This is a genomic window from Goodfellowiella coeruleoviolacea (assembly GCF_024171785.1).
Lineage (GTDB): Bacteria > Actinomycetota > Actinomycetes > Mycobacteriales > Pseudonocardiaceae > Goodfellowiella > Goodfellowiella coeruleoviolacea.
The window spans coordinates 196,979-309,523 of record NZ_JAMTCK010000010.1; the positions used below are offsets into that span (position 1 = coordinate 196,979).

Here is a 112,545-nt window from a genome sequence, read left to right on the forward strand (position 1 = left end):
CGAGCAGCTGCTGGACAGTGTCGACCGGCTGCGCCAGGAGTATCCGCGGCTGGCCAGCGTGCTGGTCACCCACCACCTGGAGGAACTGCCCGCCAGCACCACCCACGCGATGCTGCTGCGCGAGGGGCGGACCGTGGCCGCCGGCCCGGTCGAGCAGGTGTTGACCAGCGGCCACGTCAGTGACGCCTTCCGCTACCCGGTCACCCTGCACCGCACCGACGGCCGCTGGCACGCCACGGCCGGGCGCCGCCGCTCCCGGTAGGGGCCTCAGGCGGTGGGCGCGTCGTGGACGCGTCCCTGGTCCAGGACCAGGGTGCGGTCGGCGGCCTGGTGCACCTCCTCGTGGTGGGAGGCGACCAGCACGGCGCCGCCCTGGTCGGCGCGGCGGCGCAGCAGGGCCAGCACCAGGGGCGCGCTGCGCTGGTCGAGGTGGGCGGTGGGTTCGTCGGCCAGCAGCACCCGGGGGCGGGCGATGACCGCGCGGGCCAGGGCGGCGCGCTGCTGCTGACCGTAGGAGACCTCGTGCGGGTAGCGGTCGGCCAGGCCGTCGAGGTCCAGTTCGGCCAGCAGCGCCGCCACCGCCGCGTCGGGGGTGTCCTGGTCGGGGAGAGAGCGGTCGCGGGGCGCCAGCCGCAGCGGCAGGGCGATGTTCTCGGCCAGGGTCAGCTCCTGGGCCAGGCCCAGTGACTGGGGCAGCACCGCGCAGTCCCGCCAGGCCGGTGGCCGGGTCACGGGCCGGCCGGCGATCTCGACGGTGCCGGCGTCGGGCTGGTCGAACCCGCACAGCACGGCCAGCAGCGCGCTCTTGCCCGCCCCGGAGGGGGCGGTCAGGGTGACGAACTCGCCGGCGGCGATGCGCACCTCGGCGCCGCGCAGCACGCTGACCGGGCCGGCGGGGTGCTGGAAGCTGCGGTACAGGCCCTGGCCGCGCAGGGCGGTCTCACCGGTGGCGCTCATCGGGTGGGGTCCTCGTCGGTGCGGGTCGGCTCCGGGGTGTCGGCCGAGGGGGTGTCGGGGCCGGGGGGCTCGGCCCCAGGGGTGTCGGGTTCGGGGGTCGCGGGCTGAGGGGTGGCCCGGCGGCCCTGGTGCAGCCGGATCACGGTCTGGCCGAGCGCGATCAACCGGTCGTCGTGGGAGGCGACCACGACGGGGGTGTCGCTGCCGGCCAGCTCCCGCAGGGTGGCCAGGACCAGGTCGGCGGAGTCGGTGTCGAGCTGGGAGGTGGGTTCGTCGGCCAGGATCACGGCGGGCCCTCGGGCCAGGGCACAGCCGAAGGCCAGGCGCTGCTGCTGGCCGCCGGACAGGGCGGTGACCGCCCACGCCGCCGTGCCGGCCAGCCCCAGCCGCTCCAGCAGGTCCTGCTCGACGCAGGCGCGGCCGGCGGACTGGGCGGCGGCGCGCAGGTTGTCGCCGACGCTGAGGTGGTCGATGAGGTTGTCGGTGGGCCGCTGGAACACCATCGCCACCCGGGTCCGGCGCAGCCGCCGCAGCCGCCGGTGCGGCAGGTCGCTGACCGGCTGGCCCTGCAGGTGCACGCTGCCTCGGGTGGGGCGCTCGATCAGGCCGAGCAGGCGCAGCAGCGTGGACTTGCCGGAGCCGGAGGGGCCGGCGAGCACGGTGATGCCGGTGGCGGGCACGTCGAGGCTGACGTCGGTGAGCGCGGCGACCACGCCGCCGGGGGTGCGGTAGGTGACGTGCGCCTGGTGGGTGGCCAGGACGGGCGCGGTGGTGCGGGTGTCAGTCACGGATGAGTTCCCCGATCTGGGCGGTGCGCACCGAGCGGACCGCGATCCCCCCGGCCAGGACGACGACCAGGCCCGCCACCAGGGCGGTGCCGGCCACCAGGGTGAACAGGTTGGGTGGGGTGGGGCGGGGACTGAGCCAGGGCGCGGGGTCGAGGTAGCCGGCGGCCAGGGTGACGCCGCCGACGCCGACCAGGCAGCCGGCCAGCACGGCCGCGGCGCCGACGGCCCCGAGTTCGAGCAGGTGGCTGCGGACCAGGGCGGCGGGGCGCAGGCCCATCCGACTGGCCAGCGCCCCGGACAGCGCGGCCTGTCGGCGCCGGACCTCCACGGTGAGCACCAGCGCCACGGCCGAGGCCAGGGCCAGGACCGCGCCGAGCGCGGTGACGAACCCGAAGCTCCACTGGATGGTGAAGAACGGCAGCCCGTCCAGGGCGCTGGCCGCGCTCTGGGCGGTGATGTGCTGGATGCCGGCCGCGTCCAGGGCCCCGGTGAGGGTGGTCAGGTCGGTGGTGGACCACACGTGCCAGGTGTCGACCTGGGTGAGGTCGGGCAGACCGGCGCGGGCGAGCAGGTAGCCGCGGGCGGTGCCCAGGCGGGGGAAGGCGGGCAGGGTGGCGATGGTGCGCACGGTGGGCAGGGCGGCCAGCCGCAGTTCGCCGGTGGCGGCGGCGCCGATGGCCACCGCCGGGATCGGGGCACCGCCGGTGGGGGTGAGCTGGTCGAGCAGTCCGGTCACGGTGGCGGCGTCGACGGGCCCGTCCAGGTAGGCGCCGCGGGTCAGGGTGGCCGGGTCGACCACCAGGACGGTGCCGGAGCTGGTCTTGCTCACGCCGACCAGGGTGCTGCTGGCGCGCAGCGACTCCGGCAGCTGCTGGCCCGGTTGCCCGGCCCAGGTGGCGTCGACCTGCACGCTGCTGCGGGCACCGACCAGCATGCCCGACTTGCTGTCCAGGGCGGTGCGCTGCGCGCTGGCCAGGCCGGTGCCGGCGGCCAGGGTGCCGATGGCCAGGGTGGCCACCAGCACCACCCCGGCGACGGGGCCGGCGGCCGCGGCCAGGCGGCGCAGCGCCAGGTGCGCGGCGGGCCGCGACCACAGCGCGGCCCGGTGGCTGGCGCGCAGGGCCAGGCGCAGCAGCCGCGCGGTCAGCAGCGCCACGGTGAGCACCAGCAGCAGCGGGAAGGCCAGGGCGGCGGGCTCGACGCGCAGGGACGGGCGGTCGGCGCTCACGGAGAAGGGCAGGTCGGTGAGGCTGATCCAGGCGGGAACGGCCAGCGCGGCGGTGAGCAGTTCCCAGGGGATCAACCGCGGCAGCCGCCGCAGGAAACTGGTGCGGGCACCGCGGGGGCCGTCCTGCAGCACCCGGTGGCTGCGCAGGGCCACGACCACGCCGGTGACCAGCAGCGCGAGCAGCGCCACGGCCAGCGCCCCGGCCGCGGCCAGCGCCAGCGCGCCCGCGTTGGGCAGCGGCGCGGGCGCGTAGACGCCGAGCAGGGCCCGCGCGGCCAGCAGCCCCAGCGCGGCGCCCACGACCTGGGGCACGGCCAGTTCCAGCAGGGCCCGGCCGGCCAGGGCCAGGGGTCCGGCGCCGCGGCTCCACAGCAGGCGCAGTTCGGTGTGCCGGCGCTGGCACCACTGCAGCGCCACGGTGGCCAGCCCGGCCAGGCCGACCAGGGCGCTGAGCGCGGCCAGCGGGGTGATGGCGGTGGCCACGCTGTCGCGGACCTGCGCGGCGACCTCGGTGGGGCGGGTGAAGTAGAGGGCGGGGCTGACCACGCCGCGCAGGCCGGCCGCGTCCAGGCGGGCGCTGACCTCGTCGAGCAGGGCGCCGCCCCGGGACAGCAGGTCCTGGGCCTGCTGGAGGGTGGCGGGGGCGGTGGCCGGCGGGTAGTGCAGGGTGACGGTGGTGTCCACGCCGATGGCGCTGGTGGGCAGGGCGGCGAAGGTCGCGGCGTCGGGTGCCCAGATGACCGCGGCGGTGGCGCCTTCCCCGGCCAGCACGTTCGGCAGGATCCGGGGGGCCTCCGAACACCACCAGTCCGGGGTGGGGTTGCTGATGTCCTGGTAGATCGCGGTCACCGGGGGCAGCTGGCCGCCCAGGCCGCGGTCACCGAGGTGGATGCCGGCGTCCTCGGCGATGCTGCGGGGCACCCACAGCCCGTCCCGGCCGCCGCCGGCGAGCACGGTGAGGTGGTCCAGGGCGCCGTCGCGGTAGCCCAGCCGCGCCCAGGGGGTGACGCCGTTGAAGTCCAGGCGCTGCACGCGGGAGTAGACGGCGGCCACGGGGGCGGTGAAGCCGTGGGTGTCGGTGGTGTTGGCCAGCCGCACCACCTGGTCGGCCTGGGCCGCGGTGAGGTGGGTGCCCTCCAGGGTGGGGCCGAGGCTGTGCGGGCAGAGCTGGCTGGCCTGGTAGGTGGTGGCGGCGCTGCCGGCGGCCGAGGCGTGCAGGATGGCCGCGGTGACGACGAAGCTCAGCAACAGGGCCGTGGTGGTGGCCACCACCAGGGTGAGCGGGCTGGAACGTGCGGCGCGGTAGGCCCTCCGCCACGGGATCTGCATGATCGGAACCGTACCGGCCCTGTCACCCGATCGAACCAACAATCGGGTGACACAACGAGGTTGGCCCGGAACAGCTGTCACTCGTGGTGATCGCCGACGGGGGAGTCGCCCACGAACGGCCGGCGCCCCCATGCTTATTGCCAGTCAGTTGCAACAATGCGTAGGGTTCGGCGGTGCCCACCGACCACCCCCTGCCACGGCGCTCGCTGTTCTCGCACGCGCCGCTGCGCCGCATGCCCCACCAGGTCCTGCGGCGCCTGCTCGACCGGCTGCCCGCCGACACCCCGCCGGACGGGCCGCGCGGGCCGGTGGCCCAGCTGGAGGAGCGCGTCCGCGGCCTGCTGGGCAAACCCGCGGCGCTGCTGTTCCCCACCGGCACCATGGCCCAGCAGGTCGCCCTGCGGGTGCACGCCGACCACCGCGGCCGCCGCGCCTTCGCCGCCCACCCCCAGACCCACCTGGCCAACTGGGAGGCCGAGGGCTACAGCGTGGTGCACCGCCTGCGCTTGCACCCGGTGGGCGACCGCCACCGGCTGCTGGGCCTGGCCGACCTCACCGGCGTCGCCGAGCCGCTGGCCGCCGTGCTGTGGGAACTGCCCCAGCGCGACCTCGGCGGCCAACTGCCCAGCTGGCGGGAACTGGGCGAGCAGGTCGCCTGGGCGCGCGACCGGGGCGCGGCGTGCCACCTGGACGGCGCCCGCCTGTGGGAGGCCCAGCCCCACTACGAGCGGGGGCACGCCGAGATCGCCGGCCTGTTCGACACGGTGTACGTGTCGCTGTACAAGGGCCTGCAGGGGGTGCGCGGCGCGGTGCTGGCCGGCGACGAGCAGACCATCGCGCAGGCCCGGCTGTGGCGCACCCGGCTGGGCGGCAACCTCCCCGACGCCTGGCCGCTGGCCGCGGTCGCGCTGGTGGGGCTGGAGGACCTGCTGCCGAGGATGGCCGAGTTCCGCGACCACGCCCGCACGCTGGCCGCCGCCCTCAACGCCGACGGCGTGGCCCGCACCGTGCCCGAGCACCCGCAGACCCCGCTGCTGCACGTGCACCTGCCGGTCGGCAAGGACGCGGTGGAGCGGGCCGGCGCCGACCTGCTGGCCGAGCGCGGCGTGCAGCTCTACGGCCGGGTCCGCTCCAGCCCCGACCCGCGCGCCTGCAGCTTCGAGATCACCGTGGGGGAGAACGCCCTGGACTTCACCGTCGCCGAGGTCGTCGACCTGATCCGCGAGCTGGTCGAGCGCGCCCGGCGGATCGAGCGCTGACCGCGTCCCGTTCGCCGGCGCGGGGGCCGGTCAGTCCCGCTGGCTGGCCCACCAGCGCTGGCCCGACTCGGGCAGCGTGCTGATCGGGTCGTAGTAGGGGTAGCGGCGCAGCAGCGCGTCGGGGTCGTCAGCCTCGATGCCGGTGCGGTAGTTCTTCGTCCAGTAGGAGATGCCCCGCTCCCGGTCGTACTCGCTGACCTGGTGCACCCAGCGCTTGCCCACGTAGGGCACGTCGCAGACGATGCGGGGCGTGGCGTAGCCGGGCAGGTAGCCCATGATCGCGTGCTGCAGCTGCTGGGCCTCCCACACCGCGACCCGCCAGTGCTCGGCGTTGGGGATCATGTCGCACATGTAGAAGTAGTAGGGCAGGATGCCCGCCTCGTCCTGCAGGGCGAAGCACAGGTCCAGCAGGTCGGCCGAGGTGGCGTTGACCCCGCGCATCAGCACGCCCTGGTTGCGCACGTCGCGCACGCCCACCTGCAGCGCGGTGCGCGCGGCCTCGGCCACCAGCGGGGTGACCGACTGGGCGTGGTTGACGTGGGTGTGGATGGCCAGGTTCACCCCGCGCCGCGACGCGGTGCGCGCGACGCGTTCCAGGCCCTCGACCACGGCGGGCTGCAGCCAGTGCTGGGGCAGCCCGGCCAGGGCCTTGCTGGCCAGGCGGATGTCGCGGATGTTGTCCAGCGCCAGCAGGCGCATCACGAACGCCTCCAGCTGGTGCCAGGGCACGTTGGCCACGTCCCCGCCGGAGACCACCACGTCCCGCACGCTGGGCGTGCGCCGCAGGTAGTCGATCATCCGGTCCTGGCGGTCCACCGGTTTGAGGCCCAGCTTCATCTTCGGCACGCTGGGCGTGGAGTTGCCGACCAGGTCCATGCGGGTGCAGTGCCCGCAGTACTGCGGGCAGGTGGACAGCAGTTCGGCCAGCACCTTGGTGGGGTAGCGGTGGGTCAGCCCCTCCACCACCCACATCTCCGCCTCGTGCAGCGAGTCGCGGCTGGAGTGCGGGTGGCTGGGGTGGTGCGGGTCGCGGTCGGAGCGCACCGGGAGCATGTAGCGGCGCACCGGGTCGGCGTAGAAGGCGTCGGTGTACTCGGCCGCCGCCGCGGCGGGCGCCATGGTGTTGAGCATCTGGGGCGGCAGCAGCATCGACATGGTGGCGCTGTGCTCCTGGTCGGCGGCCAAATCGGCGTAGAAGGCGTCGCTGAGCAGCCCACCCATGACCGCGCGCAGCTGCGCGATCGTCTTCACGCAGTGGGCGCGCTGCCACTGCGCGTCGCGCCACTGGGCCTCGGTGACCTCCCGCCACCCGGGCAGGCGCCGCCAGTCCGGCTCGACCAGGCGCCGGCGCAGGTAGTCGTAGGGCTGGGCCGCGGTGTGCTCCTGCGCCGATGGCGCGACCGACCCGGAGCGGCCGGGTGCGCGTTCCGCGGTGTGGGCGTGTACTGCGGTCATCCCTACTCCTCACCCCGGTTGTGACGTGAAGATATTCTGTCACCAACGAGTTCCGGCGCAAATCTTTCGTTATTGCCCGGCGTGCGGAATACTGTCCGGCTCCCGGTGGCGCCCGGCGCGGGGACGTTTGGCGGCGCTCGCGCGTTGGACCGGGTGACCGTCCGACCGCCCGTGCCCGACCCGGACCCCGCCCGACGCGGGAACCGGTCGAGCCCCCCACCGCGAAGGTGTCCGCCCGTGCCCCTGCTCGTCGCCCTGCTGGTGGCCGTCGCCGCCGAGATCGCCGTCCTGGTCGCCGTGGGCAGCGCCGTCGGCCTGCTGCCCACCCTGGCGCTGCTGATCCTCGCCTCCGTGGCGGGCAGCTGGCTGCTGCGCCGCCAGGGCGCCCGCACCCTGCGCGACCTCGACCAGGCCGTCCGCGCCGGCCAGCCCCCCGGCCCCCACCTGGTCGACGGCACCATCCTCGCCGCGGCCGGCCTGCTGGTCCTGCTGCCCGGCTTCCTCAGCGACGCGCTGGCCCTGCTGCTGCTCATCCCCCCGGTGCGCACCAGGGCCGGCCGCTGGCTGGTGGCCCGCCTGACCGCCCGCGCCCGCCGGCAGGCCGCCGCCTGGCCGGGCTTCGCCGCCCCGCGCCAGCACGCCAGCGGCCCCGAGGTCGTGGACGTCACCGACTTCACCGTCCGCCCCGACGCCCCGCCGAGCACACCCCGCACCGGCCCCGCCGAACTGACCTGACGCACCCGGGCGCCACCCGGCAACTCACCCACCAGATGTCAATACTTGCGGAACTCACCGCGATGACATGAACATATTCACGTCATCGCGAGTGAAGCCCGGAGGATTTTTGGTGGACGCGTCGTTGTTCGGAGTACACCGCGTGCGGGACGCCGGCCCCGGCGCGCGCGGCCCCGTCCTGCCCCAACAAGCCTGGGCACTGGACGCCACCCCCGACTGCGGCCCCACCGAAGTCCTCGTCGACGTCACCCGCCTCAACCTCGACGCCGCCTCCTACCGGCAGCTGCGCGAGGAACACGGCACCGGCCCCGCCCTGCGCCAGGCCGTCTGCGCCATCGTCGAGCAGCGCGGCAAGATGCACAATCCCGTCACCGGCTCCGGCGGCATGCTGCTGGGCACCGTCCGCGAGACCGGCCCCGACTCCCCCCTGGGCCTGCGGCCCGGCCAGCGCATCGCCACCCTGGTCTCGCTCACCCTGACCCCGCTGCGCATCACCGACGGGCTGCGCGACTGGGACGGCCAGCACCCCCAGGTGCCCTGCGCCGGCACGGCCGTGCTGTTCGCCCGCTCCATCGCCACCCCCCTGCCCACCGACCTGCCCGACGACCTCGCCCTGGCCGTCTTCGACGTGTGCGGCGCACCCGCCCTCACCGACCGCGTCATCACCCAGGCCACCCGCCGCCTGGGCCACCCCCCGTCGGTGTGCGTGCTCGGCGCCAGCGGCAAATCCGGCACCCTCGCCCTGGCCGCCGCCCGCCGCGCCGGCACCAGCCGCCTGGTCGGCCTGGTCCCCACCCCCGAGGAGGCCACCCTCGCCCAGGCCAGCGGCCTGGCCGACCAGATCGTCGTCGCCGACGCCCGCGACCCCCTGGCCGTCGCCCAGGCCGTGACCCCCGCCTGCGAGATCACCGTGGTCTGCGTCGACGCCGCCGGCTGCGAACACGGCGCCATCCTGGCCACCGCCCCCGGCGGCACCGTCATCTTCTTCTCCATGGCCACCTCCTTCTCCGCCGCCGCCCTGGGCGCCGAAGGACTCGCCGCCGACGTGGAGATGCTCATCGGCAACGGCTACGTCCCCGGCCACGCCCAGTTCGCGCTGGACCTGCTGCGCACCCAGCCCGGGGTGGCCGCCGCGCTCGCCGCCCGCGAACGGCAGACTGCACCAGCGTGACCAGGAACAGCACCACCATGCCCACCACCACACTGCTGCTGGGCGGCCGGATCCACACCCCCAGCGCACCCGACGCCACCGCCATGGCCGTCACCGGCGACACCATCGTCTGGGTCGGCCAGGACGGGCCGGGCCGCGCCCTGCACGGCGACGCCGACCACGTCATCGACCTGCACGGCGCGTTCGTGGCCCCCGCCTTCGTCGACGCCCACGTGCACGCCACCGCCACCGGCCTGCAGATGGACGGCCTGGACCTGACCGACTGCGCCTCCCTGGCCCAGTGCCTGCACGCCGTGGCCACCCACGTGCGCACCCACCCCGGGCAACTGGTCTGGGGCCACGGCTGGGACCAGACCCGCTGGCCCGAACAGCGCCCCCCCACCCGCGCCGAACTGGACGCCGTCGCCGGGAACACCCCCGTCTACCTGTCCCGCATCGACGTCCACTCCGCCGTGGTCTCCACCGCCCTGCTGACGCGCGTGCCCGCCGCGACCACCGCCACCGGCTTCAGCGACCAGGGCCCGCTCACCCGCGACGCCCACCACCACGCGCGCCGCGCCGCCCGCGACGCCCTGCACCCCGACCAGCGCCGCCACGCCCAACTGACGTTCCTGCGCCACGCCGCCACCCACGGCATCGCCGCCGTCCACGAGTGCGCCGGCCCCGACATCTCCGGCGCCGAGGACCTGGCCGCCCTGCTGGACCTGGCCACCGACCCCGACCTGCCCGAGGTCGTCGGCTACTGGGGCGAGACCGGCGCCGTGGACACCGCCCGCCGCCTCGGCGCCCGCGGCCTGGCCGGCGACCTGTTCGTCGACGGCTCCTTCGGCTCCCACACCGCCGCCCTCACCCAGCCCTACACCGACCACCCCACCACCTGCGGCGCCCAGTACCTGGACGTCGAGGACATCACCGAACACCTCATCGCCTGCACCCGGGCCGGCCTGCAGGCCGGGTTCCACGTCATCGGCGACGCCGCCACCGCCGCCGTCCTGGAGGGCCTGCGCCGCGCCGAGACCCAACTGGGCCTGCCCGCCCTGGCCAGCGCCGGCCACCGCCTGGAACACCTGGAGATGGTCACCGCCGAGCAGGCCGCCGACCTGGCCCGCTTCGGCGTGCTCGCCTCGGTCCAGCCCGGCTTCGACGCCGCCTGGGGCGGACCCGACGGCATGTACGCCCACCGCCTGGGCCCCGCCAGGGCCGCCACCCTCAACCCGTTCGCCGCGCTGGCCGCCGCCGGCGTGAGCCTCGCCCTGGGCTCGGACACCCCGGTCACCCCGATCGGCCCCTGGCAGGCCATCCGCGCCGCCGTGCACCACCACACCGCCGGCTCCGGCCTGTCCCCCCGCGCCGCGTTCACCGCCCACACCCGAGGCGGCTGGCGCGCCGCCGGCCACCACGACGGCCTGACCGGAACCCTGGTGCCCGGCGCACCCGCCACCTACGCCATCTGGGACGCCCCCGAGCTGGTGGTCGCCGCCCCGGACAGCCGCGTCCAACGCTGGTCCACCGACCCCCGCTCCCGCGTGCCCGGCCTGCCCGACCTCACCCCGGGCGGGGTCACCCCGACCTGTCTGCGCACCGTGCTGCGCGGCCAGCCCATCTTCCAGCGGGAGGGAGCACTCACGTCATGACCGAGGTGGGCACATGAACGCCGCCCCCGCCGCCACCCGCGGCACCACGCCACCCCCGGTCCGCGCCACCGCCCCGGCGCGGACCGCACCCCGGCCCAGCCTGCTCGGCCTGGACCCGGCCACGGTCGCCACCGCCCGCGCGCTGGCCGCCCGCGCCGCCCAGCCCGTCATCGACCTGGCCACGGCCCACACCACCGTCTCAGTGGAACGCGCCACCCTGCGCCTGGCCGGCCTGACCGGCGCCGACACCACCCACCGCGCCGGCGACGTGCCCTGGGTCAACCGCGTCGTCGACACCGTCGCCGAGCACTGCGGCCTGCAGCACGGGGTGAGCCTGCCCGTCTTCCACGCCCTGCGCGAACACGACCTGGCCACCCTCACCGACCTGGCCGAGGCCACCGCCGCCGGCCAGATCCGCTACACCCTGCCCACCGGCGCGGCACGCCGCCGCGCCGAACGCGCCGCCCGCACCGCCGTCGCCCGCGGCATCCGCACCATCGACCGCAACCGCGCCCAACGCGACCGGCTGGTGGCCCGGCTGGGCGATCCACCCCAGCGGCCGTGGATCTATCTGATCGTGGCCACCGGCGACATCGACGAGGACGTCGTCCAGGCCCAGAACGCCGCCCGCGCCGGCGCGGACGTCATCGCCGTGATCCGCTCCACCGGCCAGTCCCTGCTCGACTACGTGCCCGAGGGCGCCACCCACCACGGCTTCGCCGGCACCTACGCCACCCAGGAGAACTTCCGCATCATGCGGGCCGCCCTCGACGAGGTCTCCCGCGAGGTGGGCCGCTACGTGCGCCTGACCAACTACGCCTCCGGGCTGTGCATGCCCGAGATCGCCGTGCTGGCCGGGCTGCAACGCCTGGACATGATGCTCAACGACTCCATGTACGGCATCCTGTTCCGCGACATCAACCCCGTGCGCACCTTCGTCGACCAGCGCTTCTCCCGCCAGGTCCACGCCCGCGCCGGCATCATCATCAACACCGGCGAGGACAACTACCTCACCACCGACGACGCGGTCAGCGCCGCGCACACCGTGACCGTGTCCCAACTGCTCAACGAGTGCTTCGCCCATGAGGCCGGCCTGGCCGACTGGCAGCTGGGCCTGGGCCACGCCTTCGAGATCAACCCCGACCTGCCCGACTCCTTCCGCCTGGAGCTGGCCCACGCCCTGCTGGCCAGGGAACTGTTCCCGCACGCCCCCCTGAAGTGGATGCCGCCCACCAAGCACATGACCGGCGACGTGTTCCGCGGCTACCTGCTCAACGGGTTCTTCAACCTGGCCGGCGCGCTGACCGGCCAGGGCATCCTGCTGGTCGGCATGATGACCGAAGCCGTGGTCACCCCGTTCCTGTCCGACCGCGACCTCGCCCTGGCCAACGTCCGCTACGTGCTGGGCGCGGCCGGCAACCTCGCCGAGGACTTCCGGCCCGCCCCCGACGGGTTCATCGCCACCCGCGCCCGCCACGTCCTCGACCAGGCCGTGCGGCTGCTGGAGCGCATCGTCGACGACGGACTGCTCACCGCCATCGCCACCGGCACCTTCGGCCTGATGAAACGCCCACCCGACGGCGGCAAGGGCGCCGACGGCGTGATCGCCAAGGCCGAGGACTACCTCAACCCCGCCGCCAGCCTGCTGGAGGAGCACGCCGCCCGCGAGGAGCCCCGCCCGTGACCGCCGCACCCCCCACCCGCAGCCCCCACCCCAGCGCCGCCACCGAGCCGACGGCCAGCACCGAGCCGGCCCGCTACGTGCGGCCCTACGGCGACACCACCGGCGACGGCATGGTCCAGGTCTCCTTCACCCTGCCCGTGCCCGCCGGCCCGAAAGCCGACGGCGCCGCCAGCCAACTGGCCAAGAAGATGGGCCTGGACCCGGCGCTGGTCGTGCACTCCCACCCCATCGGCGCCGACTTCACCTTCTTCGTCGTCTACGGCAAGGTCGGCCACCTGGTCGACCTCGACCAGGTGCGCGTGGTGGAACGCGAGTACCCGCTGCTCACCCCCGCCGAGGTCAACGCCACCGTCAAACGGCTGCTGCGGCGCAAACTCGTGGTCGTCGGCGGCTGCATCGGCACCGACGCCCACACCGTCGGCATCGACGCCATCCTCAACATCAAGGGCTTCGCCGGCGAGAAGGGCCTGGAGTACTACCGGGAACTGCGCGTGGTCAACCTCGGCGCCCAGGTCTCCGTGCCCGACCTGGTCCGCCGCGCCCGCGCCGAACACGCCGACGCCGTGCTGGTCTCCCAGGTGGTCACCCAGCGCGACGCCCACATCCTCAACACCCAGCAGATGTCCGCCGCCTTCCGGGAAGCCCTGGGGGAGCGGCGGCCCCTGCTGGTGGCCGGCGGCCCCCGCTTCGACCCGATGATGGCCGACGAACTCGGCGTGGACCGGGTCTTCGGGCGCGGCACCACCCCCGGCGAGGTCGCCAGCTTCCTGGTGCACGCGCTGGCCACCCGACGCGGCCCCACCCCGGCCGCCCGCACCTGAGACCGCACCCGCCCCACCCCCCGCGACCAGGAGGCACACCACCCATGACGCAGGCCAGCACCACCACCGGGCAGGGCGCCCTGGTGGAGGGTTTCTCCGTCACCCACCGCCGCTACGTGCCGCACGGCCACGCCCACTACGGCGGCAACCTCGTCGACGGGGCCTACGGGCTGGGCCTGTTCGGGGACGTGGCCACCGAACTGCTCATCCACACCGACGGCGACGAGGGCCTGTTCGCCGGCTACCGCAGCGTGGACTTCCGCGCCCCCATCCAGGCCGGCGACGTGCTGGCGGCCACCGCCACCCTGGTGCGCATCGGCACCCGCTCCCGCGAGCTGCGCTTCGAGGCCCACGTGGTGTGCCGCTCCGCCCCGCACCGCGGCCCGTCCGCCGCGGACGTGCTCGACCCGCCCCTGCTGGCCATCCAGGCCACCGGCACCGTGGTCGTCCCGCACCCCACCCCGTGACCGGCTGAGCGGACCGTGACCCGACGGTCACCGCCCGGTGGCCGCCCGGCGGCGCACGCCGGCCGCACCGGCGTTTCGTAGGCTTGACCGTCGTGGCAGCAGCACCCGCGACAACGCCGGACACCCCGGCCCCCCAGCAGCGGCCCGGGCCGGCGCGGCCGCGGCGCGGCTGGCCCGTCCTCGCCCGCACGCTCCTGGCCTGCGCCGCCGGCGGGCTGCTCTACCTGAGCTACCCGCCCCGCGGCTGGTGGTGGCTGGCGCCGCTGGCCTTCGCGCTGTGGGCGCCGCTGCTGCGCCACCGCCGGGCCCGCGCCGGCTTCGGCTACGGCCTGCTGTTCGGCCTGGCCTACCTGCTGCCGCTGCTGCACTGGCTGCAGGCGTTCCTGGGGGAGGGGTTCGGGCCCTGGCCGTGGCTGGGCCTGACCCTGCTGGAAGCGCTGTTCTTCGCCCTCACCGGCGCGGCCGCCAGCGCGGTCAGCCGCCTGCCGGGTGCCGTGGTGTGGATGGCGGCGCTGGTCGTGGCCGGCGAGGCGGCCCGCTCCCGGCTGCCCCTCAACGGCTTCCCCTGGGGCAAGATCGCCTTCAGCCAGGTCGACGGCCCCTACCTGGCGCTGGCCAGCCTCGGCGGACAGGCCCTGGTGTGCTTCGCGGTCGTGCTCACCGGCGGCGGCCTGGCCGCCCTGCCGCGCGCCCTGCGCCGGGGCCCGCGCGGCACCCGCCGGCTGGCCGGCGCCACCACCGCGCTGCTGGCGCCCCTGCTGGCCGCCACCGCCACCTGGCCCGGCATCGGCACCGACGCCCAGCAGGGGGCGCTGACCGTGGCCGTGATCCAGGGCAACGCCCCCGACTCCGGGCTGAACCTGCTCGACGCCGACAGCCGGGCCCTGCGCCGCAACCACATCACCCGCACCCGCCAGCTGCTCGCCGACGTCCACGCCGGCCGCGTCCCCCACCCCGACCTGGTGATCTGGCCGGAAACCGCCACCGATGTGGGCCCCGACCCCGCCCGCGACACCGAACTCGGCCAGCTGGTCGCCGACCTGGGCGTGCCCACCCTGATCGGCGCCCGCCAGCGCACCACCACCGGGGACACGCGCAACGTGGTGATCGTCTGGGACCCGGTCACCGGCCCCGGCCAGGTCTACACCAAACAGGAACTCGTGCCCTTCGCCGAGTACATCCCCTGGCGCGCCATCGCCCAGTGGGTCACCCCGTTCTTCGAGGGCAGCCGCGACATGCTCACCGGCACCGACCCCGGCGTGCTGCACACCGGCGTCGCCGACCTCGGCGCGGCCATCTGCTACGAGGTGGCCTACGACCACGTGGTCACCGACGCCGTGCGCGGCGGCGCGCGCCTGCTGGTCGTGCCCACCAACAACGCCTGGTTCGGCCGCACCGAGATGAGCTACCAGCAGCTGGCCATGTCCCGGCTGCGCGCCGTGGAACACGGCCGCGCCGTGGTCGTCTCGGCCACCACCGGGGTCAGCGCGATCGTCGCACCCGACGGCACGATCACCCAGGCCACGCAGTTGTTCACCCCCGACGCGGTGGTCCAGACGGTGCCGCTACGGTCAGTGTCTACTCTGGCCACCCGGCTCGGGACGGCACCGGAGTGGGGCATGACCGGGATCGGTCTGCTGGCCGTGGTGTTCGCGGTCGCGGTCCGAGCCCGGCGTCGGCGGGGCAGTGGCCAGACCACGCCCCAGCCGGCCGCCCCGGACCAGGCGGTGCCCACCGCCACCACCGACTGACAACGAGGAAGCGTCCAGTGCCCACGCGCACTGGCGAGGAGGAAACCGTCATGACGGACCAGCAGGACAGCCGCGGGGAGCTTGCGCCGGTGCTGGTGGTGATCCCGACCTACAACGAGCGGGACAACCTGGGGCCGATCATCAAGCGGCTGCACGCTGCCCTGCCCGAGGTGCACGCGCTGGTCGTGGACGACGACAGCCCCGACGGCACCGGACAGCTGGCCGACGAGCTGGCCGCGGCCGACCCCCGGGTGCACGTGCTGCACCGCACCGAGAAGGCCGGACTGGGGGTCGCCTACATCGCCGGGTTCCAGTGGGCGCTGGAGCGGGACTACCAGGTCGTGGTGGAGATGGACGCCGACGGCCAGCACTCGCCCGAGGACCTGGGCCGGATGCTGGACGCGCTCACCCGGGCCGACCTGGTGATCGGGTCGCGCTACGTGCCCGGTGGGCAGGTGGTGAACTGGCCCAAGAGCCGCCTGTTCCTGTCCTGGGGCGCCAACCTGTTCGCCAAGATCGCGCTCGGTGCCCGCGTCAACGACATGACCGGCGGGTTCCGCGCCTTCCGGCGCGCCACCCTGGAGGGCCTCAAGCTGCACAACGTGGCCTCGCAGGGCTACTGCTTCCAGATCGACCTGGGCTGGCGCACCATCGAGGCCGGGTTCCGCGTGGTGGAGGTGCCCATCACGTTCACCGAGCGTGAGCGGGGCAGCTCGAAGATGAGCGGTGATGTCATCCGCGAGGCGCTGATCCGGGTCACCAAGTGGGGTGTGCGCCGCCGCCTGACCCAGCTGGGCCTGCTGCGCCGCCGCTGACGGCGCCGAGGCGTCGGCGGGGTGGGGCGGGGGCGGCGTCATCCCGCCGACGGCGACGCGCCCCACCGCCACCCCGTTGTGGGAGCGCTCTCAGGGCGCGCATCATGATCGCCGTGACCGCACCACCCACCATCCGGCCCTACCGGCCCACCGACCGCGCCGCCCTGTACGACATCTGCGTGCGCACCGGCCACGAGGGCGGCGACGCCCGGCACCTCTACCCCGACCACGACCTGCTGCCCACCCTCTTCGCCGGGCCCTACGCGCACCTGGAGCCCGACCTGGCCTTCGTCGTCGACGACGGGGACCGCGCCGTCGGCTACATCGTCGGCACCGCCGACACGGCCACCTTCGTCCACCGCTTCCGCACCGAGTGGCTGCCCACCGTCATCGACCGCTACCCGCCGCTGACCGCGCCACCGACCAGCCCCAGCGAGGAGATGATCGACCTGCTGCACCGGCCCGAGCGCATGCTCGTGCCGGAACTGGTCGACTACCCCGCCCACCTGCACATCGACCTGCTGCCCTCCCACCAGCGAGCCGGCCACGGACGCGCGCTGATGACCCGGCTGCTGGCCGCGCTGGCCGAGCGGGGCGTGCCCGCCGTGCACCTGGGCATGGTCACCGCCAACACCGCGGCCAGGGCCTTCTACGACCGCCTGGGCTTCCACCCCATCCCGGTGGCCGACGCCGGCCCGCTCACCTACCTCGGCCGCGCCACCCACGACGGCTGACACCCCGGTGCCTGCCCCTGACAGGGGCAGGCACCAGCCAGGCCGGGTGGGCCAGACTGGGCGGCATGCAGCAGCGTCCGGAGCTGGGGGAGTTCCTGCGGTCACGGCGGGCCCGGGTGCGCCCCGATGACATCGGGCTGGCGACCTACGGTGGCCGGCGCCGCGTGCCCGGTCTGCGCCGCGAGGAACTCGCCCAGCTCGCCGGCATCAGCGTCGGCTACTACACCCGCCTGGAACAGGGGCAGAGCCCGAACGCCTCGGACGCCGTGCTGGCGGCGATCGCCCGCGTGCTGCGGCTGGACGAGGCCGAGCGGGCGCACCTGCACGCGCTGGCGCGGCCCGCGCCCCGGGCCCGGCGGCGCGTCGCACCCGAGCGGCTGCGCCCCGCCGTCCAGCTGATGATCGACTCGCTGACCGACGTGCCCGCCCTGGTCCTGGGGCGGCGCACCGACGTGCTCGCCTGGAACCCGCTGGCGCACGCCCTGCTGGCCGGCCACCTGGACCGCGACTCCGTGCGCCACCCGCACACCCGACCCAACTGGGCCCGGCTGTTCTTCCTGGACCCGCACCTGCGGGAGCTGGTCACCGACTGGCCGGGCAAGGCCCGCGACACCGTCGCCGACCTGCGGCTGATCGCCGGACGCCACCCCGACGACCCCCGGCTGGCCGAGCTGGTCGGCGAGCTGACCATGCGCAGCGCCGAGTTCGCCGCGCTGTGGTCGGCGCACCCGGTGCGCCGCTGCGCCCGGCACACCCGCGAGTACCGGCATCCCGTGGTCGGCCCGCTCACCCTCAACGACGAACTGCTGACGCTGCCCGACGACGAGGGCCAGCGGCTGGTGGTGTTCACCGTGGCGCCCGGTTCGGCCTCGCAGGCCGCCCTGCGGCTGCTCGCCGACCTGGTCGCCGACGCCCAGCCCGCACCCACGCCCCGCGCCGCGCCCGCCCCGCGCTGACCCCGGTGCTGAGCCCGGTGCCGGTCGCCGATCGTGCTGGCCAACCTGATCGCGGTGCCCGCCGGACTGCCCGTCACCGGCGCCGACACCACCCAGGTCCTCGCGTTCCTCGCCACCGGCCGCACCGCCCTGGCCGTCTCCTCCGCTCGGACTAGCCGGCCACCCGGATCAGCCGCAGCCGGCACACGTCGCGGACATAGCGACTGGACCGCCCGTCACCGGGAACCACGAGGGTGGGCAGGGTGAGCAGGCGCCCGTTGTAGCGGGTGGCCAACAACGCCGCGCACGCGCCGAACTCGGGATCGACCTCGGCCCACGACAGCACGACGCGGAAGCCGTCAGCCGCCCGCGCGGCGACGACGAAGCTCAACCGCTCCATCTTCGCGTCGGACTCCTGGCGCAGGACCACCCGGGACAGCACGTCGTGCAGCGGCACCCCCTGCACGTGGTGGACCTCGCGGCGCCGGGTCGTGGTGTACCGGACGTCGACCGGCTCCCGGGCGTGGGCGTGCAGGTCCCGGGTGGTGAACACCCAGTCCCGGGTGATGTCGCCGGTCACCAGCACCTGGTCGGCGCGCAGGGCGGACCGCGGCGCGGGCACGCGCTCGTGCGCTCCGGAGGTCTCCACACCTCGATGGTAGGGCGGCGGACCACCACGCAGAAGCGGTCGTCGAGTGACGGTGACCGAACCGTGAACGCGGGGCAGAACCGCCGCGCACTCCGCACCCACGGACAGATCACCCTGTTCGATGCCGGATCTGAGCACACCGGTGGAAATCCGCGTACGCGGAGATAGGATGCGCAACCGTGCCGAATCTGCGGATAAGCGAGGCCGCTGCTCTCCTCGGGGTCAGCGACGACACCGTGCGCCGGTGGATCGACCAGGGACGCCTGCGGGCGATCCACCTGGACAACGGCCGCAAGGGCGTCGCCGGCACCGAGCTGGCGGCGTTCGCCCAGCGTCTGGCCGAGTCCGCCGAACCCGGCGCCACCGTGGCCGCCTCCGCCCGCAACCGGATGCGCGGCATCGTCACCCAGGTGATCAAGGACAAGGTCATGGCGCAGGTCGAGATGCAGGCCGGACCCTTCCGGGTGGTATCGCTGATCAGCCGGGAATCCGCCGACGAACTCGGCCTGGAAGTCGGCTCGGTCGCGATCGCCTCCATCAAGTCCACGCACGTCGTCGTCGAGATCCCGGAGGCCTGAGCATGTCACGCGCCCCGCGCGCCCTGGCCGTGTCCCTCACGGCCGCCGCCGCCCTGGCCGGCTGCGGCTCGACCGACAGCGGCACCGCCCCGACCGGCACCGCGGCGGCCGGGGTGCGCGGACAGATCACCGTCTTCGCCGCCGCCTCCCTCACCGAGACCTTCACCGCACTCGGCGACCAGTTCGAGGCCGCCCACCCCGGCACCACCGTCACCTTCAACTTCGCCGGCAGCTCCGCCCTGGCCCAGCAGATCAACCAGGGCGCCCCCGCCGACGTGTTCGCCTCCGCCGCGCCGACCAACATGCAGCAGGTGCAGGACACCGGAGCCGTGACCGCCACACCCACCACCTTCGCGCGCAACAGGCTCCAGATCGCCGTGCCCGCCGGCAACCCGGCCACCATCACCGGACTGGCCGACTTCGGCAGGCCCGAGGCCAGGATCGCCCTGTGCGCCGACCAGGTGCCCTGCGGCGCCGCGGCCACGAAGGCGTTCCAGGCGGCCGGGGTGACACCCCAACCCGACACCCTGGAACAGGACGTCAAGGCCGTGCTCACCAAGGTCCGGCTCGGCGAGGTCGACGCGGCCCTGGTCTACAAGACCGACGTCACCGCGGCGGGCGAGCAGGTCGAGGGCATCGACTTCCCCGAGGCCGCCCAGGCGGTCAACGACTACCCGATCGCCCCACTGGCCACGGCCCCGAACGCGGCCGGCGCCACCGCGTTCGTCGACCACGTGCTCTCCGGCACCGGCCGCACCGTCCTCACCAACGCCGGTTTCGACAGCCCGTGACGCACTCCCGCCGCCGGGCGGCACGCGGAAGGCTGCCCCTCGTCCTCGTGCTGCCCGCCGTCCTCGGGCTGGCCTTCCTGCTCATCCCACTCGCCGGACTGCTCACCCGCGCGCCCTGGGACACCCTGGCCGGCGAACTGCTCAGCCCGCGCATCGGCCAGGCGCTGCGGCTGTCACTGGTGTGCGCCACCCTGGCCACCCTGCTGTGCCTGGTGCTGGGCGTGCCCCTGGCCTGGCTGCTGGCCCGGGGCAACCTCCCCGGACAGGGCCTGCTGCGCGCCCTGATCACCGTCCCACTGGTGCTGCCACCCGTGGTCGGCGGCGTGGCACTGCTGTTCGTCCTCGGCCGGCGCGGCCTGATCGGCCAGTACCTGCACGCCTGGTTCGGCGTGTCCCTGCCGTTCACCACCGCCGGCGTGGTCATCGCGGAAGCGTTCGTGGCGATGCCCTTCCTCGTGGTCTCCGTCGAAGGCGCCCTGCGCGCGGCGGACCCGCGCTACGAGGAGGCCGCCGCCACCCTCGGCGCCTCGCGCTGGCTGACCTTCCGGCGCGTGACCCTGCCGTCCGTGCTGCCCGGTGTCGTGGCCGGCACGGTCCTGTGCTGGGCCAGGGCCCTGGGCGAGTTCGGCGCCACGATCACCTTCGCCGGCAACTTCCCCGGCACCACCACGACCATGCCGCTGGCCGTCTACCTGGCCCTGGAAACCGACCCCGACGCCGCGATCGTGCTGAGCGTCGTGCTGCTCATCGTGTCGGTGGGCGTGCTCGCGGCCCTGCGCGACCGCTGGATCCGAGGTGGGGCATGACCCTCGTGGCCCACCTCGACGTCCACCGCGACCGCTTCCACCTGGACCTGCGACTGGAGATCGCACCCGGCGAGGTCGTGGCGCTGCTCGGCCCCAACGGCGCCGGCAAGACCACCGCGCTGCGGGCCCTCGCGGGACTGGTCCCGCTCACCGGCGGGCACATCAGCCTCGACGGCCACCCCTGGGACGCCCCACCCCGGACGTTCCTGCCGCCGGAACGCCGCCCGGTGGGCGTGGTGTTCCAGGACCACCTGCTGTTCGCGCACCTGTCCGCGGTCGACAACGTGGCGTTCGGGCCGCGCGCCCGGGGCACCAGCCGGGCCGCCGCCCGCGACCTCGCGCTGCGCTGGCTGGACCGCGTGGGCCTGGCCGAGCACGCCCGCGCCAAACCCCGCACCCTCTCCGGCGGCCAGGCGCAACGCGTCGCGCTCGCCCGCGCCCTGGCCACCGACCCCCGCCTGCTGCTGCTCGACGAGCCGCTGGCCGCCCTGGACGCCGCGACCCGCCTGCACGTGCGCGCCGAACTGGGCCGCCACCTCGCCGAGTTCCGCGGCCACACCCTGCTGGTCACCCACGACCCGCTCGACGCGATGGTCCTCGCCGACCGCCTGGTCGTCCTGGACCACGGGACCCTCGTCCAACAGGGCACCCCCACGGAGGTCGCCCACCACCCCCGCAACGCCTACACCGCCGACCTGGTCGGCCTCAACCTGCTGCGCGGCACGGCCGAGGGCACTGCGGTCACCCTCGACGGCGGCGGCGTCCTCACCCTCGCCGAACCGGCCACCGGCCCCGTGCACCTGTCCTTCCCCCCGAGTGCCGTCAGCGTGCACCCCGCCCCCCCGACGGGCAGCCCGCGCAACACCTGGCCGGTCACCCTCACCGGTCTGGAGCAGCACGCCCACACCACCCGCCTGCGCCTGCACGGCAGGCCACCCGTCCTCGCCGACATCACCACCGCCGCCGTCGCCGACCTGCGCCTGCACGCCGGCGACGCGCTGTGGGCCGCGGTGAAGGCCACCGAGATCCGCGCCTACCCGGCCACCCCCGACCGCTGAGGCCGGCCCCGGTCCGCGCCAGCACCGGGACCCGACAGGCCACGACCCTCGCCTGGCCAGCACGCGGCCAGCCGGCATGCGAGCCAGCTCACCCCGCCGCATCCCGAAAATGAGATAGCGTCCCAGATATGAGAAACCCTGGGGAGGACACCGACGGCGCACCCGACCCGGCCGACGACCTGGACACCCGACTGGCCGCCCGCCTCACCCAGCTGCGCCACGAGCACGGCTGGTCCCTGGACGACCTGGCCCAGCGCACCGGCGCCAGCCGCTCCACCCTCTCCCGCCTGGAACGCGCCGAGATCAGCCCCAGCGCCGCCCTGCTCAACCGGCTCTGCGCCGCCTACCACCGCACCCTGTCCCGCCTGCTGGCCGAGGTGGAGACCAACCCCGCCCACCTGGTCCGCGCCAGTGAGCAGACCGTGTGGACCGACCCCGACTCGGGCTTCGTCCGCCGCTCGGTGTCCCCACCCCACCCCGGGCTGCGCGCCGAACTCGTCGAGGGCGTGCTCCCGCCCGGCGCCGACATCAGCTACGACCGGCCCCCCGTGCCCGGCCTGGAGCAACACCTCTGGGTGCTGCAGGCCCACCTGGAGGTCACCGAGCAGGACGTGGTCCACCACCTCAACCCCGGGGACTGCCTGCGGTTCCGCGTGTGGGGCCGCACCCGGTTCCGCTGCCCCGGCCCCGAACCGGCCCGCTACGCCCTGCTCGTCGTCCTGCCCTGACCGCCACCACCCGCCCCCACCCGACAGGAGAGGACACCACCATGGCCACCACCATCGAGCGCCTGTCCCACACCGAACTGCTCCGCGTGCGCGCCGAGTTGGCGGAGGTGCTGCTGGACGCGGTGCGCGGCGGCTCCTCACTGGGCTTCCTGCTGCCCTTCACCGCCCACGAGGCCACCGCCTGGTGGACGGCCCTGGCCCCCGACGTGGCAGCGGGACGCCTGGCGGTGTGGGTGGCCCGGGACGGGGGAGCGGTGGTGGGCACGGTCGGCCTGGCCCACCCCGGCAAGCCCAACGGCCGCCACCGCGCCGAGGTGGTCAAGCTGATCGTCCACCGACGCGCGCGGGGACGGGGGCTGGGGCGCGCCCTGCTGGCCGCGGTCGAACACGCCGCGGCCGAGGCGGGGATCACGCTGCTGCACCTGGACACCCAGACGGGCAGCCCGGCCGAGCGGCTGTACCGCACGGCCGGCTGGATTCCGGTCGGTGTGGTGCCCGACTACGCGGCGGACACCGACGGGGTGCTGCGCGCGGCCACGTTCTTCTACAAGGCGCTGGTGCCCGGGGCCGCGCCGGCGGCCGGCCTGAGCCCGGGGCGGCCCCGGCGCGGACCGGTGGGGCAGGGGAGTGGCGCGCCGGACATGACGACGGGCCGCCCCGACCACCGGTGCGGCGGTGGGGGCGGCCCGTGACGGACAGGAGCAGGGGGTCAGGCTGAGCGCGAGCGCCGACCGCGCAGTTCCTCCAGGCGTTCGGCCAGCAGCTCCTCCAACTCGGGAAGAGTGCGACGCTCCAGCAGCATGTCCCAGTGGGTGCGGGGCGGCTTGGCCTTCTTCGCCTCGGGTTCGGCGCCGTCGATCAGCTTCGACTCGGTGCCGTGCAGGCGGCACTCCCAGACAGGGGGGACTTCGGCGTCGTCGGAGAAGGGGACTTCGAAGTCGTGCCCCTTGGGGCAGGCAAACCGCACCGACCGGCGCGGGGCGAGGTCGTGGTTGCGGTCGGTCTCGTAGCTGACTGCTCCGAGCCGGCTGCCACGCAGTACGCGGTCGGCCATGGTGGGTGTCCTTTCGCTCGGCTCAGGGCCGGAGCCCAGGGTTGTGCTTACCGAGTGCAACGATCGGAGTGCTCCGTTCGTTCCCGGTCCGGTGTCTTGGTCGCCCACAGTGACGTTATTCACGCGTCAACGAAGACGTCCTCCCTAGGGATGCGTTCCTAGCGACTTCGTGACGTGTTTTCCGACTCCCGTGGACCTGCATCACACTAACGGGTGAACATAGCTGCTTTCAGTGGGGTCACGTCAGGCTGAGTTGCCCCATCTGGGTGACGTTCGGGCCGAGGTCGCCGAGACGGAAGTGCCGACGACACAACACCTGATAACGCACGGTGTCCTCCGGAGATTCCGCCGCCCCCTCACCCACCGTGTCAACACCGCCCTGCTCGGTGTCCGCCACCAACACCGTGTCCCCAGCCCGCATCACCCGTCCGGCACGCACCCGGGCGTTGAACCTCCCCGGCAACCCACACCAGCACAACACCTCCACCTGCACCGCCTGCAACTCGTCAGCCAACTCGAACAACCGCCGCGACCCCGCGAACAACCGACTCCGGAAATCCGTCACCAACCCGAAGCAGTACACATCCACCTGGACCTCGTCGGCCAACTCCGCCAACTGCTCCACCTGCACCGCCGACAAGAACTGCGCCTCATCCACGATCAGGTAGTCCACCCGGTGCCCCTCAGCCCACCGCGCCCGCACCAACTCCCGCAGGTCATCGCCATCCGTGACCTCGATCGCCTGCCGCGTCACCCCGATCCGACTGGAGATCCGCGGCTCACCCGACCGGTCCTGCCGCACCAGCAACATCCCACTGCGCCCCTGCCGGGAATGGTTGTGATCGATCTGCAGGGCCAACGTCGACTTCCCACAGTCCATCGGCCCGTAGAAAAACCTCAACTGCCCCGTCACCGGCCGGGCCCGGCGGGCCTCCGCCGCGGGCACCGCCGACAGGGCATCAGTCGGATCGAGGGACACAGTCACTGGCACATCCACGGCCGGTGACCCTACGGCCTCACCCGTTCGGCGGCACACACCACCTCGATCACCCCCACCGATCACCCGCACCACCATCCGCCTCACAACACCGCCGGCTCCTCGTTGCCCACCGCCCGGATCGCCCGCCGCACCGGCACGAACGCCATCAACACCAACCCCACCACGAAGAACACCACCAGCGAGATGATCGCCAACCGAAACGACCCCGTCGCCTGACCCACCCCGGCGAACACCAACGGCCCCAACCACGACGTCGACCGCTCACCCACCTCGTACAGCGAGAAGTACTGCGCCTCCCGCCCCACCGGCACCATCTGACTGAACAGCGACCGAGCCAACGCGTTGGTACCCCCCAACACCAGACCGATCCCCACCGCCAACCCGTAGAACTGCACCTGCTGACCCGCCTGCACGAAGAACGCCGCCACCACCACCACGATCCACACCACCAAACTCACCATGATCGTCTTCTTCGCCCCCAACCGACGCGCCACCACCCCGTGCACCACCCCACCCACGAACGCCACGAACTGCACGATCAGGATCGTCGCGATCAACACCTGCTGATCCAGCCGCAACTCCACCCGCCCGTACTGCGCCGAAATGTTCGCCACCGTGGAGATCCCGTCCGTGAACACCAGATAGGTCCCCAAAAACGCCAACGTCAACGGAAACGCCCTCGCCGCACGCAGCGTCTGCCCCAACTCCCGGAACCCCGCCGTCAACACCGACGCACCCCGCTCACCACCATGCGGCGCCTGGTGCCGCCGCAACCGCGCCAACGGCACCAACGTGAACCCCGCCCACCACACACCCGAGATCACGAAACACACCCGCACCGACGCCGACTCCGACAACCCCACCGCGTCATGCATCACGTACAACGCCAACTGCAACGCCAACACCAGACCCCCACCCAAGAACCCGAACGCCCACCCCCGCGAGGACACCGCATCCCGCTCGTCCGGCGTCGCGATCTCCGGCAGGAACGCGTAGTACACCACCACCGACGACCCGTAACAGATGTTCGCCAGCACGAACAACACCACACCCAACTGCCAGTCCGTGCCCCCCACCAACGCCAACAACGCCGTCGCCACCGACCCCGCGAACGCGAACGCCCCCAACATCCGCCGCTTGTTCTGCGTCCGATCCGCGATCGCCCCCATCACCGGCAGCACCACCACCTGCACCACCGTGGCCACCGACAGCAAATACCCCCACAACGACCCCGCCGGGAAATACCACCCCAGCAACGACACATCACACTGCCGCAACGCATCCCCATCAGGACACGGCACCGCACCATTGCGCCCCGTGTCCGCCCGCGCCGCCGCCTGCGCCACCGACGTCAGGTACAACGACAGGAACACCGTGGTCACCGACGTGGGAAACACCGAATTCGCCCAGTCATACCAACACCAACCCCGCTGCTCCCGCCGCCGCCCAGCCGCGCTCTCCGCCGCACCGAGCCCGCTGTCCACCACGCTCATCGACCCTCCCGGTCGAACAACACCACCTGGCACGCGGACTGTACTGGGCACCCACCCACCCCCAGACACGAACGGGCGAAACCCGATCACCCCGCCCGCCACACCCCCCGATCCCGCAACACCGCCCGCAACACCTCCGGCCGATCCGTCACCAACCCATCCACCCCCAAATCCAACAACTCCCGCATCCGCCGCTCACCGTCCACCGTCCACACATGCACCTCCAACCCCCGACCATGCGCCACCCGCACCAACCGCCGATCCACCACCGTCAACCGACCACGCCGCACCGGAACCTGAGCCAACCGACCCCCCACCAACGCCCGCACCGGCACCACCGGACACCGCGCCGCCGCCCACAACACCCCCACCGACCTCGGCCCCAACGACGTCAACAACCCCGGCCCCACCAACCGCCGCAACCGCGCCAACCGCGCCTCCGAAAACGACGCCAAACACACCCGATCCACACACCGCATCCGCCGCAACACCCGCACCACCGGCTCCACCGCCGCATCCGACTTCACATCGATGTTGAACAACGCCTCCGGTAACTCCTCCAACACCTCCTCCAACCGACACACCTCCTCCCGCCCCGCGATCCGCGCCCGCCGCACCACCGACCACCGCTGCGCCGCCACCGCACCACCCCGATCCGTCGTCCGATCCAACACCGCGTCGTGCTGCACCACCACCACACCATCCGCCGTCGCGTGCACATCGGTCTCCACATACCGATACCCCTCAGCCACCGCCCGCCGAAACGCACTCAACGAGTTCTCCATCCCCGCCAACTCGCCCACATGCCACCCCCGGTGCGCGAACGCCCTCGGATACGGACCCCGCAGAAACGCATGCTGATCAGCCATCACACCCAGCAGTCTCCCCTGGCGGCGTGGCGCGCCGATGGCCAGGACATGGCCGGCTAGCGTCGCGGCCCATGGACCTGGTCACCGAGACCACCCCCACCCACCGACGCGACGACACCCGCCACTGCGCCTGGTGCGGCCGACGACTGCCCACCACCGGCCGCGTCGGCCGCCCCCGCCGCTACTGCGCCCAACCCTGCCGACAACGCGCCTACGAACGCCGCGCCGCCGTCCACCGCGGCGGCCTCCCCGACGACGCCGTCATCCTCTCTCACGACGAACTCGCCGACCTGCAGGACCGCCTGTTCCAACTGCGCTGCGCCGCCGAGGACATCCTCACCGCCCTCACCGACGGCGCCACCCACGGCGAACTCCACACCCTCGCCACCAACATGGTCACCACCGCCACCGACCTGGAACGCCTCCGCTGACCCACACCAACCAGCACGACCCACCACACAAGCCCGCAGCCGGGGGAGAAGCACCACCCCACAACACACCACAGAAGTAGCCCACAGTCACCACCACCCCCCACCAAACCCCTCAACGACGCACCGTTACCCCCAAAAGGAGCATTGTCCGGTCACACTGACCGCATCGAGGATGGGGACGATCATCACCCCACCAGCCACGAGGAAGCCACCCAGTGTCCCACGACAGCCCCGTCCGCGGCCTCCGCCGCATCGAGCTGCGCGCCACCAACCCCGCCGCTCTCGCCGACTACTACCAACAACTCCTGGGCTGGCTCATCCTCACCGCCAAGGACGACACCCTCACCTGCTGGGTCGGCGAACGCCAAGCCGCCCACATCCGCACCCCCCAACCCCACGAACAACCCGGCTGGCACCTCATCTTCAGCGGCCCCAACCCCCGCACCCTCACCGACACCACCCACACCACCGCCCACATCCACCACGGCCGCGCCCAACACGGCCCCTGGGCACCCCCACCCCGCCCCGGCGAACCCTGCTGGACCGAACTCACCACCCCCACCGACACCACCCACGACTACTGGGCCACCGAACTCGGCTGGACCAACACCACCCCCGGCCTCTTCCACGCCTGCGGCCCCGACGGCCACACCCACCGCCCCATCGCCAGCCACACCCACCACCCCCACACCAGCACCTGGACCTGCTACTTCGCCGTCCACGACGTCCACAAAGCCGCCACCCTCGCCACCGAACTCGGCGGCACCATCCACACCCCACCCCACACCCACCCCACCGGCCTCACCACCACCATCACCGACCCCGCCGGCAACACCTGCGCCCTCCTGCAAACACCCCCCGCCTGGGGCGGCACCACCCACACCACCACCCCCTGAACCACCCTCACCCCACATCCCCAGGCAACCGCCCCACCCCCGACGCCAACCCCGCGAACAGATCACCCACCTCACCCACCCGCTCCACCACCTCACCCGCCGTGAACAACACATCCTCCGGCACCCGACACCCCGCCACCTCCGACCACCGCAACGGCGCCGACACCCACGGCCACTCCCGCGCCCGCAACGAATACGCCGCCACCGTCGTCTTCGCCGGATTGTTCTGACTCCAGTCGATGAACACCTTCCCCACCCGACGCGCCTTCGCCATCACCGACACCACCTCACCCGGACACTCCCGCGCCAACCGCTCCGCCACCGCCCGCGCATACCGACTCGTCAACTCCGGACCCGACACCGACACCGACACGTACAACTGCAACCCCTTCGACCCACTCGACTTCACAAACGCCACCAACCCATCCGCGGCCAACAACTCCCGCAACCGCAACGCCACCCCACAGCACTCCACCACCCCCGCCGGCGCCCCCGGATCCAGATCAAAAACCAACAAATCCGGCACCCGCACCTCACCCCGCCGCCCCACCCGCCACTGCGGCACGTGCAACTCCAACGCCGCCAAATTCGCCACCCACACCAACGTCGCCAGATCATCAACCACCACAAAATCAGCGAACTCCGCCCCCCGCGAACTCCCCGGCGTCGGCACCCGCACCGTCCGCACCCACTCCGGCGCATGCCGAGACACGTTCTTCTCAAAAAACGACCCACCCACCACCCCGTCCGGAAAACGCCGCAACGTCAACGGCCGCCCCGCCAAATACGGCAACAACACCGGCGCCACCCGAACGTAATAATCAATCACCTCACCCTTGGTGAAACCCGCCTCCGGATACAACACCTTCCCCAAATTCGTCAACCGCAGCCGCCGCCCCAACACCTCCACCCACGTGCTCTCCTCAACCACACCCCACCCCCTCACGCCGTGCGCTGGCCGCCACCAGCACGCCGCCGCCCCCCACCACCCGCCGAACCAGCCTTCTTCCCCCCACCGCCCCCAGCCGCCCGCCGCTGCTTCGACTCCGCCCCACCCGCACGCCCACCCGACGCCGCCCCCGCCCGCGACGACCGCGCCTGCTCCACACTCCGCTCCAACGCCGTCATCAGATCAATCACCTCACCCCGCTGCGGCTCCGCACCCCGCTCCGGCAACTCAGCCCCCGCCGCCTTCGCCTCGATCAACTCGGCCAACGCCTCCCGATAATCATCCTGAAAATCACCAGGATCAAACGCCCCCGTCATGCTCTCCACCAACGACGACGCCATCCGCAACTCCTGCGGACGAATCTCCGGCTGCTGATCCAAAAAACCAAACTCCGGCCTGCGCACCTCATCCGGCCACAACATCGTGTGCAACACCAACACATCCTCCCGCGCCCGCAACATCGCCAACGTCTCCCGCTGCCGAATCGTGATCTTCACCACCGCCAACCGATCACTCCGCTCCAACGCCGTCCGCAACAACACATACGGCCGCACCGCCGCCCGATCCGGCTCCAAGTAATAACTCTTCTGAAAGAAAATCGGATCAACCTCCGCCGCCGGCACGAACTCCACCACCTCAATCGCCCGATCCGTCGCGATCGGCAACTTGTCAAAATCATCCTGGTCCAACAACACCACACGACCATCGTCAAGCTCATACCCCTTGACGATCTCGTCCAACCCCACCTCCGCACCACACGCACTGCACACCCGCCGATACCGAATCCGCCCCGCATCCACCCGGTGCACCTGGTGAAACCGGAAGTCATGCTCCTCCGCCGCGGTGTACAACCGCACCGCGATCGTCACCAGACCAAAGGAAATCGCTCCCCGCCACATGGACCTCATAACCACTGCGTACCCCGCACAACCCCACCCACAGCCACACCTCACCCAGCTGAGTCAGTCCGGGGGAGCCGGCACCACCACCTCACCCAACTTCCGATACGTCCGATTACTCGCCGCAGCCGCCCGCCGCTCCCGCGCCGTCGCCTCGATGTAGCTCTGCGTCGTCGCCAAACTCGCATGCCCCAACAACGCCATGATCTCCGACGCCGACGCCCCGTCCTCGGCCAACCGCGTCGCGAACGTGTGCCGCAACGCGTGCAGATTCGCCCCCGCCGGCACCCGGTCGTGCAACCCCGCCCACCGGTAACACGACCGCACCAGGTACTCCAACGCCCCACGACCAATCGGCTCACCCCGCCGATCCCGCAACAACGGCGCCGACCGACCGAACCGCCCCTGCGGAAACCGCCGCCGACACGACTCCAGATACCCCTCGATGACCCGCTCCATCGCCGGCTCGACCGGAATCGACCGCTCCCGACTGCCCTTGCCCGCCACGTGCAACCGCCGCTCACCCGACCGACCCACCAGCGACCCCACCACCAGCGACCGCATCTCCGCCGACCGCAACCCCGCCACCAGCCCCAACGCGATCACCAACACATCCCGCTCCGGCCACGGATCACGCGCCTGCCGACTGCCCTCGGCGGCCGCCGCCAGCAACTGCTCCGGCGTGTCCTCCCCGCGCAACGGCTTGGGGGACAGCGCAGGCGCCTTCGGCCGATCCACCGCCCCCATCGGATTGCCCGGCAGGATCTCCTCGGACACGCAGAACGTCAGGAACTGGTTCCACGTCGACCACGCGCGCAACACCGACGACTTGGCATGGCCGTCAGCGAACAACCCGAACGCCGCGCGCAGCGCGCCGACCGTGAGCTGGTCGACACCGAGCTGCTCGACCGGTGCCCCCACCACCTCGGCCAACAGGGCGGAGATCCCCGCCAGGTCACGGCGGTAGGCCGCGGTGGTGTGCGGGGAGTCCTTGCGGGGGCGGCGGGCAAGGAAGAAGGCCTCCTGGGCGTCCAACACACGCATAGCGATCTTGTACCGCATCAGGGTGACTTCGCGCAGCGGTGACGGACACGCCAACACCGGCCGGCGCCGGCCCGGCGGGGGAGACCCCAGGAAAAGCGGAAACCGGCGCGATGGGCGTCAATGCGGTGAATTCGCTGATTCCTGGTGCATACTTCGGGTTTGTGGGCACCCCGGAGGAGTCAGCAATACCCGCGGCGATAGCGGGACCGCGGTGCTGTGCCTGGTGTGGCTACTTCCCGGACAACCCGCACGAGTGGGAACAGATGCTGGCCGACCAGCTCGTGGTGTGGCTGGTGCACACCGGCGGAAAACTCGTGGAACGCCGTTTCTGCATCCGCTGCGCGCCCCGGGAATTGTTCGTGAATCTGGAATGCGTCTGCTGTCGGGACGGCCCGCTGGTGGTGGGGGAGCGGGGTACGCCACCGGCCTTGTTGACCAAGCTGGGGGAGCGGGTGCTGGCCGGCCAGGGGTGGAGCGTCAGCGCTTCCGGCGTGCTGATGTGCCCCCGATGCCGGTGGGGCACCCAGGAACCCGGTCGGCCGTTATCCACCGCGTCGACCGCGGTGGAGGCACCAGCCCTGACCGAGGTCGGCACCTGAACGGTGAGCGGGTTGCGGCCGCGACACCAGACTTCCACTGGCACCAATCACCACCACATCTTTTGATGGATAATGTTTATTATCCATCAAAAGTGCCCAGGGCGGTCGCGACTCCCGTGGGGGACCACGTGCCCCGCCAATGCCTCCCACGGTCTCAGTCCAGCTCGGTTTTCCATCGCGTCCACCCGCGCACTGGTCGCGGTGGCATTTCCGCGGATCGGCTCTGCGGATCGGGCCGACCAGCGGACTGGCGGCCGCCAATCCCGCCAATCCCGCCGAGCCGCACCGACAACGGTCGTCAGCAGATCGCGCGCACCACGTGATTCAGGGATGCCCGGCCACAGGGGCAGAAACGTCACTGTGACGATTTGGCGGCCTTGGGTGAGCAGGTTCACCGGGGTGGCTCAGGCGCGCCTCCCGGAACGCGCCGCGGTACCCGGCACCGCGCCCGGCGCTGCCCACGCCGCCGCGTCGGCGGCCGCGGTTGGCGTTGTCGGGCGGCTGGCGTCGTCGCCCGTCCTGGCCGCCGCGGCCGGCGCCGCCGGTGTGTGTCGTCGCGGGACGCGCGACTCAGGGCCCCGGGGCACAACTGTCCATTGGGGACGCCGGAGCGGTGTTGGTCGGCTGATCCCGGTGGGCTCGAACCGCGTTTGCCCAGGTCACGACTTAGCCGATAATCGACATTATGTTAAGTAGACGTGCTGGCGGTCCTCCCCTCCGGTGAACGCCAGCGGCCGTTGGGTGGGCGGCATCCTGGTGCGCGCGGCGGTCGACGGCGGTGTCCGGCCGAGGCGCGTGCGGCTGGTCGGCTGTTCCGGTCAGTCCGGTGCCCGGAACGAGTGGCCTGCGCGCCAGGGGCTTCGTCAAGGTCATCTCCCGCGGGACCATCGGTCGACCAGACGCGACCTGTGCGCTGAGAGGGGGACGTTCTGATACCCGAAAGCGACCAGCGGCTGGCGGTCCAGCTCCTCCTGCCCGGTGCGCATGCCCTGCGGACCGGGCAGGGACATGTTCTGGCAGGCGCGGCGAAAGGGACGAAAGGACCCGCCATGCAGCACCTCGTTCTCGTAGCCACATCGCTTCCCGCACCCACCACGTCCGCGCGCCACGGCCAGGGGTTCGGCAGGCGGCTGGCGGCGCTGGCCGGTGGTTTCGCACTGGCCGTGATGGGGGTGCACGCCCTACCGGCGCCGGCGTGGGCCGCCTTCCCCGGCGACAACGGCAGGATCTACTTCACCGACCAGGACACCGATTCGGACAAGGAGATCTACTCGATCAACCCGAACGGCTCCGGGCTGACCAAGATCACCAACAACAAGGATGACGATTCCAACGCGGCGGTGAACGCCGACAACACCAGGATCGCCTTCACCCGGCTCTCGTCCGGGTCCAACCAGCTGTGGACGATGAACGTCGACGGCAGCAACCAGACCCAGGTCACCAGGGGCGAGAGCATCGCAGACGGCCCGATCGACTGGTCGCCGGACGGCACGAGGATCGTCTACACGGACTCCTCGTCCACCCTCACCACCATCCACCCCGACGGCACCGGTATGACCTCGCTGGGTGTGAAGGGGTCCGCGGCGGCCTGGTCGCCGGACGGCACGAGGATCGTCTACGCCGACTCCTCGGACAACATCGCCACCGTCAATGTCGACGGCACCGACGCCACCCAGTTGACCAGCTACGAGTTCCCGCAGTTCGCGGGGGCGCCGGACTGGTCCCCCGATGGGACGCGGATCGTCTACTCGTGGACGAGCTTCTCCCCCTCCGCTTCGCAGATCTACGTCATGAACGCGGATGGCTCGGATCAGGCTCGCCTGACCAACGACACCGCGTTGAACGGGAGTCCGTCCTGGTCACCCGATGGCAGCAAGATCACCCTGACCGTGACCGACGATCCCGGTGTGATGAACGTCGATGGCACCGGCAAGTCAGTGCTGGCCGCTATCCCCGGTTTCGAGTTCGTCACCGACTGGGCCGCCAGCTCCGGTGAGGACGTGCGGTGACGCCGTCCCAGCCGTGACCTGTTCCCTGGACACCCGCACGTGTGCCGCTGACCGTGGTGGCACCACCGTTGACTGCTGATCCCCTGCTCATTGCCATCCGCGGGCGCGTTGGGTTGTCACCACGCGCCCGCGGGCCTGTTCGCGCGGTCGTCGGGTGACACCGGGGTGATCGTTCGCGGCAGAAGGTGACCAGCGGCTGGCAGGCTCTGGCTCATGAGTGATGACTGTGTCAAGGCGTACCTGCACGAGTGCCTGCGCTGGGTGCGGGAGGCGGTGCTGGCCAAGCTCGACGGGCTGTCCGAGTACGACGTGCGCCGTCCGTTGACGCCCACGGGAACGAACCTGCTCGGTCTGATCAAGCACCTGGCGACCTGGGAGGCCAGGTACTTCGGTGAGGTTTTCGGCCGTCCGTTCCCCGGTCCCCTCCCCCGGTGGGACGACGAGGCCGAGCGCGGCGCTGATCTGTGGGTGACCGAGCACGAGACGCGTGCCGAGGTCGTGGACCGCTATCGGCGGGTGTGGGAGCACGCCGACGCGACGATCTCCGCTCTGGGCATTGACGCGCCCGGCCGTGTGCCGTGGTGGGCGGATCCGGACGTGACGCTGTTCAACATCCTGGTTCATGTGCTGACCGAGACCACTCGGCATGCCGGGCACGCCGATGTCCTGCGTGAGCAGCTTGATGGTGTGGTCGGGCTGGACGCGGAGAGCATGGTCCCGTCGGGGCGGCGTGCGGCGTTCTGGGCGAACCGGCGTGCGCGGATCGAGCGGGCCGCGAGCGCGGCTGAGCTGCGGGCGGGTGTGTCGTCGTCGGCTTCTCCCCCGGTTCGGCCGCAGCGCTGAGGTGTTGGGGGAACGGGCGTGACGGGCCGGGGAGCTGGGTGGTGAGTGCCTCGGGCGGTTGGGTCGGGTGTCGGGGGGTCAGTGGGGGTCCTGGGGTGGGGTGGTGGCCGCGGTGAACAGGGCCAGGCCGAGTTCGTCGGGGTTGGTCATGCCGATGGTGTGCAGTGCCTGGTCGGGTAGGGCGAGCAGGGAGATGGCCAGGCCCAGGAAGTAGGCGTCGAGGAGGCCGGCTTCGCGGGGGGTGGTGGGGAGGCCGACGGTGTGGTGCAGGGCGACGGCGGAGTTGGCGTTGGCGACGGCCATGCGGCCGAGGGCTTGGCGTACGCGGGGGCGTCGTACGGCTTCGAGGTAGAGCTCGAACATGGCCAGGATCTGGGTGGGGTCGGTGAGGGCGCGGCGCAGCAGTGCGGGGTAGAGCCAGCTGACCTGGGTGGCGGAGACGGAGTCGGGGGTGCTCTGGTGGAGTTGTTCGACGGCGACGCGGTGTTGGTCGGCCATGCGTGCGGCGGTGGCTTCGAGCAGGCTTTCCCGGGTGGGGAAGTAGTTCTTGGTGGTGCCTTCGGGGACGTTGGCTTCGCGGTCGACGGCGCGGTGGGTGAGGCCGCGGCCGCCGTCGCGGGCGAGCACGGTGATGGCGGAGTCGCAGAGGAGTGCGCGTCGGGTGCCGCGTCGTGTCGGGGGGTTGTGGTGGTGTTGTGGTGTGCCTGTCACGGGTGAATCACCCTAGCTGTGGTACCACAGGTGTGGTAGTTGGGGTGGGGGGGTCACGGTGTGCTGTGGTGTGGGTGCGGTGGGTGAGGGTAGCGGGTGTGGTCGCCCTCGGCGAGGGGTGTGCTGAGTTGGCAGGTGCCGGCGGTGGTGAGGAGTTGGTTGTTGAGGCTGATCAGCCAGGTGCCGCAGAGGCAGCGCAGGTAGCTGATGGTGCCGTGGGAGCTGGGGTGGGTGGAGGTGTGGGGGGTGGTGGGTGTCCAGTGGCAGTGTGGGCAGTGGTGGGGTCCCCCGGTGGTGGCGTGCATGGTCTCAGCGTGGTGTCATGGGTCAATGCATTTCAACCCTTACGGGGGGTCGGGGGCTGAGTTGGCCGCCGCTCTGGTCAACGCGGTCCCGCTGGCGTCGGGCGAGGAGTTGGTGGCGTTGTTGCGGGAGCATGACTACAAGCCGTTGGTCACGCCGCTCCCCCAGGACGTCACGGCGTTGCAGGGCTGGGCGGAGCGGTTGCGGGAGGTGTTCGGCGAGCCGGACCAGGATCGGCAGGTTGATCTGGTCAACGCGCTGCTGGCGGATGCGACGACCCAGCCCTACATCTCCCGGCATGATGGGCGGCCGCCGCATCTGCACTACGCGCGGGAGGACGCGGGTCTGGTGGCGCGGTTGCGCGCGTTCACCGCGGCGGGGCTGGCGCACCTGATCTGCCAGGACGGTTCCCGGCTCGGCCGGTGTGGTCGGGCCGGTTGCCCGGTGGCGTATGTGGACACCTCCCGCAACGGGCGGCGTCGGTTCTGTTCGACGCGGTGCGCGAACCGGGTGCACGTGGCCGCGCACCGCACGCGGCGCGGCGACGGGTGAGGGTGTCGCCGCGCCGGGTGGTGGGGTGGGTCAGCCGGGGTGGGCGCCGACGGTGTCGCGGATCTGTTGGCCCAGTGTGGCCGCGCCTTCGCGGGCGCAGTGCGCGCAGCAGAAGAACCGGCCTTCGACTTCGACGCCGTGGCCGACGATCCGGCAGTGGCAGTGCTCGCATTCGGGTGCCAGCCGGTGGATGGCGCATTCGAAGGAGTCGAAGGTGTAGGTCTGGCCGCTGACCGTGTGCACCTGGAAGGACATCCAGTAGTCGTTGCCGCAGACATCGCAGTTCGCCATTGGCCCAGGTTGCGCTGGGTGGGCGGGGTCGGCAACCGGACTGTCCCCCACCCGGTGGGCCGGGTGGGGGTTACTGGGCGGGGCGGTTCTGCGGTGGTGGTGGCGTGGGGTGGGTGGGTCGGGGTGCGGGTTGGGCGCTGGGCTGTGGGCTGGGCGCGGTGGGTGGGGTGTGGGGTGGGTTCAGGGCGGGTGGTGTGGTGGGCGCGGGTGGGGTGGGTTCGGGCTTGGTGGTGGCCAGGGGTGGGGGCACTTCCTGGCGGGCGACTTCCTCGGCGGCGCGCACGGCTTCGGCCACGCGGGGGTCGCTGGAGGTGTCGAACCAGTCGGCGATGGAGGCGTCGTCGTCTTCGGGCTGGGTGCGGGGTGGTTCCTCGGCGGGGGGTTCGTAGCGGAACACGCCGTCCTCGCCGGGGGCGCCGAGCATGCGGGCGAAGCCTTCCAGGGCCTTGCCGAACTCGGTGGGCACCAGCCACACCTTGTTGGCGTTGCCCTGGGCCATCTGTGGCAGCGTCTGCAGGTACTGGTAGGCCAGTACTTCAGGGGTGGGGCGGCCGGCCTTGATCGCGGCGAACAGCTTCTCGATGGCCTTGGCCTGGCCCTGGGCTTGCAGGTAGCGGGCGGCGCGTTCGCCTTGGGCGCGCAGGATCCGGGACTGGCGTTCGGCTTCGGCGGCCAGGATGGCGGCTTGTTTGGCGCCTTCGGCGGCGAGGATCTGGCCCTGTTTCTGGCCTTCGGCGGTCTTGATCGCTGATTCCCGTTGGCCCTCGGCGGTGAGGATCATGGCGCGCTTCTCCCGGTCGGCGCGCATCTGCTTTTCCATGGAGTCCTGGATGGAGGGCGGGGGGTCGATCGCCTTGAGTTCGACGCGGGCCACGCGGATGCCCCAGCGGCCGGTGGCGTCGTCGAGCACGCCGCGCAGCTGGTTGTTGATCTGGTCGCGGGAGGTGAGGGTGTCTTCCAGGCTCATTCCGCCGACGACGTTGCGCAGGGTGGTGGTGGTGAGCTGTTCGACGCCGATGATGTAGTTGGAGATCTCGTAGACGGCGGCGCGGGGGTCGGTGACCTGGAAGTAGACGACGGTGTCGATGCGCACGGTCAGGTTGTCCTGGGTGATCACCGGTTGGGGTGGGAAGGACACCACTTGTTCGCGCAGGTCGATGCGGGCGCGGACGCGGTCGAGGAAGGGCACGAGGAAGTTCAGGCCCGGGGGTGCCACGGTGCGGAACCGGCCGAGTCGTTCGATGACCGCGGCTGTGGCCTGCGGGATCACCAGGACCGACTTCACCGCGATGGTGATGACCAGCAGGATGACCACGGCCAGGACGATGTAGGTCACCAGTTCGGTGTTCACGTTCAGGGTTCTCCCCATACGAGGGCCGTGGCGCCCGCGATGTCCATCACGGTGACCGACTGGCCCGGTTGTAGCACCTGGGTTTCGTCGTAGCTTCTGGCCGACCACACTTCGCCGCCGATGCGGACCTGTCCCCCGTGGTTGTTCACGGTGGACAGGACGGTCGCGCGGGAGCCGACCAGGGCTTCGGTGTTGGACCGGTAGTGCTCGCCGGCGTGCAGGCGTCGTTTCAGGGCGGGGCGGGCCAGGGTGATCAGGCCGAGGGAGGCCAGTGCGAACACCACCAGGCTGCCCACGATGTCCGCGCCCAGGGTGGTGATGCCGGCGGCGGCCAGCGCTCCCACGCCCAGCATCAGCAGCACGAAGTCTCCGGAGAGGACTTCGACGGCGATCAGCAGGACTCCGGCTATCAGCCACAGCAGTGCGGCCATGGCCTCATGGTGGCAGAAACCGGTGGGGGTGACCGGCGCTGGTGTCGGACGTGATCCACACGTGACCTGCTGTGGGGTGGGTGTCAGTCGCTGGTGCGGGTGACGAAGTCGATGAGGCGTTCCACCGCGCCGATCAGGGGGGTTTCCAGGTCGCGGAAGTCGGTGACGGCGGCCAGCACCCGCGCCCATCCCTGGGCCGGGTCGGCCCAGCCCAGGGCCGCGCACACCCCGTCCTTCCAGGATTGGCCCTTGGGCACGCTCGGCCAGTGCGGGATGCCCAGGCAGGCCGGGCGGACCGCCTGCCAGATGTCCACGTAGGGGTGGCCGGTGACCAGCACGTCGGCGTGGGTGATGGCGGCGACCAGGCGGGATTCCTTGCTGCCGGGCACCAGGTGGTCCACGAGCACGCCGAGCCGGCGGTGTGGTGCCGGCTGGAAGCGGGTCACCTGCTCGGCGAGGTGGTCCACCCCGTCGAGGGGCTCCACCACGATCCCCTCGACGCGCAGGTCGTGGCCCCAGACGCGTTCCACCAGTTCGGCGTCGTGGCGTCCCTCCACCCACAGGCGGCTGGCGCGGGCGGTGCGGGCGCGCAGTCCGGCCACGTGCCGGGACCCGGACGCCGACCGGCGGGGCGCGGTCGGGGTGGTGGGTGCGGGTCGGACGAGGGTCACGGGCTGGCCGTCCAGCAGGAACGCCGCCGGGCGCAGCGGGAACAGCCGCTGCCGGCCGTGTCGGTCCTCCAGGGTCACCTGGTGGGTGTCCAGGTGCACGACGGCGCCGCAGAACCCGGAGGTGGCGTCTTCGACGACCAGTCCGGCCTGGGCTGGCACCTCGGGCACGGTGCGGCGGCGGGCGCCGGTGGCCAGGATGTCGGGTCCGTAGTCGTGGGCACGCATGGGCTGGCACCGTAGCCGGGTGGGGTCGGGGGTGTGCGGGTGCCACGCCGGGTGGTGGCGGGGCTGGTGGGTCAGAACGCGGGCCAGGGAATGGGGGGCCAGTCCTCGGAGGGCTCGGGGTAGACGGGGGCGGCGAGCAGGGCGTCGGTGCGGTCGGCCAGCGCGCGCAGTTCGGTGATGGTGAGGTGGTCGGCGAGGTCGTCGCCGAGGGTGGTGTCCAGGGCGGTGCGTAACCGGTGCAGTGCGGCCACGGCCTGTTCGGGTAGTGGCTCGCCCAGCCAGCCCCACAGCACGGTGCGCAGCTTGTTCTCGGCGTGCAGGCAGATGCCGTGGTCCACGCCGTAGACGGAGCCGTCCAGGGCGTGCAGGACGTGGCCGCCCTTGCGGTCGGCGTTGTTGACGACCACGTCGAAGGCGGCCAGCAGGCGCATCTGGGGGTGGTCGGCGTGGACGAGCACGGCGGGGGCGCCGGAGCGGTCCCTGGCGTGCAGCACCACGCGCCACCGGTCGGGGACCTTCTTCTCGGGCAGCACGTCGACGAGGTCCTCGTCGTCGCGGGTGTCCACCCACAGTTGCACCATGCCGGGTCCGAACGGGCCGGGGCGCAGCACGGTGGGGGGTACCAGGTGCAGGCCGATGGCGTCGGAGATCAGGTAGGTGGCGACCTCGCGGCCGGCCAGGGTGCCGTCGGGGAAGTCCCACAGGGGGCGTTCGCCGCGGATCGGCTTGTACACGCACTGCGCACTGACCCCGTCCAGGGTGATGTCGCAGAACAGGGTGGTGTTGGAGGCGTCGACCAGTCGGCCGGTCACCTCGATGTGCCCGTGGGTGAGCAGGTCACGGGCGGCGGGGTCGCGGGGCAGCACCTGGGCCAGCCTAGCTGTCGCTGGTGCGGCGGTAGCCGTTTTGACGTGGGCAGATGTGGCCTTCGGGGTCGAGGGGCTCCCCGCACAGCGGGCACGGTTTGCGGCCGGCGTTGACGACCCGGTCGGCGCGGGCGGCGAACGCCCTGGCCTCGGTGGGGGTCAGGAACACCCGGACGGCGTCGGGGCCTTCCTCGGTGTCGTCGAGCACGACCGCCTCGTCGATCTCCTCCTCGGTGGCGGCCAGCAGTTCGATCACCACGGCGTGGCTTTCGGCGTCCCAGCCCAGGCCCATCGTGCCGACCCGGAACTCCTCCTCCAGGGGCAGTTGCAGGGGTTCGGTGTCGACCAGGTCGTCGGGGGCCTGGTCGGGGACTTCGGCGCCGAAGCGTCGCCGGACCTCGTCCAGCAGTGAGCCGATCCGTTCGGCCAGCACGGCGACCTGCTGTTTTTCCAGCAGGACGCTGACCGTCCTGGCTTCTTCGGTGGCTTGCAGATAAAACGAGCGCTCGCCGGGTTGCCCGACGGTCCCTGCGACGAACCGGTCGGGCTGGCGGAAGACATGAATGACACGAGCCATGGCACCGTCGACCCTAGGGCACGCCGGTCCGCTCGGCAGAGCCTCCCCCGTTCTCCCTCAGCTGAACCGGGTCCGGTTGGCGCGGTGGCCGCTGGTGGCGTGCCGGAACCGTGCCTGACCTGCTCGGCTGGGGTGGTTGGGGCGTATAAGGTCACCGCTGTGGTGAAGATCGCTCCGTACGGAACCTGGGCCTCGCCCATCAGCCCGGCCGACGCCGCCGCTGCTGGCGGTGGGTTGCAGTGGGTCGACCTGCACGACGGGCAGGTCTGGTGGGCCGAGAGTCTGCCCGAGCAGGGGGGTCGGGTCGCGTTGTCGCGGGTCGACGCCGACGGCCGGGTGCGGCAGGTGTTGGGCGCGCCGTGGAACGTGCGCAACCGGGTGCACGAGTACGGCGGCCGGCCGTGGACGGTGGTGCGCACCGGCGCCGGTGACCAGGTGGCCTTCACCCACTGGGACGATCAGCGGGTGTACCTGGTCGCGGCGGACGACCCGGCGGCGGAGCCGGTCCCGATCAGTCCGGAGCCGGCGGTGCGGCACGGGTACCGCTACGCCGATCTCATGCCGGGGCCGGACGGCCAGGTGTGGTGTGTGCGGGAGAGGGTCACCGGGCCGGCCCGCACCGACGTGCGGCGGGAGCTGGTGGCGCTGCCGTGTTCGGGCGCGGCGGCCGTGGACGAGGACGCGGTGCTGGTGCTCACCGCCAGCCACCACTTCATGACCGGTCCCAAGATCAGCCCGGATGGTCGGCACGCGGCCTGGATCGGCTGGAACCACCCGGCGATGCCGTGGGACGGCACCGAGTTGTGTGTGGCCGAGATCGGCGAGGGCGGTGTGTTCGGGCCGCACCGGGTGGTGGCGGGTGGCGCGCGTGAGGCGGTCTGCCAGGTCGAGTGGGACGGGCCGGAGTCGCTGCTGGCGCTGACCGACCCGGACGGTTGGTGGAACCTGTACCGCGTCGGCCTGGACGGGTCCGCCCGCAACCTGGCGCCCTGCCAGGAGGAGTTGGGTGGCCCGATGTGGAAGTTGGGCAACCGGTGGTTCGCCTCGCTGGGGCAGGGCCGGCACGTGGTGTTGCGGGCGGGGCGGTTGGCGGTGCTGGACGAGGCCAGTGCCACGGTCACCGACGTCGCGGTGGATCTGCCGGTGTGGCAGGCGAACCTGGCCGTGGCCGACGGGGTGGTGGTCGGCGCGGCGTCGGGGCCGACCACCGAGGCCGCGGTGGTGCGGCTGGACCTGGCAACGGGTGAGCTGACGGCGTTGACCGGTCAGCCCGCGCACCTGCCGGACCCGGCCTACCTGCCCCTCCCGCAGGAGCGGTGGTTTTCCGGGCCGGACGGCGAGGCCATCCCTGCCTACGTCTATCCCCCGCACAACCCGGACTTCGCCGCCCCCGAGGGGGAACTGCCGCCGTATGTGGTGCACGTGCACGGGGGTCCCACCGGTCGGTGGTCGGCGGTGCTGGATGTGGACGTGGCGTTCTTCACCAGCCGCGGGATCGGGGTGGTCGCGGTGAACTACGGCGGTTCCACCGGGTACGGGCGGGCCTTCCGGGAGCGGTTGCGGGAGCAGTGGGGCGTGGTCGACGTGCGTGACTGCGCGGCGGTGGCCGAGGCGCTGGCCGCGGAGGGCAGCGCCGACCCGCGGCGGCTGGCGGTGCGGGGCGGCAGCGCGGGCGGGTGGACCTCGGCGGCGTCGATGACCTCGGTGCGCACCTACCGGTGCGGCACGATCATGTACCCGATCCTGGATCTGGCCGGGTGGACCGGTGCGGGTGGGGAGACCCACGACTTCGAGTCCCGCTACGTGGAGGGCCTGGTCGGGGTGCTGCCGCAGGCCGCGGCGCGCTACCAGGAGCGCTCCCCCGCGCACCGGGTGGACCAGTTGGCCGGGCCGGTGCTGCTGCTGCAGGGCCTGGAGGACGAGATCTGCCCGCCGGAGCAGGCGGACCGGTTCGTGGCGGCGCTGGCCGGACGGGGCATTCCGCACGCGTACCTGACCTTCGAGGGTGAGCAGCACGGGTTCCGGCGGGCCGAGACGATCCAGGCGGCGCTGGCCGCGGAGCTGTCCTTCTACGGGCAGGTGCTGGGTTTTGAGCCGGCTGATGTGCCGAGGTTGGAGTTGCGGCGATGAGTCTGCGTGCCCGACGCCGCCCGCCCCGGTTACGGCAGGGGGACGTGGTGGCGGTGATCGCCCCGGCCGGGCCGGTGTCGGCGGGGCTGCTGGAGGCCGGGCTGGCCGTGGTGCGGTCCTGGGGGCTGCGGGTGCGGGTGGCCGAGCACGTGCGGGACACCCATCCGCGGCTGCCGTATCTGGCCGGCACTGCCGAGGACCGGGCCGCGGACCTGATGGCGGTGTGGCGGGATCCGACGGTGCGGGCGGTGCTGTGCGCGCGGGGCGGCTACGGCTGCCTGACCATGCTGGACGAGGTGGACTGGGCGGTGATGGCCGAGGGCGAGCCGAAGGTGTTCGCCGGGTCCAGTGACGTCACCGCCCTGCACGACGCGTTCGCCGCGCACCTGGATGTGGCCACGCTCTTCTCCCCCATGCTGGCCACGCCCGCCTTCGTCGACGACGTCCGCGCCCAGGAGCACCTGCGGCGCACCCTGTTCGAGCCGGAGCGCACCCAGGTGCTGGCCCGGGCCGCGGCCGAGCCGCTGGTGGGTGGGCGGGCGCGGGGCGTGACCACGGGCGGCAACGTCAGCCTGGTGGTGTCCGCGCTGGGGGCCCCGGACGCCCCGCCGCCGCCGCGCGGCGGGATCGTGCTGCTGGAGGACGTGACCGAGGAGCCCTACCGGCTGGATCGGATGCTGACCCAGCTGTTGCGGGCCGGCTGGTTCTCCGGTGTCGCCGGGATCGCGCTGGGGTCGTGGACCTCGTGTGGGCCGTTGCCGGAGGTGCTGGCGGTGCTGCGGGAGCGGCTGGGTGGACTGGGGGTGCCGATCGTGTCCGAGTTGGGGTTCGGGCACTGCCGCGCGCAGTTGACTGTGCCGTTGGGGGTGGTCGCGGAGCTGGACGCGGACGCGGGAACCCTGACCCTGGAGCAGCCGGCTTTGGGGTGAGTCGGGAGGGCACGCGATTGGGGTGAGGTGGCTGGTGGGTGAGATGAAGGACCGGATGCTGCGGGGGCAGCTCTACCGGGTGGACGAGGAGTTGGCCGCGGAGTTGCGGCGGTGTGCGCTGCTGGTGGAGCGCTACAACGCCACCAGCACCACGCAGGAGCCGCTGCGGGAGCAGTTGTTGCGGGAGTTGCTGGGGTCGGTGGGGCCGGGGGTGGTGATCCGGCCGCCCTGCTACTTCGACTACGGCTACCAGACCACGATCGGGGCGAACACCTTCGTCAACTTCGGGGCGGTGATCCTGGATGTGGGGCGGGTCAGCATCGGTGCGAACGTGCAGATCGGGCCGAACGTCCAGTTCCTCACGCCGACCCATCCGCTGGACGCGGAGGTGCGGCGCAGCGGCTTGGAGGCCGCCGAGCCCATCACGGTCGGCGATGACGTGTGGCTGGGTGGCGGGGTGGTGTTGTGCCCGGGGGTGTCGGTGGGGTCCCGTTCGGTGATCGGCGCGGGCAGTGTGGTGACCCGGGATGTGCCCGCTGACGTGGTGGCGGTGGGCAATCCGTGCCGGGTGGTGCGGCAGCTGGCCTGACCCCCGGGTCCCGGTACAGCGGTGTCGGCTGGTGCGGGGCCGGGGCCGCGCGTGCTGGGGTCAGGGTGTGGTGGCCAGCGCCTGTGGGGCGGGTGCGGGGTGGGCGACCTCGACGCGGTTGCGGCCGTGGGCTTTGGCCTGGTAGAGGGCGGCGTCCGCGTCGGAGAGCAGGCGGGTCAGGTCCAGGTGGGGGCCGGTGTCGGCGGCCACTCCGATGGAGACGCTGATGACGCGGGTGTCGGCCTCGGGTGGGGTGTTGGTGTCGTCGGGTCTGGGGGCGACCGGTGGGGCTTGTCGTCCGGTGAGGACGGTGGTGTGGCCGCGGCGGGTGGTGACCGGGACGCGCAGGTGGGCGATGCGGGTGCGGACGCGTTCGGCGACCTGGGTGGCGCTGTCGGTGTCGGTGTCGGGTAGCAGCAGCGCGAACTCCTCGCCGCCGAAGCGGCCCACGATGTCGGTGGGGCGGGTGTCGGTGCGCAGCGCGGTGGCGATCTCCCGCAGCACCACGTCGCCGATCAGGTGGCCCCAGCGGTCGTTGATGCCTTTGAACTGGTCGGCGTCGACGATGAGGACGGCGGTGGGGGTCTGGTTGTGGCGGGCTCGGTGGAGTTCCCGGTGGGCGGCGCCCTGCCAGCCGGCGGCGTTGAGCACGCCCGTTTTGACGTCGTGGCGCAGGTGCTCGTTGGTGTGTAGGACGGCGGCGACGATGACCAGGCCGATCGAGACCACGCCGACCACGGCGGGGGCGTTGGCCAGGGTGACCGTGACCAGCACGGCGCCGACGGTGCCGATGGCGGCTTCGGCGTTGTCCTGTCTGCCGCCCAGCATCATCCGGGCGGTGGCTCTGGCTTGTTCCAGGGCGAACGCCGCGCCGATGAGGGCGGCCTGCACGGTGTTGTAGATCAGGCCCACGCCCAGCACCAGCAGCAGTTGGGTGGTGGAGTCCAGCAGGTCCAGCGCGGTCCAGTGGTGGGGGCCGGTGGCGTTCAGGGCGGCGCGGGCGCTGACGGCGGCCAGCAGGATCGCCGAGGTGGAGAAGACGTAGCGCCAGGCGGGTTTGCGGGCGATCGGCCAGCGCTGCCAGCGGATGAGCACGATCACGCCGACCAGCAGGGCTGGGGGCAGCACCAGCAGGGCGGCCACCGACCACAGGCCGCCCAGGTCGATGTGCACGCGGAGGTTGCCGTTCTCGTGGCGGCGGGATTCCTCGTGCCAGCGGCTGCCGGTGACGTGGAGGGTGGCGCAGGCGGCGAGCACGGCGGCGTGCATCCAGTCCTGGGCGCTCACGCTGGGGCCGGTGGCGATCAGGGTGAGCACGGCGGCCAGGGCGACGGCCTCCACGCCGAGCAGGTAGCCGACCAGGGCGCGGGGTTGGTCCCAGAGCGTCCAGGCGCTCGGGCGGCACAGACAACTGCCAAATCGCCGCCACCATCGGGCCAGACGCGCCACACTGTGGGACAGGCAACGCACGGCGCCCGCTGCCCTTACCGTCACCAGGTGCGTGCCGCGCCCTGGGTGAGGCAGGGGGATGTCCGCCAGGTCGGGAGGTGTGGTCTGCGTCGACTTGAACTCGGTGACTGACATACCGGCATCCCCTCATCAGCCGTCTGCGACAGTGAGACGTCATCGCTCACCGGTGATCACGTTTCAGTGCCCGCCCTGACTTCAGGCAGGAGGTGATTGGTTCCCATGGCTACAGTCATGTCCTCCCGCAAGGACACCAGCAAGCGGCCCGATCGGGACTTCTGATCGCTGGTCATGTCCCTACCGCGCCTTCTGGTAGTGGGCTGCGCAGGCAGCGGTGCCAGGACCACGTCAGCGCGACGGCCGCCACGACTCCCACGGTGCCCGCGCTGGCGATGGTCGCTGGTATCGATCCGGTGCCTTCCGCGAGCGCGCCGGCCAGGCCAGCGCCGAGGCCTTGGGCGGCGCGCAGTCCGGTGCGGGCGACGCTGTAGGCGCTGCCCCGGTGGGTGTCCGGGATCAGGGTCATGAAGGTGGAGCCGGCGGTGACCTGGTAGACGGCCGCGCCGCCGGAGATGGCCAGCAGCAGGGCCGCGCCGAGGATGTCGGGGGTCAGGGCGAAGGCGGCGAGCGGGAGCACGGAGGCCACGGCCAGGATCCCGATGAGGCGTTGCCGGCGGGGCAGGGCCAGTCGGTGCAGGGCGAGGGTGAGGGCGGTGTAGGCGGCGGCGTCGGCGGCCAGGACCCAGGCCACTGCTTCGGGGTGGCCGGCCTGGGCGGTGAACGCGGCCATGAGGCCGCCGGCCGCGGCGGGGATTCCCGCGAGCCACATCAGCAGCATCAGGGTGCGGGCCGGGGCGTGGCCGAAGGTGGCGGCCAGGCCGGCGCGCAGGTGGGCGCGGGCGGGTCCGGTGGTGCTGGGTGTGGTGGGTGTGGGGGTGCGGGGTAGGCCGCGGTGCAGCACCAGGCCGGTGGCGGCGAAGGACGCGGCGTCGGCGGCCAGTGCCCAGGACGGGCCGATGGCGGCGACCGCCAGTCCCCCGCCGAGCAGCCCGACCAGGGTGACGGCGTTCATGCTGAGTTGGCGCAGCGTGTGGCCGGCGTGGTAGGCCGGTCCGGGCAGCAGGGTGGGGACGAGCGCGTTCTGCGCGGCGGCGAACGGGCACTGCAGCAGGCTGGTCACGGTGAGCAGGCCGAGCAGGGCCGCGACCGGCAGGGTGGGCAGGGCTGCCAGCAGCGCCAGGGTGGCGGCCTGGGCGGTGGCGCAGGTGACCATCACCGCGCGGCGGTCGAGCCGGTCGGCGATCCAGCCCAGGCTCACGCCGCCGATCAGGGTGGCCAGCAGCGGCGTGGCGTAGGCCAGGGCGGACCACAGCGGGGAGTGGGTGCGCTGGTAGACCACGACCGCCAGGGCGACCTTGGCCAGTTGGTCGCCGGCGAGGTTGACGATCTCGGCCAGCCACAGGACGCGGAAGGCCGGGACGGCCAGTGCGGCGCGCAGGCGTGTCCCCGTGTCGTTGTGGCCGGTCCGTAACGACGAGTTGGGCACACATCACCCCCGGTTGACCGAGCAACCCGGGTGGCGACGTCCCCCGACAACAGCCGATCCGGGCTGAGCACATCCCGGCAGTAACGGTAGGAGTGCGGTCCGGGTCGCGGATCGACTTGGCGGCACTCCACCGTAATGGAGTAGGTCGCCCGGTGGTGTCGTGGTGGCCGGGGGTGGGACACCGTCGGCCGGGGCAACGGGACAGGGGGGGGGTGGGTTGCCCCGGCCGACGGCCACGCGGAGGGTCGGTTCTGGGGGGATGTGTGCCTTCCGCGTGGAACACGCCCGAGACGACCACCGCCCATGCGTAGCTGTGCCGGGGTGTTCACCAGGCAGGATGGCAGACCGGTGGGGGGTGGGTGGTGGCTTTGGCCGGGCCTCACCCGTTCTGCGCACTGGGCGTCACCGAGAGTCGGTGTGCGGCGGGCTGGGTGGGGAGCTGGTGGGTGGGCGGGTGGGCCGGCGGGGACCGCGCGGGCGGGAGGTGGGGTGTGGGCGCTGACGGTGCGTGTGCGTCGACCGGCAGCTCAGGCAGCTCAGGCGGGGTGGTCGGGCCGGGGTGGTCGGGTGGGGTGGGTTCACTCCGCGGCGGGCGGGTGCGACCCGATCGAGGAATTCCCGTGGGCGCGGGTGGTGCCAAAGACTCCGGTGTGGACAGTGTCGCCGGCGTGGCGACCGGCCCCGGACCGGAGGGAGACCCCGCGATGCCCACCACGACCAGGTTGCTGGCGCTCACGGCCGTGTTGGCGCTGTGCGCGCCAGGTGGCTCCGCCGCCGCGGGCCCGCCCGGCGGCGTCCCCGCTGGGGCGGCCGGTGAGCGGGGGTATCTGGTGCGGGTGCGCCCCGAGGTCGCGCCCGAGTCGGTGGCCGGTGTTCTGGGGGTGCGTCCGCGGTTCGTCTACCGCACTGCCCTCACCGGGTTCGCCGCGTCGCTCACGCCCGCGCAGGCCGAGCAGGCGCGGGGCGCGGCGGGGGTGGTGGGGGTGGAACCGGACGCGGTGGTGGGTGTGGCGCAGGCTCCGGCGGCGCGGCGGCGGGTCGGGCCGGCGGTGGCCTCCTGGGGGTTGGATCGCATCGACCAGCGTGACCTGCCGTTGACCGGCACGTTCACCGTCGGCCACGACGGTGCCCCGGTGAGCGTGTACGTCATCGACACCGGGGTCGAGGTCGGGCACGCCGAGTTCGGTGGGCGCGCCGCGGTGGGGGTCGACGTGGTGGGTGACGGGCGTGCGGGTGCTGACTGCCACGGGCATGGCACGCACGTGGCGGGCACGGTCGGGGGTGCCACCGCGGGGGTGGCGCGGCGGGTGCGGGTGGTGGGGGTGCGGGCGTTGGGCTGTGACGGGCGCGGGAGCTGGGCGGGGCTGGTGGCGGCGCTGGACTGGGTGGCCGGGCACGCGGTGGCGCCCGCGGTCGCGGTGGTGGGGGTGGCGGGGGTGCCCGGGTCGGTCGTGGTGGACGCCGCGGCCGACGCGGTGGCCGCGCGCGGGGTGTTCGTGGTCGTGGCCGCGGGTGATGAGGGCACGCCGGCGTGCACGGCCTCGCCGGGCCGGGCCGCGGGTGTGCTCACCGTGGGGTCGACGACGCGTCAGGACGGTGACGCCGAGCAGAGCAACTACGGCGGCTGTGTGCAGCTGTTGGCGCCGGGTGTGCAGATCGTCTCGGCCCGGGTGGGGGGCGGGTTGGGGGTGATGAGTGGGACGGCGGTGGCCGCGGGGCACGTGGCCGGGGTGGCCGCGCTGTACAAGCAGGCTCACGGTGAGGTTGACCAGGCCGGCCTGCGGGCGTGGTTGTTCGACCAGGCCAGTGTCGACCGGATCCGCCATCCCGCGCCGACCGCCGACACCGTGAACCGGCTGCTGCACACCGGTGGCCTGTGAGGCCGGGTCGATTCGGGGGTGGGCGTGTGAGGATGGGTGCGTGGCGATCATCGTGGTGGTGGGTGACTACGAGGTGGACGACGATCCCGGGCGGGTGGACCGGGACGCGGTGTGGGCGTTTCTGTCCGAGCACGCCTACTGGGGCCGGTGGCGGCGGCGCGAGCACGTGGAGCGGCAGCTGGCGGCGGCCTGGCGGGTGGTGGGCGTCTACCACCGGCCCAGTGGCGCGTTGGTCGGGTTCGCGCGGGTGGTCTCCGACGGGGTGGCCCTGGCCTACCTGGCCGACGTGTACGTGGTGCCCGCGCACCGGGGTCAGGGGCTGGGCACGGCGTTGGTGCGGGCCACGGTGGAGCACGGGCCCGGCCGGGAGTTCCGGTGGCTGCTGCACACCGACGACGCGCACGGGCTGTACGCCAAGGTCGGGTTCGCCGCGCCGGACGCGACGCTGTTGGAGCGTCCCGGTCGGCGGGGGTCAGCGGTAGCGGCTGAGTTCCCGGCGGGCCAGTGACATCTGGTGCACCTCGTCGGGGCCGTCGGCGAAGCGCAGGGTGCGGGCCTGGGTCCACAGCTGCGCCAGGGGGAAGTCCTGGCTCAGGCCGGCGGCGCCGTGCGCCTGGATCGCCTTGTCGATCACCCATTCGGCCAGTTCCGGGGTGGCGATCTTGATGGCCTGGATCTCGGTGTGTGCCTGCTTGTTGCCGACCGTGTCCATCAGCCACGCGGTTTTCAGCACCAGCAGCCGGGTCTGTTCGATGCGCACCCGGGCCTGGGCGATCCACTGGCGCACCACGCCCTGGTCGGCCAGGGCGCGCCCGAAGGCGACCCGGTCCAGCACGCGCCGGCACAGCAGTTCCAGGGCGCGTTCGGCCATGCCGATCAGGCGCATGCAGTGGTGGATGCGGCCGGGGCCCAGTCGTGCCTGCGCCAGGGCGAAGCCCTCCCCCGGGCCGCCGATGAGGTGGTCGGCGGGCACGCGCACGTCCCGGAAGTCGATCTCGGCGTGTCCGCCGTGGGGGCCGTCGGTGTAGCCGAACACGCTCAGGCCGCGTCGCACGGTCACGCCCGGGGTGTCCCTGGGGACCAGCAGCATGCTCTGCTGGCGGTGGCGGGGGGCGTCCGGGTCGGTCTTGCCCATGACGACGAACACCGCGCAGCGGGGGCTCATCGCGCCGGTGGACCACCACTTGCGGCCGTTGACCACGTAGTGGTCGCCGTCGCGGTCGATGCGGGTGGCGATGTTGGTGGCGTCGGAGGAGGCCACGTCGGGTTCGGTCATGCAGAACGCGGAGCGGATCTCGCCGTCCAGCAGTGGGCGCAGCCATCGGCGCTGCTGGTCGGGGGTGCCGAAGGCGGCGAGCAGTTCCATGTTGCCGGTGTCGGGTGCGGCGCAGTTGAGTGCTTCGGGGGCCAGGGCGGGACTGCGGCCGGTGATCTCGGCCAGGGGCGCGTACTGCAGGGTGGTCAGTCCGGCGCCGTGGTCGGGGTCGGGCAGGAACAGGTTCCACAGGCCGCGCTGGCGGGCCTTGGCCTTGAGTTCGTCGATGATCGCCGGCCGGTCCCACGGGTCGGCCAGGGCGGCGACCTGCTCGGCGAAGACCGGCTCGGCCGGGTAGATCTCCTCGTCCATGAACGCCAGCAGCTGTTCGCGCAGCTGCTCGGTGCGGGCGTCGAAGGCGAAGTCCATGGCTGGGGCTCCCTTACCGGTCGAGTGTTGTCCGGGCCGCCAGTCCCTGGCGCACCAGGGGCTGGGTGAGCGCGCCGATCCGCTCGAAGCCCTCGCCGACGGTGTGGCCGGTGGTGTAGCGGTAGTGGATGCCCTCGACGATCACGGCCAGCTTGAAGTAGCCGAAGGCCACGTACCAGGGCAGGTCGTGCAGGTCGGTACCGGTGCGGCGGGCGTAGTCGGCGAGCAGGTCCTCGGCGGAGGCGAAGCCGGGCAGCGCGGTGACGCCGTGGGTGATCGGGTCGTCCTCGCCGCCCAGGCCGCTCCAGTAGACGTAGAGCAGTCCCAGGTCGGCCAGGGGGTCGCCGAGGGTGGCCATCTCCCAGTCCAGCACGGCGGTGATGTCGGGGGGTGAGGTGGTGACGAGCACGTTGTCCAGGCGGTAGTCGCCGTGCACGATCGCGCTGGTCGTGCGGGTGGGCAGGTGGCTGCCCAGCCAGTCGTGCAGCTGGTCGATGCCGGGCAGGTCCCGGCTGCGGGAGGCGGCCAGCTGCCGGCCCCAGCGGTGCACCTGGCGGCGCAGGAACCCGTCGGGTCGGCCGAAGTCGTCCAGCCCGACCTGGGCGGGGTCGATGCTGTGCAGGTGGGCCAGGACCTCCACCAGGCGCCGGGACAGGACCGCGGTGTCGTGCGGGCTGAGCGCGCGGCAGTCGGCGGGAGTGCGCAGCGCGGTGCCGGGCACGTGCTCCATGAGGTAGAACGGGGCGCCGAGCACGTCGGGGTCGGGGCACAGCAGTTCCACGCGGGGCACGGGGACGGCGGTGTCGGCCAGGGCGGCGAGGACGCGGTGTTCCCGGCTCATGTCGTGGGCGGTGGCCAGCACGTGGCCCAGTGGGGGGCGGCGCAGCACCCAGTCGTGGTGGCCGTCGCTGAGGTGGTAGGTGAGGTTGGAGCGGCCCCCGGTGATCAGTTCGCCGCGCAGTGGCCCGGCGAGCAGGCCGGGGCGCTGCCGCTGGAGGTAGTCGTGCACGCGCGCCAGGTCCAGGCCGGGCAGGTCGGTCACGGTGCCACCTCCGAGAGGTGCGGGACGAACTGGGCCAGGGCCGCGCGGGTGGTGGCCGCGCTGGTGTGGTGGATGGCGTGCATGCCCACGGCGTGGGCGGCGGCCACGTTGGGTGGGGCGTCGTCGACGAACACGCAGCGCTGGGCGGGCAGGCCGAGGCGGTCCAGCAGGTGGTGGTAGATGCGGGGGTCGGGTTTGCGCAGGCCGACGCGGCCGCTGATGACGACGGTGTCGCACAGTCGGGCCAGCAGGTCCTCGGGGTAGCTCTCCCCCCAGCTGTTGGACAGCAGGCCCACGTGCAGGCCGGCCGCGCGCACGGCGTCGACCAGGTCGATCATGGCGGGGTCGGGTACGGCGGCGGCGAACATCCGGCTGACCAGGCCGGCCGCGGGCACGGGGCGGCCGTCGCGGGTGCGCAGCCGGGCGGCCAGGGCGCGTTCGAACTCGGCGACCGGCAGGGCGCCGATCTCCAACTGGTGCAGCGGGTTGCCCTCGGCGGCGTCGCGGCCCAGCCAGGACCGCATCACGGTGCGGTAGTGGTCGTGGTCGATGTCGTCGGTGTGGATCCAGTGCGCGATGAACTCGGTGACGGTGGTGGTCAGCACCCCGCCGAAGTCGAACACCACCGCGTCGACCTGTCGTTGCCCGTGCTCGTCCACAACCCGACGATACCGACCAGTCGGTATGTCGACAACGGGGTGTGGTCGGATGCGGCCGAGTGGGGCAGTCCGAACTTTTCTCCGAGTTTTTTGTGGTTGGCCGGTATCTGGGGGCCGGCAGGGCGCTCTTGATGGGTGCACAGTCGCTGAGCGCCCGGGGGGCGGGGCTGGGGGAACGGGGGCTGGGGGGCAGGTAGGGGGATGTAGGCGGGTGTCGGTGGGGGCCGACACCCGCCTACCCGTCTTCGGGTCGCGGTCTTTCGGGGCGTGGTCAGTGCGGCCTGCCGCCGATGACCGGCGGTGCGAGCGTGGACGCGCTGCCGTGGGGGCCCGGGCCCGAGCCAGGTGGGCGGGGCCACCCCGGGCGCGCCGCAGTCCCGGGCATGCCGTTGCCCCGCGGACGGCGCGATCCGCGGGGCAACGGGCGTGTGGGAGCGGGGTCAGCCGGTGACCAGGCGCAGCCCGTAGACCGACAGGATCTCGTTGACCGGCTGGTAGTAGGTGGTGCCGCCGGAGCTGCAGTTGCCCGAACCGCCGGAGGTCACCCCCTGGGCCTGCTGGCCGCTGATGTAGGAGCCGCCGGAGTCACCCGGCTCGGCGCAGACGCTGGTCCTGGTCAGGCCGGTGACCGTGCCCTGGGCGTAGTTCACGGTCTGGTTCTTGGCCTGCAGGGTGCCGCAGTGCCAGCCGGTGGTCGACCCGGAGCGGCAGATGGAGGCGCCCACGGCGGCCTCGGTGGAGCCCGCCACGCTCACCGTCGAGCCGCTGTTGCGCACCAGGCCCCGGGGGGTCCAGTTCGAGTTGACCCGGACGTAGGAGTAGTCGTTGCCGGGGAAGGACGACCCGGCGAAGGTGCCCTGGGCGACCCGGTTGGAGCCGGTGGTGCTGGCGCCCGTGGAGCCGCAGTGGCCGGCGCTGACGAAGCCGCCCTGCACGGAGAAGCCCACCGAGCAGCGGGACGAGTTGTTGATGTAGTAGGCGTCGCCGCCGACCACGTCGTAGAGGGTGCGGGGCTGCTCGTCGGACTCGACGACCCGCACCAGGCTGGCGTCCACGCCGGCGGCGGCGACGAAGGCCTGGCCCTGCTGGGCCTGGCCGGGCCGCACGGTGAGCACCACGCTGTTGCTGGTGGTGTCCACGTAGAAGCCGGTCACCGCGGCGGGCAGGGTGGTGGCGTCCAGCGCCGCCTTGGCCGTGTCCAGCGTCTGCTGGCTGTGCGCGACCAGTTCGGGCAGCGCGCCGGCCTGGCGGACGGCCTCGGCCGCGCCGGCCCGGGTCACGCCCACGACCAGCTTGCCGCTGGCCGCGTCGAAGCGCGCACCACCGAAGCTCTCCCCCAGGCTGGCGCGCAGCTGCTGCTCGGTGGTGGCCGCCGCGCTCTCCTGGGCCATGCGAGTGCGGGCCTGGTCGGCGGTCAGGCCCAGGTCGCGCTGCATGGCCGAGAACATCTCCGGGGAGGCCGCCTCGGCGGAGGCGGTGGCCGCCGGGAGACCGAAGGCGGCGGTGGCGCCGACGAGCAGTGTCGCCGCACCCAACAATCGTCCTAAACCGATCTTCGATAATGTCATCGCGTTTTCCCTCGCGCTGTTGGGGCAGGGGTGACCCGGGGTTGGTGACGACATGCGCCAGCAGGCCGACCCGCGGGAGTCGAGAATTCTTATCGGTCGGTATTAATCAGCAGGGAACACAGGGTGTGTGACAGGTAAAGCAGTGCGGCTGCACCGAGGTTAGCAGCGGAAACGCAGCGAGTCAGCATTTCGGCAATGATAATTTTTTCCGTCGATCGGCGGATTGCCCGGGCCGCGACGGCTACGCTGAGCCAGCACCTGCGGCGAGGCAATACGCCATGCTGGTGCATTTCCTCGCCGGCGTCAGGGCGGCGCGGAAACAGATACCGGTGATAACCGGTATTGAACAGTGCGGAAAAGATCAGCCCGAGCGCCGTTCGATAATCTCGTCGACAACTCCGGGGATCGCTATTTCCTGATCGGTTCCGAACCGTTCTCGGATCCGCGGCGGGAAAACGGGCCGTGCCGGGACGCGGTGTCGCGTCCCGGCACGGCGTTCTCGCTCAGCCCGCGTCGCCGGCGGCCAGTTCCACCTCGTCCAGCGAGCCGGGCGCGTTGGGCATGGCCGCCAGCAGCGAGCGGGTGTAGGGGTGCTGGGGGGCGAGCAGCACGTCCTCGACCGGCCCCACCTCCACCAGCTCACCCTGGTACATCACGGCCACCCGGTCGGCGATGTTCCAGGCCAACCCGAGGTCGTGGGTGATCACCAGGGCTGCCACCCCCAGTTCCACCCGCAACCGCAGGAACAGGGCGAGGATCTCGCCCCGCACCGAGGCGTCCAGCGAGGCCACCGGCTCGTCGGCGATGAGCACCCTCGGGTTGAGCGCCAACGCCCCGGCGATCACCACGCGCTGGCGCTGACCGCCGGACAGCTCGTGCGGCAGCACCGAGAAGAACTGCTCCGGCGGGCGCAGCTCGGCCTTGCTCAGCGCGTCGGCGACCCGCCCGGCCTCGTCGTCGCCGATCCGGTGGATGCGCAGCCCCTCGGCCACCGCCTCGTACACCGACTGGCGGGGGTTGAGGGCGCTGGTCGGGTCCTGCAACACCAACTGGACCTGCCGCCGGTAGTCCCGCAGGCCCCGGGCGCTGGTGGGCAGCGGCTGCCCGTCGAAGTACACCCGGCCGCTGGTGGGCTGCTGCAGCCCGAGCAGGGTGCGGGCCAGCGTGGTCTTGCCCGACCCGGACTGCCCCACCAGGGCCACGATCTCGTTGGGGTGGACCTCCAGGGTCACCCCGGCCACCGCGTGGGTCTGGCCGCCCCGCCGGCCCCCGAACCGCACGTGCAGGTCCTCGGCGCGCAGCACCGGCCGCGTCGAGGCCCCCGAGGACTCCGAGGGCTCCACTGTCGGTGCGGTGGCCGGCTCGGCGGCGGGCACCAGCCGGTGCGCCGGGTCGCCCACCACGGGAAACGCCGCGGCCAGCGCCTGGGTGTGGGCGTGGCGGGGCTGGCGCATCACCTGCTCGGCCGGGCCCTGCTCGACCAGCTCGCCCCGGTACATCACGGCGATCCGCTGGCAGGTGGCGGCCAGCACCGACAGGTCGTGGCTGATCATGATCAGGCCGATGTCGTGCTCGGCGACCAGCCGCCCCATCAGCTCCAGCACCTGGGCCTGCACGATCACGTCCAGGGCGGTGGTGGGCTCGTCGGCGATCACCAGGCGGGGCTGGCAGGCCAGCGCCATGGCGATCATCACCCGCTGCTTCTGCCCGCCGGACAGCTCGTGCGGGTAGGCATCCGCCCGCCGCGCCGGCAGCTCCACCTGTTCCAGCAGTTCGGCCACGCGCGCGCGGATCGCGGCGGGCGACAGCGAGGTGGGCGCGCGCCCACCCCAGCCGTGCAGGCGCAGCGGCTCGGCGATCTGCTCGCCGATGCGGCGCACCGGGTTGAGCGCGTGCATCGCGCCCTGGAACACCACGGACGCCCCAGCCCACCGCACCGCGCGCAGCCGACCCCACGACATCGTGCGGACGTCCTCACCGTCCAGCAGCACCTGCCCGTCGACGCGGCTGGACTTGGGCAGCAGCCGCAGCACCGACATGGCCAGGGTGGACTTGCCGCACCCGGACTCCCCGGCCAAGCCCAGGGTCTGGCCCGAGGCCAGCGACAGGTCCACCCCGCGCACCGCGTGCACCTCGCCGCGCCCGCTCTGGTAGCGCACGTGCAGGTCACGCACGTCCAGCAGGGTGGGCGCGGCGGCCTTCTGCTGGTCGACCGGCTCGCTCATCGCCGTCTGCTCCGCCATCACCGCTCCCCTGCCGAGTGCGCCAGCCGCGGGTTGAGCACCGTCTCCAGTGCCCGGCCGCACAAGGTGAACGCCAAGACCACCACCACGATCCCCAGGCCCGGCGGCAGCAGGTACCACCAGGCGCCCTTGGACACCGCGCCGTGCAGCGACGCGGAGTGCAGCATCGACCCCCAGGACACCCGGGTGGGATCACCCAGGCCCAGGAACGACAGGGTGGATTCGGCGATGATCGCGCTGGCCACGGTCAGCGTGGTGTTGACGAACACCAGCGGCAGCACCGCGGGCAGCACGTGCTTGCCGATCACGTGGCCGTGCCCGCCGCCCAGCGCCCGGGACCGCTCGATGTAGGGGCGGGCCTCCACGGTCAGGGTCTGGGCCCGCACCAGCCGCGCCGTGGACGGCCAGGACGTGACCCCGATCGCGAGGATGATCGTGCCCAGCCCCTGCGGCAGCACGGTGGACAGCACCAGGGCCAGCACCAGGGACGGCAGCACCAGGAAGAAGTCGGTCACCCGCAGCAGCACCGAGGACACCCAGCCGCCGAAGTGCGCCGCGCACACCCCGACCACGGTGCCGATGCCCACCGACAGCAGCGTCGCGGCCAACCCGACCAGCAGCGAGACCTGCGCGCCCCACCAGGTCAGCAGCAGCACCGACCGTCCGGTGTGGTCGGTGCCCAGCCAGAACTCGCCGCTGGGCGCCTGCCAGGGCGCGCCGGGCGCCCGGGTGACGTCCAGGCCGGTCTGGTCGGTGAGCGCCGGTGCCAGCACCGCCAGCAGCACGATCACCCCGAGCACGACCAGGCCGGCCACGCCGCCGCGGTCGGTGGCGAACTGCCGCCACACCCGCGCCGCGGCGGCGCGCCGCCGGGCCCACACGAGGGCCGTGGCGGTGCGGGGTGGGGTGGACGGTGGATTCTGTGTCGTGGTCATGCGGCACGCACCCTCGGGTCGAGGACTCGGTAGAGCAGGTCCGCGATCACGTTCATGGCCACCACCGAGCCGGTCAGCACGATGAAGATCCCTTGCAGCAGTGGGAGGTCGGGGCCTTGCAGCGCCTCGTAGGTGAGCAGGCCCAGGCCGGGCCAGGAGAACACCGTCTCCACGGTGATCGCCCCGGACACCACCAGGCCCAGGTGCAGGAACACCAGGGTCACCGTGGGCAGCAGGGCGTTGGGCACGGCGTGGCGGCGCCGGACCAGGTCGTCGCGCAGCCCCTTGGCGCGCGCGGTGGTCAGGTAGTCGGCGTTCATCTCCTCCAGCAGCGAGGAGCGCATCACCAGCAGGTACTGCGCGTAGATCACCGCGACGAAGGTCAGGCAGGGCAGCACCATGTGGTGGGCGGTGTCCAGGGCCTGGGACAGGAAGTCCGGCGGGGTGTCCGGGTAGCGGATGCCGCCGCTGGGGAACAGGTTCCCGGTGGCGATCATCAGCAGCAGCCCGAGCCAGAACGTGGGCATCGACCACAGGGTGAGCGAGACGCCGGTGGAGACGCGGTCGAAGCGGCTGCCCCGCCGCCAGGCGCCCTTGATGCCCAGCCACAGGCCCAGGATCACCGCGATGATCGTGGAGGTGCCCACCAGCAGCAGGGTCGGGCCGAGCCGCTCGGCGATCAGCTCACCGACCGGGCGGCTGTAGACGTAGGACGTGCCCAGGTCGCCGCGCGCCAGCCTGCCGAGGTAGTCGAGGAACTGCTGGAGCAGCGGCCGGTCCACGCCCAGGCGTGCGCGCAGTTCGGCCTGTTGGTCGGCGGTGACCGGGCGGCCCCGGGTCATGGACAGCACGGGGTCGCCCGGGATCACCCGGAACAGCAGGAAGCCCAGCACCACCACCAGGAACAGGCTGGCCAGCGCGCCACCGAGCTTGCCGGCGACGTAGCGCAGGGTGCTGCCGCCCCTGCCGCGGCGCGCCGCCGACTCGGCGAGTGCTTCCTCGACAGGGGCGAGTGCGTCGGTCACTGCTCCTACTCCCGCTCGTCCGCGGTGCTGCCGCGCCGCCTGGCCACCAGCAGCCCGCCACCGGCCAGGACCACCACGACGACCACCACGACACCGATCACCAGGCCGGTGCTGCTGCCGGCGCCCGCGCTGGTGGCGGCGACCGGGGTGGCGCTGTAGTAGCCCCAGTAGCTGCTCTGGGCCATGATCACACCATCCTGGGCCGGCTGCTTCTGGAAGCCGTCGAACCGGTCCTTGCGGTATCCCTCCAACGCGTTGTCGTAGTCCAGCATCACCAGGGGGGCCTGCTCGTAGAGCCGCTGCTGCATCTTGCGGACCAGCTCGGCCCGCTTGGTGCGGTCGAACTCCGCGCTCTGCTGCGCGTAGAGGGCGTCGTACTCGGCGTCGCAGAAGAACGAGTCGGTGGTGCCGCCCTTGCCGTCCGGGTTGGGCCGCTGCGCGCAGGTGTGCAGCGAGAGGATGTAGTCCGGGTCGGGGTTGGAGCCCCAGGTGCTCACCTGCAGGTCGAAGTTGCCGGCCGTGCTGGTCTCGTTGAACTGGTTGTCGGAGACCAGCTGCACCTCGACGCCGATGCCGATGTCGCTGAGCCAGCGCTTGACGTACTCGGCGGTCTGCTCGTCGAAGGCGCGTCCGCTGTGGCCGAGCAGCCGCAGGGTCAGCGCCCGCCCGTCCGGGCCGACCCTGGTGCCGTCGGCGCCCTTGGGGTAGCCGGCCGCGTCCAGGTCGGCGTTGGCGGCGGCGGGGTCGAACTTGCGTTCCTGGCCGGCGGCCGGCTGCCAGTGGTAGTCGCCCCACATCGTGGGGATCAGGCCGGTGGCGGGTTCGGCGTAGCCGCCCATCACCTTGTTCACGATCGTGGTGACGTCGATGGCCTTGGCGATGGCCTGGCGCACCCGCACGTCCTTGAGGGCGGGGTGGCCGTCGCCGATGGGCTGGCCGTCCTTGGTGGCCGCGCCCGGGTTGATCAGCAGCTCGTTGAACCGGCGGCCCTTGGCCTGGTTGGGCACGATGTTCGGGTCGTTCTTGAGGGAGTCGAACTGGGCCGGGGCGAGCCGGTTGACCAGGTCGACCTCACCCTTCTGCAGGGCCTGCACCGCGGCGTCGGCGTTCTTGTAGTAGACGAACTGCAGCTCGTCGTACTTGGCGGGGCCGCGCCAGTAGTCCTTGTTGGCCTTGAGCTTGATGTACTCGTTGGCCTTGTACTCGGTGAGCACGAACGGTCCGCTGCCCACCACCGGGGTGGTGTCGTTGGCGTAGGTGGCGATGTCGCTGACCGAGGCCCAGACGTGCTCGGGCACGATCGGGACCTCCATGGCGGTCATGGTGGTCACCGGCACCTTGGTCTTGATCACCACGGTGTGTTCGTCGGGAGCGGTGACCGACTCGAAGTTGGCCACGAAGTTGCCGTTGGCGGTGGCCGCGTCCGCGTTGGTCATCATCAGGTTGTAGGTGAAGACGACGTCCTTGGCGGTGATCGGCTGACCGTCGGACCACTTCGCGCCCTGGCGGATCGTGTAGGTCCAGGTCAGTTTGTCCGCCGAGGTTTCCCACTTCTCCGCCAACCCGGGCGTGGGCTGGTTGTGGGTGTCGAAGGTGGTGAGGAACTCGTACATCAACCGGCCCAGTTCGGTGCTGGACTGGAAGATCGCGATGAACGGGTTGAGTGTGTCGATCTGCTGTGTGATCGCGACCCGCAGAGTTGTTCCGCCGGCCTGCTGGGCGGCGGCTTGCAAGGCCACCCCCGGGGCCATGACTGGGGCTGCGACCAGCCCGAACACCGTGACGAGAGCGCCGATGGCTCGGCCTACCCATCGTCTGTTGACGCGCACCGTGACCACACCTTTCCAGAAGAGTGCCAAGAAATAACCATCCGGCGGTATCGCAAGTCAACGAGTACCCACGGAACTTGCCAAGACGTAACGTTGGCCCGTGCGGATCATGATCTCGGCTGACATGGAAGGCGCCACCGGCGTCACCTACACCTCGGACGTCATACCCGGAACAGAGCAGTGGCAGCGGTTCCGCCGCCTGTTCACCGGCGACGTCAACGCCTGCATCGCCGGACTGTGCGCCGGCGGCGCCACCGACGTCCTGGTGAACGAGGCGCACTCGTCCCAACGCAACCTCCTGTTGGAGGACCTGGATCCCCGGGCCCGGATGCTCACCGGCCGACACAAGCCGCTGTCGATGATGCAGGGCATCCAGTCTGGTGTGGACGGTGTGGTGTTCCTGGGCTACCACGCCGGCGCCGGTGCCGACGGCGTGCTCGCCCACACCTATCTGGAGAACTCCATCACCGGGGTGTGGCTGGACGGCGTGCCCGCCAGCGAGGGACGGCTCAACGCCGCCATGGCCGCCGAACACGGCGTGCCGGTGCTCCTGGTCACCGGCGATGACCAGACCTGCCTCGACGCCGCCGACTACGCCCCCCAGGCGGTGGGCGTCGCGGTCAAGGAGTGCGTCAGCCGCTACGCCGCGATCTGCCTGCCGCCCGCCCGCACCGCCGACCTGATCACCGAGGCGGCCCGCGAGGCCATGGCGCGGGCCGGCCGCGACGAGCCGAGCACCGGGCCTCACCGCATCGAGGTGGAATTCGACGCGACCCACCTCGCGCACGCCGCCGCGGTAGTGCCTACCGTAGAGCTGATCGGCGTCCGCAGTGTTGGCTTCGACGCGCCGTCCATGACCGAGGCAATGAAAGCGTTCAAGGTGGTCACCGCGATCGCGTCTGGAGCAGTTGAGGGAATCTATGGTTGAGCCCACCCCCGTCACCACCGGTGCGACCCAGGTCCGCGAGCCCGGTGACCCCGCCGCCGACGTGGTGGACCTGTGTTCGGCTCTGATCCGGTTCGACACCACCAACCGAGGCAACGGCGACAGCGCCGGCGAGCGGGAGGCCGCCGAGTTCGTGGCCGCCGCGCTGTCCGCGGCCGGCCTGTCCCCGACCCTGCTGGAGGCCGCGCCGCGGCGCAGCAACGTGGTGGCCCGGCTGGCCGGCACCGAGCCGGACCTGCCGCCGCTGCTGGTGCAGGCGCACCTGGACGTGGTGCCGGCCCGGGCCGAGGACTGGACGGTGTCCCCGTTCTCCGGCGAGATCGCCGACGGCTACGTGTGGGGGCGTGGCGCGGTCGACATGAAGGACATGATCGCCATGGTGCTGTCGGTGCTGGCGGCCTGGTCGCGCACGGGCCGCCGCCCCCGCCGTGACCTGGTGCTGGCGTTCGTGGCCGACGAGGAGGACCGGGGCGATGTGGGGGCGCACTGGCTGGTGAAGCACCACGCCGAGCTGTTCGCCGACTGCGCCGCCGCCATCAGCGAGTCCGGTGGCTACTCCTACGCGGTGCCGACCGCCTCCGGTGGGCTGGTGCGGCTGTATCCGGTGGCCACCGCCGAGCGGGGCACCGCCCACCTGCGCCTGACCGCCCAGGGTCGGGCCGGTCACGGGTCGCGGCGCAACGACGACAACGCCGTGGTCACCCTGATCGAGGCGCTGGCGCGGCTCACCGCCCACCAGTGGCCGGTGCAGCTGACCCCGACCGTGCGGGCGTTTCTGGAGCGCACCTCGGCCGCGCTGGGCGTCACCGCCGATCTGTCCGATGTGGACGGCACGCTGCGTCGGCTGGGGCCCGCCGCGGCCCTGGCCGAGTCCACGGTCCGCAACAGCACCACCCCCACCGTGCTCGACGCCGGCTACAAGGTCAACGTGATCCCCGGGGCCGCCGCCGCCGAGGTGGACACCCGGGTGCTCCCCGGCAGCGAACAGGACCTGCTGGCCGAGGTCGACCGGTTGATCGGGCCCGGTGTGCGGCGCGAGCTGCTCACCTGGCAGCCGGCGGTGCAGGCGCCGGTGGACTCGGTGTGGTTCACCGCGATGGCCGACGCCCTGCGCGCCGAGGACCCGGAAGCCGTGGTCGTGCCGTACTGCATGGGCGGCGGCACCGACGCCAAGGCCTTCGCCACCCTGGGCATCGACTGCTACGGCTTCTCGCCGCTGCTGCTGCCGCCCGGCTACGACTACCGCGCGATGGCGCACGGCGTGGACGAGCGGGTGCCGGTCGAGGGCCTGCGCTTCGGTGCCCGCGTGCTGGACCGGTTCCTGTCCAGCTAACCGCCCGCCGCGCCGGGGCCGGCCCCGCATCACCCAACCCCGCCTCCGGGGCGGGGCACGGGGCCGGCCGCCGGAGGCGGGCAGGCTGTCCGACCGCCCTCACTCAGCGGCGGGACCCGGCGCGGCCGCCGGGCTGGCCGGCCGGGCCGCACCGGCGGCGGCCAGGGCCTGCCGCGCCTGCCGCAGCTCCTCGCTGACCTGGTCCAACTGCTGTTCCGCCCGGTGTGCGCGGGCCAGGGTCTGCGCCCGGGCCTCGTCCACGGCGGCGTAGCGCTCCTGGGCCACCCGCCGCTCCTGGTCGATGGCGGCAGCGGCGGCAGCGCGCTGGTCGGTGAGTTCCTGGCGCAGCCGCGCGAGGTCGTCGGCGGTGGCCCGGCGCTCCTCCGCCTGGGCGGCGCGCTGGGCGACCATCTCGGCGCGCAGGTGCTCGACCTCGCCGCGGGCATCGGCCGCGGCCTGTTCCGCGCGTTCGGCTCTGCGCTCGGCCTGGCTGGCCTGGGCGCGTGCGGCGTCGCGTTCGGCGCTGAGCAGGGCCACCCGCTCAGCGGTCTCCTGGCGGAGGCGATCCACCTCGGCCGCGGTGACCTGGCGAATCCGGTTGATCTCCGCGTCGGTGGCGTGTCGGATCTGCTCGATCTCCTCCTGGGTCTGCTGCCGGACGGCGTTCACCGTGCTGGCCGCCTCGGCCTGGGCCGCGGCGATGTCGCGGGCTGCCTGCTCGGCTGTCCGGGTGGCCTCGGCCACCGCGGCGTCGCGTTGCTGTCGAGCCTGCTGGGCGGCCTGGTCGGCGTGGTCGGCCGCGGCCGTGGCCTCAGCGGCCCGTGCTTCGGCGGCCCGGCGTGCCCGCTCGGCGTCGCGCCGCCGCTGCTCGGCCTCGGCCAGGGCGGCCTCGGCGTCGGCCACCGCCCGTGCTGCCTGCGCCTGGGCGGCGTGCACCTGGGCCTCGGCCGCGCTGGGGTCGGCCAGGGTGCCCAGTTCGGCCACGGCGCTGGTCAGGGTGGCGACCAGGCGGTCGGACAGGACCCGGAACTGATCCAACAGCTCTCCTGAACGCAGTCGGGCCGCAGTGATCGGTTCAGCGTGTTTTGTCACGGTGACGGAAGTAGTCGCAGGTTCTGCCTCCTGCTGGAGCCGCTGTCGTTCGCGCCACGCCCGCCATCGGGTGTGATCCGGCAGGTCGCAGTACTCGGAGGGCCGGCCCGGCCCGTGTCCTCGCCGCACCGGCCGGGTGCAGCCCGGGTAGTTGCAGACCGCCGCCTGACCCTCCGGGCGCTCCGGCGCCCCGGTCCCCTGATCATCAGCCACCCCAGTATCGTAGCGTTAATAACGTAACAAACAAAACGAAACGCTAACACGTAACGAAAATGACCCGAGATCCTGACTTCCGATAAGTGAACCTTATCGGCGGTTACGGAAACCGTTGGATTCCAGCACCGGGTTTCGTTGGCGTCCTCGGCGACGAGCCCATCCGGCGTCGCCGCCGACCGCTCGTCGCGGGGGCCGGCGTCGACCACCGGGCCACACCGGCAGAACCTGTTACCTTCTCCCGCCGGCACTCGTCATGGGGGTGACGACGCACCACGAGCGGGCGTCGCACCCACGAGTGAATCGAGAGCAGAGTGCTGACCGACATCATGTACGTGACGATCTACGTCACCGACCAGGACCGCGCGCGGGAGTTCTACACCGAGGGGCTCGGCCTGGAGAAGCGGATCGACGTCGCGGGCCCCGACGGACGTTTCCTCACCGTCGGCGTTCCCGGCAGCGCCGTGCAGATCCTCCTGTGGTCGCACGGGCCGACCGCGGGGCAACCGCGTCAGGCCGACCAGCACTCCGCGCCCGGTCCCCTGATCCTCGAATCCGATGATCTGCGGAAGGACGTCGAGAGCATGCGCCAGCGCGGCGTCACCTTCACCGAGCCCGAACCCGTGGACTATCCGTTCGGGGTCCGCATCGAGGCGGTCGACCCGGACGGCAACCGGATCTCACTGCGTCAACAGCGGCAGCCGTGAGCGGCCACCCGTCCGACCTCGTCACCGAGGCGTTCGAAGCCCAGCGCGATCGGCTGCGCGCCGTCGCCTACCGCGTGCTGGGCTCGCACGCCGACGCCGAGGACGTGGTCCAGGAAGCCTGGATGCGTCTGGTCCGCCAGGACGAGGCGACCATCACCAACCTGGCGGGTTGGCTGACCACCGTGGTCGGCCGAATCAGCCTCGACGTCCTGAGATCGCGCCAGGCCCACCCCGAAGCCGCCCGCGGGCAGGAACTCCCCGACCTCGTGGTGACGCCCGCCGACCACCCCATGCCGGACGAGCAGGCGGTGCTGGCGGAATCGGTCGGTCTGGCCCTGCTCGTCGTGCTCGACTCGCTCACCCCGGGCGAGCGCCTGGCGTTCGTCCTGCACGACATGTTCGCGGTCCCGTTCCAGGAGATCGGCACGATCCTGGGCAAATCCGCTGACGCCGCCAAGATGATCGCCAGCCGTGCCCGCCGCAAGGTCCACGCCAGGGACCGGCCGGCGGGCCCCGGTCGCGAGCACCGGGAGGTCGTCCAGGCATTCCGCGCCGCCGCCGTCGACGGAGACTTCGCAGCGCTCCTGCGTGTCCTGGACCCGGACGTGAAGCTGACGGTCGACACCTCCACCGGCGTGGTCGTCACCCTCGGCGCCACCCAGGTCGCCGCTGGCGCCCGCATGTTCTCCGGCGAGGCGGCCCGCCACCGGCCCGTGCTGGTCAACGGCGTCCCGGGCCACATGTCCTGGCGTCCCGACGGAACACCCCTCTCCGTCATCGCCTTCACTGTCAGCGCAGGCCGGATCAGCGCCATCCACATCGTCGTCGACCCGGTCAAACTCGCCGCGATCCCGCTGTCCGCCCCAGCGTGAGCCCGTGTCGTCGGGGTCGGTCCGGCAGGTGGATCATCCCGGGCCGACCCCGACCGGGCGCGGTGGCGTGGAACCCGTGCCACCGCACGACGCGCGCGCCGGGAACGAGCGCGTCCTGCGGTGGAAACGACCGTGCGGCGCAGATGCGGCGTCCTCGCCGGTGTGCCTCGGCGTCGAGCGCGGGCACGGGGTGTGCCCTGGCCGGTCCGACACCGCCGCCCGCCAGCGCACAGCGCTCCGCTACCAGTACCGGTGCTGCTTGCCGTCGGTGTCGGTGACGAAGATGACCGCGTCGGCGGCGTCCACGTCTGCTGGGGTCAGCGGGAGGTGGCCGCGCGCGATCGGTTTGCCCGTGCCGATGGCCGGGGCAAGCGCGGCGCGCAGGGCCGGTGCCGGAAACAGGGCGCGTCGGGTGGTCGCCTCGGCCAGCGCGTGCTGGAGGGTGCCCGGATCGCTGTCGGGGCTGGCGTCGGTTGCCACGAACAGGTAGCGCTCGCCGAGGGTGAGTTCGACGAGCGCGCCAGCACTCCCCCAGTTCGCCTCCTCGTCGCCGGCCGGCATGAGGGATCGCCCGCCTCGCAGGTGCGCGTTGTGCGCGAAGGCCAGGATCGGCCCGCGTCGCTGTTCCCGCGCCACGATCGCGAGCAGGTTCTCGGCCATCATCTCGGTGCGCAGGCTGAACAGGGTCGCCACGCGGTCGGGCGCGGGACTGGCCATGGCCGCGTGATAGCGCAGCAGACCCTGGGCGGTGCGCGCGTGCGCGAGGGCGTGGTCGTAGCCGGTCGGGTGGGCACGGCGCAGGCTGGGCGCCGCCCGGCGCAGCGCGCTGGCGAGATCGTCGGCGACGATGCGCAGGGCGCGAGCGCGCTCGGAGTCGCCGATGGACGCCGCCGGGTCGAACATGGCCGCCTCGTTCGTCCAGTCCGCGTCCTCGCCGAGCAGCGCGTCGAGGTCGCGGGCTGACCCGGGCCGCAGTGCCGAGGGCAGGTAGTCGTGGACCGAGCACAGTGCGCGTCGTGGGCTCGGCGCACCGGAGAACTCCATCGGCGCGTCGAAGCCGTGGAAGCGCACCCGGTCCCGGGGCGCGCGCCCGGCGTTGTGCGCGCGGAGCCATTCGACGAGTTCGCGGTTGCCCGGCACGGTGCCGAACCCGTGGCTGAACCCGGTCGCGAGCACCGTGTCGATCTCCGCCGCCGCCCCGCACACGTAGTCGTCCACGACGGACGCGGCGAAGGTGTCGGTCTCCAGCACGATCGACCGGAATCCCCGGTCGACGAGGTGGCGGAGGATGTCGTTGCGCAGCACCGGGAACGCCTCGATCCCGTGTGTCGGCTCGCCGAGGGCGAGCAGGACCGGCGGCTCGGTCCGCGCGGTGAGCAGTTCGTCGACGGCGCGGCCCAGGCTCGCCGGGTCGTCGAGTGGGCGGCCGATGTCCCGCAGTGGTGCGACAGCGGGCATGGACATGTGCACCTCTATTCGTCGGGCAAGCTGGCTTCGACACTATCGTTGAAGAGTCGAGTGAAACTCTGCGGAGAAAACGCCGGAGTTCGAGCGGTCGAAGCCTCAAAGGGAGGTGCAAGCCGTGTCCGTCGGCCAGCCCCGAGGGCACGGGGTGGCCGCGCTGGTGAGCCGCTGTCAGACCTGGACCGCGCTGGGGGTTTCGCTGCCCAGCCGGCTCAGCGCCCGCATCGCCTCGCGCTCGATGCGGGAGAGATCACCCAGGACGCTGCTCGCCCGGACGAGGTGGCGCGCGTCGCCCGATTCACCGGCCTGTCTGATCAGTGCCGCGACGTCCGTCCACAGGGTGGCTGCCTCGGTGTACAGCCGGTGGCCGGTGCGCAGGTGGTCGCTGTCGAGCAGGTGGCCGCACTCGGCGAGGAAGTCGCGGTAGAGGTTGCGGAACAGGGCGCCGCCCGTGCCGGCCTTCTCCATCAGCAGGGCGGCCTGCGGCAGGTCCCGCTGCGGGGTGTCGGTCCGCTGCAGCCAGGTGCGCACCAGCGTGCTGGCCTTGTCGATGCCGCGGTGCCCGAGGTTGGCGATGGGTGGGTTGAGGAAGGCGTCGGCGCAGGCGGTGATGGCGGCGACGATCCGGCTCCGCGGGGAGGGCGGGTTGCCCGCGAGGGTGAGGGTGAAGGACCGGTGTTTGGCGGTCATCGGGCCGCGCGCGGCCCTGGCCTGGGCGAGGCTGGTCAGGCTGGTGGACACCGCACCGCCTTGCTGCTCGGTGTCCACCAGGTAGGCGTGCTGGTCGTCGTAGCCGTACATCGCGACGACGTGGCCACCGAAGTGGACCTTCGTCTCGAAGTAGTCGAGGTAGTAGCTGTCCAGCTGCAGTCCGACGGGGTGACCGGCGTTGAGGGGGCCCGCCACGTTCTCCCAGGCCTTGCGCGGGGAGGTGGTCTCCTGGACCAGCAGGTCCAGTCCGAGCCTGGCGGCCAGGTTTCTGGTGAGTTCGAACGGCTTGACCCGTCCCCCGAGGAAGGGGAAACCCATGTTCTTGCCGTCCCAGTAGAGGAAGGACAGCCCGGAGCCGAGGCCGAAGAGCATGGGCTCGGACAGATCGAGTCCCTGGTGCCGCAGCAGCACCCCCAGTGCCGTGGTCTCGCAGTGCTGCCCACCGCGGGCGTCGATGTCTCGCACCGTCGTCATGCCGTTGTTCTCCTGAACGAGGGTGATCAGTCGGGTGATCAGGGGCCACGGCCGCGCGGCCGGGTGCGGCGCCCGAGGGTGAGCAGGCCGTCCCGCACGCCGTCATGGTGGACTCTCCCACCGGGGGAGAGTCCACGGCCGCGTCACGGTGGTCGACGTGGTCAACCGCGTCAGCGGGCGCTGGGCGCACCGGTCCTGGGGCACCCGGTGCGCCCGCTCCACGATCGACAGGAATGGGCCGCAATCGTGCATGTCATGCATTGATGCACGGCATGCACGATCGCCGGTAGTCTCGCGATCACCACCGCGAGCGACGGGGCCCGGCCCACACCGGCCCCGGGAACAGGACAACCCGATGAACGTCCCCCAGGACCGGATCGAGGAGCAGCCCACCGTCACCGGGTCGGAGACGGTCGCGCTGCGGCAGCTGATGCCGCCCGAGCTGTTGGAGCGCAGCAGGACGTGCCCGTTCGACCCGGCCCCGGGGCTGGAGCAGCGACGCGGGCAGGGCCCGGTGCAGCCGCTGGAGCTGGGCAACGGCGCGCGGGCGTGGCTGGTGACCGGCTTCGCCGAGGCTCGGGAGGTACTGGCCGACCCGCGCTTCAGCTCCGACCGGATCCGCTACCGCGACGCCACGCAGATGCAGCCGCACGAGGCCGCTGAACTGGCCAGCGCGGCCGAGCGGGGTGAACCGGTCCGCCCGGCCCCGATCGAGTCCCGCACCGACGGCATGTTCATCTTCATGGACCCGCCCGAGCACACCCGGCTGCGCCGGCTGCTCACCGGCCAGTTCACCGTGCGCCGGATGAAGGCGCTGGAGTCGCGGGTCACCGAGATCGCCGTCGAGCACATCGAGGCCATGAAGGCCGCCGGCACCGAGGCCGATCTCGTCCCCGCCTACGCGCTGCCCATCCCGTCGCTGGTCATCTGCGAGCTGCTCGGCGTCGACTACGCGCAGCGGGACGCGTTCCAGGAGAACACCGCCGTGGCGCTGAGTTCCACCGCCACCGACGAGCAACGCGCCCGCGCCGGTGGCGAACTCTACGCGTTCATCGCCCAGCTCATCGCGGCCAAGCGGGCCAACCCGGCCGACGACCTGCTGTCCGGTCTCGTCCACGACGCGGATCCGCCCCTGACCGACGCCCAGCTGATCGACCTGGCCCTGGTGCTGCTCGGCGCCGGCCACGAGACCACCGCGAACATGCTCGCCCTCGGCACGTTCGCGCTGCTGGACAACCCCGAGCAGCTCGCCGCGCTGCGCGCCGACCCCGGGCTGATCGACCAGGCCGTCGAGGAACTGCTGCGCTACCTGAGCATCATCCAGCTCGGGGTCACCCGCATCGCGACGGAGAGCGTCACCGTGGGCGGGGTGCGCATCCCCGCGGGCGCGACCGTGGTGATCGCGGTCCCCGAGATCAACCGGGACTCCCGGCGCTGGAGCGACCCCGACCGGCTCGACCTGCGGCGCGAGCGCACCGCGCACCTGGCCTTCGGCCACGGGGTCCACCAGTGCCTCGGCCAGCAGCTGGCCCGCATCGAGATGCGCATCGGCTACACCGAACTGTTCACCCGGCTGCCCAACCTCCGCCTGGCCACGCCAGCCGAGGAGGTGCCGCTGCGCAACGACATGCTGATCTTCGGTGTGCACTCGCTGCCCGTGACCTGGGCCTGAGCCCGGCGGCGGACGGGGCGGGCACGGGCGGTGGGCGCCGTCCTGGTCGCCCATAATCAACACCTGGCCGGCGCCACCCCACCCGATCACGGGCGGGGTGGCGCCGGGAAAGCCGCCCGGCACGCGTCGGTCAGGAGAGGAGGCAGGGTGAGCCACCCCGGGACGCGGGACACCGCTGCTGTTCCCGAAGCCGCCACGGCGGTCGAGGTGTCCGCGGTGGGCCGCCGCGAACGCAAGAAGCAGGCCACCCGGGCCGCGCTGCGCGCGGCGGCACTGCGCCTGGCCGTGCGCCACGGCGTGGAGAACGTGACGGTCGAGCAGATCGCCGCCGAAGCCGACCTGGCCCTGCGGACCTTCTTCAACCACTTCTCCAGCAAGGAGGAGGCCGTGGTCGCGGCGGCGGCGGCCGGCGCCGAGGCACTGGTCGCCGAGTTCCGGGCCCGGCCGCCGGGCGAGTCGGTGCTGCAGGCCATCCGCGAGGCCGTCCTGGTGGTGATGGACCGCGACGACGCCGTCGGCCGCGACCACATCCAGGTGCTGCGTCTCATGCAGCACACCCCCGCGCTCGTGCGGCAGCAGATGGCCGTGCTCACCGCTCAGGAGCGGGCACTGGCCGACGCCATCGCCGACCGCGTCGCGGCCGGGGACCGAGCGGATGTCTACCCGCAGCTGTGCGCGGCCGCCGCGCTCGCCGCGCTGCGGGTCGTGTTCTCCCGTTGGCTCAGCCGCACCGCGAACACCGAGGACACCCCGGCGCTCGCCGCACTGCGCGACGAGGTGGACGACGCCCTCGCGCAGTTGGCCGCCGGCCTCGACCGACCGGGAACACCGGGGCAGCGCCCCGCGGCGCAGTAGCCGATCGTCACGCAGCGTGTCCGATCCGCGGCGCGGGCGTGGGGACCCGCCCCGCTCGGCGAGGCCGGGGCGCCCTCCCCGGCGCTGCGGGGTCCCGCAGCCAGCGCTGCGCCGCGGCGGATGTGGCACGATTCCGCGCGTGACCAGCACACACGCCCCTGAGCAGCGGCTGCGTGACCTCGCGCGGCTGCGCCGCGTCCGGGACCGGATCGACCGGGACTACGCCCAACCGCTGGACGTCGAGGCGCTGGCCCGCAGCGTGCACATGTCGGCAGGGCACCTCAGCCGCCAGTTCCGGCTCGCCTACGGTGAGTCACCGTACAGCTACCTGATGACCCGGCGCGTCGAGCGCGCCATGGCGCTGCTGCGCCGCGGCGACCTCAGCGTCACCGAGGTCTGCTTCGCGGTCGGCTGCTCGTCGCTGGGCACCTTCAGCACCCGCTTCACCGAACTGGTCGGCATGCCGCCCAGCGCCTACCGCCGCCAGGCGAGCGGCGCCACGGACGGGATGCCCGCCTGCGTGGCCAAGCAGGTCACCAGACCGATCAGGAATCGAGAAGCGTCGGCCAGTCAGCCCAACCTAGTGTGACCAGCATGGATATCACGATTCACCAGACCTTCCTGCCGCACGACGACCCGGAGGCCGCCCTGGCCTTCTACCGCGACACCCTCGGTTTCGAGGTCCGCAACCACGTCGAGTACGGCGGAATGCACTGGATCACCGTCGGCCCCGTCGGCCAGCCCGGCACGTCCCTCGTCCTGCAGCCGCCGACCGCCGCCCCCGGGCTCACCGACAACGAGCGCCGCACCATCGCCGAGATGATGGCCAAGGGCACCTACGCCGCCATCAACCTGGCCACCAAGGACCTCGACGGCACCTTCGAACGGTTGCAGGCCAGCGACGCCGAGGTCGTCCAGGAGCCGACCGAGCAGCCCTACGGCGTTCGCGACTGCGCCTTCCGGGATCCCGCGGGCAACCTGATCCGCATCCAGGAACTGCGCTGACCGGTCCGGCGATCGCGCCCCCCTGCTGCGCGGACGGCACCGTGCCGGCGGTCACGCACGGCGCCGAGGGCGGGCGCCTGGTGTCACCGCCGACGCCGGCCCCGGTGGCACCCTCCCCGGGGCCGGCGTCCCGCCGCTGAGCACCGCTCCTCGCGGCCACGCCCAGCGGCGGGACGGGCGAGCACCGGTTCACCCACGGTCAGCGCGCCCGGGTGACCACTGCCTCGCGCGCGACCGTCCACGAACAACCCGATGTGCTGCTCGACGCTGGTCGATCGAGCACGGCGACCCGACGGGAGGCCGCGACAGCGGCCCCGTCCACCCAGATGGAGACATGATGAGCACGGCCCCGAGGACGGACACGCGGTCGCCTGCGCCGCAGGTTGCCGACAGCCACGACCTGATCCGCGTGCACGGCGCGCGCGAGAACAACCTCAAGGACATCAGCGTCGAGATCCCCAAGCGCCGGCTGACGGTGTTCACCGGTGTCTCCGGCTCGGGCAAGAGTTCACTGGTGTTCAGCACGATCGCCGCGGAGTCGCAGCGGCTGATCAACGAGACCTACAGCGCCTTCGTGCAGGGGTTCATGCCGACGCTGGCGCGGCCCGAGGTCGACGTGCTCGACGGGTTGACGACCGCGATCATCGTCGACCAGCAGCGGATGGGCGCCGACCCCCGTTCCACGGTCGGCACCGTCACCGACGCGAACGCGCTGCTGCGCATCCTCTTCAGCCGGCTCGGGCAGCCGCACATCGGCGCGCCCAGCGCGTTCGCCTTCAACGTCCCCTCGGTCCGGGCGAGCGGCGGGATCACGGTCGAGCGCGGGGCCGCCAAGACCGTGCGGCAGACCTTCACCCGCCTCGGCGGCATGTGTCCACGCTGCGAAGGCCGGGGCACGATCTCCGACATCGACCTCACCCAGCTCTACGACGACTCCAAGTCGATCGCCGAGGGCGCGTTCACCATTCCCGGCTGGAAGTCGGACAGCTTCTGGACGGTGCGGCTCTACGCCGAGTCGGGTTTCCTCGACCCGCACAAGCCGATCCGCAAGTACACCAAGAAGGAGATGCACGACTTCCTCCACCGCGAGCCGACCAAGGTCAAGGTCGAGGGCGTCAACCTCACCTACGAGGGGCTGATCCCCAAGATCCAGAAGTCGTTCCTCGCCAAGGACCGGGAGTCGCTGCAGCCGCACATCCGGGCGTTCGTGGACCGGGCGGTCACCTTCACCGTGTGTCCCGACTGCGCCGGCACCCGGCTCACCGAGGCGGCCCGCTCGTCCCGGATCAGGGGCATCAACATCGCTGAGGCGTGCGCCATGCAGATCAGCGATCTGGCCGCGTGGGTGGGCGACCTCGACGAGCCGTCGGTGGCGCCGCTGCTCGCGACGCTGCGGCACACGCTCGACTCGTTCGTGGAGATCGGGCTGGGCTACCTCGCGCTGGACCGGCCGTCGGGCACGCTGTCGGGTGGCGAGGCACAGCGCGTCAAGATGATCCGCCACCTCGGGTCGTCGCTGACCGACGTCACCTACGTCTTCGACGAGCCCACCATCGGGCTGCACCCGCACGACATCCAGCGGATGAACAACCTGCTGCTGCGGCTGCGCGACAAGGGCAACACCGTGCTCGTGGTGGAGCACAAGCCGGAGACGATCGCCATCGCCGACCACGTCATCGACCTCGGGCCGGGCGCCGGCGCGGCGGGGGGCACCGTCTGCTTCGAGGGCACCGTCGCGGGGCTGCGCGCCAGCGGCACCCTCACCGGCCGCCACCTCGACGACCGGGCCTGCCTCAAGGAGACGGTGCGCACGCCCACCGGCCGGCTGGAGATCCGCGGCGCGAACACGCACAACCTGCGCGACGTCGACGTCGACATCCCGCTCGGGGTGCTCGTCGTGGTCACCGGTGTCGCCGGCTCCGGCAAGAGTTCGCTCGTGCACGGGTCGATCCCGGCCAGCGCGGGTGTGGTGTCGATCGACCAGAGCGCGATCCGCGGCTCGCGCCGCAGCAACCCGGCGACCTACACCGGGCTGCTCGACCCGATCCGCAAGGCGTTCGCCAAGGCCAACGGGGTGAAGCCGGCGCTGTTCAGCGCCAACTCCGAGGGCGCCTGCCCCACCTGCGCCGGCATCGGTGTCATCTACACCGACCTGGCGATGATGGCCGGGGTGGCGAGCACCTGCGAGGACTGCGAGGGCAGGCGGTTCCAGGCGGCGGTGCTGGACTACCGCCTCGGTGGCCGCGACATCAGCGAGGTGCTGGCGATGTCGGTGACCGAGGCCGAGGAGTTCTTCGGCAGCGGCGAGGCGCGCACACCCGCCGTGCACGCCATCCTCGGTCGGCTCGTCGACGTCGGGCTCGGCTACCTCAGCCTGGGTCAGCCGCTCACCACGCTGTCCGGCGGTGAGCGGCAGCGGCTCAAGCTGGCCACCCACCTGGCCGACAAGGGCGGCGCCGGTTCCCGCGTGTACGTGCTCGACGAGCCGACCACCGGCCTGCACCTCGCCGACGTCGAGCAGCTGCTCGGCCTGCTCGACCGGCTGGTCGACGCCGGCAAGTCGGTCATCGTCATCGAGCACCACCAGGCGGTCATGGCGCACGCCGACTGGATCATCGACCTGGGGCCGGGCGCCGGCCACGACGGTGGCCGGGTCGTGTTCGAGGGCACGCCCGCCGACCTCGTCGCCGCCCGCTCCACCCTCACCGGGGAGCACCTCGCGGCCTACGTCGGCGCCCGCGGGTGAGCCGACGTGGGGTGCGCGGGACCCGCACGGTGAACCCGAGTCCCTGAGCCGTCGGTTTCCCGACCCCGGGGAACCGACGGCCGGCCGCGTGCCGCCTCCCCGGGGCGGGTGGGAGGTGGTGGTCCGCCGGCGTGTCGGGGCGGACCATGAAGGGGAACACCCCACAGGCCGGGACTGTCCGCGGAGGCGATGGCGATGGACTGGTACGACCACGGCGTGGGGCCGTGGGCCTACGGGCTGATGGTGGTGGGCACGGTGGTGTTCTGGGGGCTGGTGATCCTGTCCATCATCGCGCTGATCCGCTACCTGACCAGTGCGTCGGCCCGCGCGCACCGCGGCGCTGCGGGTGCGGCCGAGCAGGTGCTCGCCGAGCGGTTCGCCCGGGGTGAGATCGACGAGGACGAGTACCACCGGCGGCTGGACACGCTGCGCGGTGGGCGGCGGGGGCCGCCGCGGTCGGGGCCTGCCCCGAGTGGGGCCTGATCCGTCCGCCGCGGCCGAGACGGCCGGCCGACCCGCCAGCGCCGCCGCGGGCGTCCCGCGCGCCAGCAGCGCGACACGACAAGCGGTCTGTACCTACTAGTATGTACGATCAGTGCTCTCGGATCATCGATGACTGGGCCGCGGCCCACCGCCTGCTGAGGAGAACCACTGACATGCCACTTGTTCGCGTTGACGCGCTGCGGGCCGACGGCGAACGGCTCGACGCGCTGGGCCGCGCGGTGCACGACGCCCTGGTCCAGACGCTCGGCTTCCCGCCCGACGATCGGTTCCAGATCCTGGCCAGCCACGACGGCGCCAGTGGCACCCTGCGCTACGACAACTACCTGGGGGACCGCGACGACGATCTCGTGTTCGTCGCGATCACCCTGCGCTCCGGGCGCACCACGGCCCAGAAGCAGGCGCTGTACCGGCGGATCGCCGAACTCGCGCACGAGTACGCGGGCACCGAGCCGAGGAACGTGTTCGTCACCCTGACCGAGAACGAGTCGAGCGACTGGTCGTTGGGTGACGGGGTGGCGCAGTACGTGGGGAGCGGCCGGAATACGCCGGAAAGGGGCAACGGGACCAGTAGCTGCCGTTGAGGGGGCGCCACCCGCCTTGCTGATCATCCGGCCGGGGTATTTCCCGAAACTGGAGGACGTGCCGCTCGTAGTCGTCGACCATGTGCGCGGTGAGCTGGGACTGGGCGAGGACGTGACGACGACACACGAGTCACCGCGAACCGCGAAGTGGCACCGCCAACTCGTGCGCCGGTTCGTCGGCGTGACCTACGAACCGGCCAAGGTCCGAGCGGTGGCGGAGTCGGCCATCCGCAAGGCGGTGCAGCACCGCGACCAGCCAGCCCTCCAGGTCGGTCACGTCCTCGGGCATGACCAGCGCGGCCTTGCTGGGCGCTCACCCGGTCGGTGATCCGGTCCTCGTGGCGGGCGGCGGGCGGTGGGCCTCCCTCCCGGTCACGCGCCACGGCATCGGGTGCGGCTGCCGTTGTCTGGCTCCTCTGGCGTCTGGCCACCGGTGCGGTCGTGACCGGCAGCTTCACCAGTTCTTGCCCTCAGCCCGGACAACCCTTCTACCGAGCGGAAGAGCGGCGGCATCGTGTACCCGTACCGGTGAACGGCGCGCGGAGACGTTCGGGCCGGCTCGGGCCAGGGCACCGCATCGGTGGGCGCCCACCGGCATACGGAAGGACTGACGGGTAGCAATGAGCGCTTCCGGACCAGGCATGGCCGTGCGGTGGGCACTGGCCGGGCCACTGCTGGCCAGCGGCGTGTTCGTCGTCCCGTTGGCCGGGCGGGTCGCCTCGTCGTGGGGCGTCGACCTGACCCGGCCGAGGATCGCGCTGCTGGACGATTCCGCGCCGGCTGGTCTGGGCGAGCGGATCAGCGAGGCGCTGACCAGCACGCCAACGCTGCTGTGGGGCGTGCTGCTGGCGGTGCTGGTGGTCGCCAACTGGGCACGGCCGGGCAACTGGCCGCGGATCGCGCTGGTGGCGACCTGCCCGGTGGCGCTGGTGAGCGTCCTGTCCGCCCTGGTGGATCTGGGCTCGCGGTGGTGACGACCAGGCCTGGCCGTGGGCTGGGAGGCGGCCACCGGGCTGGCGAGCGCCGCCCTGTCCTGGGGGAGCGCCTGGCTGGCCGCGCGCGTGTTGACCCGACCGGTGACGCGCGACGTCGCCCGGTCACCGGTCGAGGTGGTGTTCCGGCTGCGCGACGGGGCCAGGCTGCGGCTGCGACACCGCGGGCTGCTGCTGGACCTGCTGCCGTTTCCGAACCCCGGCGCGGAATCCGGCACGGCCTCCGCACTGCGGCTGGCCATCCCCTACCACCGGGTGTGCCTGGCTCAGCCAGGGGTGCTCGCGGGCGTGGACGGCAGGTGGGCGCTGCCCAACGGGAGCTGGACCCGGCTGTCCGAGGGGCCGGCGCTGCGCGTGGTCGGTGGTGGCCAGCAGTGGCTGCTGCCGTTGACCGACGTGGTGCGGGTGGCCGAGGTGATCGGCGAGCGGGTGCGGAGGCTGGCCGAGCGGGGCGGGGCAACGGCGTGGGGGACGGTCCCGGAGCCGACCCCGCCAACCGAGTCAACCGAGCCGGTCGAACCGGTCGAACCGTCCAGGTTGTCTGAGTTGTCTGGGCTGTCTGGGTTGCCTGGGCAGGCCGGGCCGGGCCAGAACCCTGGCCGGGTCAGGCGGGTGCGCGCGGTGCACGTGTCCGCCGCGCCGCTGGTGGCCGCGACACTGGCCGCCGTTGGCCTGGTCGGCACGTCGGTGCGGTACGCCGTCGTCGATGCCGCCCCGGCGGGCCTGATCACCGCTGTCGCGTTCGCCGGCGTCGCCGTCGGCGGTGGGGTCATGCTGCGCCGCTTCCACGCCACCCGCCGCCGCGGTGAGGAAGACCCGCGTCCGGCGGACGCGAGGCCCTGGGGAGGGTACGACCCGAACCGGGCGCCGGTCGCCGGTTGGGCCGCTGGGGAAAACCCCTGAGCACATCGCCGCGAATGTCCGTCATGTCCGCCAGTGATCGCGCGAGTCGTCTTCAGGCAGTGCGCGGAACCCAGTCCGGCCCTCCCCCACGACACCGGGGCGTCCTCCCGGGGCCAGCCGAGCGGGGGCCGCGCGACGGAGGCAGTCGGTGGTGCGCATGGGCTCACCACAACCCTGCAGCCCAGTCGGTCGCTGGACTAACTGGCGGCACCCGCCCGGAGCCCCCGGTTACTGGTCCCGTTGCCCTTTTCCGGCGTATTCCGGCCGCACCCCTACGTCACCGGTCCCCAGCGCGGCCAGCCGGCGGCGGTGGCCCGTCGTCGTTCCCCGCGCGCGGGACGCCGCCCGGCACACGCCCCACCGGCGCGACCAACAGTCCATAACTGTTGCTTCTGCTTCTCATATAATCTAGATGTTGGACTTCTTTCTCGTGGTCAGCGACGCTTGTGGGGAAGTGAACGCAGGATCACCAGGAGGAAGTCCGTGGCGGAACACGAGAAGGCGATGCGGCCTGAAGACCTCACCCGCTTGTTCGTGGAACGGGCCAACGCCGGCGACGCGGCCGGTATCGCCGCGCTCTACGAGGAGAACGCGGTGATGGCCTACCCGCCCGGCCAGCAGACGGTCGGCCGGGCGGCGATCCGCGCGCTGTGGGAGAAGGTGCTGGCCCACGCTCCCCGCTTCGAGCCGGAACCGCCGCTGCCGACGCTGATCAGCGGCGACATCGCCCTCACCGCGACACCGCCCAAGGACGGGGCGGGCGCACGCGCGCAGGTGGTGCGGCGTCAGGCCGACGGGAGCTGGCTGCGGCTGCTCGACCAGCCCGAGTTCGTCACGCCCACCCGGTAGCCATCGCGCGGTGTCGGTGCTGCTGGCTGGACACACCACCCCGAGCCAGCAGCCCAGCCGCGTCGAGGGCGCGGGCGCGGGGCGTCCGCGCCCGGCCGGTGCGGCTGGGAGGATGGCGCCATGACGACGAGCCTTCCCGCCGACGCGGGTCAGCCCGGGCGGGACGCTCGGCGCTTCGCCCAGGTCGACGTGTTCGCCGGCGGCGCCCACAGCGGCAACGCCCTGGCGGTTGTCCTCGACGCGCAGGACCTCACCGACGAGCAGATGCAGCGGTTCGCCCGGTGGACCAACCTGTCGGAAACCACGTTCCTGCTGCCGCCGACGACCGCGCAGGCCGACTACCGGGTGCGCATCTTCACCCCGTCCGGCGAGCTGCCCTTCGCCGGCCACCCCACGCTGGGCAGCTGCCACGCCTGGGACAGCCAGCGCGGCGGACCGGCGCGCGAGCACATCGTCCAGGAATGCGCCGCCGGCCTGATCAGCATCCGCCGGACCGACAACGGCTTCGCCTTCGCCGCGCCACCCCTGCTGCGGGAGGGCCCCGCCGACACGGACCTGCGGCAGCTCATCGCCACCGAACTGGGTCTGGGCAGCGAGGTCATCCGGGACGTCCGGTGGGTCGACAACGGCCCTGGGTGGGTCGCCGCGCTGCTGGACAGCGCGGACAGCGTCCTCGCCGCGCGCACGCCCGCCACCACACCGCCGCTCGGCCTGGTCGGCCCCCATCCGCCGGGCGGGCCCTACGCCTTCGAAGTCCGGGCCTTCTTCCCCGGCCCGACCGGAGCGATGCTGGAGGACCCGGTCACCGGCAGCCTGAACGCCGGGGTGGCGCAGTGGCTCATCGGCAGCGGACAGGCCCCCGAGCACTACCTCGCCCACCAGGGCACCGCCGTGGGCCTGGACGGCTGCGTGTCCGCGCAGCGCGACACCGACGGCAGGATCTGGATCGGCGGCGCCACCACGACCCGCATCCACGGCCAGGTCCACTTCTGAGCCGACCTCACCGCGCGGGGGCCGGGTCCCGAGGACGGAGGAAGTCCGCCGCACGAGTGGTTCGCGGACCTGCTCGGCGGTCGCCCCCACCTCGGCCCGCACGCCCTGGCCCACCTGGAGGCGACCCTGACGGCCGTGCACCAGGCCCCCGGCTTCGCCGACATCGACGCGGTGCTGAGCGCCGTCGAGGCGGTCAACGCCTACACCATCGGCGCGATCCGCGGCGAGGTCACCGTGGCGCGCGCCGAACGCGCCACCGGCATGGACGAACACCAGTGGCAGCGCGTCACCGGCCCCTACCTGACCCGAACCCTGGCCACCGGCCGCTACCCCACCCTGGCCAAGGTCGTGCACGACGCCAGGCACCTCGACCCCGACGCCACCTTCACCGCGGGTCTGGAATACCTGCTCGACGGCATCGCCGCACGCCACACCCGCTGACCCGGCGCAGCACCGCCCGGCAGGCCCGGTGGGGTGCTCAGCCGAGCAGGGCCAGTTCGGCGATGACCGCGCGGTGGTCGGTGCCCGGCAGGGTGTGCTCGCTGGCGGAGACGCCGGCCAGTCCCCGGCCGTGCAGCACGTGGTCGATCTGGATCAGCGGCGGGAGCGGTGAGCCGGAGACCGGCCAGGTGGGCGCCCAGCCTCGACCGAGTTCGGCGTGCGTGTCGACCAGGCCGGCGGCCAGCAGCGACCGCATGGGCGCGTGGTCGAGGGTGGCGTTGAAGTCACCCAGCACGACCAGGTCACTCCCGGCGGCGCTCGCCTCGTCACGCAGGGCCGTCATGTCCCCGGTCCAGCGCTGGGGGTCGCCGGCCGGGAAGTAGGTGTGCACGGCCACCAGGCGGACGGCGCGGCCCGCCACGGTGACCGTGGCGGTGGTCTGCGGCCAGGTGGTGGGCCGGTCCAGCAGGCCACCGCGGGACAGCGGCAGCCGCGAGTAGATCGACGAGTCGATCTCCGGGTGCAGCTCGCGGTGGGGCATGAGGTCGCGCAGGCCCGCCGCGTCCAGGGCGCGCACGCCCTCGGCGGTCAGCTCCTCCAGGGCGAGCACGTCCACCTGGTTGGCGCGGACCAGCTCCACCAGCGCCGCCGGGTCGACCTGCCCCCGGTGGGTGTTGGCGGTGGCGACCCGCAGCCGGGGCGCGCCAGCGGGGACGTCCGTGCCGTCGGCGACGAACCGGGGCGTCAGCCAGACCAGGTGCGTGGCGACCAGCAGCACGGCGGCCAGCGCCAGCGCGCGGGCACGCAGCACCACCAGCACGAGCAGGACGACCGCGGTGGCCACCGCCGCGTGGGGCAGGCCGGTGATCGGCATCGCCAGGACCGTTCCGGTGTCCAGGCCGACCAGCCGGATCAGGACCAGCGGCGCGCTGCCGGCCAGCACCAGACCACACAGGACGAGCACGACGAGGCGACCTCGGCGCGCGCGCCTCGGCGTGGCCGAGGCCTCGACCACGGCACGGGTGTCGACGTCGGTCATCGCGCTCCCCACCTCACGGCCCCCGGCGTGCTCGCCCGAGCACGGGCCGGACCCAACCTAGCCGCACGACCGCCGAGGCCCGGCGCCGCGCCGGTCCGCTGTGGACGTTGGGCGGGGCCGGGAGAGGGGGGACCGGGGTGGGATCAGCGCTTCACACAGGTGTAGGCGCCGAACACGCGGGCGTGGTAGTCGACCGAGACGATCTCGAAACCCGCGGCCGCGAGCATCGGCTCGAACAGCCACCGGAACGTGCTGTACTCGGTGCGGATGTGGTCGATGTAGTCCTGCCGGGTGTATCCGCGCGCGGGGTCGTCCACGGCGTTGGCCAGCCACCCGGCGAACACCTCGCCGGCCTGCCCCGGCGGGAAGTCGTAGATGAGGTCGCGGACCCGCAGCACCCCGCCGGGCCGCAGCATGCCGGCGATCCGGTCGAGCGCCACGGCCTTCCAGAAGTCGGGCAGCTGGTGCAGGGCGTGGCGGGTGTACACCGCGTCGGCGGGCGGACCGCTGTGCTCGTAGCTGAGAAAGCCCGCCCGCACGCACCGCAGGCCCGGCAGGTCGGCCTCGGCGGCGCGCTCCCGCAGGAAGGCCAGCATGGCCGGGGACACGTCGACGGCGATGACCCGCTCGAAGCAGCGCGCGGCGGCCAGCGCGAACTGCCCGGTGCCCGCGCCGAGATCCACCACGGTCGACTCGCTGGTGAGCCCGTGCTCGCGCAGGACGGCCAGGTCCGGGCCGGGATCGGGGTTGCCCTGCTTGCGGTTGAAGGCGGCGACGAACGCGGGATCGAGGTGCTCGGGGCCCGCGTACGCCAACTCGTCGATCGCCCAGGTCGCGTCCACGCGTCCCATCCTGGCCGGCGCCCGGCCCGCGCCGCCACCGAGTTTCCGGCCGCGGCGGGCGGGGTGGGCGCAACTCGTTTGGTGGCGGACACCAGGGCTTTCTAGGCTCCGGTGGTGGATCACTCGACGAGCCCAGCGGCGCTGTTCGACGACCTGGCCGCGCACTACGACGACGACCTCTTCCACCACGGCGTTGCCCAGGCCCTGGTCGCGGGCCTGCCCCAGGACCCACCGGCCGGCACGGTGCTCGACGTCGCCACCGGCACCGGGGCCGCCGCGTTCGCGGCCCTGCGCCACCTGCGCCCCCAGCGCGTTGTCGGCGTGGACCTGTCCGGTCGCATGATCGACCGGGCGCTCGCGCAGGCGGCCACCCTCGACCCCGGGCAACGGATCCAGTGGCGGGTCGGGCCCGCGGTGCCGGCCCCGGTCGGGCGGGCCAGCGTCGACGTGGTGCTGTGCGCGTCCTCGCTGCACTTCCTGGGGCTCGCGGCGGTCCGGGACTGGCTGCGGGTGCTGCGCCCCGGCGGCCGGGCGGCCTTCACCCTGCCCCCGGCGGCCACCTTCCGGCCCTCCGGGGTGTTCGCCGACCTCGTCGCCGCCGACCTGACCATCCCGGCCGACGAGCAGCAGGCCGCCGCCGTGGCCACCGAGGCGGGCTTCGTCGACGCCGTGGCGCGGCGGCTGGACGTGGCGGGCGAGCGGCCGAAGAGCGTGTTCCTGGTGTACGCCACCGCTCCCCCGGCCGGCGGCGCCCACCGCGCCGAGGCGGAGTGAGCGCGGTCGGAACACCCGGTGCCCGCCCAGCGTCCTCTGTAGACTCACCACGGCGTGCCCCCGGCGGGCACCGGCGGCGCGGTGGGTCTCGGAGGTGGTGATGAGCGCGGCCGATCCGGACCCGATCACCCCGGACCCGCTCACCCCGGCGGCCCCGCCCGCGGGGGACGGCCAGCCCGACGGGGGCCGGCGGCCGGTCCGGGCGAGCGCGGCCACGGCGCTGGGGCACGGCGACGTGCTGGCGGCGGTCTCGGTGGGGGGCGGTGTCGGCGCCGCGGCGCGGTACGCGCTGACCCTGGCCTGGCCCACCCCGGCCGGGGCGTTCCCCTGGACCATCCTCACGGTCAACGCGGTGGGCTGCGGCCTGATCGGGATCCTCATGGTGGTCCTGACCGAGGCCGGCGCGGTCCACCGCCTGGTCCGCCCGTTTCTGGGCACCGGGGTGCTCGGCGGGTTCACCACCTTCTCCACCTACACCGTGGACGCCCACCGGCTGATCACCACCGGCCGCCCCGGACTCGCCCTGGGCTATCTCGCCCTGACGCTGGTCACCGCGTTGACCGCGGTGTGGGCGGCGGCCGGCGCCACCCGGTTGTTCCTGCGCGTGAGGAGGCGGCGATGAAGCAGACCGGCCCGGCGCTGCGGGCGACGATCTTCGTCAGCGAGGACGACCTCTGGCAGCACCGCCCGCTGTTCGCCGAGATCGTGCACCGGGCGCACGCCGCGGGCCTGGCCGGCGCCTCGGTGTTCCGCGGCATCGAGGGCTTTGGCGCGGCCCACCAGGTCCACACCAGCCGGCTGCTGTCGCTGACCGAGAACCTGCCGGTGGCCATCGTCATCGTGGACGAGCCGGACCGGGTGCGGGCGTTCCTGCCGCAGCTGGACGAGCTGGTCAGCGAGGGGCTGGTGGTCCTGGACGAGGTGCGGACCCTGCGCTACACCCGCTCGGCGGAGGCGTGATGGACTGGCTGCTGGTGGTGGTCGGGGCGATGGTGGGGGCGCCGTTGCGCTACCTGACCGACCGGTTGGTCCAGTCCCGCCACGACACGGTGTTCCCGTGGGGCACGCTGGTCGTGAACCTCGTCGGCTCGGCCGTCCTGGGCGCGCTCGCCGCGACCGCGGCCGCGCCCGAGGCGCAACTGCTCATCGGCACCGGCTTCTGCGGCGCGCTGACCACCTACTCGACCTTCTCCTACGAGACGCTGCGCCTGGCCCAGGACGGCGCCTGGCTGCTGGGCGCGGCCAACGTCGTGGTCAGCGTGAGCGCGGGACTGGGCGCGGCCGGGGCGGGCGCCGCACTCGCGCACGCCCTGCTCGGGTGAGCCGACGGCCCGGCCGGCGGAACGCGCGCGCCACGTCCTGATCTTGACCTGGTGCGCGCTCCAGCTGGCAGGGTCTGCGCCACAGCCGCCCCACGACCACGACCTGACGCGGCTGTGGAAGGAGATGCCAGATGCGTGCGGTCCACCTCGGTGGCGCGTCGGGACCAGCGGTGAGTGCGCTCTGCCTCGGCACACTGCCCTTCGGATCCACAGTGGACGAGCGCACCTCCTTCGCGATCCTCGACCGGTTCCGGGAGGCTGGCGGCACCTTCCTGGACACCGCCAACAACTACGTGTTCTGGGCGGGCACCGGGGACGAGAGCGAGACCGTGGTCGGCCGGTGGCTGGCCAGCCGGGGCGCCCGCGACGAGATGGTGGTGGCGACCAAGATCGGTGCCCGGCCCCGACGGGCGGGCGGGGACCTGTCCGACGCCGAGGGCTTGTCGGCCCCGGCGGTGCGCACCGCGGTCGAGGCGAGCCTGCGCCGGCTGGGGGTGGACCGGTTGGACGTGTGCTACGCGCACATCGAGGACCGCTCCGTGCCGTTGACCGAGACCCTGGGGGCCTTCGCCGACCTCGTCGACCGGCAGCGCATCGCCGTGCTGGGGTGCAGCAACCACGCGCTGTGGCGGCTGGAGCGGGCCCGCGGCCTGGCTCGCGCGCACGGCTGGCCGGCCTACACCTGCGTGCAGCAGCGCCACAGCTACCTGCGGCCCCGGCCCGGTGTGCGGCTGCCGGAGGCCGGGCACACGCTGATCAGCGACGAGCTGCTCGACTACGCGCGGCACGAGCCGGACCTGACCCTGCTCGCCTACTCGTCGCTGCTGTTCGGTGCCTACACCCGCGCGGACAAGCCGCTGCCCGAGCACTACGACCACCCGGGGACCACCCGTCGGCTGGCCGTGCTGCGCGCGGTGGCCGCCGAGTTGGGGGCGACCCCCAACCAGGTGGTCCTGGCCTGGCTGCTGGCCGGTGACCCGCCGGTGCTGCCGGTGGTGGGAGTCAGCACGGTGGCGCAGGTGGAGGAGTGCCTGGCGGCGACCGAGCTGACGCTGGACGAGGAGGTGCTGGCCCGCCTGGACGCGCCGGCCTGAGTCGCGGACAGCCGCGTCACGACCAGGTCAGCGGGTCGAGGTGCAGGTAGAACCGCAGCCGTGCGGCGTCGATGCGGTCGGCGCCGTAGGCCTCGGCGAGGATCTGCTCCGCCCGGGCCTCGTCGTCGCCGTCCCACCGCTGGCGGGCGTTGGCCCGCAGCAGGGCCAGGTCGGCGTGCCGGTCGGCGACGCCCAGGCGGCCGAGGTCGATGAGGCCGGTGCACTCCAGGGTGTCGGGGTCGACCAGGAAGTTGGGCAGGCAGGCGTCCCCGTGGCACACCACCAGGTCGGCCTCTTCCTGGGCCTGCCGCTGGGCGCGCTCCGCGCGCAGGGTCTCCAGCAGGGTGGTGGGGGGCACGCCCCGCTGCTGCGAGGTCAGGAAGTCCGGGTTCACCGCGCCCCGGCCGACCACGTCCTCGGCGAGCCGGAACATCGACGAGAGCCGGCGCTCGAACGGGCAGTGCGCCACGGGCAGCGCGTGCAGCCGGCGCAGCACGCGCACCATCGACGGCCACGCCGCCAGCAGGGCACGGGAGGGCAGTTCGCTGGCCGCCACCCCGGGCACGGCCGTGGTGACCAGGCAGGCACCCCGCGGCGAGGCCGACCAGTCCAGGACGGCCGGGCCGGGTACGCCGGTGCCGGCCAGCCACTGGACGCGGTCGCGTTCGCCGCGCAGCGCGTCCACGTCCGCCGCGGTCACGCACTTGGCGAACGCGCCACCGTCGTCGCGGCGCCACACCGCCGCCCCGGACTCGCCCGCCGGGACCGGAACCCACTGCCGGCCCGGGTGGGCCACGGGCGGGAGCAGCGGGAGCAGGTCGGCGAGCCTCGGGTCAACCACAGCGCCATTGAACCGGACGCGGGGACCGCTGCCGCGGCACCACGGGTCTGGGGGCAGGTCGGGAACAGACCAACTTTTGCTTGACCCGCGACTCAATTGAATATAAGCATGACTCCATGGAAAGTGGGGCCAGGCGTTCGTACCGCATGGGTGCCCGCGCCGCCGCCATCGAGGCCACGCGGGCCCGCGTGCTGGAGGCGGCGGCCACGCTGTGGGCGCGGCGCTGGTACGACGACGTCACGCTGCAGCACATCGCCGAGGAAGCGGGCGTGTCGGTGCAGACGGTCGTCAACCACTTCGGCGGCAAGGACGGGCTGGCCGACGCCGTCGCCGACAGGCTGGCGTCGCAAGCGGCGGTCAACCGCCAGGCGCCGACCGGTGATGTCGCGGCGATCGTGGCCACCCTGTTCGACGACTACGAGCGGCACGGCGACGCCACCGTGCTCTGGATCGCGCAGATCGACCGGGTCCCGGCGGCGGCCCGGGCCGCCGCTCACGCGCGCGGCCAGCACCGCGCGTGGCTGGACCGGGTCTTCGCCGACCGCCTGCCAGCCCCGGGCCCGGCCCGCGAGCACGCGCTGAACCTGCACTACGCCGCCACCGACGTCGCCCTCTGGAAGCTGTGGCGGCGCGACCTCGGCCTGACGCGCGCGGACGCCGAACGCGCCATGCGTGACCTGTTGACCTCGATCGACCCGCGGAAGAGGAACCATGAGTAGGGCTTTCCTGTTCGCCACCTGGTCCGGCGGCGGAGCCGTGCCGCCCACCCTGTCGGTCGCCCGCGCCCTGCGCGAGCGGGGGCACGGTGTCCGGGTGCTGGCCGACAGGTCGCTGCACGACGAGGTCGCGGCCAGCGGCGCGGAGCCGATCGCCTGGACCACGGCGCCACAGGGCGACACCACCGATCCGGCCACCGACCTGCTCCAGGACTTCCAGGCCCGCACGCCGATGGGCGCGTTCGCGCGGCTGCGGGACCGCCTGGTCTGCGGCCCCGCGGCCGACTTCGCCCGGGACACCCTGGCCGAGCTGCGCGCCCGTCCGGCCGACGTGCTGGTCGCCGACTTCTCGCTGCTCGGCACGCTCACGGCGGGCGAAGCCGCCGGGATCCCGGTGGCCGCGCTGGGAACCACCCTCTACCCGTTCCCCACCCCGGGAGCACCCCCGTTCGGCCCGGGACTCAGACCCGCCACCGGCGCGGCGGGGCGACTGCGCGACCGCGTCCTGACCGAGCTGACCACCGCGCCGTGGGCCAAGGGGCTGCCGGCGCTCAACGCCGCCCGCCGCGCGCACGGCCTGGCACCGGTGGGCTCGGTCATGGACGCGTTCGGCCGCGTCGACCGGTTCCTCGTGCTGTCCCCCCGCGCGCTGGACTACCCCAGCCGGCGCTTCCCGGCCCACGTCCGCCACGTCGGGCCGCGGCTCGACGACCCCGCCTGGGCCGGGCGCCTGGAGCTGCCCTCGGGGGACGCGCCGCTGGTGCTGGTCAGCCTGAGTTCGACGTTCATGGGCCAGCGCGCGGTGCTGGAGCGCATCGCCGCGGCGCTGGGCACGCTGCCGGTGCGCGGGCTGCTGACCACCGGCCCGGCCGTGGCCCCGGCGACCATCCGCGCGCCCGGCAACGTCCTGGTCACCGCGGTCGCCCCGCACCGCGCCGCGCTGCGCCACGCGGCGGTGACGATCACCCACGCCGGCCACGGGACGGCGGTGAAATCCCTGGCCGAGGGCGTGCCGCTGGTGTGCGTGCCGTTGGGGCGGGATCAGCGCGAGGTGGCCCGGCGCGTCGAGTTCGCCGGCGCCGGGCTCACCGTGCGCAGCAGCGCCCCACCCGGGGCGATCGCCCGCGCCGTCACCCGGGTCCTGCGCGATTCGTCCTACCAGGGCGCGGCGCGGCGGCTGGCGGCCGCGATCGCCGCCGAGACGGCCACCGACCGTGCGGTCGCGGAACTGGAGGCCCTCGCCGACGGCGTGGCCGGCAGGGGCGATGCGGCTGAGCCGTCCGGGCCGCCCCGGGCGGTGTCGAACTGACCCCGCGCGCCGGCGGTCGCGTCCCATCACCCCGGGATGCGCTGCTCGCCCGCTGGGTCCGGCTGGGATCGAGGCCGGCGAGCCGGTCCCCGGCGCGGTGCGGCTCGCCGCGCGGTCTGGCTCGAACCGGGGGACGCTGGGTGGGATGCAGCGGATCCGGATCGTGTCCGCCGGGATCGGGGCGGGGCATGACGGCGCAGCCCGGGAACTGGCCCGGCGGCTGCGTCGGCGCGGCTGTGCCGTGCGCTGCCACGACTACCTGACGCTGCTGCCCGGCCGGCTCGGACAGCTGGTGAGCCGCGGCTACCGGTACCAGCTCCAGGTGGCGCCGCGCAGTTACGGGTGGCTGCTGCGGGTGCTCGGCTGGCGCCCGGCGGCCCGGCTGGCCGCCGGGCTGTCCGCTCTGGTCGGTCGGCGGCTGGCCCGGGCACTCGGGTCCGAGGTGGACCTGGTGGTCTCCACGCATCCCGCGGCCAGCCACTGCCTGGCCGCGCTCCGCCGGCGCGGCCGGCTCACCGCGCCGTTCGTGGAGTACCTGACCGACCCCTCGGTGCACCGGATGGCCGTGACCCGCCGCGCGGACCTGACCATCGCGCCGAACAAGATCGCCGCGGAGCAGGCGGCGCGGCTGGGTGCCCGCCGGGTCGAGGTCGCGGCGCAGGCCATCGCCCCGGGGTTTCGGCCGGCCCGGGCCCAGGGCGAGCGGCGCCGCGCGCGGGCGCTGTTCCGGTTGCCCCACGACCAGCGGCTGGCCCTGGTGCTGTGCGGGTCCTGGGCGGTGGGTGCGGTGGAACAGATCGCCAGGGACGTGGCGGCCAGCAGGGCCGCCCGCCCGGTGGTGGTGTGCGGGCACAACGAGGAGCTGCGGCGGCGCCTGGCGCGGGCCGGCCACGGTGACGTGTTCGGGTGGGTCGACAACATGCCGGAGCTGATGCGCGCCTGTGACGTGGTCGTGCAGAACGCGGGTGGGCTGACCGCGGGCGAGGCGCTGGCCAGTGGGGTCCCGGTCATCACCTACCGCTGCCTGCCCGGGCACGGCCGCGCCAACGCCGCCGTGCTGGACCGGACCGGCCTGGTCCGCTGGGTCCGCACCCCCTCGACCCTTGCCCACGCCCTGACCAGCGCGTTCTCCGTCGGTGGGGTGGTGGACGGCCACGGCTCGGCCACCACGGACCCCGCCGAGCTGATCCAGCGGCTGGCCCGGTCACAGCCGGCTGACCGGGGTGGGCGTGGGGTGCGCGGCCGGGTGCGGGTCGGGCGCGCCCGGCCGCCCCGGGTGGCCCGATGAGCCCGATGAGTCGGACGCGCGGTGCCGTGGCCGTGGCCGGGCTGTCCGCCGCGCTGGCGCACCTGCTGCCCGTCGCCGTGTCGCTGCGCCCGGTGCGGATGTCGGTGCTGCCGGCCCTGGCCGGCATCGGCACCCCCGGACACGTGGCGCTGACCTTCGACGACGGCCCGCACCCGGGCTCCACGCCCGCCTACCTGCGGCTGCTGGACCAGCACCGGGTGCGGGCCACCTTCTTCGTGCTGGGCAGCAAACTGGCCGCCCACCCCGGTCTGGGCCGTGACATCACCGCGGCCGGTCACGAGATCGCGCTGCACGGGTGGACGCACCGCTGCCTGCTCCGGCAGGGACCGGCCGCGACCTACCGCGACCTGGCCCGGGGCGGCGAGACCATCACCGAGGTCACCGGCCAGCGGCCCCGCTGGTTCCGCGCCCCCTACGGGGTGTTCACCGGCGCGTCGCTGGGCGTGGCCGCGCTGCTGGGCCTGCGGCCGGTGTTGTGGACCAGTTGGGGGGTGGACTGGACCAGCCGGGCCACCGGGTCGTCGGTGCTGGCCGCGGTCACCCGCCAGCTGGTCGGCGGCGGCACCGTCCTGCTGCACGACGGCGATGCCAGCGCCGCCCCGGGCGCGTGGCGCGCCACCGTGGCCGCGCTGCCCGGCGTGCTCGACCTGTGCCGGCGGCGGGGGCTGTCCGTGGGGCCGCTGTGCGAGCACGCGGTCGGTGCCACAGCCCCGCGTCGGCGGCCGTCCCGTACGCCCTGAGCAGGCGTTGACCAGGGCGGCGGCCCGCCCGCCGAACGGCCTTCCGCCAGCCGCCGCCTCGACGGCCTTGCGGGGTGGGCCGGTCCGGCGCCACGATCACCGCACGGGTCCCGCGGGAGTGCGGGCCTGCGTGGGGAGGGCCGGCCATGACCACAGCGCGCACCGCCGTCATCACCGGAGCCGGGTCGCGGCGCGGAATCGGCCGGGCCACCGCCCACGCGCTGGCCGGGACCGGCTGGCAGATCGCGGTGCTGGACATCGACGGGACGGGGGCCGAGGACGCCGCCGCCGAGGTGGCCGACCGCCACGGCGTGCCGGCCGTCGGGGTGGGCTGCGATGTCACCGACCGGGCCGGTGTGCACGCCGCGGTGGCCGCGGTGGAAGCCGCGCTGGCGCCGATCGGTGCCCTGGTCAACAACGCGGGGATCACCTCGCCCACCCGGTTCCTGGAGGTGTCCGACGCCGAGTGGGACCGCATCTTCGAGGTCAACGTGCGCGGCAGCTACCTGATGACCAAGCGCGTGGTTCCCGGCATGGTCGACCGCGGCTTCGGGCGCGTCGTCAACCTGTCCTCGGTCTCGGCCGAACGCGGGGGCGGTGTCTTCGGCGGCGTGGCCTACTCGGCGGCCAAGGCCGCGCTGCTGGGCTTCTCCCGGGCGCTGGCCCGGGAACTCGGGCCGCACGGGGTCACCGTGAACGCCGTCGCGCCCGGCCTGGTCGACACCGACATCACCGCGGGCCGGCTCGCCCCCGAGCGCAAGGCGGCGATGGCCGCGGAGATCCCCACCGGCCGGCTCGGCGTCGTCGACGACGTCGCCCAGGTCATCGAGTTCCTCTGCCGCCCCCAGTCCGGCTACATCACCGGGGCCACCTACGACGTCAACGGCGGCTCCCACATCCACTGACGTTCACCGCGTGCCGCTGGTCGGCGCCTCGGCCTCGGCCAGCCGCAGGATCGGATCGAGCAGGTCCGGGAAGCGGTCGCGCAGATCCTCGGCGCGCAGGCGGATCCGCCGGTGGCGGCCGTCGACGGTCATGCTGATCAGCCCGGCCTCGCGCATGATCCGCCAGTGGTTGCTCAGGGTGGACATCGGCACGTCCAACCCGTCGGCAAGTGCCGAACAGGTCGACTCGGGAGTCTCCCGGGCGCGCCGCGCCAGCTCCAGACGTATTGGGTCACCGAGCGCGTGCAGCACCGACGCGAGCCGCAGTGACTCGCGCGCGGGCTCGGGGAGTTGCCGCATGCCGCCATCATGCCAAAACGTTCGACATTTCGGGTTTCTCGAACTAACTTCTCTCGGGCATGGACACCCTGATCGAGGAGGAACGGCGTTGACCACACACGATGCTGCGACGAAGGCCGGCCCACCCGCAGCCGTGGGCATGCGGTCGAGCCGGGCCGCCCTGCTCACCGTGACCTGCCTGGGGCAGTTCATGGTGCTGCTCGACAGCACCATCGTCGGCGCGGCACTGCCCGACATGCAGCAGCGGCTGCACACCCAGTTGACCGGCCTGCAGTGGATCGTCGACGCCTACGTGCTGCTGGTCGCCATGCTGTTGCTGTCCGGTGGCGTCTTCGCCGACCGCTTCGGCCGCAGACGGGTGTTCCTGGCCGGCGTCGTGGTGTTCACCCTCGCGTCCGCGCTGTGCTCCGCGGCGTCCTCGATCGGGTGGCTGATCATCGGACGGGTGCTGCAGGGCATCGGCGCCGCGGCGCTGAGCCCCGCCTCGCTGGCCCTGCTCTCCGCCGCGCACCCCGTTGCGCAGGAGCGGGTCAAGGCGATCGGGCTGTGGGCCGGGTTCAGCGGCATCGGCCTGGCCGCCGGACCGCTGGCCGGCGGCGTCCTGGTGGACGCCTTCGGCTGGCCGGCCATCTTCCTGGTCAACGTGCCCATCGGGGTGGTCCTGCTGCTGGTCGCACTGCGCGTGCTGGACGAGTCGCGCAATCCCGCCGCGCCCGCCATCGACGTCCCGGGAACGGTGCTGTCGGTCCTGGGCGTGGGGGCGCTGACCTACGGGCTGATCGAGGGCGGCTCCCGCGGCTGGACCTCGCCGGTGATCCTGGGCAGCTTCGCCGCCGCGGTGGTGATCCTCGCCGCGTTCGTCGCGGTCGAAGCACGTCGGCCGGCGCCGATGCTGCCGCCGCGGCTGTTCCGGCAGCGCCTGTTCACCGTGTCCAACACGGCCATGGTCGTGGTGGGGTTCGCGCTCATGGGCTCGTCGTTCTTCTTCTCCCAGTTCTTCGTCTACGTCCAGGGCAGCACGATCCTGGGTGCCGGCCTGAAGACGCTGCCCGCCACCCTGGCCATGGTGGTCGTCAGCCCGTACGCCGGCCGGCTCGCCGCCAGGTACGGCTTCCGGATCGTGGTCACCGCCGGCCTGGCCCTGGCCGGGCTGGGGCTGCTGGCGTTGGGCCTGGTGCACGCGGACACCGGCTACGGCAACGTGTGGTGGCGGCTGGCGGTCGTCGGCATCGGTTTCGCCCTGACCATGTCCCCGCTGACCGGGGCCGCCATCCAGGCGGTCAGCCCGCAGGAGGGCGGCCTGGCGTCGGGGATCAGCAGCACCACCCGGCAGATCGGCGCGGTGCTCGGCGTGGCCGTGCTCGGCGCCATCGTGCGCACCCGGGAAAGCGCTGGTGCGTCCTTCGAGGCCGGCCTCACCAGCGCCTTCCTCGCCGCCGGTGCCGTCACCCTGGTCGGTGCCGCGGTCACCGGCCTGTGGCTGGTGAAGCCCTCTCGGTGAGGCGCGACCGCGACCAGCGCCCGCGGATCGCGCGGTCCCGCGCCCGTGCCGACGCGGGCCCCCTCGGCTGCTCCCCCGGCTCGGCGTGCGGCCTCGCCAGCGGTTCGGCACGGCCGACCTCGGCGGTGTGGAGCGCGCGCCGAGGGGTCGTGACCGGACACCGCCAGGACGTGGCTGGCCGGGTTGAACTGGCCGGGGCTAGCCCACGAGGTTCTGGGTCCCGATGACGCCGAGCAGTGCCAGCCGCTCGGCGTCATCGGTGCCCGGCTCGGCCGTGTAGACCATGATCCGCAGGTCGCTGCCGGTCACCGTGAGCACGTCGCAGTCCAGGGTCAGTTCGCCCACCTGCGGGTGGTCGATGATCTTGTGGGCGGTCTCGTGCCGGCCGACCGCGCCGGTGTCCCACAGCTCGACGAACCGGGCGCTGTGCGCGCGCAACTGCGCGATCAGGTGCCGCAGGTGCGCGTCGGCCGGGTACCGGCTGGCGGTCGCGCGCAGGTCGGCGACGAGGGCGGCCTCGAACTCGCGTCGCTGCTGCGGCGTGTGCCGGACCCGGCTGCCCGAGCCGAGCAGGTTGCGCCACACCGCGTTGCGTTCGAGCCCGCGCCACCCCGACGGGTCGCCCATCAGCGCCGCGTACAGCGGATTGGCCAGCAGCAGCGTCCACGCCGCGTCGTAGACCCCCACGGGAGTGCCGACCAGCCGGTCCAGCAGCCGCTGCACGCTCGGGGGGATGTGGCCGGGCACGGTCTGCGACCCCGGCGGTGCCTGTCCCGCCACCTCGAACAGGTGCGCGCGCTCGGCCGCCGACAGCCGCAGCGCCCGCGCCAGCGCCTCGATGACCTGCGCCGACGGATTCGTGGCCCGACCCTGCTCCAGGCGGGTGAGGTAGTCCACGGACACCCCGGCCAGCAGGGCCACCTCCTCCCGGCGGAGCCCTGCCGCGCGCCGGTGTCCACCGGCGGGCAGCCCGACGGTCTCCGGCGAGACGCGGTCGCGCCAGCGCCGCAGCGCCTGCCCGAGTTCACTGGCCGTCATGCCCCCAGTGTCCCCGGGGCGGCGGGGCGTCGTCCTGGTACCCGCAGTCCCAGGAAGACAAGGCCACTGGCTGGTCACCGGGACGCGGCCGAGGCTGGGCGCATGACAACGACACTGATCACCGGAGCGAACAAGGGACTGGGCTTCGAGACCGCCCGCCGACTCGTCGCGGCCGGCCACACCGTCTACGTGGGCAGCAGGGACGCCGACCGCGGGCGCCGCGCCGCCGACCGGCTGGGCGCCCGACTGGTCATCCTCGACGTCACCGACGACGCGTCCGTGGCCGCCGCGGTGAAGGCCATCGAGGCCGACGGCGGACTGGACGTGCTGGTCAACAACGCGGGCATCGAGGGGACCGTGGTCCCCACCGCGGAGACGACCGTCGACACGCTGCGGCCGCTGTTCGAGACCAACGTCTTCGGCATGGTGCGGGTCACCCACGCGTTCCTGCCGCTGCTGCTCCGTTCCCCGGCCCCGGTCGTGGTGAACGTCAGCAGCGGCCTGGCCTCCAAGACCCTGGTCAGCACCCCGGACACGCCGACCTACGCCTACCCGGGACTGGCCTATCCCGCCTCCAAGGCCGCGGTCAACATGGTCACGGTGCAGTACGCGAAGGCGTTCCCGAACATGCGGATCAACGCGGTGGAACCGGGTTACACCGCGACGGACCTGAACGGGCACCGGGGCACGCAGACCGTCGAGGAGGGCGCCGAGATCATCGTCCGCATGGCGCAGATCGGCCCGGACGGCCCCACCGGCGGCTACTTCGACGTCACCGGTCCCCTGCCCTGGTGACGTCTGCGGCACGCCGGGCGCGGGCGGGCACCGTGCAGCCCGACCAGCGCTGTCGCGGCGTCGCGCCCCCGTAGCAGGCCCCGTCAGCGGGTCGTCTGGAGCAGGCCGTGCTCGCGCAGGCTCTGCACTGTCTGCGCGAGCGTGGTCTCGGTGTCGCGGGGCCGCCAGCCGAGTTCGTCGCGAGCCCGGTCGTTGTGGATGACCAGTCGCGGCGGATCCTCCCCCGGCGCCAGCCGGGTGGGCACCCGGGCGGCGAGCGGGCCCAGCAGCCGGCGCAGGGTCCCCGCCAGCTCCTGGAAGCTGGTGGTCGGACCGTCGGCGACGGCCAGGAAGCGCTTGCCCGCGGCGTGAGGCGCGGCCATGGCACGCAGGTGCAGGTCGACCACGTCGCGCACGTCCACGACACCGAAGCGCTGGCGGGGCAGGACGCTCATCGTCCCGTCCAGCATCGCCGTGATCAGCTGGATCGAGGAGCGCGGGCTGGTCGTGAGGGCGGGCCCGAGGATGAACGTCGGGTTGACCACGACCAGCTCGATGCCGCCGCCCTCGCGCTCCACCAGGTCCCACGCGGCCCGCTCGGCGATGGCCTTGGAGCGCGGGTAGGGCGCCAAGCCCGGTGTGTCCGGGTCCGTCCAGTCGGCCTCGGTGAACTCCGCCCCCGGCTTGGGCGTGTAGCCCACCGCGGCGAACGACGAGGTGAGCACCACCCGCCGAGCGCCCGCCTCGCGCGCGGCCCGCACCACCCGCAGCGCGCCCTCACGTGCCGGCACGATCAGCTCGTCGGGGTCCGCGGGCTGGGTGGCCGGGATGGGCGAGGCCACGTGGTGGACCTCCACGCACCCGGCCACCGCGGCGGGCCACCCCGCATCGGCCGTCAGATCCGCGGCGACCACCTCCAGGCCGGCGTCGTCGGCGCCGCCCCGGCGCACCGCCGCGCGCAGGTCGGCCTCGCCGGCCGTCGAGCGGACCGTGGCGCGCACCGGGCGCCCCGCGCGCAGCAGCGCCGCGATCAACCACGTCCCCAGATAGCCGGACCCACCGGTGACCAGCACCCGGCTCATCACCGCACCCCCAGTCCGGCGACCACGTCCACGAGGCGTCGCGCCACCGCGGCCTCCGCGGCGGTGTCACCGCGGTGCCGGGCGTCCCACAGCGCCGCCTTCTCACGCAGGTAGTCCAGCCGTGCGCGCTGCGCGGCGATCTCGGCCTCGACGCGCTCCGCGTGCCGCAGCAGCAGATCGCGCTGCTCGGCGGCTGCCGCCCGCCCGCGCGTGCGGTTGGCCAGGTAGGTGCGCATGTCGCCGATGCCAACGCCGACCGCGCGCAGGCAGGCCAGCACCTCCAGCACGGTGAGGTCCTCGGCCCGGTAACGGCGGTGCCCGCTGCTCTCGTCGCGGTCGACCGGGCCGACCAGCCCGATCTCCTCGTAGTAGCGCAGCGTCGGCTCGCTCAGCCCGCTGCGCTGGGACACCTCGTGGATGGTGAACGCTGTCATGCCGGCAGCACAACACAGTTCAAGCGCTTGAGGTCAAGCACCGCACGGTTGAGCCGATCACGGGAATGCGCTTTCATAACCGGGATCGCACTTTCCACCCGCGGTCCGCGGGTGCGGCACCAGTCCCGGTCAGCGGACGTCAGGCGCTTGTCCCGGCTCGATCGAAGGAGATCGGATGACCGTGCGCGGCCGCGGCCGCCCGGCACGGGCCGCCCTGCTGCTGGCGGCCGTCGCCCTGCCGGCCACCCTGCTCACCCCTGCCCCGGCCGCGTCGGCCGCGAACTCGCTGAGCATGCTCGGCGCCGACGTGTCCACCGCCCAGCGCGCCCTGGACCTCGGGGCCCGGTACTACGACGCGTCCGGCGCGGCCAGGGACCCGCTGGACATCCTCACCGGCCTCGGCGTGAACTACGTCCGCCTGCGCGTCTGGAACAACCCGGCCAGCGGCTACAACAACAAGGCCAAGGTGCTGGCCTACGCCAAGACGGTCAAGGCCAGGGGCCTGAAGCTGCTGCTGGACTTCCACTACTCCGACACCTGGGCCGACCCCGGCAGGCAGACCAAGCCGGCGGCCTGGGCCGCGCACGGCATCGGCCAGCTGCAGAAGGACGTCCACGACTACACCTACGACGTCTGCGCCAGCCTGAAGTCCCAGGGCACCACGCCGGACAGCGTGCAGCTCGGCAACGAGATCAACGTCGGCATGCTGTGGAACGACGGCAAGGTCGTCAACAACGACTTCACCAACCTCAGCCTGCTGCTCAAGGCCGGCTACACCGCGACCAAGGCCTGCGACAGCGCCACCAAGGTGGTCATCCACACCGCCAACGCCGACAGCGACGAGCACGCGCGCTGGTTCTACGACGGGATCAGGGCCAAGGGCGTCGCCTGGGACATCACCGGCCTGTCGTACTACTGCATGTGGCACGGTCCGCTGTCCACCCTGTACGCGGTGATCACCGACATGAGGTCCCGCTACGGCAAGGACGTGCTCGTGGTGGAGACGGCCTACCCGTTCACGTCGGCCGACGCGGACGGCACCGGCAACAGCGTCACCTCCGGCTGCGCGGACTACCCGCTGACCTGGCAGGGGCAGGCGACCCACTTCGCCCACGTGCAGAACACGGCCCGCAACGCGGGCGCGGTCGGCGTCTTCTACTGGGAGCCGACGTGGTACGCGGTCCCCGGCAACGGCTGGGACCCGGCTGACATCGCCCACAGCGGCGACGGCTGGGACAACATGGCCGTCTTCAACTGGACCGGCGGGGTGAACCCGACCATCAGGTGGACGCCGTAGCGGTCACCGCGATCCTCCCGCCGGTGCCGCGCCGGCCGCCGGGGAGGACACCCGGACACCGCTCGATGTAACCGCTGCTACATTTCCGCTTGTGACTGAACAGCGCGCGCCGTCCCGGTGGCTGGTGTTGGTGGTGCGGGTGCCGGCCGACCCCAGCCGGCACCGGGTGGCCGTGTGGCGGGAACTGCGGCGGGTGGGCGCGCTGTCGCTGGGGCAGGGTGCCTGGGTGGTGCCGGACGCCCCGGTGTTCGCCGACGGGGTGGCCCGGGTGGTCGAGCTGGCCCGGCGCGGCGGGGGTGAGGTGCTGGTGCTGGACGCGGCCGGGCGGGCGCAGCCCGACGCGGCCCGGCTGGAGGCGCTGTTCACCGCGGAGCGGGCCGAGGAGTGGGCCGAGTTCCTCGCCGACTGCGACAAGTTCGACGCCGAGATCGACAAGGAGATCCGCACCCGCAAGTTCACGCTGGCCGAGTTGGAGGAGGAAGAGCAGAGCCTGGAACGGCTGCGCCGCTGGCACCGCGCCATCACGGCCCGCGACGTGTTCGGCGCGCCCGCCGCGGTCGACGCCGGGCAGCGGCTCCAGCACTGCGCCGACCGGCTGGCCGACTACACCGAGCAGGTCTTCCAGGCCCTGCACCAGATGTGACCCCCCGATCCCCCGTGCTCCTCTCCCGACTCCCCCCGAGCACAGCGAGGACCAGGCCGGTGAACCCGGCTGCGGGGGCAGACCCGCACGTCGACGACCGCGCCCGCGCCACCGTGGTGGCGGGGCGGAGGAGGCCCGGATGAGCAGCGCGTCGCCCGCACAGACCACCCCGGCCGCACTGGGCCGACTGCTGCCGCTGTACGCGGCGGGGTTCGTCACCGCGTTCGGCGCGCACAGCATCGCCGCCAGCCTCGGCGACTACACCCAGGCGGGTGCGGCGGCCTCGCTGCTCGCGTTGGGGCTGCTGCTGGCGGTCTACGACGGCGCCGAGGTCGTCCTCAAGCCGGTATTCGGGTCGCTGGCCGACCGCGTCGGGCCGCGCCCGGTGCTGCTGGGCGGGCTGTTGGCCTTCGCCGCCGCGTCCGCGGCGTTCGTGCTCGCCGGCAGCCCCGCGCTGGTCGGCCTGGCCCGCCTCGGGCAGGGTGCCGCCGCTGCCGCGTTCTCCCCGGCGGCGGGCGCGCTGGTGGCCCGGTTGTCCCCGCAGGCGCGGCACGGCCGCGCGTTCGGCGGCTACGGCGGCTGGAAGGGCCTGGGCCACGCGTTCGGTCCCGTCCTGGGGGGCGTCCTGATCACGCTCGGCGGCTATCTGCTGCTGTTCGGCGTGCTCGGGGGGCTCGCGCTGGTGGTCGCGGTCTGGGCCGCGGTGGCGGTGCCCGCCGTGGCGCCGCTGCCCCGGGCCCGGCAGACCGTGCTGGACCTGGCCCGGCGCCTGGCCGCCGGGGGCTTCCTGCGGCCGACCGCGACGCTGGCGGGGGCGACCGCGGCCCTCGCGGTCGGGGTCGGGTTCCTGCCCGTGTCCGGCGCCGGGCACGGGCTCGACCCGCTGGCCACCGGGGCGGTGGTGTCCCTGCTGGCCGCTACCGCCGCGCTGGTCCAGCCCTGGGCCGGGCGGGCCCGCGACGCCGGACGGATCGGGGACGCGGCGGGCATGGCGGTCGGTCTCGCGCTGGCCGCGGCGGGCATGGCGGCCAGCACCGTGCTGCCCGGCGTCGCCGGTCTCGCGCTGGCCGCGCTCGCCGTCGGCGCCGGCACCGGCCTGGCGACCCCGATCGGGTTCGCGCACCTGGCCGCCGCCACCCCGGCCGAGCGGCTCGGGCAGACGATGGGGGCGGCCGAGGTCGGCCGCGAACTGGGCGACGCCGGCGGCCCGCTGCTGGTGGGCGCCCTGGCCGCCGCCAGCACCCTCAGCCTCGGCCTGCTCGGCCTGGCCGGGCTGCTGGCCGCCCTCGCCCTGGTGGTCGCCGTCACCGCGCGCACTGCCCGCCGGTAGGCGGCCCGCCCGGCCCGGCGGTGTCAGCGCACCTTGCGCACGCGGGTCGTGTCGAGGTCGGCGAGGGTGCCGGCGGAGCCGATCGGCTGGAGCCGAGGCAGCGGCTGGCCGTGGTCGTCGACGAGGACGGAGTGGGTCTCGCCGGGGGCGAAGGCATGGCGTTCGCCCCACTGCCGCAGGGCGACGATGACGGTGAACAGGTCGCGCCCGGCCGGGGTGAGGGTGTAGAGCTGCCGCCGCCCGGAGGGGGCGGTCCGCCGGTCGAGGACGCCGCGCTCGACCAGGCGGCGGAGCCGGTCGGTGAGGATGTTGCGGGCGATCCCGGTGCGCTGCTGGAAGTCGGTGAACGCGCGCGCGCCGTCCATGGCGTCGCGGACGATGAGCAGGCTCCAGCGGTCTCCGACCAGGTCGAGGGTTCGTGCTACCGGGCAGGTCGGGTCGGTCCAGGTCAGGTCCTCGGCACTGATCGCGGTCCCGGTTCGCGCCACCACGCCTCCCTGAAGAGTTGCTGATTGAAACCATTCTGCCCTACGGTCTAAACAGTTGCATTTTGCTACTGATCGAGGGGAGTGCGGGATGGGCCTGACCATCGGCCGGAGGACGGTGTTCGCCGCGGTCTGCGCGGTCGCCGTCGCGAGCATCTACGCCGCCCAGCCCGTACTCGCCCAGATCGGCGCCGACCTGGGCGTGGCAGCGGCTCACCTGGGCTGGGTCGTCGCGGCGGGCCAGCTCGGCTACCTGGTGGGGCTGGCCGTTCTGGTCCCGTTGGGCGACATGCTGGACCGGCGCGCGCTCCTGGCGGGGCACCTGCTGCTGACCGCGGTGGGAGCGGTGCTGGCCGCGACCGCCCCCCGGACCTGGGTGCTGCTCGTGGGGCTGGCCGTCGCCGGCCTGTTCGCGGTCGTCGTCCAGACGACCGTCGCCTACGCCGCGGCCCTGTCCACACCCGGGCAGCGCGGCCGCACCCTCGGCGCGGTGACCTCCGGTGTCGTCGTCGGCATTCTCGGCGCCCGCGTCGCGGCCGGCGCCCTGGCCTCGGCCTGGGGCTGGCGCAGCGTGTACGCCGCGCTCGCCGTGCTCCTGGTGACGCTGGCGTGCCTGGTCCTGCGGACGCTGCCACCGGACCCGCGCACCGACAGGCCCGCGTACCGACAGGTGCTGACCTCACTGGCCGGCCTGGCCGGTGAGCGGCTGTTCCTCTCGCGCGGGCTGATCGCGTTCTTCCTGTTCGCCTCCTTCGGCACGCTGTGGAGCGGCCTGGCACTGCCGCTCGCGGCCGCGCCGTGGCAGCTGAGCACCGCGCAGATCGGCCTGTTCGGTCTCGCCGGCCTCATCGGCGCGCTCGGCGCGGCCCGGGCGGGACGCTGGGCCGACGCGGGGCGGGCGAGCACCGTCACGGGCGCCTCGCTCGCGCTGCTGGCCGTCTCGTGGCTGGCCATCGGGCACACCTCGGGGCCGCTGTGGCCGGTCGTGCTCGGCGTGGTCGTGCTCGACTTCGCCGTGCAGGCCGTGCACGTGAGCAACCAGCACCTGCTCACCACGGCCCACCCGCACCGCACCAGCAGCGCCATCGGCGGCTACATGATCTTCTACTCGCTCGGCTCCGCCCTCGGCGCCACCAGCACGACCACCGTGTTCGCCGCCGCCGGCTGGATCGGCTCCAGCGTCCTCGGCGCGGCCTTCGCCGCCTGCGCGTTCGCGGTCTGGGCGGTGGACCGCCGGGTGGCGCCCACCGCCCGCCCGGCCGCGTGCGGGAACCGGGCGCGGCCCGCGAACCAGCCCTGACCTCGCCCGGGGCCACGACCGGCACGACCTGGCTCACCGGCCTCAGCGCCCGACCCCGCCCCGCCGGCCTACAGGGACGCTCCGGCGCACTGGACCAGCTGCTGCCCGGTGATCGCGCCCCCGTCCGGGCCGAGCAGGAACGCGGTCAGGCCGGCGACCTCCTCGGGGGTGACCAGCCGACCCAGGGGCGGACGCACCGGTGGGGTGTGCGCGCGGCCGGGGTCGGCCAGCATCGGGGTGTCGGTCGGGCCGGGCGCGACCACGTTCACCGTGATGCCCCGGCCGGCCAGTTCCGCGGCCCAGGAGCGGGCCAACGCGCCCAGCGCGGCCTTGGTCGCGGCGTACTGGCTCTTGCCGGCCACCCCGGCGGCGGTGCGGCTGCCCACCAGCACGATCCGCGCGCCGTCGGGCAGCCGGTCGGCGAGCGCGTCGACCAGGATCGTGGCGGCCTGCACGTGCACCAGCCACATCCGCTCACCGTCGCGCGCCGACAGCGCGCCCAGCGGCGCGGACCGCTGCAGCCCGGCGGCGTGCACGACCGCGTGCGGTGGGGGGACCTCGCGCAGCAGGCCCGCCAGCAGCTCGGGCCGGGCCAGGTCCGCGCCCCGCCAGGTCAGGCCGGGCGCCTCGGCCGGGCGGCGCCGGCTGATCCCGGTGACCTGCCAGCCCTCGCGCAGCAGCCGGGCGCAGATGGCCGCGCCGATCCCGGAGCTGACGCCGGTGACCACCGCGTGCCGGGGCTCAGCCACGCTCCACCCACTCCGGCCGCACCCGCACGTACTTGATCGCCTGCCGGAAGTAGGTGAACGCCAGGTGCAGCGCGCCGTCCGGGGTCTGCGCGATCGACGGGTAGGACAGCTCCCGGTTGAGTTTGTCCCGGGAGTTGTTGGTCAGGCAGTGCCCGTCGCCGACCTCCAGGTCACGCCGCCGCGGCCAGGTGTGGCCGCCGTCAGAGGACAGCGCCAGGCTCAGCGGCGCGCGCGGCGCACCCCAGAACGCGGTGCGCCCGCCCTCGGCCGGCCCCGGCTCGGGCTCGCCGCCCGGGACGGGCGCGGCGACGGTGGTGTGGCCGTCGTCGCTGATCTCGTCGTAGAGCGAGACCCGCCGGCCGGTCGCGTCCGCGCGGCTGCTGTGGTTGTAGACCAGGGCCAGCCGGCCGTCGCGCAACGGCACGTACTGGATCGAGGAGTTGTTGTTGGGCAGCCCGGTGGCCACCGGCGGCGTCCACGTCCACCCGTGGTCCGTGGAGACGCTGCGCATGACGTGGTCGGCCCAGCGGCTGCGGAACAGCGCCAGCAGGGTGCCGTCGGCCAGCGGGTGGATGTTCATGTGCACGCACCCGGTGCTGTCGGGCACATCCCGGCGCAGCCACGTCGCGCCCGCGTCGTCGGAGACCATCACCGCGCTGGTGTCGTGGTCACCCACCCACGCGCGGCCCGGGGTGGCCACGCAGTGGAACACCGGCAGCAGCCACCGGCCGGTGGGCAGCACGACCGGGGGCTGGCGCACGAAGATCCCGCCGTCGGCGGTGGCGGGGAACAGGGTCCGCGGCGGCGACCAGGTGGCGCCGGCGTCGGTGGAGACGCGCAGCCGCACCTCGGCGGTGTCCTGGTGCCCGGCGCGCTGGGCGGTGTAGTACAGCCACACCTGGCCCTCGGGGGTGACGGCGAGCACCGGGTTCTGCTCGGAGCGGGTCGCGTCCCCCGACAGCCGCACCGGCGCGCTCCAGGTGTGCCCGCCCGGGGCCAGCCGGGAGAACCAGATCGAGATGTCGGACACGCCCTCCTGCGTCCCCCCGAACCAGACGCAGCCCAGGTCCCCGCCGGGCAGCACCGCGAGGTTGGCGGCGTGGTTCTGCACGGCGGGCGCGGGCAGGAACGCCTCGATTCGCTCGGCGTCGTCCGGGTGGGGCCGGAGCACGCCGTCGGTGCGCGGGGCCGCGCCGCTCACCGCGCCTGCTCCTCGGTGCGCGCGGCGAGCAGGTGTGTCCGCGCCGCGGTCTCCAGGTGCACCACGTCCGAGGCGATGGAGGCGAAGGTGTAGCCCTGGGCCAGCCGCAGCGCCGCGGTGTCCCCGTCGGGGGTGTGGATGCCGGCGGCGATGCCCGCCGCGGCCGCGGCCTGCCGCACGCGCCGCACGGCGTCCTCGAACACCGCGTCCACCGACCGGTCGGCCACGTGCGCCCCACCGACGGCCAGCCGCAGGTCCGAGGGGCCCACGTACACGCCGTCCAGGCCGGGCGTGGCACAGATCCGCTCCACGTTGGCCAGACCGTCCGGGGTTTCGATCATGGCCAGCACCACGGTGGCGGCGTGCGCCTCCGCCGGCGCCGGGCCGATCCGCAGGCCCGAGCGCATCGGCCCGTAGGAGCGGCGACCCAAGGGCGGGTAGCGGGTGGCGGCGACCGCCCTGGCGGCGTCCTCGGCGGTGTCCACCAGCGGCACGATCACCCCGGCCGCGCCCGCGTCCAGTGCCCGGCCGATCGGGGTGGGGTCGTTGGCCTCCACCCGCACCAGGCCCACCGACGCGCCGCCCGCGTCGATGGCGGTCAGCCCGGCCAGCAGCCCGGCGTAGCCGAGCAGACCGTGCTGGGCGTCCAGGCAGACGTAGTCGTAGCCGAGCCGCGCGATCCGCTCGGTTGCCACCGGCGCGTCCAGCACCGACCAGTAACCGAGAACCCGCTCGCGGCGGCGCAGGCGGGCGGCGAAGGCACTGGGCGTCATACGGGTGTTCTCCTTGTTCTCAGTTCGCATCGGGCACTGCGGCGGGTTCAACGGTTGTAGGCGGGCATCGGGCCCCGCAGCCGCGCGCCCACCTCGTCGCAGGCGGCGCGGACGTCCTCGGGCAGCGCACCGGCCGCGGCGGCGGCCAGGTTGGCGCGCAGCTGCTCCACCCGGGAGCCGCCCAGCAGCACGGCGCCGACCCCGGGCTGGCCCAGCAGCCACCGCAGCGACAGCTCCGCCAGCCCCAGCCCCGCGCCCTCGGCGACCGCCCGCAGCTGCTCCACCGCGGCGAACAGGCCGGGATCCCAGTAGCGGTCGCGGTACATGCCGGCCAGCGCCGAATCCCCGAACCGGCCGCTGCGCGGGATCTCGTCGACGCGGTGCCGCCCGGTCAGCAGGCCACCGCCCAGCGGGTTGTAGACCATGGTCACCAGGCCGCTGGTGCGGGCGTACTCCAGGTACTCCTCCTCCACGCGCCGCGCCAGCAGGTTGTACAGCTGCTGGGCGAGCACGGGCCGCGGCGCGCCCACCCGGTCGGCGGCGTGGGTGAGTTCGGCGATCTGCCAGGCCGCGTGGTTGGACACGCCCAGCGCCAGCACGCTGCCCTCGGCGACGAACTCCGCCACGGTGGCCAGCGTGTCCTCGATCGGGGTGGCGCGGTCGGGCTGGTGCAGGTAGAACAGGTCGATCCGGTCGGTGCCCAGTCGGCGCAGGCTGCCGTGCAGGCAGGCCCGCAGCGCCGCCGGGGACAGCGGGGGGTGCCCGCCGGCGTCCGGGTGCGGCATGCCGGCCTTGGTGGCCAGCACGACCTGGTCGCGCCGGGTGCGCAGCAGCCCGGCCAGGATCTGCTCGGTGCGCCCGCCGGCGTAGGCGTTGGCCGTGTCGACGCCGGTGATGCCGGCCTCCAGCGCGGCGTCCACCATGACGGCGGCACCGGCGGCGTCCACGGTGTCACCGAAGGTCATCGTGCCGAGCACGAGCCGGGACAGCGCCACCGGCACGCCAGGCAGCACGATCGGATCCGGCGAGGGGGTCACGGGTGTTCTCCTTCCCCCGGCGCGCCCTCGGCACCGGAGTCCTCGGGGGTGGCGGCCAGGACGGCACGGGGTTTGCGGCCCCGCAGCGCGGCCGGATCGAGCGCGGCGCGCCGCAGCGCACGCGTGTAGGGCTGGGTCGGGGCGGCCAGGACCCGCTCGGTCGGGCCGGACTCGACCACCCGGCCGGCCCGCAGCACCACCAGCTCGCTGCTGATCTCGCGCACCACCCCCAGGTTGTGGGAGATGAACAGGTAGGCCACGCCGGTGTCGCGTTGGATCTCCCGCAGCAGCTCCAGCACCTGGGCCTGCACGGACACGTCCAGCGCGCTGGTGGCCTCGTCGCACACCAGCAGCTCCGGCCCGCTGGCCAGCGCCCGGGCGATGCCGATGCGCTGGCGCTGCCCACCGGAGAACTCGGCCGGCCGGCGCTGGTGGGTGCTGGCCGCCAACCCCACCCGGTCCAGCAGCGCGGCGGCGTGCCGGGCGCGCGAGGCCCGGTCGTGGCCGCGCAGCCGCAGCGGCTCGGCCACGATCTGCAGCGCGCTCAGGTGCGGGTCCAGCGACCCGTAGGGGTCCTGGAAGATCATCTGGACGCGGTGGCGCATCGGCCGCAGCCGCTTCTCCGGCAGCGCGGCGATGTCGGTGCCGTCCAGCAGGATGCTCCCCCGAGCCGGCCGGATCAGCCGCACGATGGCCGCGGCGATCGTGGACTTGCCGCTGCCGGACTCGCCGACCAGGGCGAGCGTGCTGGCGCGGCGCACCGTGAAGCTCACCCCGTCCACCGCGCGGAAGGCCCCGCCGCGCACCCCGTACTCGACCACCAGGTCCCGCACCTCCAGCAGCGCGCCCCTCACCGGGCTCCCTCCTCGGCCGCGACCGGCGCCCCGGCCCGGACTGTCGACTGGCCCGGGCCCAGCCGCGGCACCGCGTCCAGCAGGGCCCGGGTGTAGGCGTGGCGGGGCCGCTCGGTGATCTGCTCCACCTCACCGGACTCCACGAACCGGCCCGCGCGCATCACGTGGATCCGGTCCGAGACCAGCCGCGCCACCCCCAGGTCGTGGGTGATCATCAACACGCCGATCCCGGTGCGCTCCTGCAGCTCCAGCAGCAGGTCCAACACGCCCGCCTGCACGGTCACATCCAGCGCGGAGGTCGGCTCGTCGGCCACCAGCAGCGCCGGCTCGGCGGCCAGGGCGGCCGCGATCAGCACCCGCTGCAGCATGCCGCCGGACAGCTGGTGCGGGTAGGCCTGCCAACGCCGCCGCGGCGCGGCGATGCGCACCTGCTCCAGCAGGGCGATCCCGCGCTCGCGGATCTCGGCCCGCCCCAGGTGGGGGTGCCGCAGCCGCAGCGCCTCCCCCACCTGGCGGCCGATGGTGTGCACCGGGCTCAACGCGGTCATCGGGTCCTGCGGCACCAGGGCCGCCACCCGCCCCCGCACCCGGGCGGCCGCGGCCGGATCGGCGACCACGTCCACGCCGGCGAAGCGCACCGAGCCCGACAGCACCGCCACCCCCTCGGGCAGCAGCCGCAGCAGTCCCATCGCCGTGGTGGACTTGCCCGACCCGGACTCACCGATCAGGGTCACCGTCTCACCGCGGTCCACGGTGAAGCTGACCCCGTCCACCGCCCGCACCACACCGGTGGGGGTGACCAGCTCGATCTGCAGGTCCTCGACCTCCAGCAGGGGTGTGGCCATCACGCGTCCGCCTTCCTGCCCCGCCGGGTGGCCTCCCGCAGGGCGTCCCCGAGCAGGTTGACCCCGACCACCAGCAGCACGATCACCAGACCGGGCAGGGTGATCAGCCACCACGAGGTGGTGATGTAGTCCTGGCCGTCGGAGATGATCCGACCCCAGGTGGCGAACGGGCGCTGCGGGCCCGCCCCCAGATAGCTCAGCGCGCTCTCCAGCAGCACCGCCTGCGCCACCAGCAGCAACACCACCAGGCTCGCCGGACGCGCCACGTTGGGCAGCACGTGCCGCGCCAGGATCACCCCGCGGCGCAGACCCAGCACCCGCGCCGCGGCGATGTAGGGCTTCTCCCGCTCCACCAGCACCAGCGACCGGGTCAGCCGCGCCAGCTCCGGCCACTGCGCGACCGCGATCACCAGCGTGATCACCGGCACCGACGGCCCGAACAGCGCCACCACCAGCAACAGCATCATCAGCAGCGGCAGCGACAGCTGCGCCTCCAGCAGCCGGCAGACCACCGCGTCGACCCCACCGCCGAAGTACCCGGCCGCGGCGCCGGCCAGCACGCCGATCACCCCGGACACCACCACCGCCAGCACCCCGATGGCCAGCGACACCTGCCCGCCGTGCAGCACCCGCGAGAGCAGGTCCCGGCCGAGCTGGTCGGTGCCGAACAGGTGCCCGCCGCTCAGCGGCGGCAGCCGGCGCTGCGCCAGGTCCTGCTCGTTGGGGCCCGGCAGCGGCAGCAGGCCGGCGAGCAGGATCGGCACCACCACGACCAGCGTGCAGCCCGCGCCCAGCCACAGCTTGACGCGCGTCGCGCGCCGCTGCCGACTCGCCCGGGACCGCGCCAGCACCCGCGGGGTGACCGCGCTGGGCCGGGCCGGGGACGAGTCGCCCGGCGAAGGAGGCAGGGGGGACGAGGACACGGGAACACTCATGCGGCCGCCGCCTTTCCCAGACGCACCCGCGGGTCCAGCAGCGGGTAGCAGACATCGACGAGCAGGTGGACCGCGATCGCCAGCGCTGCGGTGACCAGCACGGTCGCCTGGATCAGCGGGTAGTCGCGGGTCTCCAGCGCCCGCACCACCAGCGAGCCCACCCCCGGCCAGGCGAACACCACCTCCACCACGACCACCCCGTTGAGCAGCGCCGCGAACCGGGTGCCCAGCGCGGTCAGCACCGGGATGAGCGAGTTGCCCATGCCGTAGCGCCACACCAGCGCCCGCTCGGACACCCCCCGCGCGCGGGCCACCGTCAGGTAGGGCGCGGCCAGCGCCGCGGCCATCTCCCGCCGCACCAGCCGGGAGATCAACGCGATCTGCAGGACCGCCACGGTCACCGCGGGCAGCACCAGACCGGCCCACGTGGTGAACCCGGACGCCGGCAGCACCGGCACCAGCACCGCGAACACGGTGAGCAGCATGACCCCGCTCCAGAAGTCCGGCATGGACTGCCCGGCCACGGTCAGCACACTGGCCCCGATCTCGCGGGCGGTGTCGGCCCGGCGGGCCATCCACACCCCCAGCGGGATCGCCACCACCGCGGTCACCAGGATCGCGGCCACGGCCAGCGTCACCGTGTAGGGCAGCCGGCCGAGCACCACCTCCAGCGCGGGCGCCCGGAACGAGTAGCTCATCCCCGCGTCGCCGTGCAGCAGCCCCCGCAGGAAGATCCCGTACTGCGCCAGCACCGACTCGTCCAGGCCCAGCTGCGCGCGCACCCGCGCCAGGTCCTCCGGGGAGGCGGTCGGCCCGGCATAGGCCGAGGCCGGATCCCCCGGAGCCAACCGGACCAGCACGAACACCGCGGTCACGGTCAGGAACACGGTCAACGCGCTCTGCCCGAGGCGACGCGCCAGGTAGCGGATCACGGCTGCTCCTCCACCCGCACGGCCGCCAGGTCGTAGGAGTTGATCGGCTGCAGCGCCAGGCCCCGCACCCGGGTGCGCCGCGCGAGCACCACGTTCGGCACGAACGCCCACAGGCACGGCCAGCTCGCCCAGATCGCCCGCTGCGCCGCGGTGAGCACCTCGGCGCGCCGCGCCGCGTCGGTCTCGGCGGCGGCCACGGCCAGCTGGTCGGCGATCTCGGGCACCACATAGCCCTGGTAGGTGTCGCGGGTGCGCTCCTTGTCGGGCGTGCCGCCGTACATGCCCAACAGCGAGGTGATCGCCTGCCCGGTGGGCCCCGGGTAGCCGTTGCCGAGCACGTCCCAGTCCCCGCCGCGGCCCTGCCGCCACCGCAGGATGTCCCCGCCCGGCTCGAACTGCTGCAGCCGCGCGCCGACCCCGACCGCGCGCAGCATCTCCACCACGGCCTCCATCACCGAGGCGTCCGCGGGGAACTCCCCCGACTCCCAGATGATCGTCAGGGTCAGATCGCGCACGCCCAGCGCGTCCAGCCGCGCGCGGGCCTCGGCCGGGTCGTGGGTGTAGGTGCCGGTGCGCACCGCCCCGACCAGGGCCAGCGGCACCACGCCCTCGGCCTGGCTGGCCGAGCCGACCAGCACGTCGTTGAGCAGGGCCGGTCCGTCGATGGCCAGGGACAGCGCCTGCCGCACCCGCGCGTCGGCCAGGGGATGCCCCTGGGGTTTGCGGAAGTTGAAGAACAGCTGGTTGATCCGGGTGCCCGGCACCCGTTCGATGGCCACGCCCGGCAGTCCGACCAGCTGCTCGGCCGAGTCGGGCGTGATCGAGTCGATGACGTCCAGCTCGCCGCCGCGGATCGCGACGACCCGGCTGGACTCCTCGGGCACGAACCGCACCCGCACCGTGCGCACCGGCGGCGGCGTGCCCCAGTAGCGGGGGTTGCGCTCCAGGGTGTACTCCCCGGTGCCGCCGTTGCCGGCACTGACCACGTACGGGCCCGAGCCCAGCCCACCGGACAGCTCCTCGGGCCGGTTGGCCGCGGCCGGCGTGATCAGGATGTTGGCCATCAGCAGGTCCAGGATCGGCACCGGGCGCGCGGTCTCCAGCAGGAAGTCGCGCTCGCCCAGCGGGGTCACCGACGGCAGCTCCGGGAACAGGTTCACCACGAAGGACCCGTTGACCTGCGCGTACATCCGCAGCGCGGTGGCGACGTCGGCGACGGTCACCGGGCTGCCGTCGGAGTAGCGGGCACCCTCGCGCAGCCGGACGCGCCACTGGGTCGGCGCGGTCTGCTCGAACCGCTCCGCGAGCACCGGGGTGGCGCTCATGTCGGGGCCGATCCGGGTCAGCGCCTGGCGGACCGCGCGCTGCACGGTCAGGGCCGCGTCGAACTGGTTGAGCTTGTTGTCCAGGCTGACCAGCGACCGGTTCAGGCCCAGGGTCAGCGAGCCGGGGGTGGCGGCGCCGACGGGTCCGGCGCAGGCGGCCAGCGGCGCGAGCGCCGCGCCCGCGCCGGCGGCGAGCCCGGCGCGCAGTAACGAGCGGCGGTCGAGCACGGCGCCGCTGCCGAATCGGGTCATCGTCGACCTCTTCCGTGTCCCATCGTTGCGGAGGACACACTGACATGTATGCGCGTTCCGCGCAATAGCTCTCGCGCGAAACGCGCACGCTGTGGCATAGTCGAACCGGACCAAACACGCGCCACCCACCCCACAGGAGACCCCGATGCCCGACGATCACGCCGTTCCCGTGTTCGCCGTGGCCGACGACCTCTCCGGCGCCGCCGAAACCGCCATCGCCCTCGGCATGCGCGGAACACGCACCCTCATCCTCGCCACCCCCCACACCGCCCCCCACCCCCACCCCCACTCCGCCGACGTCCTCGTCCTCGACCTGGACACCCGCACCCACACCCCCGACAACGCCGCCCACGCCATCACCACCGCCCTGACCCACCGCCGCCCCGGCGACCGGGTGTTCAAGAAAATCGACTCCCTGCTGCGCGGCAACCTCGCCGCCGAGATCACCGCGCTCACCCGCCACGGCTACGGCATCGCCCTCACCCCCGCCCTACCCCACGCCCACCGCACCGTCACCGCCGGCGTCCTCCACCTCGCCGGAACACCCCTGCACACCAGCGACGCCTGGCGCGCGGAACGCGCAACCCCACCCACCTCCATCGCCGCCGCCCTCGCCCCAGCCCCCACCCACACCCTCGGCCTCGACCTCATCCGCCACCCCGGCACCGCACTCGCCGACGCCTTCACCCACGCCGCCGCCACCGGCCAGATCCTCATCTGCGACGCCGAAACCGACCGCGACCTCGACGCCATCGCGCGCGCCGCCACCCGGGCACCGCTCCACCTCGCCCTGGCCGGCTCCGGCGGACTCGCCGCCGCCCTCGGCCGCACCCGCCGCGCCGGCACCCCACCCCTCGGCACCCCATCCCCCGGCACCCCATCCCCCGGCGACCAGCCCGCCCCCACCCCGCCGCCCCTCATCGTCGTGGGCACCGCCGAACCCATCGCCACCACACAGGTCGCCCGCCTCACCGGCTACACCGTGCACTCCCTGCACCCCGACGACCTGGCCGCCGGGCCGGTGCCCCTGCCCCCGCTCACCACCCCCACCGTCCTGCGCGTCGACCCCACCGCACCCCTCACCCCCAGCCACGGCCGCGCCATCGCCACCGGCCTGGCCCTCACCGTCGCCGCCCTCACCACCTACCAGCCACCCGCCCTCGTGCTCATCGGCGGCGACACCGCCCGCCGCGTCCTCGACGCCCTCGGCGTCACCACCCTGCACCCCCTCGACCAGATCCATCCCGGCGCCGTCCGCTCCCGCACCCCCAGCGGCACCACCGTGGTCACCCGACCCGGCAGCTTCGGCGGCCCCGACTCCCTCGTCCAGATCGTGCGCGCCCTGCACACCCCACCCCCGGCCGCACCGAGCGAAAGGCCCAGCCCGTGAACCCCGCCAGCGCACCCGCCCCCACCACCCCCGGGGCACTCCCGATCATCGCCACCACCATGGGCGACGGCGCCGGCATCGGCCCCGAAGTGATCGTGCCCGCCGTGCTGCACCCCGACACCCTGGCCGTCTGCCGCCCCGTCGTCATCGGCGACGCCGGCCGACTCCGCCAAGCCGCCGACATCCTCGGCATCACCGCGGACATCGCCCCCGTCACCGACCCCAGCCACGCCCGCTTCGACGGCACCCGCGTCAACGTCATCGACCTCGACCTGCTGCCCGCCGACCTGCCCTGGGGCCAACTCTCCCCGCTCGCCGGCGAAGCCGCCTACCAGTACGTGCGCGTCGCCGCCGACCTCGCCCTCACCGGCGCCGTCCACGGCATCTGCACCGCACCGCTGAACAAGGAGGCCCTGCACGCCGCGGGCCACCACTACCCCGGCCACACCGAACTGCTCGCCCACCTCACCGGCGTCGACGAAGTCTCCATGATGCTGTCCACCCCCCAGGTCAAGGTCATCCACGTGACCACCCACATCGGACTGATCGACGCGATCGCCCGCATCGAACCCGGCCTGGTCGAACGCACCGTCCAACGGGGACACCACGCCCTGGTCCGCGCCGGCAACCCCGCCCCCGTCATCGGCGTCTGCGGCATCAACCCCCACGCCGGCGAGAACGGCCTGTTCGGCTACGGCGAAGAAGAGGAGAAGATCGTGCCCGCCCTGGAAGCCCTCCGGGCACAGGGCATCGACGCCCGCGGTCCCCTGCCCGCCGACACCGCCTTCTTCCTCGCCAGCCGCGGCGACTACGACCTCATCGTGGCCATGTACCACGACCAGGGACACGGCCCGGTCAAGGTGCTCGGCATCGAAGCCGGCGTGAACCTCACCATCGGGCTGCCCGTGATCCGCACCTCCGTCGACCACGGCACCGCCTTCGACATCGCCGGCACCGGCACGGCCGACGCCCGTAGCATGATCGAAGCACTGCGACAGGCCGCCGAACTCGCGACCAAACCGGGTGCCCACCGGAGGACCACACAGGCATGACCACCGCTACCGGCTCACGCGAACGCCGCGACCAGATCGTGCGACTGGCCACCGAAACCGGCCTGGCCAGCGTGGACGAACTGTCCCGCATGTTCGGCGTCACCGCCTCCACCATCCGACGCGACCTGGCGCGCCTCACCGCCGAAGGACGCCTGGCCCGCACCTACGGCGGAGCCATCGCCGTCACCGCGCACCCCGAATCCTCGCTGCGCCAACGCATCGGCGAGGACTTCCACGCCAAACAGGCGATCGCCCGGTGGGCGGCCACCCAGATCCAGGCCGGCGAGACGATCCTGCTCGACGCCGGGTCCACCGTGGGCGCCCTCGCCCACGAACTGCGCCACGCCGACCTGCTCACCGTCGCCACCACCGGGCTGACCGCCCTGCTGGAACTCGCCGACGTCGAAACGGTGCACGTGGAATGCCTCGGCGGCACGCTCCGCCCGCTCAGCCAGGGATTCGTCGGGCCGCTCACCGAAGCCGCCCTGGAGCGGATGACCTTCGACCGGGTCTTCCTCGGCACCGACGGCATCAACGCCGACGGCGGCATCTGCGAGGCCGACCTGCGCCAGACCCGGCTCAAGGAACTGATGGCCCGCCGCGCCACCCAGGTCTACGTCCTCGCGCACGCGGCCAAGCTCAACCACAGCCCCTTCCACGCCTGGGCGCGCCTGCCCCTGCCGTGGACCCTGGTCACCGACGCCCACGCCGATCCCGACTTCCTGGACACCCTGCGCACCCACGGCATCCACGTGGTCGTGGCCACCCAC

General features: G+C 73.2%; 113 protein-coding genes and 1 pseudogene (2 of these 114 only partly in view). 65 read left to right on the top strand and 49 right to left on the bottom strand.

What is annotated here, in order from left to right:
- Window positions 1–262, top strand: partial view of an ABC transporter ATP-binding protein gene (locus LX83_RS38765; RefSeq protein WP_253774715.1) — the 3' end only. The gene continues 566 nt to the left of window position 1, outside the view; 262 of the gene's 828 nt are visible here — the last part of the coding sequence; its start codon lies off the left edge, out of view; it ends in the stop codon at window positions 260–262.
- Between the two features lie 5 nt (window positions 263–267).
- Here LX83_RS38765 and LX83_RS22240 read toward each other — a convergent pair whose 3' ends face one another.
- From LX83_RS22240 to LX83_RS22250, 3 genes are read right to left on the bottom strand one after another with little or no spacing between them, the layout of a single operon-like run.
- Entirely contained in the window at window positions 268–957 is a 690-nt protein-coding gene (locus LX83_RS22240) for an ABC transporter ATP-binding protein (RefSeq protein WP_253774496.1), read from the bottom strand.
- Entirely contained in the window at window positions 954–1,745 is a 792-nt protein-coding gene (locus LX83_RS22245) for an ABC transporter ATP-binding protein (protein WP_253774498.1), read from the bottom strand. Before LX83_RS22245 ends, LX83_RS22240 begins: the two co-directional genes overlap by 4 nt.
- The gene (locus LX83_RS22250; RefSeq protein ID WP_253774500.1) at window positions 1,738–4,302 is read right to left on the bottom strand and encodes an ABC transporter permease; all 2,565 of its coding nucleotides are present in this window, start codon (window positions 4,300–4,302) and stop codon (window positions 1,738–1,740) included. Before LX83_RS22250 ends, LX83_RS22245 begins: the two co-directional genes overlap by 8 nt.
- Before the next feature lie 173 nt (window positions 4,303–4,475).
- On the opposite strand from LX83_RS22250, the gene LX83_RS22255 reads away from it, so the two are divergent.
- Entirely contained in the window at window positions 4,476–5,561 is a 1,086-nt protein-coding gene (locus LX83_RS22255) for a threonine aldolase family protein (RefSeq protein ID WP_253774502.1), read from the top strand.
- Between the two features lie 30 nt (window positions 5,562–5,591).
- On the opposite strand, the gene LX83_RS22260 is transcribed toward LX83_RS22255, so the two are convergent.
- The gene (locus LX83_RS22260; protein ID WP_253774504.1) at window positions 5,592–7,016 is read right to left on the bottom strand and encodes a KamA family radical SAM protein; all 1,425 of its coding nucleotides are present in this window, start codon (window positions 7,014–7,016) and stop codon (window positions 5,592–5,594) included.
- Window positions 7,017–7,253: 237 nt separating this feature from the next.
- Between LX83_RS22260 and LX83_RS22265 the strand changes: the two genes are divergently transcribed.
- The 10 genes from LX83_RS22265 to LX83_RS22310 all read left to right on the top strand — a co-directional run bounded on the left by LX83_RS22265 (window position 7,254) and on the right by LX83_RS22310 (window position 17,784).
- A complete protein-coding gene (locus LX83_RS22265) occupies window positions 7,254–7,751 on the top strand; it encodes an FxsA family protein (protein WP_253774506.1) in 498 nt (165 codons plus the stop codon).
- Between the two features lie 112 nt (window positions 7,752–7,863).
- The gene (kdd, locus tag LX83_RS22270; RefSeq protein WP_253774508.1) at window positions 7,864–8,922 is read left to right on the top strand and encodes an L-erythro-3,5-diaminohexanoate dehydrogenase; all 1,059 of its coding nucleotides are present in this window, start codon (window positions 7,864–7,866) and stop codon (window positions 8,920–8,922) included.
- A gap of 17 nt (window positions 8,923–8,939) precedes the next feature.
- Window positions 8,940–10,556, top strand: coding sequence for an amidohydrolase (locus tag LX83_RS22275; RefSeq protein ID WP_253774717.1), 1,617 nt, complete (start codon window positions 8,940–8,942; stop codon window positions 10,554–10,556).
- Between the two features lie 13 nt (window positions 10,557–10,569).
- Entirely contained in the window at window positions 10,570–12,240 is a 1,671-nt protein-coding gene (gene kamD / locus LX83_RS22280; RefSeq protein WP_253774510.1) for a lysine 5,6-aminomutase subunit alpha, read from the top strand.
- Window positions 12,237–13,061 carry a lysine 5,6-aminomutase subunit beta gene (gene kamE / locus LX83_RS38480; RefSeq protein WP_253774512.1) on the top strand — a complete coding sequence of 275 codons (825 nt, stop codon included), beginning with the start codon at window positions 12,237–12,239 and terminating at the stop codon, window positions 13,059–13,061. Before kamD ends, kamE begins: the two co-directional genes overlap by 4 nt.
- Before the next feature lie 44 nt (window positions 13,062–13,105).
- Complete coding sequence (gene kal / locus LX83_RS22290) at window positions 13,106–13,528, top strand: 3-aminobutyryl-CoA ammonia lyase (RefSeq protein ID WP_253774514.1); 423 nt, start codon at window positions 13,106–13,108, stop codon at window positions 13,526–13,528.
- A gap of 92 nt (window positions 13,529–13,620) precedes the next feature.
- Entirely contained in the window at window positions 13,621–15,279 is a 1,659-nt protein-coding gene (lnt, locus tag LX83_RS22295; RefSeq protein ID WP_253774516.1) for an apolipoprotein N-acyltransferase, read from the top strand.
- A 50-nt stretch (window positions 15,280–15,329) separates the two neighbouring features.
- Window positions 15,330–16,094, top strand: coding sequence for a polyprenol monophosphomannose synthase (locus LX83_RS22300; protein ID WP_253774518.1), 765 nt, complete (start codon window positions 15,330–15,332; stop codon window positions 16,092–16,094).
- A gap of 113 nt (window positions 16,095–16,207) precedes the next feature.
- Entirely contained in the window at window positions 16,208–16,828 is a 621-nt protein-coding gene (locus LX83_RS22305; protein ID WP_253774520.1) for a GNAT family N-acetyltransferase, read from the top strand.
- A gap of 65 nt (window positions 16,829–16,893) precedes the next feature.
- Entirely contained in the window at window positions 16,894–17,784 is an 891-nt protein-coding gene (locus LX83_RS22310) for a helix-turn-helix transcriptional regulator (protein WP_253774522.1), read from the top strand.
- A gap of 151 nt (window positions 17,785–17,935) precedes the next feature.
- On the opposite strand, the gene LX83_RS22315 is transcribed toward LX83_RS22310, so the two are convergent.
- Window positions 17,936–18,412, bottom strand: coding sequence for a molybdopterin-binding protein (locus LX83_RS22315; RefSeq protein ID WP_253774524.1), 477 nt, complete (start codon window positions 18,410–18,412; stop codon window positions 17,936–17,938).
- A gap of 179 nt (window positions 18,413–18,591) precedes the next feature.
- On the opposite strand from LX83_RS22315, the gene LX83_RS22320 reads away from it, so the two are divergent.
- The 6 genes from LX83_RS22320 (at window position 18,592) to LX83_RS22345 (ending at window position 23,065) form a co-directional block, all read left to right on the top strand.
- Entirely contained in the window at window positions 18,592–18,990 is a 399-nt protein-coding gene (locus LX83_RS22320) for a TOBE domain-containing protein (RefSeq protein WP_253774526.1), read from the top strand.
- Between the two features lie 2 nt (window positions 18,991–18,992).
- Window positions 18,993–19,781, top strand: coding sequence for a molybdate ABC transporter substrate-binding protein (modA, locus tag LX83_RS22325; RefSeq protein ID WP_253774528.1), 789 nt, complete (start codon window positions 18,993–18,995; stop codon window positions 19,779–19,781).
- Between the two features lie 47 nt (window positions 19,782–19,828).
- A complete protein-coding gene (gene modB, locus LX83_RS22330; RefSeq protein ID WP_407649641.1) occupies window positions 19,829–20,587 on the top strand; it encodes a molybdate ABC transporter permease subunit in 759 nt (252 codons plus the stop codon).
- The gene (locus LX83_RS22335) at window positions 20,584–21,645 is read left to right on the top strand and encodes an ABC transporter ATP-binding protein (protein ID WP_253774530.1); all 1,062 of its coding nucleotides are present in this window, start codon (window positions 20,584–20,586) and stop codon (window positions 21,643–21,645) included. Before modB ends, LX83_RS22335 begins: the two co-directional genes overlap by 4 nt.
- Window positions 21,646–21,773: 128 nt before the next feature.
- Entirely contained in the window at window positions 21,774–22,373 is a 600-nt protein-coding gene (locus LX83_RS22340) for a helix-turn-helix domain-containing protein (protein WP_253774531.1), read from the top strand.
- 41 nt (window positions 22,374–22,414) lie between these two features.
- Window positions 22,415–23,065, top strand: a complete 651-nt coding sequence (locus LX83_RS22345; protein WP_253774533.1) for a GNAT family N-acetyltransferase — start codon at window positions 22,415–22,417, stop codon at window positions 23,063–23,065.
- 17 nt (window positions 23,066–23,082) lie between these two features.
- On the opposite strand, the gene LX83_RS22350 is transcribed toward LX83_RS22345, so the two are convergent.
- The 4 genes from LX83_RS22350 to LX83_RS22365 form a co-directional block, all read right to left on the bottom strand.
- Window positions 23,083–23,427 carry an RNA polymerase-binding protein RbpA gene (locus LX83_RS22350; RefSeq protein ID WP_253774535.1) on the bottom strand — a complete coding sequence of 115 codons (345 nt, stop codon included), beginning with the start codon at window positions 23,425–23,427 and terminating at the stop codon, window positions 23,083–23,085.
- Window positions 23,428–23,665: 238 nt separating this feature from the next.
- Window positions 23,666–24,424 carry a thymidine kinase gene (locus LX83_RS22355; RefSeq protein WP_253774537.1) on the bottom strand — a complete coding sequence of 253 codons (759 nt, stop codon included), beginning with the start codon at window positions 24,422–24,424 and terminating at the stop codon, window positions 23,666–23,668.
- An 83-nt stretch (window positions 24,425–24,507) separates the two neighbouring features.
- The gene (locus LX83_RS22360; protein WP_253774539.1) at window positions 24,508–25,920 is read right to left on the bottom strand and encodes an MFS transporter; all 1,413 of its coding nucleotides are present in this window, start codon (window positions 25,918–25,920) and stop codon (window positions 24,508–24,510) included.
- An 86-nt stretch (window positions 25,921–26,006) separates the two neighbouring features.
- Window positions 26,007–26,789, bottom strand: a complete 783-nt coding sequence (locus LX83_RS22365) for a glycerophosphodiester phosphodiesterase family protein (RefSeq protein ID WP_253774721.1) — start codon at window positions 26,787–26,789, stop codon at window positions 26,007–26,009.
- A gap of 71 nt (window positions 26,790–26,860) precedes the next feature.
- Here LX83_RS22365 and LX83_RS22370 point away from each other — a divergent pair, with 71 nt between their 5' ends.
- A complete protein-coding gene (locus LX83_RS22370; protein ID WP_253774541.1) occupies window positions 26,861–27,220 on the top strand; it encodes a hypothetical protein in 360 nt (119 codons plus the stop codon).
- 215 nt (window positions 27,221–27,435) lie between these two features.
- Window positions 27,436–28,116 carry a VOC family protein gene (locus tag LX83_RS22375; RefSeq protein ID WP_308204024.1) on the top strand — a complete coding sequence of 227 codons (681 nt, stop codon included), beginning with the start codon at window positions 27,436–27,438 and terminating at the stop codon, window positions 28,114–28,116.
- A gap of 7 nt (window positions 28,117–28,123) precedes the next feature.
- Here the strand turns inward: LX83_RS22375 and ligD are convergent, their stop codons facing one another.
- The 3 genes from ligD to LX83_RS22390 are packed head-to-tail and all read right to left on the bottom strand — an operon-like array spanning window position 28,124 to window position 31,026.
- Window positions 28,124–29,047 (bottom strand): non-homologous end-joining DNA ligase, encoded by a 924-nt coding sequence (ligD, locus tag LX83_RS22380; RefSeq protein WP_253774543.1) that lies wholly within the window; start codon window positions 29,045–29,047, stop codon window positions 28,124–28,126.
- An 11-nt stretch (window positions 29,048–29,058) separates the two neighbouring features.
- On the bottom strand, window positions 29,059–29,973 hold the full coding sequence (gene ku / locus LX83_RS22385; RefSeq protein ID WP_301328685.1) for a non-homologous end joining protein Ku: 915 nt from the start codon (window positions 29,971–29,973) through the stop codon (window positions 29,059–29,061).
- Between the two features lie 54 nt (window positions 29,974–30,027).
- Entirely contained in the window at window positions 30,028–31,026 is a 999-nt protein-coding gene (locus LX83_RS22390) for a tyrosine-type recombinase/integrase (protein WP_253774547.1), read from the bottom strand.
- 20 nt (window positions 31,027–31,046) lie between these two features.
- Here LX83_RS22390 and LX83_RS22395 point away from each other — a divergent pair, with 20 nt between their 5' ends.
- The 3 genes from LX83_RS22395 (at window position 31,047) to LX83_RS22405 (ending at window position 34,459) form a co-directional block, all read left to right on the top strand.
- The gene (locus LX83_RS22395; protein WP_253774549.1) at window positions 31,047–31,607 is read left to right on the top strand and encodes a hypothetical protein; all 561 of its coding nucleotides are present in this window, start codon (window positions 31,047–31,049) and stop codon (window positions 31,605–31,607) included.
- A gap of 1,049 nt (window positions 31,608–32,656) precedes the next feature.
- Window positions 32,657–33,616: a TolB family protein gene (locus tag LX83_RS22400; RefSeq protein ID WP_253774551.1), complete on the top strand. Its 960-nt coding sequence runs from the start codon at window positions 32,657–32,659 to the stop codon at window positions 33,614–33,616.
- A 213-nt stretch (window positions 33,617–33,829) separates the two neighbouring features.
- A complete protein-coding gene (locus LX83_RS22405; RefSeq protein WP_253774553.1) occupies window positions 33,830–34,459 on the top strand; it encodes a DinB family protein in 630 nt (209 codons plus the stop codon).
- Window positions 34,460–34,537: 78 nt separating this feature from the next.
- Here the strand turns inward: LX83_RS22405 and LX83_RS22410 are convergent, their stop codons facing one another.
- Window positions 34,538–35,170 carry a TetR/AcrR family transcriptional regulator gene (locus LX83_RS22410; RefSeq protein WP_308204025.1) on the bottom strand — a complete coding sequence of 211 codons (633 nt, stop codon included), beginning with the start codon at window positions 35,168–35,170 and terminating at the stop codon, window positions 34,538–34,540.
- Window positions 35,171–35,500: 330 nt separating this feature from the next.
- Here LX83_RS22410 and LX83_RS22415 point away from each other — a divergent pair, with 330 nt between their 5' ends.
- On the top strand, window positions 35,501–36,025 hold the full coding sequence (locus tag LX83_RS22415) for a CGNR zinc finger domain-containing protein (RefSeq protein WP_253774555.1): 525 nt from the start codon (window positions 35,501–35,503) through the stop codon (window positions 36,023–36,025).
- A gap of 30 nt (window positions 36,026–36,055) precedes the next feature.
- On the opposite strand, the gene LX83_RS22420 is transcribed toward LX83_RS22415, so the two are convergent.
- From LX83_RS22420 to LX83_RS22445, 6 genes are all read right to left on the bottom strand, one after another.
- Complete coding sequence (locus tag LX83_RS22420) at window positions 36,056–36,316, bottom strand: Prokaryotic metallothionein (protein ID WP_253774557.1); 261 nt, start codon at window positions 36,314–36,316, stop codon at window positions 36,056–36,058.
- 70 nt (window positions 36,317–36,386) lie between these two features.
- The gene (locus tag LX83_RS22425) at window positions 36,387–37,652 is read right to left on the bottom strand and encodes an SPFH domain-containing protein (RefSeq protein WP_253774725.1); all 1,266 of its coding nucleotides are present in this window, start codon (window positions 37,650–37,652) and stop codon (window positions 36,387–36,389) included.
- 17 nt (window positions 37,653–37,669) lie between these two features.
- Window positions 37,670–38,098, bottom strand: coding sequence for an NfeD family protein (locus tag LX83_RS22430; protein ID WP_253774559.1), 429 nt, complete (start codon window positions 38,096–38,098; stop codon window positions 37,670–37,672).
- Window positions 38,099–38,181: 83 nt separating this feature from the next.
- Window positions 38,182–38,994, bottom strand: a complete 813-nt coding sequence (locus tag LX83_RS22435) for a DUF3097 domain-containing protein (protein ID WP_253774561.1) — start codon at window positions 38,992–38,994, stop codon at window positions 38,182–38,184.
- Between the two features lie 71 nt (window positions 38,995–39,065).
- Window positions 39,066–39,860, bottom strand: coding sequence for an SCO1664 family protein (locus LX83_RS22440; protein WP_253774563.1), 795 nt, complete (start codon window positions 39,858–39,860; stop codon window positions 39,066–39,068).
- A 10-nt stretch (window positions 39,861–39,870) separates the two neighbouring features.
- The gene (locus tag LX83_RS22445; RefSeq protein WP_253774565.1) at window positions 39,871–40,437 is read right to left on the bottom strand and encodes a DUF3090 domain-containing protein; all 567 of its coding nucleotides are present in this window, start codon (window positions 40,435–40,437) and stop codon (window positions 39,871–39,873) included.
- Between the two features lie 159 nt (window positions 40,438–40,596).
- On the opposite strand from LX83_RS22445, the gene LX83_RS22450 reads away from it, so the two are divergent.
- The 3 genes from LX83_RS22450 to LX83_RS22460 are packed head-to-tail and all read left to right on the top strand — an operon-like array spanning window position 40,597 to window position 44,085.
- Window positions 40,597–42,567 (top strand): alpha/beta hydrolase family protein, encoded by a 1,971-nt coding sequence (locus tag LX83_RS22450; RefSeq protein ID WP_253774567.1) that lies wholly within the window; start codon window positions 40,597–40,599, stop codon window positions 42,565–42,567.
- A complete protein-coding gene (locus tag LX83_RS22455; RefSeq protein WP_253774569.1) occupies window positions 42,564–43,496 on the top strand; it encodes a S66 peptidase family protein in 933 nt (310 codons plus the stop codon). The genes LX83_RS22450 and LX83_RS22455 overlap by 4 nt, the downstream gene beginning before the upstream one ends.
- 43 nt (window positions 43,497–43,539) lie before the next feature.
- Window positions 43,540–44,085 (top strand): sugar O-acetyltransferase, encoded by a 546-nt coding sequence (locus tag LX83_RS22460; protein WP_301328725.1) that lies wholly within the window; start codon window positions 43,540–43,542, stop codon window positions 44,083–44,085.
- Between the two features lie 60 nt (window positions 44,086–44,145).
- Here LX83_RS22460 and LX83_RS38485 read toward each other — a convergent pair whose 3' ends face one another.
- The gene (locus LX83_RS38485; protein WP_253774573.1) at window positions 44,146–45,426 is read right to left on the bottom strand and encodes a GGDEF domain-containing protein; all 1,281 of its coding nucleotides are present in this window, start codon (window positions 45,424–45,426) and stop codon (window positions 44,146–44,148) included.
- A gap of 415 nt (window positions 45,427–45,841) precedes the next feature.
- Window positions 45,842–47,098 (bottom strand): MFS transporter, encoded by a 1,257-nt coding sequence (locus tag LX83_RS22470; protein WP_253774575.1) that lies wholly within the window; start codon window positions 47,096–47,098, stop codon window positions 45,842–45,844.
- Between the two features lie 704 nt (window positions 47,099–47,802).
- On the opposite strand from LX83_RS22470, the gene LX83_RS22475 reads away from it, so the two are divergent.
- Window positions 47,803–48,978 (top strand): S8 family serine peptidase, encoded by a 1,176-nt coding sequence (locus tag LX83_RS22475; RefSeq protein ID WP_253774577.1) that lies wholly within the window; start codon window positions 47,803–47,805, stop codon window positions 48,976–48,978.
- Between the two features lie 40 nt (window positions 48,979–49,018).
- A complete protein-coding gene (locus LX83_RS22480) occupies window positions 49,019–49,486 on the top strand; it encodes a GNAT family N-acetyltransferase (protein WP_253774579.1) in 468 nt (155 codons plus the stop codon).
- On the opposite strand, the gene LX83_RS22485 is transcribed toward LX83_RS22480, so the two are convergent.
- The 8 genes from LX83_RS22485 to LX83_RS22520 form a co-directional block, all read right to left on the bottom strand.
- Window positions 49,451–50,662, bottom strand: a complete 1,212-nt coding sequence (locus LX83_RS22485; RefSeq protein ID WP_253774581.1) for an acyl-CoA dehydrogenase family protein — start codon at window positions 50,660–50,662, stop codon at window positions 49,451–49,453. The genes LX83_RS22480 and LX83_RS22485 overlap by 36 nt on opposite strands.
- Window positions 50,663–50,675: 13 nt before the next feature.
- Entirely contained in the window at window positions 50,676–51,704 is a 1,029-nt protein-coding gene (locus LX83_RS22490; RefSeq protein ID WP_253774583.1) for a phosphotransferase family protein, read from the bottom strand.
- The gene (locus tag LX83_RS22495; RefSeq protein ID WP_253774586.1) at window positions 51,701–52,363 is read right to left on the bottom strand and encodes an HAD family hydrolase; all 663 of its coding nucleotides are present in this window, start codon (window positions 52,361–52,363) and stop codon (window positions 51,701–51,703) included. Before LX83_RS22495 ends, LX83_RS22490 begins: the two co-directional genes overlap by 4 nt.
- A gap of 440 nt (window positions 52,364–52,803) precedes the next feature.
- A complete protein-coding gene (locus LX83_RS22500) occupies window positions 52,804–53,931 on the bottom strand; it encodes a S1 family peptidase (RefSeq protein WP_253774587.1) in 1,128 nt (375 codons plus the stop codon).
- 503 nt (window positions 53,932–54,434) lie between these two features.
- A complete protein-coding gene (locus LX83_RS22505) occupies window positions 54,435–56,174 on the bottom strand; it encodes a dipeptide ABC transporter ATP-binding protein (RefSeq protein ID WP_253774589.1) in 1,740 nt (579 codons plus the stop codon).
- Entirely contained in the window at window positions 56,174–57,109 is a 936-nt protein-coding gene (locus LX83_RS22510; protein WP_253774591.1) for an ABC transporter permease, read from the bottom strand. Before LX83_RS22510 ends, LX83_RS22505 begins: the two co-directional genes overlap by 1 nt.
- Entirely contained in the window at window positions 57,106–58,134 is a 1,029-nt protein-coding gene (locus tag LX83_RS22515) for an ABC transporter permease (protein ID WP_253774593.1), read from the bottom strand. The genes LX83_RS22510 and LX83_RS22515 overlap by 4 nt, the downstream gene beginning before the upstream one ends.
- 5 nt (window positions 58,135–58,139) lie before the next feature.
- The gene (locus tag LX83_RS22520) at window positions 58,140–59,885 is read right to left on the bottom strand and encodes an ABC transporter substrate-binding protein (RefSeq protein WP_253774595.1); all 1,746 of its coding nucleotides are present in this window, start codon (window positions 59,883–59,885) and stop codon (window positions 58,140–58,142) included.
- A gap of 178 nt (window positions 59,886–60,063) precedes the next feature.
- Here LX83_RS22520 and LX83_RS22525 point away from each other — a divergent pair, with 178 nt between their 5' ends.
- Window positions 60,064–60,891 carry a M55 family metallopeptidase gene (locus LX83_RS22525; RefSeq protein ID WP_253774597.1) on the top strand — a complete coding sequence of 276 codons (828 nt, stop codon included), beginning with the start codon at window positions 60,064–60,066 and terminating at the stop codon, window positions 60,889–60,891.
- Entirely contained in the window at window positions 60,884–62,242 is a 1,359-nt protein-coding gene (locus tag LX83_RS22530; RefSeq protein ID WP_253774599.1) for a M20/M25/M40 family metallo-hydrolase, read from the top strand. Before LX83_RS22525 ends, LX83_RS22530 begins: the two co-directional genes overlap by 8 nt.
- A 99-nt stretch (window positions 62,243–62,341) precedes the next feature.
- Here the strand turns inward: LX83_RS22530 and LX83_RS22535 are convergent, their stop codons facing one another.
- The gene (locus tag LX83_RS22535) at window positions 62,342–63,280 is read right to left on the bottom strand and encodes a coiled-coil domain-containing protein (RefSeq protein WP_253774601.1); all 939 of its coding nucleotides are present in this window, start codon (window positions 63,278–63,280) and stop codon (window positions 62,342–62,344) included.
- A 581-nt stretch (window positions 63,281–63,861) separates the two neighbouring features.
- On the opposite strand from LX83_RS22535, the gene LX83_RS22540 reads away from it, so the two are divergent.
- Window positions 63,862–64,254, top strand: coding sequence for a VOC family protein (locus LX83_RS22540; protein WP_253774603.1), 393 nt, complete (start codon window positions 63,862–63,864; stop codon window positions 64,252–64,254).
- Window positions 64,251–65,126 (top strand): sigma-70 family RNA polymerase sigma factor, encoded by an 876-nt coding sequence (locus tag LX83_RS22545; protein WP_253774605.1) that lies wholly within the window; start codon window positions 64,251–64,253, stop codon window positions 65,124–65,126. Before LX83_RS22540 ends, LX83_RS22545 begins: the two co-directional genes overlap by 4 nt.
- 240 nt (window positions 65,127–65,366) lie before the next feature.
- Here LX83_RS22545 and LX83_RS22550 read toward each other — a convergent pair whose 3' ends face one another.
- Entirely contained in the window at window positions 65,367–66,584 is a 1,218-nt protein-coding gene (locus LX83_RS22550; protein WP_253774608.1) for an erythromycin esterase family protein, read from the bottom strand.
- 177 nt (window positions 66,585–66,761) lie between these two features.
- Complete coding sequence (locus LX83_RS22555; protein ID WP_253774610.1) at window positions 66,762–67,775, bottom strand: BtrH N-terminal domain-containing protein; 1,014 nt, start codon at window positions 67,773–67,775, stop codon at window positions 66,762–66,764.
- A 355-nt stretch (window positions 67,776–68,130) separates the two neighbouring features.
- Here LX83_RS22555 and LX83_RS22560 point away from each other — a divergent pair, with 355 nt between their 5' ends.
- The 13 genes and pseudogenes from LX83_RS22560 to LX83_RS22620 form a co-directional block, all read left to right on the top strand.
- On the top strand, window positions 68,131–69,447 hold the full coding sequence (locus LX83_RS22560) for a cytochrome P450 (RefSeq protein ID WP_253774611.1): 1,317 nt from the start codon (window positions 68,131–68,133) through the stop codon (window positions 69,445–69,447).
- A 147-nt stretch (window positions 69,448–69,594) separates the two neighbouring features.
- Window positions 69,595–70,302, top strand: coding sequence for a TetR/AcrR family transcriptional regulator (locus LX83_RS22565; protein ID WP_253774613.1), 708 nt, complete (start codon window positions 69,595–69,597; stop codon window positions 70,300–70,302).
- Between the two features lie 139 nt (window positions 70,303–70,441).
- Window positions 70,442–70,891 (top strand): helix-turn-helix transcriptional regulator, encoded by a 450-nt coding sequence (locus LX83_RS22570; RefSeq protein WP_253774615.1) that lies wholly within the window; start codon window positions 70,442–70,444, stop codon window positions 70,889–70,891.
- Window positions 70,892–70,896: 5 nt separating this feature from the next.
- The gene (locus LX83_RS22575) at window positions 70,897–71,307 is read left to right on the top strand and encodes a VOC family protein (RefSeq protein WP_253774617.1); all 411 of its coding nucleotides are present in this window, start codon (window positions 70,897–70,899) and stop codon (window positions 71,305–71,307) included.
- A gap of 337 nt (window positions 71,308–71,644) precedes the next feature.
- Window positions 71,645–74,053, top strand: a complete 2,409-nt coding sequence (locus LX83_RS22580; protein ID WP_253774619.1) for an ATP-binding cassette domain-containing protein — start codon at window positions 71,645–71,647, stop codon at window positions 74,051–74,053.
- A gap of 195 nt (window positions 74,054–74,248) precedes the next feature.
- Window positions 74,249–74,536 carry an SHOCT domain-containing protein gene (locus LX83_RS22585; protein ID WP_253774621.1) on the top strand — a complete coding sequence of 96 codons (288 nt, stop codon included), beginning with the start codon at window positions 74,249–74,251 and terminating at the stop codon, window positions 74,534–74,536.
- Between the two features lie 173 nt (window positions 74,537–74,709).
- Entirely contained in the window at window positions 74,710–75,138 is a 429-nt protein-coding gene (locus LX83_RS22590; RefSeq protein WP_253774623.1) for a tautomerase family protein, read from the top strand.
- 16 nt (window positions 75,139–75,154) lie between these two features.
- Window positions 75,155–75,466: a DUF4158 domain-containing protein gene (locus LX83_RS22595; RefSeq protein ID WP_253774625.1), complete on the top strand. Its 312-nt coding sequence runs from the start codon at window positions 75,155–75,157 to the stop codon at window positions 75,464–75,466.
- A 292-nt stretch (window positions 75,467–75,758) separates the two neighbouring features.
- Window positions 75,759–76,112, top strand: a complete 354-nt coding sequence (locus LX83_RS22600; protein WP_253774627.1) for a hypothetical protein — start codon at window positions 75,759–75,761, stop codon at window positions 76,110–76,112.
- A gap of 15 nt (window positions 76,113–76,127) precedes the next feature.
- A complete protein-coding gene (locus LX83_RS22605; RefSeq protein WP_253774629.1) occupies window positions 76,128–77,033 on the top strand; it encodes a hypothetical protein in 906 nt (301 codons plus the stop codon).
- Window positions 77,034–77,516: 483 nt separating this feature from the next.
- Window positions 77,517–77,882 carry a YybH family protein gene (locus LX83_RS22610; RefSeq protein WP_253774631.1) on the top strand — a complete coding sequence of 122 codons (366 nt, stop codon included), beginning with the start codon at window positions 77,517–77,519 and terminating at the stop codon, window positions 77,880–77,882.
- 120 nt (window positions 77,883–78,002) lie between these two features.
- The gene (locus tag LX83_RS22615) at window positions 78,003–78,875 is read left to right on the top strand and encodes a PhzF family phenazine biosynthesis protein (protein ID WP_253774633.1); all 873 of its coding nucleotides are present in this window, start codon (window positions 78,003–78,005) and stop codon (window positions 78,873–78,875) included.
- A 63-nt stretch (window positions 78,876–78,938) separates the two neighbouring features.
- Window positions 78,939–79,316: pseudogene (locus tag LX83_RS22620) on the top strand (TetR/AcrR family transcriptional regulator C-terminal domain-containing protein); the annotation flags it as partial.
- 37 nt (window positions 79,317–79,353) lie between these two features.
- On the opposite strand, the gene LX83_RS22625 reads toward LX83_RS22620, so the two are convergent.
- Together LX83_RS22625 and LX83_RS22630 are read right to left on the bottom strand one after the other, a co-directional pair.
- Window positions 79,354–80,355, bottom strand: a complete 1,002-nt coding sequence (locus LX83_RS22625) for an endonuclease/exonuclease/phosphatase family protein (protein ID WP_253774635.1) — start codon at window positions 80,353–80,355, stop codon at window positions 79,354–79,356.
- A gap of 143 nt (window positions 80,356–80,498) precedes the next feature.
- Complete coding sequence (locus LX83_RS22630; RefSeq protein WP_253774637.1) at window positions 80,499–81,206, bottom strand: class I SAM-dependent methyltransferase; 708 nt, start codon at window positions 81,204–81,206, stop codon at window positions 80,499–80,501.
- Between the two features lie 105 nt (window positions 81,207–81,311).
- Between LX83_RS22630 and LX83_RS22635 the strand changes: the two genes are divergently transcribed.
- From LX83_RS22635 to LX83_RS22655, 5 genes are all read left to right on the top strand, one after another.
- Entirely contained in the window at window positions 81,312–81,971 is a 660-nt protein-coding gene (locus LX83_RS22635) for a class I SAM-dependent methyltransferase (protein ID WP_253774639.1), read from the top strand.
- 100 nt (window positions 81,972–82,071) lie between these two features.
- Window positions 82,072–82,593 carry a fluoride efflux transporter FluC gene (locus tag LX83_RS22640; RefSeq protein WP_253774641.1) on the top strand — a complete coding sequence of 174 codons (522 nt, stop codon included), beginning with the start codon at window positions 82,072–82,074 and terminating at the stop codon, window positions 82,591–82,593.
- On the top strand, window positions 82,590–82,931 hold the full coding sequence (locus tag LX83_RS22645; RefSeq protein ID WP_253774644.1) for a DUF190 domain-containing protein: 342 nt from the start codon (window positions 82,590–82,592) through the stop codon (window positions 82,929–82,931). Before LX83_RS22640 ends, LX83_RS22645 begins: the two co-directional genes overlap by 4 nt.
- Window positions 82,931–83,293, top strand: coding sequence for a fluoride efflux transporter CrcB (crcB, locus tag LX83_RS22650; RefSeq protein ID WP_253774646.1), 363 nt, complete (start codon window positions 82,931–82,933; stop codon window positions 83,291–83,293). Before LX83_RS22645 ends, crcB begins: the two co-directional genes overlap by 1 nt.
- A gap of 131 nt (window positions 83,294–83,424) precedes the next feature.
- Window positions 83,425–84,387 carry an aldo/keto reductase gene (locus LX83_RS22655; protein WP_253774647.1) on the top strand — a complete coding sequence of 321 codons (963 nt, stop codon included), beginning with the start codon at window positions 83,425–83,427 and terminating at the stop codon, window positions 84,385–84,387.
- 16 nt (window positions 84,388–84,403) lie between these two features.
- Here LX83_RS22655 and LX83_RS22660 read toward each other — a convergent pair whose 3' ends face one another.
- Window positions 84,404–85,204: an APH(3'') family aminoglycoside O-phosphotransferase gene (locus tag LX83_RS22660; RefSeq protein ID WP_253774727.1), complete on the bottom strand. Its 801-nt coding sequence runs from the start codon at window positions 85,202–85,204 to the stop codon at window positions 84,404–84,406.
- Window positions 85,205–85,344: 140 nt separating this feature from the next.
- Here LX83_RS22660 and LX83_RS22665 point away from each other — a divergent pair, with 140 nt between their 5' ends.
- The 5 genes from LX83_RS22665 (at window position 85,345) to LX83_RS22685 (ending at window position 90,207) form a co-directional block, all read left to right on the top strand.
- On the top strand, window positions 85,345–85,947 hold the full coding sequence (locus LX83_RS22665) for a TetR/AcrR family transcriptional regulator (RefSeq protein ID WP_253774648.1): 603 nt from the start codon (window positions 85,345–85,347) through the stop codon (window positions 85,945–85,947).
- Entirely contained in the window at window positions 85,940–87,253 is a 1,314-nt protein-coding gene (locus tag LX83_RS22670; protein WP_253774649.1) for a glycosyltransferase, read from the top strand. Before LX83_RS22665 ends, LX83_RS22670 begins: the two co-directional genes overlap by 8 nt.
- Before the next feature lie 145 nt (window positions 87,254–87,398).
- The gene (locus LX83_RS22675; RefSeq protein WP_253774650.1) at window positions 87,399–88,541 is read left to right on the top strand and encodes a glycosyltransferase; all 1,143 of its coding nucleotides are present in this window, start codon (window positions 87,399–87,401) and stop codon (window positions 88,539–88,541) included.
- Window positions 88,538–89,302, top strand: a complete 765-nt coding sequence (locus LX83_RS22680) for a polysaccharide deacetylase family protein (protein WP_253774651.1) — start codon at window positions 88,538–88,540, stop codon at window positions 89,300–89,302. Before LX83_RS22675 ends, LX83_RS22680 begins: the two co-directional genes overlap by 4 nt.
- A gap of 146 nt (window positions 89,303–89,448) precedes the next feature.
- Window positions 89,449–90,207, top strand: a complete 759-nt coding sequence (locus tag LX83_RS22685; protein WP_253774652.1) for an SDR family NAD(P)-dependent oxidoreductase — start codon at window positions 89,449–89,451, stop codon at window positions 90,205–90,207.
- 3 nt (window positions 90,208–90,210) lie between these two features.
- On the opposite strand, the gene LX83_RS22690 is transcribed toward LX83_RS22685, so the two are convergent.
- On the bottom strand, window positions 90,211–90,546 hold the full coding sequence (locus LX83_RS22690; RefSeq protein WP_253774653.1) for an ArsR/SmtB family transcription factor: 336 nt from the start codon (window positions 90,544–90,546) through the stop codon (window positions 90,211–90,213).
- A gap of 88 nt (window positions 90,547–90,634) precedes the next feature.
- Between LX83_RS22690 and LX83_RS22695 the strand changes: the two genes are divergently transcribed.
- The gene (locus LX83_RS22695; protein WP_253774654.1) at window positions 90,635–92,047 is read left to right on the top strand and encodes a DHA2 family efflux MFS transporter permease subunit; all 1,413 of its coding nucleotides are present in this window, start codon (window positions 90,635–90,637) and stop codon (window positions 92,045–92,047) included.
- A gap of 198 nt (window positions 92,048–92,245) precedes the next feature.
- Here LX83_RS22695 and LX83_RS22700 read toward each other — a convergent pair whose 3' ends face one another.
- Window positions 92,246–93,085, bottom strand: coding sequence for a helix-turn-helix transcriptional regulator (locus tag LX83_RS22700; RefSeq protein ID WP_253774655.1), 840 nt, complete (start codon window positions 93,083–93,085; stop codon window positions 92,246–92,248).
- Between the two features lie 102 nt (window positions 93,086–93,187).
- Here LX83_RS22700 and LX83_RS22705 point away from each other — a divergent pair, with 102 nt between their 5' ends.
- Window positions 93,188–93,880 carry an SDR family oxidoreductase gene (locus tag LX83_RS22705; protein ID WP_253774656.1) on the top strand — a complete coding sequence of 231 codons (693 nt, stop codon included), beginning with the start codon at window positions 93,188–93,190 and terminating at the stop codon, window positions 93,878–93,880.
- A gap of 83 nt (window positions 93,881–93,963) precedes the next feature.
- Here the strand turns inward: LX83_RS22705 and LX83_RS22710 are convergent, their stop codons facing one another.
- The gene (locus tag LX83_RS22710) at window positions 93,964–94,941 is read right to left on the bottom strand and encodes an NAD-dependent epimerase/dehydratase family protein (protein ID WP_253774657.1); all 978 of its coding nucleotides are present in this window, start codon (window positions 94,939–94,941) and stop codon (window positions 93,964–93,966) included.
- Window positions 94,941–95,375 (bottom strand): MerR family transcriptional regulator, encoded by a 435-nt coding sequence (locus LX83_RS22715; protein ID WP_253774658.1) that lies wholly within the window; start codon window positions 95,373–95,375, stop codon window positions 94,941–94,943. The genes LX83_RS22710 and LX83_RS22715 overlap by 1 nt, the downstream gene beginning before the upstream one ends.
- 175 nt (window positions 95,376–95,550) lie before the next feature.
- Here LX83_RS22715 and LX83_RS22720 point away from each other — a divergent pair, with 175 nt between their 5' ends.
- The 3 genes from LX83_RS22720 to LX83_RS22730 all read left to right on the top strand — a co-directional run bounded on the left by LX83_RS22720 (window position 95,551) and on the right by LX83_RS22730 (window position 98,645).
- Window positions 95,551–96,672 carry a glycoside hydrolase family 53 protein gene (locus tag LX83_RS22720; protein ID WP_253774659.1) on the top strand — a complete coding sequence of 374 codons (1,122 nt, stop codon included), beginning with the start codon at window positions 95,551–95,553 and terminating at the stop codon, window positions 96,670–96,672.
- A 91-nt stretch (window positions 96,673–96,763) separates the two neighbouring features.
- Entirely contained in the window at window positions 96,764–97,315 is a 552-nt protein-coding gene (locus LX83_RS22725; protein WP_253774660.1) for a Chromate resistance protein ChrB, read from the top strand.
- A gap of 139 nt (window positions 97,316–97,454) precedes the next feature.
- A complete protein-coding gene (locus LX83_RS22730) occupies window positions 97,455–98,645 on the top strand; it encodes an MFS transporter (protein ID WP_253774661.1) in 1,191 nt (396 codons plus the stop codon).
- A gap of 23 nt (window positions 98,646–98,668) precedes the next feature.
- On the opposite strand, the gene LX83_RS22735 is transcribed toward LX83_RS22730, so the two are convergent.
- Entirely contained in the window at window positions 98,669–99,133 is a 465-nt protein-coding gene (locus LX83_RS22735; RefSeq protein WP_253774662.1) for a winged helix-turn-helix transcriptional regulator, read from the bottom strand.
- 88 nt (window positions 99,134–99,221) lie between these two features.
- On the opposite strand from LX83_RS22735, the gene LX83_RS22740 reads away from it, so the two are divergent.
- The gene (locus LX83_RS22740) at window positions 99,222–100,430 is read left to right on the top strand and encodes an MFS transporter (protein WP_253774663.1); all 1,209 of its coding nucleotides are present in this window, start codon (window positions 99,222–99,224) and stop codon (window positions 100,428–100,430) included.
- A 68-nt stretch (window positions 100,431–100,498) separates the two neighbouring features.
- Here the strand turns inward: LX83_RS22740 and LX83_RS22745 are convergent, their stop codons facing one another.
- Genes LX83_RS22745 through LX83_RS22785 form a run of 9 tightly spaced genes read right to left on the bottom strand, consistent with a single transcriptional unit; the run spans window position 100,499 to window position 109,333 of the window.
- Window positions 100,499–101,179, bottom strand: coding sequence for an SDR family NAD(P)-dependent oxidoreductase (locus LX83_RS22745; RefSeq protein WP_253774664.1), 681 nt, complete (start codon window positions 101,177–101,179; stop codon window positions 100,499–100,501).
- Window positions 101,172–102,380 (bottom strand): sialidase family protein, encoded by a 1,209-nt coding sequence (locus LX83_RS22750; RefSeq protein WP_253774665.1) that lies wholly within the window; start codon window positions 102,378–102,380, stop codon window positions 101,172–101,174. Before LX83_RS22750 ends, LX83_RS22745 begins: the two co-directional genes overlap by 8 nt.
- Window positions 102,377–103,153: an HpcH/HpaI aldolase family protein gene (locus LX83_RS22755; RefSeq protein ID WP_253774666.1), complete on the bottom strand. Its 777-nt coding sequence runs from the start codon at window positions 103,151–103,153 to the stop codon at window positions 102,377–102,379. The genes LX83_RS22750 and LX83_RS22755 overlap by 4 nt, the downstream gene beginning before the upstream one ends.
- Before the next feature lie 47 nt (window positions 103,154–103,200).
- Window positions 103,201–104,190 carry an aldo/keto reductase gene (locus tag LX83_RS22760; protein ID WP_253774667.1) on the bottom strand — a complete coding sequence of 330 codons (990 nt, stop codon included), beginning with the start codon at window positions 104,188–104,190 and terminating at the stop codon, window positions 103,201–103,203.
- Window positions 104,187–105,044: an ATP-binding cassette domain-containing protein gene (locus tag LX83_RS22765; RefSeq protein ID WP_253774668.1), complete on the bottom strand. Its 858-nt coding sequence runs from the start codon at window positions 105,042–105,044 to the stop codon at window positions 104,187–104,189. Before LX83_RS22765 ends, LX83_RS22760 begins: the two co-directional genes overlap by 4 nt.
- A complete protein-coding gene (locus tag LX83_RS22770; RefSeq protein WP_253774669.1) occupies window positions 105,041–105,889 on the bottom strand; it encodes an ABC transporter ATP-binding protein in 849 nt (282 codons plus the stop codon). Before LX83_RS22770 ends, LX83_RS22765 begins: the two co-directional genes overlap by 4 nt.
- Window positions 105,889–106,824: an ABC transporter permease gene (locus tag LX83_RS22775; protein ID WP_253774670.1), complete on the bottom strand. Its 936-nt coding sequence runs from the start codon at window positions 106,822–106,824 to the stop codon at window positions 105,889–105,891. Before LX83_RS22775 ends, LX83_RS22770 begins: the two co-directional genes overlap by 1 nt.
- The gene (locus LX83_RS22780) at window positions 106,821–107,756 is read right to left on the bottom strand and encodes an ABC transporter permease (protein ID WP_253774671.1); all 936 of its coding nucleotides are present in this window, start codon (window positions 107,754–107,756) and stop codon (window positions 106,821–106,823) included. The genes LX83_RS22775 and LX83_RS22780 overlap by 4 nt, the downstream gene beginning before the upstream one ends.
- Window positions 107,753–109,333: an ABC transporter substrate-binding protein gene (locus LX83_RS22785; protein ID WP_253774672.1), complete on the bottom strand. Its 1,581-nt coding sequence runs from the start codon at window positions 109,331–109,333 to the stop codon at window positions 107,753–107,755. The genes LX83_RS22780 and LX83_RS22785 overlap by 4 nt, the downstream gene beginning before the upstream one ends.
- Before the next feature lie 145 nt (window positions 109,334–109,478).
- Between LX83_RS22785 and LX83_RS37980 the strand changes: the two genes are divergently transcribed.
- The 3 genes in view from LX83_RS37980 to LX83_RS22805 are tightly spaced (each overlapping or abutting the next) and all read left to right on the top strand, a layout consistent with a single transcriptional unit that may run on beyond the window.
- Entirely contained in the window at window positions 109,479–110,723 is a 1,245-nt protein-coding gene (locus LX83_RS37980) for a four-carbon acid sugar kinase family protein (protein WP_301328686.1), read from the top strand.
- Complete coding sequence (pdxA, locus tag LX83_RS22800) at window positions 110,720–111,775, top strand: 4-hydroxythreonine-4-phosphate dehydrogenase PdxA (RefSeq protein WP_253774673.1); 1,056 nt, start codon at window positions 110,720–110,722, stop codon at window positions 111,773–111,775. Before LX83_RS37980 ends, pdxA begins: the two co-directional genes overlap by 4 nt.
- Window positions 111,772–112,545, top strand: partial view of a DeoR/GlpR family DNA-binding transcription regulator gene (locus LX83_RS22805; protein WP_253774674.1) — the 5' portion only. It continues 42 nt past the right edge of the window; only the first 774 of its 816 coding nucleotides appear in the window; its start codon is at window positions 111,772–111,774; its stop codon lies off the right edge, out of view. Before pdxA ends, LX83_RS22805 begins: the two co-directional genes overlap by 4 nt.

Coding starts and splice junctions, on each gene's coding strand:
- LX83_RS22240 (WP_253774496.1), bottom strand. CDS start 957: ATGAGCGCCACCGGTGAGACCGCCCTGCGCGGCCAGGGCCTGTACCGC.
- LX83_RS22250 (WP_253774500.1), bottom strand. CDS start 4,302: ATGCAGATCCCGTGGCGGAGGGCCTACCGCGCCGCACGTTCCAGCCCG.
- LX83_RS22260 (WP_253774504.1), bottom strand. CDS start 7,016: ATGACCGCAGTACACGCCCACACCGCGGAACGCGCACCCGGCCGCTCC.
- LX83_RS22275 (WP_253774717.1), top strand. CDS start 8,940: ATGCCCACCACCACACTGCTGCTGGGCGGCCGGATCCACACCCCCAGC.
- kamD (WP_253774510.1), top strand. CDS start 10,570: ATGAACGCCGCCCCCGCCGCCACCCGCGGCACCACGCCACCCCCGGTC.
- kal (WP_253774514.1), top strand. CDS start 13,106: ATGACGCAGGCCAGCACCACCACCGGGCAGGGCGCCCTGGTGGAGGGT.
- LX83_RS22300 (WP_253774518.1), top strand. CDS start 15,330: ATGACGGACCAGCAGGACAGCCGCGGGGAGCTTGCGCCGGTGCTGGTG.
- LX83_RS22310 (WP_253774522.1), top strand. CDS start 16,894: ATGCAGCAGCGTCCGGAGCTGGGGGAGTTCCTGCGGTCACGGCGGGCC.
- modA (WP_253774528.1), top strand. CDS start 18,993: ATGTCACGCGCCCCGCGCGCCCTGGCCGTGTCCCTCACGGCCGCCGCC.
- LX83_RS22335 (WP_253774530.1), top strand. CDS start 20,584: ATGACCCTCGTGGCCCACCTCGACGTCCACCGCGACCGCTTCCACCTG.
- LX83_RS22340 (WP_253774531.1), top strand. CDS start 21,774: ATGAGAAACCCTGGGGAGGACACCGACGGCGCACCCGACCCGGCCGAC.
- LX83_RS22345 (WP_253774533.1), top strand. CDS start 22,415: ATGGCCACCACCATCGAGCGCCTGTCCCACACCGAACTGCTCCGCGTG.
- LX83_RS22350 (WP_253774535.1), bottom strand. CDS start 23,427: ATGGCCGACCGCGTACTGCGTGGCAGCCGGCTCGGAGCAGTCAGCTAC.
- LX83_RS22360 (WP_253774539.1), bottom strand. CDS start 25,920: ATGAGCGTGGTGGACAGCGGGCTCGGTGCGGCGGAGAGCGCGGCTGGG.
- LX83_RS22365 (WP_253774721.1), bottom strand. CDS start 26,789: ATGGCTGATCAGCATGCGTTTCTGCGGGGTCCGTATCCGAGGGCGTTC.
- LX83_RS22370 (WP_253774541.1), top strand. CDS start 26,861: ATGGACCTGGTCACCGAGACCACCCCCACCCACCGACGCGACGACACC.
- ku (WP_301328685.1), bottom strand. CDS start 29,973: ATGAGGTCCATGTGGCGGGGAGCGATTTCCTTTGGTCTGGTGACGATC.
- LX83_RS22390 (WP_253774547.1), bottom strand. CDS start 31,026: ATGCGGTACAAGATCGCTATGCGTGTGTTGGACGCCCAGGAGGCCTTC.
- LX83_RS22400 (WP_253774551.1), top strand. CDS start 32,657: ATGCAGCACCTCGTTCTCGTAGCCACATCGCTTCCCGCACCCACCACG.
- LX83_RS22405 (WP_253774553.1), top strand. CDS start 33,830: ATGAGTGATGACTGTGTCAAGGCGTACCTGCACGAGTGCCTGCGCTGG.
- LX83_RS22415 (WP_253774555.1), top strand. CDS start 35,501: ATGCATTTCAACCCTTACGGGGGGTCGGGGGCTGAGTTGGCCGCCGCT.
- LX83_RS22420 (WP_253774557.1), bottom strand. CDS start 36,316: ATGGCGAACTGCGATGTCTGCGGCAACGACTACTGGATGTCCTTCCAG.
- LX83_RS22430 (WP_253774559.1), bottom strand. CDS start 38,098: ATGGCCGCACTGCTGTGGCTGATAGCCGGAGTCCTGCTGATCGCCGTC.
- LX83_RS22435 (WP_253774561.1), bottom strand. CDS start 38,994: ATGCGTGCCCACGACTACGGACCCGACATCCTGGCCACCGGCGCCCGC.
- LX83_RS22445 (WP_253774565.1), bottom strand. CDS start 40,437: ATGGCTCGTGTCATTCATGTCTTCCGCCAGCCCGACCGGTTCGTCGCA.
- LX83_RS22455 (WP_253774569.1), top strand. CDS start 42,564: ATGAGTCTGCGTGCCCGACGCCGCCCGCCCCGGTTACGGCAGGGGGAC.
- LX83_RS22460 (WP_301328725.1), top strand. CDS start 43,540: ATGAAGGACCGGATGCTGCGGGGGCAGCTCTACCGGGTGGACGAGGAG.
- LX83_RS22475 (WP_253774577.1), top strand. CDS start 47,803: ATGCCCACCACGACCAGGTTGCTGGCGCTCACGGCCGTGTTGGCGCTG.
- LX83_RS22485 (WP_253774581.1), bottom strand. CDS start 50,662: ATGGACTTCGCCTTCGACGCCCGCACCGAGCAGCTGCGCGAACAGCTG.
- LX83_RS22500 (WP_253774587.1), bottom strand. CDS start 53,931: ATGACATTATCGAAGATCGGTTTAGGACGATTGTTGGGTGCGGCGACA.
- LX83_RS22505 (WP_253774589.1), bottom strand. CDS start 56,174: ATGGCGGAGCAGACGGCGATGAGCGAGCCGGTCGACCAGCAGAAGGCC.
- LX83_RS22510 (WP_253774591.1), bottom strand. CDS start 57,109: ATGACCACGACACAGAATCCACCGTCCACCCCACCCCGCACCGCCACG.
- LX83_RS22520 (WP_253774595.1), bottom strand. CDS start 59,885: ATGGCCCCGGGGGTGGCCTTGCAAGCCGCCGCCCAGCAGGCCGGCGGA.
- LX83_RS22530 (WP_253774599.1), top strand. CDS start 60,884: ATGGTTGAGCCCACCCCCGTCACCACCGGTGCGACCCAGGTCCGCGAG.
- LX83_RS22550 (WP_253774608.1), bottom strand. CDS start 66,584: ATGCCCGCTGTCGCACCACTGCGGGACATCGGCCGCCCACTCGACGAC.
- LX83_RS22555 (WP_253774610.1), bottom strand. CDS start 67,775: ATGACGACGGTGCGAGACATCGACGCCCGCGGTGGGCAGCACTGCGAG.
- LX83_RS22560 (WP_253774611.1), top strand. CDS start 68,131: ATGAACGTCCCCCAGGACCGGATCGAGGAGCAGCCCACCGTCACCGGG.
- LX83_RS22575 (WP_253774617.1), top strand. CDS start 70,897: ATGGATATCACGATTCACCAGACCTTCCTGCCGCACGACGACCCGGAG.
- LX83_RS22580 (WP_253774619.1), top strand. CDS start 71,645: ATGAGCACGGCCCCGAGGACGGACACGCGGTCGCCTGCGCCGCAGGTT.
- LX83_RS22585 (WP_253774621.1), top strand. CDS start 74,249: ATGGACTGGTACGACCACGGCGTGGGGCCGTGGGCCTACGGGCTGATG.
- LX83_RS22590 (WP_253774623.1), top strand. CDS start 74,710: ATGCCACTTGTTCGCGTTGACGCGCTGCGGGCCGACGGCGAACGGCTC.
- LX83_RS22600 (WP_253774627.1), top strand. CDS start 75,759: ATGAGCGCTTCCGGACCAGGCATGGCCGTGCGGTGGGCACTGGCCGGG.
- LX83_RS22615 (WP_253774633.1), top strand. CDS start 78,003: ATGACGACGAGCCTTCCCGCCGACGCGGGTCAGCCCGGGCGGGACGCT.
- LX83_RS22625 (WP_253774635.1), bottom strand. CDS start 80,355: ATGACCGACGTCGACACCCGTGCCGTGGTCGAGGCCTCGGCCACGCCG.
- LX83_RS22630 (WP_253774637.1), bottom strand. CDS start 81,206: ATGGGACGCGTGGACGCGACCTGGGCGATCGACGAGTTGGCGTACGCG.
- LX83_RS22640 (WP_253774641.1), top strand. CDS start 82,072: ATGAGCGCGGCCGATCCGGACCCGATCACCCCGGACCCGCTCACCCCG.
- LX83_RS22645 (WP_253774644.1), top strand. CDS start 82,590: ATGAAGCAGACCGGCCCGGCGCTGCGGGCGACGATCTTCGTCAGCGAG.
- crcB (WP_253774646.1), top strand. CDS start 82,931: ATGGACTGGCTGCTGGTGGTGGTCGGGGCGATGGTGGGGGCGCCGTTG.
- LX83_RS22655 (WP_253774647.1), top strand. CDS start 83,425: ATGCGTGCGGTCCACCTCGGTGGCGCGTCGGGACCAGCGGTGAGTGCG.
- LX83_RS22665 (WP_253774648.1), top strand. CDS start 85,345: ATGGAAAGTGGGGCCAGGCGTTCGTACCGCATGGGTGCCCGCGCCGCC.
- LX83_RS22670 (WP_253774649.1), top strand. CDS start 85,940: ATGAGTAGGGCTTTCCTGTTCGCCACCTGGTCCGGCGGCGGAGCCGTG.
- LX83_RS22675 (WP_253774650.1), top strand. CDS start 87,399: ATGCAGCGGATCCGGATCGTGTCCGCCGGGATCGGGGCGGGGCATGAC.
- LX83_RS22680 (WP_253774651.1), top strand. CDS start 88,538: ATGAGCCCGATGAGTCGGACGCGCGGTGCCGTGGCCGTGGCCGGGCTG.
- LX83_RS22685 (WP_253774652.1), top strand. CDS start 89,449: ATGACCACAGCGCGCACCGCCGTCATCACCGGAGCCGGGTCGCGGCGC.
- LX83_RS22690 (WP_253774653.1), bottom strand. CDS start 90,546: ATGCGGCAACTCCCCGAGCCCGCGCGCGAGTCACTGCGGCTCGCGTCG.
- LX83_RS22700 (WP_253774655.1), bottom strand. CDS start 93,085: ATGACGGCCAGTGAACTCGGGCAGGCGCTGCGGCGCTGGCGCGACCGC.
- LX83_RS22705 (WP_253774656.1), top strand. CDS start 93,188: ATGACAACGACACTGATCACCGGAGCGAACAAGGGACTGGGCTTCGAG.
- LX83_RS22710 (WP_253774657.1), bottom strand. CDS start 94,941: ATGAGCCGGGTGCTGGTCACCGGTGGGTCCGGCTATCTGGGGACGTGG.
- LX83_RS22715 (WP_253774658.1), bottom strand. CDS start 95,375: ATGACAGCGTTCACCATCCACGAGGTGTCCCAGCGCAGCGGGCTGAGC.
- LX83_RS22720 (WP_253774659.1), top strand. CDS start 95,551: ATGACCGTGCGCGGCCGCGGCCGCCCGGCACGGGCCGCCCTGCTGCTG.
- LX83_RS22730 (WP_253774661.1), top strand. CDS start 97,455: ATGAGCAGCGCGTCGCCCGCACAGACCACCCCGGCCGCACTGGGCCGA.
- LX83_RS22740 (WP_253774663.1), top strand. CDS start 99,222: ATGGGCCTGACCATCGGCCGGAGGACGGTGTTCGCCGCGGTCTGCGCG.
- LX83_RS22755 (WP_253774666.1), bottom strand. CDS start 103,153: ATGACGCCCAGTGCCTTCGCCGCCCGCCTGCGCCGCCGCGAGCGGGTT.
- LX83_RS22770 (WP_253774669.1), bottom strand. CDS start 105,889: ATGGCCACACCCCTGCTGGAGGTCGAGGACCTGCAGATCGAGCTGGTC.
- LX83_RS22775 (WP_253774670.1), bottom strand. CDS start 106,824: ATGAGTGTTCCCGTGTCCTCGTCCCCCCTGCCTCCTTCGCCGGGCGAC.
- LX83_RS22785 (WP_253774672.1), bottom strand. CDS start 109,333: ATGACCCGATTCGGCAGCGGCGCCGTGCTCGACCGCCGCTCGTTACTG.
- LX83_RS37980 (WP_301328686.1), top strand. CDS start 109,479: ATGCCCGACGATCACGCCGTTCCCGTGTTCGCCGTGGCCGACGACCTC.